The 115,343-nt window shown below is 37.1% G+C and carries 92 protein-coding genes, 1 tRNA gene, 1 other RNA gene and 7 pseudogenes (1 of these 101 running past the window's edge); 42 read left to right on the forward strand and 59 right to left on the reverse strand.

Going from position 1 to position 115,343, the window contains the following annotated elements:
• The 16 genes and pseudogenes from ACFIJ9_RS04440 to ACFIJ9_RS04515 form a co-directional block, all read right to left on the reverse strand.
• A pseudogene (locus ACFIJ9_RS04440) lies at window positions 1–96 on the reverse strand (hypothetical protein); the annotation flags it as partial.
• 12 nt (window positions 97–108) lie between these two features.
• The gene (locus ACFIJ9_RS04445; RefSeq protein ID WP_375635933.1) at window positions 109–420 is read right to left on the reverse strand and encodes a hypothetical protein; all 312 of its coding nucleotides are present in this window, start codon (window positions 418–420) and stop codon (window positions 109–111) included.
• Between the two features lie 46 nt (window positions 421–466).
• Window positions 467–946, reverse strand: coding sequence for a hypothetical protein (locus ACFIJ9_RS04450; RefSeq protein WP_375636038.1), 480 nt, complete (start codon window positions 944–946; stop codon window positions 467–469).
• A 191-nt stretch (window positions 947–1,137) separates the two neighbouring features.
• Window positions 1,138–1,608, reverse strand: coding sequence for an SMI1/KNR4 family protein (locus tag ACFIJ9_RS04455; RefSeq protein WP_375620541.1), 471 nt, complete (start codon window positions 1,606–1,608; stop codon window positions 1,138–1,140).
• Between the two features lie 274 nt (window positions 1,609–1,882).
• Window positions 1,883–2,230 (reverse strand): HNH/ENDO VII family nuclease, encoded by a 348-nt coding sequence (locus ACFIJ9_RS04460; protein WP_375635934.1) that lies wholly within the window; start codon window positions 2,228–2,230, stop codon window positions 1,883–1,885.
• Window positions 2,231–2,319: 89 nt separating this feature from the next.
• Window positions 2,320–4,900: pseudogene (locus ACFIJ9_RS04465) on the reverse strand (DUF6990 domain-containing protein).
• 5 nt (window positions 4,901–4,905) lie between these two features.
• Complete coding sequence (locus ACFIJ9_RS04470) at window positions 4,906–5,373, reverse strand: SMI1/KNR4 family protein (RefSeq protein WP_375635935.1); 468 nt, start codon at window positions 5,371–5,373, stop codon at window positions 4,906–4,908.
• Between the two features lie 121 nt (window positions 5,374–5,494).
• Window positions 5,495–5,857: pseudogene (locus tag ACFIJ9_RS04475) on the reverse strand (hypothetical protein); the annotation flags it as partial.
• A gap of 89 nt (window positions 5,858–5,946) precedes the next feature.
• Complete coding sequence (locus ACFIJ9_RS04480) at window positions 5,947–7,311, reverse strand: ShlB/FhaC/HecB family hemolysin secretion/activation protein (protein WP_375635936.1); 1,365 nt, start codon at window positions 7,309–7,311, stop codon at window positions 5,947–5,949.
• Between the two features lie 275 nt (window positions 7,312–7,586).
• A complete protein-coding gene (locus tag ACFIJ9_RS04485; protein WP_375635937.1) occupies window positions 7,587–7,724 on the reverse strand; it encodes a hypothetical protein in 138 nt (45 codons plus the stop codon).
• A gap of 558 nt (window positions 7,725–8,282) precedes the next feature.
• Complete coding sequence (locus ACFIJ9_RS04490) at window positions 8,283–8,828, reverse strand: biotin transporter BioY (RefSeq protein WP_375635938.1); 546 nt, start codon at window positions 8,826–8,828, stop codon at window positions 8,283–8,285.
• A 273-nt stretch (window positions 8,829–9,101) separates the two neighbouring features.
• Complete coding sequence (locus ACFIJ9_RS04495; RefSeq protein ID WP_375635939.1) at window positions 9,102–9,671, reverse strand: biotin transporter BioY; 570 nt, start codon at window positions 9,669–9,671, stop codon at window positions 9,102–9,104.
• Between the two features lie 15 nt (window positions 9,672–9,686).
• Entirely contained in the window at window positions 9,687–10,325 is a 639-nt protein-coding gene (locus ACFIJ9_RS04500) for an energy-coupling factor transporter transmembrane component T family protein (protein WP_375635940.1), read from the reverse strand.
• Window positions 10,322–11,002: an energy-coupling factor ABC transporter ATP-binding protein gene (locus ACFIJ9_RS04505; protein ID WP_375635941.1), complete on the reverse strand. Its 681-nt coding sequence runs from the start codon at window positions 11,000–11,002 to the stop codon at window positions 10,322–10,324. Before ACFIJ9_RS04505 ends, ACFIJ9_RS04500 begins: the two co-directional genes overlap by 4 nt.
• 40 nt (window positions 11,003–11,042) lie before the next feature.
• Window positions 11,043–12,470 carry an amino acid permease gene (locus ACFIJ9_RS04510; protein ID WP_375636039.1) on the reverse strand — a complete coding sequence of 476 codons (1,428 nt, stop codon included), beginning with the start codon at window positions 12,468–12,470 and terminating at the stop codon, window positions 11,043–11,045.
• Window positions 12,471–13,543: 1,073 nt separating this feature from the next.
• On the reverse strand, window positions 13,544–13,747 hold the full coding sequence (locus ACFIJ9_RS04515) for a SlyX family protein (RefSeq protein ID WP_012754685.1): 204 nt from the start codon (window positions 13,745–13,747) through the stop codon (window positions 13,544–13,546).
• A 453-nt stretch (window positions 13,748–14,200) separates the two neighbouring features.
• Here ACFIJ9_RS04515 and ACFIJ9_RS04520 point away from each other — a divergent pair.
• Window positions 14,201–14,273, forward strand: a tRNA-Thr gene (locus tag ACFIJ9_RS04520).
• A 100-nt stretch (window positions 14,274–14,373) separates the two neighbouring features.
• On the opposite strand, the gene ACFIJ9_RS04525 is transcribed toward ACFIJ9_RS04520, so the two are convergent.
• The gene (locus ACFIJ9_RS04525; RefSeq protein ID WP_375635942.1) at window positions 14,374–14,553 is read right to left on the reverse strand and encodes a helix-turn-helix transcriptional regulator; all 180 of its coding nucleotides are present in this window, start codon (window positions 14,551–14,553) and stop codon (window positions 14,374–14,376) included.
• Window positions 14,554–15,605: 1,052 nt separating this feature from the next.
• Between ACFIJ9_RS04525 and ACFIJ9_RS04530 the strand changes: the two genes are divergently transcribed.
• A complete protein-coding gene (locus tag ACFIJ9_RS04530; protein ID WP_012754682.1) occupies window positions 15,606–16,268 on the forward strand; it encodes a lysozyme in 663 nt (220 codons plus the stop codon).
• 850 nt (window positions 16,269–17,118) lie between these two features.
• Here the strand turns inward: ACFIJ9_RS04530 and ACFIJ9_RS04535 are convergent.
• From ACFIJ9_RS04535 to ACFIJ9_RS04550, 4 genes and pseudogenes are all read right to left on the reverse strand, one after another.
• Window positions 17,119–17,566: pseudogene (locus tag ACFIJ9_RS04535) on the reverse strand (integrase); the annotation flags it as partial.
• 733 nt (window positions 17,567–18,299) lie between these two features.
• Window positions 18,300–18,461 (reverse strand): hypothetical protein, encoded by a 162-nt coding sequence (locus ACFIJ9_RS04540; RefSeq protein WP_375635943.1) that lies wholly within the window; start codon window positions 18,459–18,461, stop codon window positions 18,300–18,302.
• Between the two features lie 1,781 nt (window positions 18,462–20,242).
• Window positions 20,243–21,394 (reverse strand): FMN-dependent L-lactate dehydrogenase LldD, encoded by a 1,152-nt coding sequence (lldD, locus tag ACFIJ9_RS04545; protein ID WP_026500225.1) that lies wholly within the window; start codon window positions 21,392–21,394, stop codon window positions 20,243–20,245.
• A 1,153-nt stretch (window positions 21,395–22,547) separates the two neighbouring features.
• Window positions 22,548–23,636, reverse strand: coding sequence for a 2'-deoxycytidine 5'-triphosphate deaminase (locus ACFIJ9_RS04550; RefSeq protein WP_375635944.1), 1,089 nt, complete (start codon window positions 23,634–23,636; stop codon window positions 22,548–22,550).
• A 239-nt stretch (window positions 23,637–23,875) separates the two neighbouring features.
• Between ACFIJ9_RS04550 and mutL the strand changes: the two genes are divergently transcribed.
• Window positions 23,876–25,729 carry a DNA mismatch repair endonuclease MutL gene (gene mutL, locus ACFIJ9_RS04555; protein ID WP_375635945.1) on the forward strand — a complete coding sequence of 618 codons (1,854 nt, stop codon included), beginning with the start codon at window positions 23,876–23,878 and terminating at the stop codon, window positions 25,727–25,729.
• Between the two features lie 107 nt (window positions 25,730–25,836).
• A complete protein-coding gene (locus ACFIJ9_RS04560; RefSeq protein WP_012754677.1) occupies window positions 25,837–26,073 on the forward strand; it encodes a DUF2093 domain-containing protein in 237 nt (78 codons plus the stop codon).
• A 19-nt stretch (window positions 26,074–26,092) separates the two neighbouring features.
• On the opposite strand, the gene lpxK is transcribed toward ACFIJ9_RS04560, so the two are convergent.
• The 9 genes and pseudogenes from lpxK to ACFIJ9_RS04605 all read right to left on the reverse strand — a co-directional run bounded on the left by lpxK (window position 26,093) and on the right by ACFIJ9_RS04605 (window position 37,191).
• A complete protein-coding gene (lpxK, locus tag ACFIJ9_RS04565; protein WP_375635946.1) occupies window positions 26,093–27,133 on the reverse strand; it encodes a tetraacyldisaccharide 4'-kinase in 1,041 nt (346 codons plus the stop codon).
• Complete coding sequence (waaA, locus tag ACFIJ9_RS04570) at window positions 27,123–28,445, reverse strand: lipid IV(A) 3-deoxy-D-manno-octulosonic acid transferase (RefSeq protein ID WP_375635947.1); 1,323 nt, start codon at window positions 28,443–28,445, stop codon at window positions 27,123–27,125. Before waaA ends, lpxK begins: the two co-directional genes overlap by 11 nt.
• Before the next feature lie 915 nt (window positions 28,446–29,360).
• A pseudogene (locus ACFIJ9_RS04575) lies at window positions 29,361–29,624 on the reverse strand (type ISP restriction/modification enzyme); the annotation flags it as partial.
• 262 nt (window positions 29,625–29,886) lie between these two features.
• Entirely contained in the window at window positions 29,887–30,132 is a 246-nt protein-coding gene (locus ACFIJ9_RS04580; protein ID WP_375635948.1) for a DUF4170 domain-containing protein, read from the reverse strand.
• A 46-nt stretch (window positions 30,133–30,178) separates the two neighbouring features.
• On the reverse strand, window positions 30,179–30,982 hold the full coding sequence (locus ACFIJ9_RS04585; protein ID WP_375635949.1) for a 3'(2'),5'-bisphosphate nucleotidase CysQ: 804 nt from the start codon (window positions 30,980–30,982) through the stop codon (window positions 30,179–30,181).
• On the reverse strand, window positions 30,969–32,300 hold the full coding sequence (locus ACFIJ9_RS04590; RefSeq protein WP_375635950.1) for a TldD/PmbA family protein: 1,332 nt from the start codon (window positions 32,298–32,300) through the stop codon (window positions 30,969–30,971). Before ACFIJ9_RS04590 ends, ACFIJ9_RS04585 begins: the two co-directional genes overlap by 14 nt.
• 1,688 nt (window positions 32,301–33,988) lie before the next feature.
• Window positions 33,989–34,438 carry a hypothetical protein gene (locus ACFIJ9_RS04595; RefSeq protein ID WP_375635951.1) on the reverse strand — a complete coding sequence of 150 codons (450 nt, stop codon included), beginning with the start codon at window positions 34,436–34,438 and terminating at the stop codon, window positions 33,989–33,991.
• A gap of 805 nt (window positions 34,439–35,243) precedes the next feature.
• Window positions 35,244–35,810, reverse strand: a complete 567-nt coding sequence (gene rsmD, locus ACFIJ9_RS04600; RefSeq protein ID WP_273787828.1) for a 16S rRNA (guanine(966)-N(2))-methyltransferase RsmD — start codon at window positions 35,808–35,810, stop codon at window positions 35,244–35,246.
• Window positions 35,791–37,191, reverse strand: a complete 1,401-nt coding sequence (locus ACFIJ9_RS04605; RefSeq protein ID WP_375635952.1) for a pseudouridine synthase — start codon at window positions 37,189–37,191, stop codon at window positions 35,791–35,793. Before ACFIJ9_RS04605 ends, rsmD begins: the two co-directional genes overlap by 20 nt.
• Before the next feature lie 269 nt (window positions 37,192–37,460).
• On the opposite strand from ACFIJ9_RS04605, the gene ACFIJ9_RS04610 reads away from it, so the two are divergent.
• Window positions 37,461–37,907 (forward strand): nucleoside deaminase, encoded by a 447-nt coding sequence (locus ACFIJ9_RS04610; protein ID WP_375636040.1) that lies wholly within the window; start codon window positions 37,461–37,463, stop codon window positions 37,905–37,907.
• A 648-nt stretch (window positions 37,908–38,555) separates the two neighbouring features.
• Here ACFIJ9_RS04610 and ACFIJ9_RS04615 read toward each other — a convergent pair.
• From ACFIJ9_RS04615 to ACFIJ9_RS04655, 9 genes are all read right to left on the reverse strand, one after another.
• Window positions 38,556–39,047 carry a hypothetical protein gene (locus ACFIJ9_RS04615; protein WP_375635953.1) on the reverse strand — a complete coding sequence of 164 codons (492 nt, stop codon included), beginning with the start codon at window positions 39,045–39,047 and terminating at the stop codon, window positions 38,556–38,558.
• 177 nt (window positions 39,048–39,224) lie between these two features.
• Window positions 39,225–42,140 (reverse strand): isoleucine--tRNA ligase, encoded by a 2,916-nt coding sequence (gene ileS, locus ACFIJ9_RS04620; RefSeq protein WP_375635954.1) that lies wholly within the window; start codon window positions 42,138–42,140, stop codon window positions 39,225–39,227.
• 248 nt (window positions 42,141–42,388) lie between these two features.
• On the reverse strand, window positions 42,389–44,029 hold the full coding sequence (locus tag ACFIJ9_RS04625) for a porin (protein ID WP_375635955.1): 1,641 nt from the start codon (window positions 44,027–44,029) through the stop codon (window positions 42,389–42,391).
• Window positions 44,030–45,532: 1,503 nt separating this feature from the next.
• Complete coding sequence (locus tag ACFIJ9_RS04630; protein WP_375635956.1) at window positions 45,533–46,423, reverse strand: outer membrane protein; 891 nt, start codon at window positions 46,421–46,423, stop codon at window positions 45,533–45,535.
• A gap of 182 nt (window positions 46,424–46,605) precedes the next feature.
• Entirely contained in the window at window positions 46,606–46,776 is a 171-nt protein-coding gene (locus ACFIJ9_RS04635; RefSeq protein WP_375635957.1) for an outer membrane protein, read from the reverse strand.
• Window positions 46,746–47,171 (reverse strand): hypothetical protein, encoded by a 426-nt coding sequence (locus ACFIJ9_RS04640; RefSeq protein WP_375635958.1) that lies wholly within the window; start codon window positions 47,169–47,171, stop codon window positions 46,746–46,748. The genes ACFIJ9_RS04635 and ACFIJ9_RS04640 overlap by 31 nt, the downstream gene beginning before the upstream one ends.
• Before the next feature lie 618 nt (window positions 47,172–47,789).
• Window positions 47,790–48,611, reverse strand: a complete 822-nt coding sequence (locus ACFIJ9_RS04645; protein ID WP_375635959.1) for an outer membrane protein — start codon at window positions 48,609–48,611, stop codon at window positions 47,790–47,792.
• A 323-nt stretch (window positions 48,612–48,934) separates the two neighbouring features.
• Window positions 48,935–49,771 (reverse strand): porin, encoded by an 837-nt coding sequence (locus ACFIJ9_RS04650; RefSeq protein ID WP_375635960.1) that lies wholly within the window; start codon window positions 49,769–49,771, stop codon window positions 48,935–48,937.
• 323 nt (window positions 49,772–50,094) lie between these two features.
• Window positions 50,095–50,928 carry an outer membrane protein gene (locus ACFIJ9_RS04655; protein ID WP_375635961.1) on the reverse strand — a complete coding sequence of 278 codons (834 nt, stop codon included), beginning with the start codon at window positions 50,926–50,928 and terminating at the stop codon, window positions 50,095–50,097.
• A gap of 1,199 nt (window positions 50,929–52,127) precedes the next feature.
• Here ACFIJ9_RS04655 and ACFIJ9_RS04660 point away from each other — a divergent pair.
• Window positions 52,128–52,271 (forward strand): annotated as a pseudogene (locus ACFIJ9_RS04660) (integrase); the annotation flags it as partial.
• 528 nt (window positions 52,272–52,799) lie between these two features.
• Here ACFIJ9_RS04660 and ACFIJ9_RS04665 read toward each other — a convergent pair.
• Window positions 52,800–53,129 carry a hypothetical protein gene (locus tag ACFIJ9_RS04665; protein ID WP_375635962.1) on the reverse strand — a complete coding sequence of 110 codons (330 nt, stop codon included), beginning with the start codon at window positions 53,127–53,129 and terminating at the stop codon, window positions 52,800–52,802.
• A 734-nt stretch (window positions 53,130–53,863) separates the two neighbouring features.
• Here ACFIJ9_RS04665 and ACFIJ9_RS04670 point away from each other — a divergent pair.
• Window positions 53,864–54,309, forward strand: a pseudogene (locus ACFIJ9_RS04670) (integrase); the annotation flags it as partial.
• Window positions 54,310–54,558: 249 nt separating this feature from the next.
• Here the strand turns inward: ACFIJ9_RS04670 and ACFIJ9_RS04675 are convergent.
• The 12 genes from ACFIJ9_RS04675 to gshB all read right to left on the reverse strand — a co-directional run bounded on the left by ACFIJ9_RS04675 (window position 54,559) and on the right by gshB (window position 67,143).
• Complete coding sequence (locus ACFIJ9_RS04675; RefSeq protein WP_375635963.1) at window positions 54,559–55,179, reverse strand: ribonuclease D; 621 nt, start codon at window positions 55,177–55,179, stop codon at window positions 54,559–54,561.
• Window positions 55,172–56,566 carry a M20/M25/M40 family metallo-hydrolase gene (locus tag ACFIJ9_RS04680; protein ID WP_375635964.1) on the reverse strand — a complete coding sequence of 465 codons (1,395 nt, stop codon included), beginning with the start codon at window positions 56,564–56,566 and terminating at the stop codon, window positions 55,172–55,174. The genes ACFIJ9_RS04675 and ACFIJ9_RS04680 overlap by 8 nt, the downstream gene beginning before the upstream one ends.
• An 83-nt stretch (window positions 56,567–56,649) precedes the next feature.
• A complete protein-coding gene (gene mutM, locus ACFIJ9_RS04685) occupies window positions 56,650–57,525 on the reverse strand; it encodes a bifunctional DNA-formamidopyrimidine glycosylase/DNA-(apurinic or apyrimidinic site) lyase (protein ID WP_375635965.1) in 876 nt (291 codons plus the stop codon).
• A 271-nt stretch (window positions 57,526–57,796) separates the two neighbouring features.
• Complete coding sequence (locus tag ACFIJ9_RS04690) at window positions 57,797–59,044, reverse strand: aminopeptidase (protein WP_375635966.1); 1,248 nt, start codon at window positions 59,042–59,044, stop codon at window positions 57,797–57,799.
• Window positions 59,045–59,218: 174 nt separating this feature from the next.
• The gene (locus ACFIJ9_RS04695) at window positions 59,219–60,055 is read right to left on the reverse strand and encodes a cell wall hydrolase (protein ID WP_375635967.1); all 837 of its coding nucleotides are present in this window, start codon (window positions 60,053–60,055) and stop codon (window positions 59,219–59,221) included.
• A gap of 229 nt (window positions 60,056–60,284) precedes the next feature.
• Window positions 60,285–60,551, reverse strand: a complete 267-nt coding sequence (locus ACFIJ9_RS04700) for a hypothetical protein (RefSeq protein WP_375635968.1) — start codon at window positions 60,549–60,551, stop codon at window positions 60,285–60,287.
• 88 nt (window positions 60,552–60,639) lie between these two features.
• A complete protein-coding gene (gene phoU / locus ACFIJ9_RS04705; protein WP_375635969.1) occupies window positions 60,640–61,362 on the reverse strand; it encodes a phosphate signaling complex protein PhoU in 723 nt (240 codons plus the stop codon).
• A 21-nt stretch (window positions 61,363–61,383) separates the two neighbouring features.
• On the reverse strand, window positions 61,384–62,142 hold the full coding sequence (pstB, locus tag ACFIJ9_RS04710) for a phosphate ABC transporter ATP-binding protein PstB (RefSeq protein ID WP_273787813.1): 759 nt from the start codon (window positions 62,140–62,142) through the stop codon (window positions 61,384–61,386).
• A gap of 51 nt (window positions 62,143–62,193) precedes the next feature.
• Window positions 62,194–63,483 (reverse strand): phosphate ABC transporter permease PstA, encoded by a 1,290-nt coding sequence (pstA, locus tag ACFIJ9_RS04715; RefSeq protein WP_375635970.1) that lies wholly within the window; start codon window positions 63,481–63,483, stop codon window positions 62,194–62,196.
• Complete coding sequence (gene pstC / locus ACFIJ9_RS04720) at window positions 63,480–64,940, reverse strand: phosphate ABC transporter permease subunit PstC (RefSeq protein WP_375635971.1); 1,461 nt, start codon at window positions 64,938–64,940, stop codon at window positions 63,480–63,482. Before pstC ends, pstA begins: the two co-directional genes overlap by 4 nt.
• A 75-nt stretch (window positions 64,941–65,015) precedes the next feature.
• Window positions 65,016–66,062 carry a PstS family phosphate ABC transporter substrate-binding protein gene (locus ACFIJ9_RS04725; protein WP_375635972.1) on the reverse strand — a complete coding sequence of 349 codons (1,047 nt, stop codon included), beginning with the start codon at window positions 66,060–66,062 and terminating at the stop codon, window positions 65,016–65,018.
• Window positions 66,063–66,204: 142 nt separating this feature from the next.
• Window positions 66,205–67,143, reverse strand: a complete 939-nt coding sequence (gene gshB, locus ACFIJ9_RS04730; protein WP_375635973.1) for a glutathione synthase — start codon at window positions 67,141–67,143, stop codon at window positions 66,205–66,207.
• Between the two features lie 87 nt (window positions 67,144–67,230).
• Here gshB and ACFIJ9_RS04735 point away from each other — a divergent pair, with 87 nt between their 5' ends.
• Window positions 67,231–68,025, forward strand: a complete 795-nt coding sequence (locus tag ACFIJ9_RS04735) for a molybdopterin-synthase adenylyltransferase MoeB (protein ID WP_375635974.1) — start codon at window positions 67,231–67,233, stop codon at window positions 68,023–68,025.
• An 892-nt stretch (window positions 68,026–68,917) separates the two neighbouring features.
• Here ACFIJ9_RS04735 and ACFIJ9_RS04740 read toward each other — a convergent pair.
• Window positions 68,918–69,481: a c-type cytochrome gene (locus ACFIJ9_RS04740; protein ID WP_375635975.1), complete on the reverse strand. Its 564-nt coding sequence runs from the start codon at window positions 69,479–69,481 to the stop codon at window positions 68,918–68,920.
• 104 nt (window positions 69,482–69,585) lie between these two features.
• Here ACFIJ9_RS04740 and ACFIJ9_RS04745 point away from each other — a divergent pair, with 104 nt between their 5' ends.
• The 24 genes from ACFIJ9_RS04745 to truB all read left to right on the forward strand — a co-directional run bounded on the left by ACFIJ9_RS04745 (window position 69,586) and on the right by truB (window position 95,400).
• The gene (locus ACFIJ9_RS04745; RefSeq protein ID WP_375635976.1) at window positions 69,586–70,317 is read left to right on the forward strand and encodes a 3-deoxy-manno-octulosonate cytidylyltransferase; all 732 of its coding nucleotides are present in this window, start codon (window positions 69,586–69,588) and stop codon (window positions 70,315–70,317) included.
• On the forward strand, window positions 70,314–71,177 hold the full coding sequence (locus ACFIJ9_RS04750) for a prephenate dehydratase (RefSeq protein ID WP_375635977.1): 864 nt from the start codon (window positions 70,314–70,316) through the stop codon (window positions 71,175–71,177). Before ACFIJ9_RS04745 ends, ACFIJ9_RS04750 begins: the two co-directional genes overlap by 4 nt.
• Before the next feature lie 344 nt (window positions 71,178–71,521).
• On the forward strand, window positions 71,522–71,929 hold the full coding sequence (locus tag ACFIJ9_RS04755) for a hypothetical protein (protein WP_375635978.1): 408 nt from the start codon (window positions 71,522–71,524) through the stop codon (window positions 71,927–71,929).
• 1,587 nt (window positions 71,930–73,516) lie between these two features.
• An RNA gene (gene ffs / locus ACFIJ9_RS04760) (signal recognition particle sRNA small type) lies at window positions 73,517–73,614 on the forward strand.
• A gap of 223 nt (window positions 73,615–73,837) precedes the next feature.
• Window positions 73,838–75,778 (forward strand): DNA polymerase III subunit gamma/tau, encoded by a 1,941-nt coding sequence (locus ACFIJ9_RS04765; protein WP_375635979.1) that lies wholly within the window; start codon window positions 73,838–73,840, stop codon window positions 75,776–75,778.
• A gap of 14 nt (window positions 75,779–75,792) precedes the next feature.
• On the forward strand, window positions 75,793–76,116 hold the full coding sequence (locus ACFIJ9_RS04770) for a YbaB/EbfC family nucleoid-associated protein (RefSeq protein WP_012754643.1): 324 nt from the start codon (window positions 75,793–75,795) through the stop codon (window positions 76,114–76,116).
• 29 nt (window positions 76,117–76,145) lie between these two features.
• Window positions 76,146–76,751, forward strand: coding sequence for a recombination mediator RecR (gene recR, locus ACFIJ9_RS04775; RefSeq protein WP_012754642.1), 606 nt, complete (start codon window positions 76,146–76,148; stop codon window positions 76,749–76,751).
• A gap of 49 nt (window positions 76,752–76,800) precedes the next feature.
• Window positions 76,801–77,829, forward strand: coding sequence for a YeiH family protein (locus ACFIJ9_RS04780; protein WP_375635980.1), 1,029 nt, complete (start codon window positions 76,801–76,803; stop codon window positions 77,827–77,829).
• 738 nt (window positions 77,830–78,567) lie between these two features.
• On the forward strand, window positions 78,568–79,254 hold the full coding sequence (gene tsaB, locus ACFIJ9_RS04785; protein WP_375635981.1) for a tRNA (adenosine(37)-N6)-threonylcarbamoyltransferase complex dimerization subunit type 1 TsaB: 687 nt from the start codon (window positions 78,568–78,570) through the stop codon (window positions 79,252–79,254).
• Window positions 79,254–79,739 carry a ribosomal protein S18-alanine N-acetyltransferase gene (gene rimI, locus ACFIJ9_RS04790; RefSeq protein ID WP_375635982.1) on the forward strand — a complete coding sequence of 162 codons (486 nt, stop codon included), beginning with the start codon at window positions 79,254–79,256 and terminating at the stop codon, window positions 79,737–79,739. Before tsaB ends, rimI begins: the two co-directional genes overlap by 1 nt.
• A gap of 40 nt (window positions 79,740–79,779) precedes the next feature.
• Window positions 79,780–81,156: a tRNA (N6-isopentenyl adenosine(37)-C2)-methylthiotransferase MiaB gene (gene miaB, locus ACFIJ9_RS04795; protein ID WP_375635983.1), complete on the forward strand. Its 1,377-nt coding sequence runs from the start codon at window positions 79,780–79,782 to the stop codon at window positions 81,154–81,156.
• 158 nt (window positions 81,157–81,314) lie between these two features.
• Window positions 81,315–82,439: a PhoH family protein gene (locus ACFIJ9_RS04800; protein ID WP_015857122.1), complete on the forward strand. Its 1,125-nt coding sequence runs from the start codon at window positions 81,315–81,317 to the stop codon at window positions 82,437–82,439.
• Entirely contained in the window at window positions 82,436–82,927 is a 492-nt protein-coding gene (gene ybeY, locus ACFIJ9_RS04805; protein WP_375635984.1) for an rRNA maturation RNase YbeY, read from the forward strand. The genes ACFIJ9_RS04800 and ybeY overlap by 4 nt, the downstream gene beginning before the upstream one ends.
• A gap of 85 nt (window positions 82,928–83,012) precedes the next feature.
• Window positions 83,013–84,038: a hemolysin family protein gene (locus ACFIJ9_RS04810; RefSeq protein ID WP_375635985.1), complete on the forward strand. Its 1,026-nt coding sequence runs from the start codon at window positions 83,013–83,015 to the stop codon at window positions 84,036–84,038.
• Window positions 84,001–85,635: an apolipoprotein N-acyltransferase gene (gene lnt / locus ACFIJ9_RS04815; RefSeq protein ID WP_375635986.1), complete on the forward strand. Its 1,635-nt coding sequence runs from the start codon at window positions 84,001–84,003 to the stop codon at window positions 85,633–85,635. The genes ACFIJ9_RS04810 and lnt overlap by 38 nt, the downstream gene beginning before the upstream one ends.
• A 148-nt stretch (window positions 85,636–85,783) precedes the next feature.
• Window positions 85,784–86,197 carry a helix-turn-helix domain-containing protein gene (locus ACFIJ9_RS04820; RefSeq protein WP_012754634.1) on the forward strand — a complete coding sequence of 138 codons (414 nt, stop codon included), beginning with the start codon at window positions 85,784–85,786 and terminating at the stop codon, window positions 86,195–86,197.
• A 130-nt stretch (window positions 86,198–86,327) separates the two neighbouring features.
• The gene (metK, locus tag ACFIJ9_RS04825; RefSeq protein ID WP_273787797.1) at window positions 86,328–87,596 is read left to right on the forward strand and encodes a methionine adenosyltransferase; all 1,269 of its coding nucleotides are present in this window, start codon (window positions 86,328–86,330) and stop codon (window positions 87,594–87,596) included.
• Window positions 87,593–88,294, forward strand: a complete 702-nt coding sequence (locus ACFIJ9_RS04830) for a tRNA (guanine(46)-N(7))-methyltransferase TrmB (protein WP_375635987.1) — start codon at window positions 87,593–87,595, stop codon at window positions 88,292–88,294. Before metK ends, ACFIJ9_RS04830 begins: the two co-directional genes overlap by 4 nt.
• 151 nt (window positions 88,295–88,445) lie before the next feature.
• Complete coding sequence (gene rimP / locus ACFIJ9_RS04835; RefSeq protein ID WP_375635988.1) at window positions 88,446–89,072, forward strand: ribosome maturation factor RimP; 627 nt, start codon at window positions 88,446–88,448, stop codon at window positions 89,070–89,072.
• A 47-nt stretch (window positions 89,073–89,119) separates the two neighbouring features.
• The gene (gene nusA / locus ACFIJ9_RS04840) at window positions 89,120–90,751 is read left to right on the forward strand and encodes a transcription termination factor NusA (RefSeq protein ID WP_375625637.1); all 1,632 of its coding nucleotides are present in this window, start codon (window positions 89,120–89,122) and stop codon (window positions 90,749–90,751) included.
• On the forward strand, window positions 90,752–91,387 hold the full coding sequence (locus ACFIJ9_RS04845) for an RNA-binding protein (protein WP_375635989.1): 636 nt from the start codon (window positions 90,752–90,754) through the stop codon (window positions 91,385–91,387). It begins immediately after the preceding gene.
• A complete protein-coding gene (gene infB, locus ACFIJ9_RS04850; RefSeq protein ID WP_375635990.1) occupies window positions 91,384–93,903 on the forward strand; it encodes a translation initiation factor IF-2 in 2,520 nt (839 codons plus the stop codon). The genes ACFIJ9_RS04845 and infB overlap by 4 nt, the downstream gene beginning before the upstream one ends.
• A gap of 122 nt (window positions 93,904–94,025) precedes the next feature.
• Window positions 94,026–94,433 (forward strand): 30S ribosome-binding factor RbfA, encoded by a 408-nt coding sequence (gene rbfA, locus ACFIJ9_RS04855; protein WP_375635991.1) that lies wholly within the window; start codon window positions 94,026–94,028, stop codon window positions 94,431–94,433.
• A 4-nt stretch (window positions 94,434–94,437) separates the two neighbouring features.
• A complete protein-coding gene (gene truB / locus ACFIJ9_RS04860) occupies window positions 94,438–95,400 on the forward strand; it encodes a tRNA pseudouridine(55) synthase TruB (protein ID WP_375635992.1) in 963 nt (320 codons plus the stop codon).
• 468 nt (window positions 95,401–95,868) lie between these two features.
• Here truB and ACFIJ9_RS04865 read toward each other — a convergent pair whose 3' ends face one another.
• Window positions 95,869–97,497, reverse strand: a complete 1,629-nt coding sequence (locus ACFIJ9_RS04865; RefSeq protein WP_375635993.1) for an MFS transporter — start codon at window positions 97,495–97,497, stop codon at window positions 95,869–95,871.
• Between the two features lie 314 nt (window positions 97,498–97,811).
• Here ACFIJ9_RS04865 and rpsO point away from each other — a divergent pair, with 314 nt between their 5' ends.
• The 3 genes from rpsO to ACFIJ9_RS04880 all read left to right on the forward strand — a co-directional run bounded on the left by rpsO (window position 97,812) and on the right by ACFIJ9_RS04880 (window position 101,596).
• Complete coding sequence (rpsO, locus tag ACFIJ9_RS04870; RefSeq protein ID WP_005774142.1) at window positions 97,812–98,081, forward strand: 30S ribosomal protein S15; 270 nt, start codon at window positions 97,812–97,814, stop codon at window positions 98,079–98,081.
• A gap of 251 nt (window positions 98,082–98,332) precedes the next feature.
• Window positions 98,333–100,528, forward strand: a complete 2,196-nt coding sequence (gene pnp, locus ACFIJ9_RS04875; protein WP_375635994.1) for a polyribonucleotide nucleotidyltransferase — start codon at window positions 98,333–98,335, stop codon at window positions 100,526–100,528.
• A gap of 72 nt (window positions 100,529–100,600) precedes the next feature.
• Window positions 100,601–101,596, forward strand: a complete 996-nt coding sequence (locus ACFIJ9_RS04880) for a class I SAM-dependent methyltransferase (protein ID WP_375635995.1) — start codon at window positions 100,601–100,603, stop codon at window positions 101,594–101,596.
• 18 nt (window positions 101,597–101,614) lie between these two features.
• On the opposite strand, the gene hslU is transcribed toward ACFIJ9_RS04880, so the two are convergent.
• Both hslU and hslV read right to left on the reverse strand, forming a co-directional pair.
• On the reverse strand, window positions 101,615–102,925 hold the full coding sequence (gene hslU, locus ACFIJ9_RS04885; RefSeq protein WP_012754622.1) for an ATP-dependent protease ATPase subunit HslU: 1,311 nt from the start codon (window positions 102,923–102,925) through the stop codon (window positions 101,615–101,617).
• Window positions 102,926–103,507 (reverse strand): ATP-dependent protease subunit HslV, encoded by a 582-nt coding sequence (gene hslV / locus ACFIJ9_RS04890; RefSeq protein WP_012754621.1) that lies wholly within the window; start codon window positions 103,505–103,507, stop codon window positions 102,926–102,928.
• A gap of 220 nt (window positions 103,508–103,727) precedes the next feature.
• Between hslV and ACFIJ9_RS04895 the strand changes: the two genes are divergently transcribed.
• From ACFIJ9_RS04895 to ACFIJ9_RS04910, 4 genes are all read left to right on the forward strand, one after another.
• Complete coding sequence (locus ACFIJ9_RS04895) at window positions 103,728–104,717, forward strand: asparaginase (RefSeq protein WP_012754620.1); 990 nt, start codon at window positions 103,728–103,730, stop codon at window positions 104,715–104,717.
• A gap of 121 nt (window positions 104,718–104,838) precedes the next feature.
• Window positions 104,839–105,837 carry a type I pantothenate kinase gene (coaA, locus tag ACFIJ9_RS04900; protein ID WP_375635996.1) on the forward strand — a complete coding sequence of 333 codons (999 nt, stop codon included), beginning with the start codon at window positions 104,839–104,841 and terminating at the stop codon, window positions 105,835–105,837.
• 13 nt (window positions 105,838–105,850) lie between these two features.
• Complete coding sequence (locus tag ACFIJ9_RS04905; RefSeq protein WP_375635997.1) at window positions 105,851–107,224, forward strand: M17 family metallopeptidase; 1,374 nt, start codon at window positions 105,851–105,853, stop codon at window positions 107,222–107,224.
• A gap of 157 nt (window positions 107,225–107,381) precedes the next feature.
• A complete protein-coding gene (locus ACFIJ9_RS04910; RefSeq protein ID WP_375635998.1) occupies window positions 107,382–108,245 on the forward strand; it encodes an NlpC/P60 family protein in 864 nt (287 codons plus the stop codon).
• A gap of 212 nt (window positions 108,246–108,457) precedes the next feature.
• On the opposite strand, the gene mutT is transcribed toward ACFIJ9_RS04910, so the two are convergent.
• The 3 genes from mutT to ACFIJ9_RS04925 form a co-directional block, all read right to left on the reverse strand.
• Entirely contained in the window at window positions 108,458–108,871 is a 414-nt protein-coding gene (mutT, locus tag ACFIJ9_RS04915) for an 8-oxo-dGTP diphosphatase MutT (protein WP_375635999.1), read from the reverse strand.
• 130 nt (window positions 108,872–109,001) lie between these two features.
• The gene (argJ, locus tag ACFIJ9_RS04920) at window positions 109,002–110,234 is read right to left on the reverse strand and encodes a bifunctional glutamate N-acetyltransferase/amino-acid acetyltransferase ArgJ (protein ID WP_375636000.1); all 1,233 of its coding nucleotides are present in this window, start codon (window positions 110,232–110,234) and stop codon (window positions 109,002–109,004) included.
• 131 nt (window positions 110,235–110,365) lie between these two features.
• On the reverse strand, window positions 110,366–111,319 hold the full coding sequence (locus tag ACFIJ9_RS04925; protein ID WP_273787784.1) for a peptidylprolyl isomerase: 954 nt from the start codon (window positions 111,317–111,319) through the stop codon (window positions 110,366–110,368).
• Between the two features lie 434 nt (window positions 111,320–111,753).
• On the opposite strand from ACFIJ9_RS04925, the gene secA reads away from it, so the two are divergent.
• From secA to prfA, 3 genes are all read left to right on the forward strand, one after another.
• Window positions 111,754–114,471 carry a preprotein translocase subunit SecA gene (gene secA / locus ACFIJ9_RS04930; RefSeq protein ID WP_375636001.1) on the forward strand — a complete coding sequence of 906 codons (2,718 nt, stop codon included), beginning with the start codon at window positions 111,754–111,756 and terminating at the stop codon, window positions 114,469–114,471.
• Window positions 114,410–114,901, forward strand: a complete 492-nt coding sequence (locus ACFIJ9_RS04935; RefSeq protein WP_026500203.1) for a Fur family transcriptional regulator — start codon at window positions 114,410–114,412, stop codon at window positions 114,899–114,901. Before secA ends, ACFIJ9_RS04935 begins: the two co-directional genes overlap by 62 nt.
• 222 nt (window positions 114,902–115,123) lie before the next feature.
• Window positions 115,124–115,343, forward strand: the 5' portion of a protein-coding gene (gene prfA / locus ACFIJ9_RS04940; protein WP_375636002.1) for a peptide chain release factor 1. It continues 857 nt past the right edge of the window; only the first 220 of its 1,077 coding nucleotides appear in the window; it begins with the start codon at window positions 115,124–115,126; its stop codon lies beyond the right edge, outside the window.

A 115,343-nucleotide genomic window follows, 5' to 3' on the forward strand; every position in this document is an offset into this window, starting at 1 on the left:
ACATAGCGTATGAAATCCGCCAATCTTTTCAGAATTATCCTTTGTATAGCCATCAGGAGCCGTCGGATTTTGCGAAATTGCAAAGGATATCTTCATTCGTCTGATCTTTTAAGATGAGATATATATAATAATCCTTTCCTGCTTCAAGATCTTCGTCAAAAGACATCCTTCCACGCCTTGGAACGCGGTAAAAGAGGTACCTACCCCCAAATTCTCACCACCATGATAAAAGCGAAAACATGCCCCTTCATTGATCACAATACCTTTTCTATTTGTCGGATTGGCTTCCAGAATTCTGTGAGGCTGATCAAAACGCACATTCTCTAAAAAATAAGTGGAAAGAAAACCTACTGTTGCCTTGTTTGTGAGCTGATCAACCATTAGATTCAACGTCTCATCCGCTTGAATAAAGAAGGACACTATTTTGACTCCCTCCATCATTCGTGCTTTTTGTTCAACTAACTCTTTAAGAATGGGTAGGATGCTTTGATGATCGCTTTTGCAAAGATTTTCTTGTTTGTTGACGTTTTCTTTCATTCTCAAAATGAGTTATCATGACCCGTTCCTTCTTGCTCGTATTGCTTAGACCAAAAGTATCATTGTCCATAAATTGCTGATATCCAGCTATCATGAGATCGGTTAGGAACGAGTCACTTTTCGGAGGTTGTGTAAAATAAATCCCCTTTGAATCCTGCAATTTATATCGAAAACCTGCTTTTTTCATGCACTCATATACTGAAGCAAATTCACTTGCATACGAATTCATATCACTAGAAGAAGCATAAACCGGTTTCCAACCACATTTTAAAAGTGATTGTTCGATTACAGCCCGATCTGCTCTAGGCTTTTCCCATAAAACCAAAGTCGATGGGGGAGGATTGCCTAATTGACATCCAGCTGTACTTAAGAGAGCCATGCTGCTCAATAGTTTTAAGATTTTTTTCATTTTTCCCCTCCTCCATAGTTTTTTCCAAAAACTCTTGTAAGAAGATGTGAATTTCAAACCAAGAGCTTTCTCCACCTTTTCAATCTGTAGATTATCAGCCGCATTTTCTTCAGTACGAAAATTGATAATATCATCATTATATTTATTAACTTTATCAATTAATACTGCAACATCATCTAAGGTATAGGTTTTCATAAATCTTCCCCTGCATACTCTTTAATTCTTTTACAGAGAAATTCATAAAAATTACTTGCGTAATATTGGGGATCATCAAGTGGAAACTTAAGATAGAGCGGGCACTCTCCATCCCGAAATTGAGTATAATCAAAGTAAAAGGTTTCACCAAAATCAGTTGTGCAGATAACAAGTTGTTTGGGATTCGTAAAGCCATCTCTTCTATCGAGCAAATTTCGGTAAACAATATCACCAGCAGGAATACCAGCACAGATTTCATAAATACTGAATATTTCTTCACCTCCAACTTCTCCGCCTCCATAATTTTTTAAAAAACCCTTATAGGAAGAGGTAAATTGTAAATCGAGAGTATTCTCAGCCGTTTTAATCCTTACATCATCAGGGGCATTATCTTTAGTACCAAAATTAATAGCATGACTATGCATATCAATATATTGTGCAACATCCGATAAAGTATAACTTTTCATAAATTTTTCTCCATAAGTCACAGCGTGTTTTTACTAATAATTAGTGTTTCTACTGATCAATATTTCTCTACCATAGCCAATGGAATTGGGATTACATTGATAGAATCATAAGGGATATTTTCTTGAAGGAGCTCTTTTCTCATCTGTGTCTGTAAAATCATCTCGCATTTACAATATATGATATAATTAAAGGGGATGATCATTAAAGCTTAGAGAGCGCCTTTTAGTGTCATTACTTCAATATTTGCAATAATTACTTTTTCTTTTTTCCTGCTTAGGAGACTTTTTTTGAAATCCAACAAATAACTTTTTTGATAAAATTTGTCTTTGGCTTCATATAAGCAACCAAACTCTTGTCTTGATAAAATGAGTAGAGAACTTCAGCGAGAGGACTATCTTGTTCTTGTGTTATAGGATATAACATAATAGGCCTACAATCGACTCCAATAGGAGCTCTTCCTGATACCATTCTTTCCACATTTGTACCTGCTACTATCTGTCCTTTTTCTTTCCAAGAAGAAACTGTTTCAGGCTCAAACAGTTCATCTTCCGGATAAACTTTTTGACCTTTAAATTCCACAGGCTCTGCTGCCCCCATACTTTTTTTCTTTATCCATTTCATGATTCATAATCCCCTCGATTTTTTTTCAAAATAATCAATGTATTCTGTGTTCTAAATAGACTTAATACACTCTCCTTCCAAGAGCGAGATTATTCCTCGCTAGAAAACTCTGAGTGATTATCGAAATCCTTTTGCCACCTGTTTAATCAAAGCGTAGCTCACTTGCTTCACCTTTGCTACTTCTTTTGCTAAAGCTAATGCACGCTCAAGGTGGGTTTTGTTGATGCTCTCGTCAAAGCCTAGGTGATCACCTGCTGTAAAACTTTTCTGATAAGATTGCAAGGCTTCAACATCACCCAATAAAGCAAGAGCGCCAAGATGAAGTAAAGCATAATCCTTATTGTCTGTTTTGGACTTTGCATCCTGTTGCCAAGGAGCTCTACCATAATCAGAGCGTAGCCTTTTAGAAAAGTCAATGTCTTTGACTGACCATTCTAGCGCATCATCAAGTGCTTGCTTTAAGCGATCCGCAGTGACTTCTGGTTCAAAGATTTCTAACCCCTTTGCTTCAAAATTAAGCTGTATGTCTGGAATATCTTCTGTGTGGGTAGGATCAATGAATTTGCAAGCGGTGGAAAGAATGCCCGTGCTAATCATAAAGGCGCTATCAAATTGCGGGTAATCTTTGGCAATTTCATCGTTATAAAGAATATCTACTTCACGATCGGCCAATTGATAGCTTGCCATATGGTCATTCTCATTGATTTTCTCGGTTGACCAGCCTAGACTTTTTAAAAGTGCTGTTGCACTTTCCATAGTGAGACGATCATCAGTGTCATCTGCTTCATCCACTTCCTCTGCCACTTCAACAGAAGTTGTTTTAGAAGCAACAGATGCTGTTTGCGGATCCAAGCTTAAAATCGGAGCGTTTTTCGGAAAACCTGCTCGATAACCCCGTGCAAGAGTGAGGAGATTATCAATTCTATATTTTGAGATTTCTTCCACAAAACCTAAAGGATTTCCCTTTCTAAAATTCTCCTTATAAGATTTGAGCTTTTCAACATCCCCAATCAAAACAAGCGCAATAAGGTGACGCGCTACAAGATCAAGTTCACTGTCTGGGGGAAAAGCTACATAATCATAGATGATTTGATTCACATTTTGCCGATCAGCCCATTCAAGAATATCCGCACTGATCTGTTTCAGCTTGCCTTCATCCAATTCAGTACTAGAAACTGTATAAACTTCTTCTGCTTCTTTGATGGCTATATATTGAGGCATATTATAGAAAATTTCTCTATGAGCAGTGGAAAAACCAAGTGTTGAAAGGGAAGCCTTAAATACAACAATCGGCTCTTCTTCATCACTTTGAAGGTTATACATTATATTGATGATACGGTCTTTACTTACAAAATAAGCATTGCGATTGTAGTTTTTATCACGATAAACTGTCCAACCCATTTCTTTTAATTGCTCTGTAACTTTATTGAAAGTAATCAAAACTTGTGGACTAAGATGTGCTTCTGCTGCCTCTCGCTCATTAAGGATTTTCAGATGTCTTTCAGCAAATTCAACAGCGTGATTAACATACCCCTCCAGTTCTTCATCAAGATTTTGCAAATGCTCAGGAATCTTATCCTCTGCGATAGAATCTTGATAGGATTTTAAGACATCAATTTGACCTGTCAATGCTAAACAAGCCAAATGCCAAATCACAGCTGGATAATAGCTATATTTTTGGATAAGCGTTTTGCTTTCTATTGATGCTTGTAAATCTTGGGCACGTGCCCATTGTATTATCCGCTCAGAGATTTTTGTCAACTCTTGCTCATTCAATATCTCTACACAAATATCAATTCCTTTATCAACCCCACGAAAATTCTCTCCTCCAATCGTATTAAAAGATCGATAAATATCCGTAGGTCGTACAAGATTACGTTGTCTACAAAAATGAATATACAAGCAAGCCAAAGAAATCTCTTCATTAGATATTTCAGCTTCGAGATGAACATTATACTGATCATAGAGATGTACAAAGCCAAAATCTAACTTAATAAAACGATCCGGCAAAACCAACCACATTTTCCCAAGCTCTGTGGCAAACCACCCTTGAATTTTAAAAATGCGAGTTGCTGCTGTAAGAATCATCGACCACTGTTTAGGTTTTTTACGCGCTAAAATGTCATCTAACTCCCCGTTTTTATAAGCTTGCGCAAAAAGAATGAGGCGCTCAATCCACCCTATTGTTTTGTAATCTGCAAATTCTGGTACATGTAATTGGGGTGTAAACTTAGAACTTTTTAAAGCCTCAATATCACCAAGTAATGCTTCTGCAACAGCAGAATGATTAGCAGCTTCTTCATGTAATTTTTTTTCAATATCTTGTGCTTGCGCCCAAGCAATAACCCTATTTAAAGATTCCTTAACATGGCTTTCTGAGAGATCTAAAGCTGTAACATCGAAATCCTCTTTCGCAGAAAACAGCGTATCTTCATACTTATCCTGTGATACTTCACCACTAGCATATTCGCAAGAAAGGCAATAAGGAGCAGTGGTAAGATCAGCTGATAACCGAAATTTTCCACCCTCCTCTCCATAATCTACAACATCATAACTAATGCCTACAATGCGATCGGGAAAATGATAATGCGCAAAGGTATCCCCCACTTCATCACGATAAGGCTCCCAGCCCAGTCTTTTTAAAATCTCTGTGACATCTTTGGTTTGCATCGTCATTACCCCCCAGCATGTTCCATAATTCTTTTACAGAGAAATTCATAAAAATTACTTGCATAATACTGGGGATCGCTAGGTGAAAATCTAAGATAGAGCGGGCACTCACCATCCTGAAACTGAGTATAATCAAAGTAAAAGGTTTCACCAAAATCTGTTCTATTGATAACAAGCTGCTGTGGTTTTGCTAAACCATTTTTTATATCTGTTAAGTGATAATAAACAATATCATCACTACGAGCAATTTCAAAATTTGTATTATAAACACTTAATATTTCCTCACCACAGATCTCCGCTCTTCCATAATTCTTCAAAAAACTTTTGTAGGAGGATGTGAATTGCAATTTAAGAATCCCCTCTGCTTTTTCAATTAGTACATCATCAACTGCTTCATCTGTAGAGCCAAAATCGATACTATCGCTATATTTATCAACTAGTACTGCAACATCAGCTAAGGTATAGGTTTTCATAGATGATCCCCCTAAAAGTGATTAACAATTCTTGCATTTTTGAAAACAAAAAAGGATGACGGCTTTAACAGTGTATTTCAAAAGGAAACCGCCCGACAAAAGCGTCATTCCAAATTAGCTATAATTCTTTTACAGAGGAATTCATAGAAATTATTTGCATAACATTGTCATATTTGTTATGAGAAAGACCCTGTCCATTGGGGCGAACAATATCAATCAGCGGCACATCATTGCCGGCTTTCCCCACCGTGGGGCGGAAAACAGAGCCAACCCCATCAGCTGCTTTAATCCCTTGGCTCTCTTGTGCAACAGGACTTCGCGCTCCAAGCGCTTGTGCTTGCAACAACAAAGGCTGAAAAGCTAAGCAAAAACTTAAAACAAGTGAAAGCCCCTTATGGATCCCTCGCTGCAAAACACAAAGAACGCGCTTTCCTCGCTTGTATCCATATCCCAATTTATGCTTTTGATTTTTCAATCCCCGCATCTTCAGCTCCTCATAAAATTCTTTATCTTTAAAAAAAACAACCCAAAGGGATGTAAACAGCGCAGCGATATTTTTACCGCCCCTTTGCTCTAAAATCTCAATAATGCCCGCACTTGAAATAACCCTGTCGCATTTCCCTTTTCTCGCACTGTCGATTGGGTTAAAATATTCGAATAAGACACATCAACATCCGTAATGTCTCCGGTTGCATGGAAACCAAGAGTTGCCCCAACGAGACTCCCGCCAAAGCTGTTTTTGCTTACATCATTGGCCACGGCTCCCAGATCAAGCGCCATATAAGGGGAAAATTGACTCATAAATTTACGCCCCATGTTCGAAGAAAAACCTGGCAACAACAGCGACAATTCATTGCGCCAAAACGCCCCATTATTGCCGTAATAAATCGCCTCACGCACTCCGCGCACAGAGGAACTGCCACCAAGCGATATTTGCTCTGAACTAAACAACGTGTCGGGTGATAATTGTCCTGAAAACAGCGTGTTATAGCGAAAATTATACTGGTGAAGAGAAAAAGGACGCACGTAGCCTAGAGAAAAAGACAATTTGGAAAATTGCCCTTTGGGTGCATTCTTTGTTGCATTCTCTTGCTCTTTATCATCATAAGCGCCAAGAATTGCCAAACCCTTATGAAACCCTATATGCGCGCTTAATTCTCCTCCAAGCCACTTGCGCGAATGATCAAGCTCAAAGGTTGCAATAGCCAATTTACGGCTGGAAACATCAACCCGACTGCCCATAATAAAATTATCAGAATATTTCCATGTCAACCGTCCCGTAACCCAGGTCTTGCCCTCTTGATCACGGTCGATAACCCGTGAAATCCATGGCGTCAGCGATAAAGACTTACCCGCAGTCATAATATCGGAAAATATTCCCTTAACACTTGAATGATATTGGCTCCACGTCCCATCAAAACCTGTTGTCCAATAGCCATAGGGAAGAGAAAATGATCCCGTTAGAGTATCACTATTGGGACGCTTGTGAGAAAAATGATACGGACCACCATCCATGGAGCGCTGATAGCTAAACGACCATTGATCATTGATCCCTAACAGATCATCAAAAGAAAGGCTCAAGCGCGTTTGATAAATTCCTGTTGCTTTAGCGCCAAGATTATCGCTGGAAAGCGTAATAAGCCAAGGTTTCTGTTTTTCAATATGAACATCGAGTATCGAACCACCCGAATTGCTCCCCGCACCAAGATTAATGGTGGCTTGGCGTGAGAAAAGCCGATTGATTTGATCAAGCCCTTGCTCTATCTGGCGCAGATTGGTCGGCTTCCCAATAAGGTTTGGAAAAGCCGTGGTGATTTCTCCTTGAGATTTCCTTCCAACTTTATGCCCATCAAGGGTAATATCTTCCATCACACCTTCAACTACAACAATCTTGAGATGACCGTGCAGGCAGAGTAAAATAGGCTTAAAATTTGCCAACAGTTAGAGGAATTAGTGTCTAAAAAATTCTGCTAATGAGGTTTATTTTGCTTTTCCTTGACTTTTAAGCCACGCTAGCATGTCTGAATCCACACGCACAGTTAGCAACAGTTTTCGTTGGTTTATAGAATGGATTGAGAACGGCGTTTTTCCAGAACGCATCATTGAGTGACGAAATATCTCTATGATCAATTGTACTGTCCGGCATTACAGCCAGTTTATCAACTTCAACTCTCTGTTTATCTGTCAAAGGTGATAAGTTACCTACCTCAATTTCATAACGAACTTTCTTCTTTATAACGTTTCCTTTCTTTCAAGTTGGCTCGCCGTGCTGAAATAATACGGATTCCCTCTATGCCATCTTTATCGTCATAGACAATATGCGCTACGAAGAAGGATAAAAAACCATCCATGAGCCCTAAAGCTTGCTAACCATACTCTCCGTTTTCAATACGATCTTGTTTAGCTATGGAGAATGGGTCCGAAAAAACACATGCAGCTTTCTAAGATTATTTTTTGTTTTAGCTTCATCCCATGCAAATCTTATTTTTATACCTTATATTAACACATTTATAAGGGTATTATGTACATCAAGAGTTTTAAATGAACACTGAATTATCAATGTTTTTGTACAATTAATATAATTTAATACTTTAAAAATTAGTGATTAATTAACTGAAAATATAAAAAATAATAAATAATCCTAAGGCGTTATGCATATAATATGCAAATCGAATAAAACTTACAAGCATGTTGAATAAAATGATATTAATTGACTATTTAGGGGTCTGCTCCTGAAAGCAAAAAATAAATTTTGGTGCCGAAATATTCAACTTTCGTATGGCTACCTTTGAGAGCTATACAGATAAAAATACCAATAAAAAGTAAATAAAACAGAATGGTATTCCGTGGTGCTTTTTAATCCACATACATTTGGCAAAAATTGTTCTTCAGTACAGAACTACCCCTTTTTAAGAATGAATGAGAGGAGCGATTTTTTTAATGGTCAACGCTACAAAGGATGCAATCAGCACTTTCAAGAAACCACCAGCCAAAAAACCTAATGAACTTATTAAAACCGTCAGCAAAGGAACCTGAGTCATATAAGCTACCCATGGTATTCCAAAAGAATAAACTATCCCAATGCCGCCCACAGTATTTATCACAAATAATATTATAAAATTTAACCGCTGCCAAAACAATTCTACCATAAAACCAATAAAAAATGCAGCAAATGGAAAACTAATCAGATAACCACTCGTAACTCCTGAAAAAACACTAATTCCACCACGACCACCAGGCAATAGAGGTAACCCAATCGCAATAAGAACAAGGAAAAGAAGTGATGCTAAAGCTCCCCTTTTCGCTCCAAGTATAGAGCCTGCTAACATCGGAGCCATAGACTGAGCTGTAATAGGGACACCCAGCAAAAAAGGAAAATAAATAGGAGGAAAAAGACTCAAAACAGCGTAAATAGCGGCAAATAAAGCAATATAAACTAAATCTTTTGTATTCACTGAATTATTCCTTCACTATGAAAAAACTTTTGTTATTGTTTTATAATTAATAAGTTGTATAATTAATAAAAAGTATCAGATTTATAAAAGTACACTTTAAATGCCTTAGATATAGAGAAAAATACTATAATAATTTATTTTAATAATATCACTTATATAAATCACATTAGATTCTACAATGTTTAATTACATTATAGATTACTATGGTTAAATTCAGTAAACTTATTGTGATGCATGAATATCATATAATAACAGCATAACAAAATAATACATTTATTTTAGCTTGTTCTTATTATGCTTTGAATGAATGAGAGGAACAGATCTTTTAATCGCGAGTGCAACAAAGGATGCAATCAACACTTTTAAACAATCGCCTATCAAAAAACCTGATGAAGCCATTAAAACCTTCAGTAAAGAGACTTTGGTCATATACGCTGTCCATGGAACACCAAAAGAATAAACTATCCCAATGCCACCAACAGTATTTATCACAAATAATGTTATAAAATTTAACCGCTTCCAAAACAATTCTACCATTAAACCAATAAAAAATGCAGCAAATGGAAAACCTATTAAGTAACCACTTGCAATCCCTGAAAAGACACTGATCCCACCGCGACCACCAGGTAACAGAGGTAATCCAATCGCAACAAGAATAAGAAAAAGGAGTGACGCTAAAGCACCCCTTTTTGCCCCAAGAATAGACCCTGCTAGCATCGGTCCCATCGATTGAGCTGTAATAGGTACCCCTAGAAGAAAAGGAAGATAAATAGAAGGGAAAAGTCCCAAAATAGCATAAATAGCGGCAAATAAAGCAATATAAACTAAATCTTTTGTATTCATTTGATTCTTCTTTCACTATAAAAAACTTTGATTATTATGAGATGCTGTATCAATGGTATCAGCATCATAAGAACGCGCTTCCAATGCTTCAGCCACTTCTGAAGCCATTCTTATGGTTCGTATAATTAAAGGTATCGCAAGAGCGACAATGTTAGTATTAAGTCCCCGTGCTTGCTGTGCTTCATGTACCTCATTAAACTTTTCACTCAAAAGAGGAATAAACCTGATCGCCATAGAGATAACCATACTCACTTTTGATGGATTTATACCAAAACAGCAAAAAGGCTGAAGCCCGACTTCAATTGCATCCACCATATCTGAAACTTTTGTTGTGAATGAAACAAGTGATGATAAAGAAAAGAGGATAACAAGACGTAATATGACCTCAACCCCCGTAAGCCAACCGCTAAAAATAGTTTGAAATACAAATAAAAGAACTAAAAGCAATCCCATCGATTTAAATTGCTTTATCGCAGTTTTGAAAGGGACCTTGGCGACTCTATAGAATAAGATGACCAACAACAAAAATAACCCAAGAAGCGCTATGGAAGAAACCATTATTATAAAAGTTCCACACGCCGCAAGAAATAATAACTTAACTCCAGGACTTAACCTATGAATAAACGTATCCCTTGGAATATATAAACCGATCATGACATTCTTCTTATATACTCCTTGATAGCAACAAAAGGTACATCATCAATTGCTATCTCCCCCTTATCAAAAACCAGCACTCTATCAAACTTTTTCAAAAACTCCAAATCATGCGATACAACTATTGCCGTTTGTGGTAATTCTTCTATCACTTGCGTAACGCGATGCTTATTTCGCAAATCAAGTAATGTCGTCGGCTCATCAAAAATAATGTAGTCTGGTTTCATTGCAACTACACCGGAAATAGCAACGAGTTGTTTTTGCCCACCACTTAATAAATGGACAGCGTGATTTCTGAAGTCTTGAAGTTCATAGCGCTGTAAAATTTCATCTACACGCTCCTTAATTTCATCTTTACTAAGCTTTAAATTTTTGAGACCAAATGATAAGTCCTCTTCAACTAATGGTAAAACAATCTGATTATCGGGATTCTGAAATACAAATCCAACTTTACGCTTTACTGCTTTTGCATCGCGCTTGGTATCAAGCCCATCAACGCTTACAAAACCGTGAGATGGTAATTGGAGTCCATTAATAAGACGAACAAATGTACTTTTTCCAGAACCATTCGCACCTATAACAGCAATTCGTTTTTCGGTAAGCTGTACAGTAATATTTTTTAAAACACACAAATCACCAAAAACTTGTGTTACCTCATCAAATTTTATAGTCCCCAAGATTTATTCCAATCAATCCCTTTTATTAGCTCTTCTTTCTCTATCGTTTCAGTTTATAACCTAAAAGTAATAATAAGCACCATAGAGGAATAATAATGACTGCCAAACTCATATCAGGCATCTGTACAGGAATATATGTTTCAAGAAAAGGCACGCTTATTCCTATCATATCAAAAAGTCGAGTCATCAATCCATTTTGCCCAAAACCACTGATAAACATAATGCAAAATAATAAAGCAAGAAAGCAGAGACAAAGATAGTTAGCGTAAGGATATAAACCAAACGCATAAGTAAAGTCGCCTTTTTTGTTCTTATGTGCATTGCGAAATTTCAAATGAACAATAACAATAATAGCCCAAGTAATCACTGCTGCTGCAGTTGCAAGAGCCATGATCCGCATGAAACTATTATCAGGAACAAGAGCATTAACAACGACAATCAACACCGTACAGAATGATGAAAAAAGGATAGCAATATAAGGAACACGAGCAGCACTCAGTTTACTAAAAATATGTGGTGCATTTTTTTGTACAGCTAAACTATAAAGCATACGTCCATTAGAATAAATGCCACTATTGTAAACAGAAATAGCAGCCATAATCACCACAAAATTCAAAATATGACCAGCAGCAGGAATTCCTATAGTCTCGAAAATTGTAACAAAAGGACTACCATTTTTTCCAATCATATTCCAAGGGCTGATTATCATAATAACGCTGATAGAACCAATATAAAAAATTATAATTCTCCACATAACTTGACGGATAGCCGCTGGAATTGTTTTTTGTGGATCAGATGCCTCTCCAGCAGCAATACCAATAAGCTCTGTTCCTCCAAAAGAAAACATTACTACAGAAGTCGCTAAAACAACCCCTACTGCTCCATAAGGGAAGAAACCGCCATGGTCCCAAAGATAATGAATATTCGCTTGATTTTCCCCTAGTCCAGTGACAATGAGAAAAATTCCCAAAATAATCATACCAATAACAGCAGCCACTTTGATCAAAGCGCAAGCAAATTCAAATTCTCCATAAAAACGAACATTAAACAAGTTAATGAATGTAACAAATAAAAGAACAACGAAAGATGCCTTCCAGTGATCAATCAAAATCCAATGATCAAGGTAAAACCCTATCACTGTAAGTTCAGCCATGCTCACAAGAATATAAAGAAACCAATAATTCCAACCTGTTATGAAACCAGCTAATCTCCCCCAATATTTATAAGCAAAAAAACTAAATGCTCCTGAAGACGGTTCTTCTACTGACATTTCACCAAGCATTCGCATAATGAAATACATAATAAGCCCGCCGACAAGATAAGATAAAATGACTGAGGGACCAGCTAATTGAATTGCCTCGGTTGATCCATAAAAAAGTCCCGTCCCAATAACGCCACCCAAAGCAATCATTTGAATATGGCGATTTTGAAGGCTACGCTTCAATTCATTGTGCTTTTTTTCAAACATCATGCCTCATTACTTTTGTTGAACCTAACCTCAACTTTTATCGAAAAATTAGGCACCTTTTTCAAAAAACACAAAACAAACGTAAACCTATTTTCTTATCATAATGCAACTCCTTATTTTTTTGTGCATTATACATATGCCCCGTTGAAGTTTTAAGAAAAAATATGCTCCACTATTTATTTAAATTAATGTCCTTCATTTTCGTTACACTAACCATTATAGCATTGGTCATTGATAACGCACACTCTGTAATCACATCACATTGGACAACAACCCCCTTTAATAAAATTTTAATAAACCTTCTGCAAACAGATGTCTACCACCTTAATCAATCTCTATGCAAAGTAATGCCTGATTTTCTGTCTTCAATTTGCATTACTCTCACTTATTTACCAGCATGGTTTATCTTTGGTGCTTTAGCAATAGTATTTTGTATCTTAAATTACGAAAAACAAAAACCTTTTCACAAAATATCATATACATATAACGAAGAATATATTTAATCTTGAAAAAGACTTCTAGAGCTCTTTGTACTATACACAACCGATATCGCTTAGAGCACCTCACCCGATTAAAACAACTGAAAATAACTTGATCATCAGAATGGATTAAAACGCTTTATTATAAATATACGCGCTCACTTATGATTTCTATAGATAACGATAACATCACTTCATTTGTATCACTTTAAAAAAATTAGCGAATAAATCTAACTCCCATCTATAGAAAACTCTGTACAGAAAAAACTTAACATATTGAAGTTCATATATTTTTATGGATGCTTTTTATACTCTACAAAAACTTTTCTTAATTTTAGTACTAGAAATCACATATAAAAAACGTCTTCTAATATCAGCACTCCTTATAAAATTGGAACTTCTTGAAATTAATGAAGAAGCTTATAAAAATTATTCTACAAATCTAACAAAATGCGTTAAATAAAAACTAATCTGTAAATAATTGCAATTGTAATAAAGAACATTTTGCACCTTCCTCCCATTGTGATATCCACCCTATTACATCTAAAAAAATCCAAGAGACTATTAGTAGAAAAATTTTTAAGCACCTTCTCCCTATTGAGAAAATGGTAAAATAACAGCTTCAGTAACACTCTGTTCTTTTAAATCTGAAAATCGTCTCGCTAAAACATCAACTTTTTTAGATATCTCATCCAAACTTTTCCATTGATTCGTTACCACTCGAGAAAGTTCCTCAATGAATTTTTCTTGGTAAGCTAGCTTTATTTCTAGTTCTATCAGCCGATCTTCATCCGACATGATTCTTACTCCATCTTAAATAAAAAAACGTGATTAATTTTATTAATCCTCCCCCTTTTTCTTCCCCTAAAAATGAGAAGTAACTTTTCAACTAATTCTACTCATCTTATTTGCACATTATAAAGGGTTTATAATGATCTTTATTTTCCTAATCACTTATTCAACAAATTTCTTTCTTAAGAATCAGAAATGTTTTTATCTTTACTAAGTTATCTTGACACCATTTTCCATCCTAAGGATCTACATTCCCAGCTTCTTAATTTGAGTGCTATCGTAAATTGGAAAGCATTTATAGTATTAAGATCAAAGAATACTGTCCTCTGACTTTTACATACTTCTCCTGCAAATTATTATCATATTTTATAAATTATTGAAAAAATGCATTCTTGCTTTTATACGTACTTTTAGCTATTACCCTCAAATTAGTTTTGTCTCATTGATTTACAAACCTATGCCGCATTAGCTCAGTTGGTAGAGCACATCATTCGTAATGATGGGGTCGCTGGTTCGAATCCGGCATGCGGCACCGCATTTTCTCTTTTTCATATTAGAACATATGGATTTTTATTTAATTATCTGTTTGAAGACCACCTTCTACAGTTTATATAATTTTACCTAATTTGTTCTTATTTCTTTGGAGTAAAGGCTAAGATCTCTTTCTTTCTCCACCTCACCGCTCTCCCTAGCTTATATGGCTCCGGAAACAACCCCTGAAGCACCCAATTGCGAATCGTTGTTGTGGATACACTAAAAAGCTGTACACATTCACGGGTTGTTACATATCTATCGCCATCATCAAATATCATCTCATTACCTTTCTCTTTTTTATGTTATGTAAATGGGCGGAGATGCTAGGAGGAGAGAACCTCCCATATCTTCAAGCGGCTTTTTGTTAAAATCTTTTGTATCTCTTGTACTATTGCCTCTAAAAAGATTTCAATAGCTTGATTGATTTGTTTAAGACGCTTCTGGAAACGTAGCCAATACAACACTAGACAAAGATGATACCATTGTCCCCGAATGCCCCATAAAACACTTCATATGAAAAAGACGAAAGCATTATTCATATGGAAAAATATATGAAACCGAAATCATCATTCAAGTTTATTACAATACAATATTCTTTACAACACTATCCAATATCATTGGTCCATATATTGAATATGCTCCACTACTATATTGTTTTAGTTGGAAACAGACTACTAGAGAGGGAGAAAATATCGATTATGTTTTTATATAACATTTTATTTAAAATCCTTCATAAAGATATTTTTTAAGAAAATTAAGCAATTAGAGGAAAAAATAAATAACAGTTAAATTCACTATAGATTTTTTGATTAAATATGTATAATACGTTATGTGTATATCGTATTGATTCTAAGATAATTTGTAGATCTATAATATTCAACTGTAATGTTTTTTTGTTTTTATGAAAATAATTCTATGGTGTAAGTTATGGGTTATGCAATTACTTGAAAATCAATACCTATTATTTCATTACTTATTATATCTCTTATTTTTTTGTTAAAAAATGCTTTTTTTCATCAGGATTATTGAAGTTTTTTTAAGTAAAGTTCTTCTAAATCATTCTGGATCAACTGTAAGAATTTATGAGTAAAATCTATCTGATTATAAATGGATTTATTATAAAGTTATTATATTGAGATGGAGATCAATTGCTGCAAAATGAATGGTGTTTAGCATAATATTTGTTCAAAAAACGATATGGGTTTTAACATAACTCACTATGGAGATTTTGAATTTATTATGCCCTTTCGCTGTTCTGTTCTTAAAAATGAGTAGATGTAAGTTTTCGATTCATATCCTGCTTTGTGTAGTTTTTTTATAGGTAAGAATAATGCGAAAAATATCAAAAGAAGGGCTTGCATTGATTAAGCAATTGGAAGGCTTACGTTTATCGGCTTATGAATATTCTGGTGGTGTATGGACAATTGGTTATGGACATACAAATGCTGCTGGTGCTCCAAGCGTCCACAAAGACATGCAAATTACGGAAAAAGAAGCTGAAAAAATCCTTTGTCAGGATTTGAGAGAGTGTGAACTCGTTGTTGAAAAAGCCGTTACCGTTCCTTTAAACAATGAACAATTCGCGGCATTAGTATCATTTTGCTATAACGTAGGAATAACAGCCTTTTGCAATTCTACACTTTTAAAAAAGCTCAATAAAGGTGCATATGAAGTGGTACCAACTGAATTGCAAAAATGGACAAGAGTAGGAGGAAAACGTATCCAAGGTCTTGTCAATCGCCGAGCAGCCGAAGCAGGATTATGGGCGAAAGGATCTCATGTTGCCCCAAATTATCATGTAGTAGAATCAGAAGGTGTGACAGGTATTTGCAAAGTAGAAGCTCTTGCACCAATCATAGGTTCTTTTTCAGGGCTTGGAGGGCTTTTTTCAGGAAATGGTCCTGTTCAATGGGTTTTAGCAGGCATTATGGTTTTAGCTGCTTGTACAGCTATGGTATACATTGCTAAACGCTTTCAAGAACACCGCCTATGATCTTATGGATAAAAAAATATCTAACAATGACGTCAGTGACCATAGCAACTTTTCTTATAGCTTTAGTGAAAGCCTTTTTTCTTGGGAAACAAGTTGAGAAGCAAAAGCAAACAAAGGAAGCTTTCAAGATAGGACAACACGGCTTAAGGTAGAAAATGAAGATTAATAAGAAAAGTGATGCTGCTATGCGTACTAAGCTTTCTAACTGGCTGCGCGACGAATGAACGAACTTCTTGTATTGGATGGCTGCCAATTTATTTGAATCGACAAGATATCAATGTGATTAATCCAAATTTGGCGAGAGATATTTAAAACATAATGAACAAGGTGCAGGTCTATGTGGTTGGAGACATAAACGGAAAATAAAGTGCTAAAGATACAATTCCTCTGAAACATTAATCAATGAAAAGATTTGAAAGAGGTCGATATATTCAGATTAAAAGTAAAAGAACTTAAAGGATAAAAACACTCTGGTGGTCGATTGGATTTAATTAGAGTGACGGAGATGTCTGAGTTGAAGCGAAAGAATTCAACAAGGTTATATTTATATAAAGTGATTGAGTCTATTGATGTATTCTAAGAGCATCTTTGTTATCCTACCAAAAGAAGATGAGAAAAGATTTTACGGATTGCACTGCTATCGTCGTTCAAAGAACTAATGATACACAACGTTCTGTCTTCAACAAAATAGGGTTTGGCATGCTTAAGAAAAACAATCTACGGGATTGTATAATGAATAATGGACAGCTTTTATGTGATTTGTGAATGACGTTGTTTCAGTTTTCTAATTGTAATAATGATGTTGAAGATAAGACAAATAGTTTCGCACGGTATCTGCTTTTTCATGCTAAAGTGGCGCAAAAACATTGTGAGTGATATTGGCTGTTAATTTTTCTGTAGTAAATTCCCTATGTGGGAAATAACATGAAACTCTAGTGGAGAAAACCAGCAACCGTTTTTACCTTCATTTTTCAACTCTGCTTTTTTGCTTTCAAAAGCCGTTTTTGCAATTTCTTGAAAAATATTGCTTTGCTGTTGTAAGATAACTTGTTCCTGAAATAAAATGGGACCATTACCTTCTTTTAAAATATCACTGTAATATCTTGCAAACTCATATGCTGCTTTTAGAGAAAGTTTGTAACGTGCCTTTCACGGCGTTTATTGTGATGTGTATAACGGAAAAATTAAGAGTGCGTATTATCTTTTCGAACATTCAACCACAATCTTACTTCATCACAATATTTACCTTAGGAAGATACTTTTACAAAAGATGCTGATAATCTATAAATCGCCCTCACCTAATTCACCTTCTCGTTCATCCTTCTATGCATTGCCCGTCCACCTTTTAAACCACCTTAAATTTTTGATATAGAATTTTTTCTTTAGTTTTTATTTTTTATTGAATCATAAAAATGATCTGTACCAATCTTGCCTCTATGCATCTTTATACATTTTGATTCTTGTTTCTAAAGCCCAGTCTACAAGCATGTCACTCTGTTTTTTATATTTAATATATATTTTTAGATTTATTCGTAACTTGCTAGAAAAGTTTCTATATTTTGATAGCAAATCTTCTATCAGTCCACTTTTTTCAAAAGATTCTGAAAGGATTCTCAAAAAGTCTACAAATTTAAAGACTCTTTAATGCGTATTGTTTCTTTTTTAGAAATCAAAATTGGTGATGCCTCATTCCTTACCAGAAATTGTATTATTTGAAGAGCAATCTGTATAAGATGATGTCATCTCTTTTATGAAGTTAACTAAAGTTTTTTGAATTTCTAGCATATTGTTTAAAGACAAAAGAAACCTCCCTTTTATTTATGCAAGCAGCTTAGACATCGGCTGATAATTCTCCCGCTTATAAAAAGCTTTTCTGGAATAACCTTCAGAACCACAATAAAGTGGTGAAAGATAAAACAAGTTTTTAGATGATCATAACGCACAATAAAATCGGACCAGTTTAAATGTTCAATGCTAACACCTGCTAAACAGAGGCAAATAAGTTTTAGCACGCCTTCAAATTGGAAAGACTTAAACCCACGCGCTACGACGGATTTCAACTCTCATCGTACGATTTACCTTCCCTCTAAAACTTAATCGCTGTAAATATAAAAACCTTGAAGCCTGTTCTAAATCCGTGAGAGTTGCTGGCTCTTGCTGTATTAAACGTTGAAACTCCTCACAGCTACTCATCTGAAATGCTAGCATTTTTCATAAAAGGACGATAGTAGCGTTGTAACATCCCCAAAAAGTTTACGACATCACCTGAGAGATTATTGCTGATTTCAGGGGATAGAATCAATTTCTGCTCAAAGAAAATCCCAGCCATACCAACAAAAGATTTAGTCTACATGCTATGAGAAATATCCTCAATAATTTTGATAATTTTTTTAGTCAAATTTCTTTTGTTACCAATATCAGCAGCAACTGTTGTGGAATTAACAGAATTATAATTTTTTATCTTAAAATGTATCCATTATTTTTTACATTCTTTCATCTATCTTAGCCTTCTTTTCACAGCTTCAAATGATAAAAAGTAGCTGCAATGTTAAGTTGTCTTGCATCGAACAAATTTCTCGCAAACTATCCCTATTGGCTAGATGACAACACATCCTCTATTTAAAGAAAGAAAACTTTTCTTTTTTATTCAGCGATAAAGTAAATATTATCCAATTACTTATGAGAGTAATTCGATCAAATGGAAACTGTAATTTTTTCCACTCTGAGTAATCCTGTACCCGTTTATATAGATTTGAAAAACACGCTGTTATGAATATTCATAAAAATGCTTTAAAAATTGATATCAGAAAAACTTCTGTTTAAAAAGGGAAAGGTGTTCTCTTACTTGCTACTGAAGAACCTGTTCAGATTTGTCTTGATATTGCTGTAGAGCTTCAAAAAACATAAAGTTATCCCAACGTTTACAAGTGTGCCAACAATTCAACTTTGAGATAATATATCTGTGCTAGAGTTATGCCAATCTCACCAATCTGTTATTGTCTGTGAAGAGCATAGTATCAATGGAGAAGCCTAGAGATGCAATTGTTAAATCGCTTATAGAACAAAACATTCTATGCCAATTTGTATCATTAGGAATACCTAACGACCCCATCTGCAATAAAAACAAACTGGATTTTTAATAAATTATGCAATCAATAGAGAAAGCATAAACAGTGTTAGCAATGACATACTATACAAAAAATATTCAACTGCTTCCTAATATGTTCGCCAGTTCAAAAACATCATAACTCATTGAGGATGCAAGAAAATAAGAAAGAAAAGCACATTAATTCACGCAGTCTTGCTCTCAGTAAACGAGCTTTTTTAAAGATTGGATGGGTATTTTTTTCATTGCTTAAAAATGTACTCCATAAAAACAATATCATACCCATATAATATATTATCCAATAAAATTAATATAAATAATATATAGATTATAGAAATATTATTTATTAGATCCATTTTTATTATAATTATAGATTTCAATAAATACATATTGACATTTTTAATAATTTTATTTATATACCATAATTAATATTATTCTATATTAAAATAAAACTAAATGAAGCTTATAAATTTACGTTTTATGCTAATGTGGGAAAGAAGTAATTAACATGTTATATTTTTATATATAGGAGGGAAAAATGCTCACAGCATTATTTATATCTATTTTTTCTATATCAACAGTTGTTTTACCTTTAATATCAGCGCTTGTTCCTTTTTATCCATAGAATGAGCTTTTAATAAAGTAAGTAAAAGATGTATGCAATGTTATTAGTATTTTTTTTGTGTTTATTATTATTAAGATTTTTGCGTTAATATTATTGTAATTACCGAGTATTTTCTGTGATTTTATAGAGGAGCTTTTTGATCTTTTCTATTTAAATTTAACTGTCAACATATTTGTAAAATATATAATTATGCTCCTCTATAAAAAGACTTTCTTTTTCTGAAAGCAGTATAACATATTGCTTTCATTGCTTAAAAACATCTATATTTACTAAACTCTTGCGTGTAATATCTTTGATTGTCTGAGTACCGGTCAGTGTCATAGCTACCCGCATTTCATTGGCAAAAAGATCAAGGAGATGCATAACACCTTTCTTACCTGCTGCTGCAAGCGCATAAACAAAAGCACGGCCAATCATAACAGCATCCGCACCTTGTGCTATCATGCGTACAACATCAAGACCAGAACGAACACCTGAGTCCGCTAAAATAGTCAAATGATCCTTTACAGCATCCGCAATTGCAGGCAACGCTCGTGTTGTTGATAATACACCATCAAGCTGACGTCCACCGTGATTAGAAACAACAATACCATCCGCACCAAATTTTACTGCTTCTCGTGCATCTTCTGGATCAAGAATACCTTTCAAAATCATTTTTCCTTTCCAAAAATCGCGAATCCATTGTAGATCATGCCAACCAATTGATGGATCAAAATTTTCACCAAGCCAACCAACGTAATCATCCAATGCAATTTTCTTTTTGAGATAAGTGGAGACATTTCCAAGATCATGGGGGCGCCCCATAACACCAACGTTCCAAGCCCAATATGGATGAGTAAACGCTTGTAAAAAACGACGTAATCCAGCATAAGGACCAGACATCCCCGAATGCGCATCACGATAACGTGCACCAGGAACTGGCATATCAACTGTAAAAACCAACGTACGTACACCAGCTAACCAAGCCCGTTCTAGTGCATCACGCATGAAACCGCGATCTTTGAGAACATAAAGTTGAAACCAAAATGCACCTCCAACCGCTTCTTGCACTTCCGCAATGGGACAAACTGAAACAGAGGATAGAGTAAAAGGAATCCCTTTTGCCGCTGCGGCACGCGCCGCTTCTACCTCTCCACGACGTGTATACATGCCCGTTAGCCCAACAGGTGCAAGTACAATCGGTAAATCAAGTGTCTGTTCAAAAAGCTTGATTGAAAGATCAACTTCACCAACTTGCCTCAGAATCCTTTGACGCAGTGCAAGAGCTTGAAGATCTGTACAGTTACGTCGCATCGTTTCTTCAGCATAAGCCCCACCATCAATATAGTGAAAAAGAAAGGGAGGAAGACGACGCTTTGCCGCCTTACGATAATCAAGTGTTGAAGAAATAATCATTGATGGCACCATTGTTCCTAAATAAAAAGAGAAGACATACTAAAACGCATAAAAGCGAACCCGTGTACCTTCCTACTCGATATTCTCCCAAAACGCTCTATTGAATAGATAGAAGCAACAGAGATTGCAACTTTCTAAAAAAACTAATTGATAAAAACAATGTCTTTATTTCTCCTATCCAAATTTAAAATCTCACAGTATGGGGTATCATTAATAACGTATCCTCTCATATATTGTTCATGTACAATTGAAATATTATACTTTCTTTAAACGAATACCTCTTCGAAAGCGATTGCTCCGCAGCTTAATTAGTTATAATTTAAAGTCGTTTCTCCCTCCAAAGATCCTTAAATTATCGGTTATAAGAATATAGATCCTGTAGTCATTAAGTATAAACCATAATCTCCCCCAAAAGATAAAAAAATACTTTATTAATACTGGAAATAAAGCTGTCGCATACATCCAGAAATCTTCTTATATCAATACTCAAAACTGAGACCTGTTACTTATTCATGAAAGTTTATAAAAATATACAGTGCCTAATTCACATAAAGCATAAAAAAATTTTTAATGTTCATACTAGTAGAAGCTTTCCATATTGAATTGAATAATTTTCTAGCAATATTTTATATCTTGAAGCTATAAATGAGTTACTAAAAGTAGAACAATGTTTATTAAAAAATTGTTACTAAACTGTAGTGCAAAACTTCTTTATTGGCTCTTAAGGATAATTTTTATACGAAATAAAATATACTGGTCATTCAAGCTCTAGAAAAATGGAGCAATAGAAGCATCCAATCTCGCATGTTTACTTTGAAAAACAAATACGTTACTGTTATATTGAATTTTAGTAACTTATTGATTTATTATAATCAATAAATACGAATAACATATTGAATATAGTAAAATTCTTTCATTTTAGATTTTTTCATGATGAAATAATCAAAACTATTCTTTTGCACATCATAAACGAAGTTCGTATAGATAAAACCTCTTGAAAAAAAGAAGTAAAAATGCCTCTCAAATGCAAGGGATGCAATAACTTTGGACACTAAAAATAGAATGAATGGCGCCAATTTTGCGAAGAACAAAATTTTCTTTTATCCAAAATACACTTTCTGCATACATGTTATCAAAATTCGTAGTTTCCAACTCATTTAAAATGCTTGGACAACTTTAAACCCTGTGCTTGATAATGTGATCCAACATCATGTCCATAAAGGGTTGATGGTCGATTAAGCATATGCTCATAGACCAAACGGCCAATCATTTGACCATGCTCTAAGATAAAAGGAACTTCATGGCTCCGCACTTCTAAAACCGCTCTTGCTCCTTTTCCACCCGCTTCCATATGCCCAAATCCTGGATCAAAAAAGCCTGCATAATGCACCCTAAACTCACCAACTAAAGGATCAAAAGGAGTCATTTCTGCAGCATAAAGCGGAGGCACATGAACAGACTCTCGTGAAACTAAAATATAAAATTCATCAGGATCAAGAACCAACTCCCTTTGACCACGATCAAAAAGAGGTTCCCAAAAATCTAAAACGTGGGCAACAGCACGTTTATCAATATCAATAACACTTGTATGATGTTTACCACGATAACCTATAAGGCCGTTTTCGTCTCCCTTTAAATTAATGGAAAGACCAATACCACCAGCGCTAATATTAGGAATATCCTCCGATATCAGTGTTTCTTGCTTTTGCAAAGTGTGTAACTCAACTTCATTTAAATAACTTTGCCCTTTTCTAAACCGAAGCTGTGATAAATGTGAGCCTTTATGCACCAAAATTGGAAATGTGCGTGGACTAATTTCCAAATAAAGTGGACCATGATAACCAGCACAAATTTTATCAAACTCCTGAGCATTATCCGTAATGACACGCGTAAAAATATCTAATCGGCCTGTAGAACTTTTGGGATTGGCAACAGCAGATAAAAATTCTGGTAAAGCTAAATTTTCCAAAAGAGGAACAATATAAACACACCCCGTTTCCAAAACGGCTCCGTCTCGTAAGTCAAACTCATGCAACTTTAACCGTTCAAGCTTATCCAAAACTTTTGTATTAGGGCCCGGCATAAAAGAAGCACGTATACGATAAGCTTTCTCTCCTAAACGAAGATCAAGGCTTGCTGGTTGTATTTGAGATCTATCAAATGGATACTGAGCCTTGAGAAAGTTATTCTCAATCAAAGCTTGTATATCACTATCTGCTAAAATACCGCTTATACGCGCCATATATATTGCCTTCCCTTTTTACATTGTTTCTTTTTTGACCTAGATGATAAATTGGTGCAAGCTATTTTAAGGTGATAAAAACTATTTTTTCTGTTTTTTCCAACCGATTTGTTAACATAAAATAAAATAGGAGGTATTGTAAAAATAATACCTTCCATACTCTCTTATTCTTGAATGTCGCGCAAATGATGTTATCATAATTTTTTATAGAAGCCTTAAGATTCCTGTTAGAATTTATTATGATTATACGCCATCTTAGCGAAAATATTATTAATCAAATCGCCGCTGGTGAAGTTATTGAACGACCAGCAAATGTTGTCAAAGAACTTGTTGAAAACGCTATTGATGCTGGTGCAACACGCATCGAAATTATTACAGCAAATGGTGGAAAAAATTTTATAAAGGTGAGTGATAATGGTTATGGAATTCCTGCAGATCAGTTAACTTTAGCAGTTTCTCGCCATTGTACCTCAAAGATTACCGATGACGTACACAATATCTGCTTCCTTGGGTTTAGAGGAGAAGCCCTCCCCTCTATTGGTTCTGTTGCTAAACTTAAACTCATTTCACGAACAAAAGATGCTGAGAGCGCTGCTGAAATTTCCGTTACTGCAGGAAAAATTGTAGGACCCAAACCAGCTGCTGCAAACCTTGGAACAATTGTTGAAGTTCGTGATCTTTTCTTTGTCACGCCGGCACGATTAAAATTTATGAAAACCGATCGGGCTGAAACAAATGCTATTAGCGATATGATTAAGCGGATTGCTATCGCATTTCCACATATCCGCTTTTCTCTTTCAGGACTAGATAAAACATCTATGGAACTGTCCGCTACAGAAAATAATATTCGAGGACAATTGCAACGTATTACGCAAATTATAGGAAAAGAATTCGCCCCTAATAGCATCGCACTGAATGCTGAACGCGAAGCAGTGCGCTTAACGGGTTTTGCCTGTTTGCCATCCTTCAACCGAAATAACAGCCTTCATCAATTTGCTTATGTTAATGGGCGTCCCGTGCGTGATAAATTTCTATGGGGCGCTATCCGAGGCGCTTATGCTGATGTGATGACACGAGATCGTTATCCTGTCGCTATTCTTTTTATTGATCTCCCACCTGCTGAGGTAGATGTTAATGTACATCCAGCCAAAGCTGATGTACGATTCCGTGATCCAGGATTAATTCGTGGTTTGATCGTTGGAGCTATTCGTGAAGCATTACAGCAATCTGGTATTCGTCCTACTTCAACCCGTTCTGAAGCAACGCTAGCTGCATTTCAAATACAAAAACCATTGGCACAACAACCGTTAGGCAATTTTAAGAACACGCACCAGTCCTCTTCTTATAGCCCACAACCTCATCATTTTGCCGCTGCTTCAATGGTTCACAAACCATTGGATATTACTAGTTCTTTTGGTTTAAAAGAAGATGCTACTCCTATTATGGAGGGCTTAAATATACCAAGTGGGGATACATACATTCCAAACACTACATCTTCATCAGAAGAGTTATCTTATCCATTAGGAGCGGCCAGAGCACAAATCCATAAAAACTATATTATCGCCCAAACACAAGATAGTTTGATCATTGTCGATCAGCATGCAGCTCACGAACGATTGGTTTATGAAGCACTCAAAAATGCACTTTATTCCAAACCGCTTCCTTCACAGTTATTACTTATTCCTGAAATTGTAGAACTCTCTGAAGAGGATGCAACATGCCTTTTAACGCATAAAGATGCTTTGCAAAAATTTGGATTAGGAATAGAACCATTTGGACCAGGAGCAATTGTTGTGCGTGAAACACCTTCCATGTTAGGAGAAATCAACCTCCAAGCCCTTATTAAAGATCTTGCAGATGAAGCCGCTGAGTATGATACAACAAACAATTTAAAAGCAATGCTTGATTATGTTGCAGCAACGATGGCTTGTCACGGTTCAATACGGTCAGGGCGCCTTTTACGCCCCGAAGAAATGAACACACTGTTACGACAAATGGAGGCAATACCCAATACAAGTACATGTAATCATGGACGCCCTACTTATATTGAACTCAAATTGGCAGATATAGAACGGCTATTTGGCAGAAAATAAACTCTTAACTATTTTGACAAGAAAAATATTTTTAAATTAACTCTCGACTTTATAATATATCTTATGGCACTTTTCTTGAATCTCTTGTATCAGTAAAAGGAATTATAATGTTTTCCGATAGTGAACGCGAAGCAAAAATTCATTATTCTAATAATGGATATGACATTATAGAATATGGTTCCTATACCATTTGTGCTGTTAGCGGACAAAAAATCCCTATAGATGATTTAAAATATTGGAATCATCACCGTCAAGAAGCATATGCTAGTTGTGAAATCTCCTATCAGCGCGAACTTGAGTGCAACCCATATCTCAAGCAATTGTTAAAAACAAAAGAAAAATAAACCCTCGAAAGCTATAAATTTAGCCTTTACCTTTTAGACAAAAAAATTCAAGGGAACGTTTTCTAAAGCGGCTCATGACCTCCTCAAGGACCATACGACAGAAATCTTTTTGAACAAAATCAACATTCACATCAAAGACAATAAGATTTTTCAAATCTTTTTGCGTGTGAATTGTCTGTATACGGATATAATCTTTAGCTGTTGTTGCTAGCCATAAATTGTGCATTTTAGCCTTTTGTATAAGGCTTTTTAAATTTTTATCTGTGAAAAAATAGTGGTCTGGATACATGTAAGTTTGCACCACATGACCAGATAATTCTTTAATAGATTTAAAAAATTTATCTGGATTGCCAATACCGGCAAATGCCAAAAATGATTTTCCTGAAACCTCATCAGAGGCAATGGCTTTAAGATGAGCACGATATAAAGGCTTTCCAGTACGAGAAACAAGAAAAGAAACATTATCAGGCGCATCGGAATGACCAATCAATAAAACACTATCCATAAAAGAAAACTGCGTTTTTAATGGTACGCGCAAAGGTCCTGCTGGAAAGACAGCTCCATTACCAAAACCGCGCATCGCATCAACAACGAGTAACGTATAATCCATATAAAGACGGCGACTTTGAAATCCGTCATCCATTAAAATAAGATTACATCCCTCTTGCTTAAGCCGTTGTGCCGCTGCATAACGATTAGGTGATACAGCTACAAAAGCATGCTGTGCAAGTAAAAGTGCCTCATCTCCAACATTGTGTGGAGTATCATATTTCTCATTTACAAGATGTACCCCTTTAACTGATCCACCATAACCACGTGATACAATACCAGGTACGAAACCAAGTTCTTTAGCCACTTTGCTAAAAGCAATAACAACCGGCGTTTTACCCGCACCGCCACATGTAAAATTTCCAATACACAAAACTGGCAAATCAATCACGGAAGGCTGTCTTGTCATAAAACGACTTGAAAAATAACCATACCCCCATGAAACTGGAGCTAATACAAAACGCAAAAAGCTTTTATTTTTCCACCAAAAATGGGGGGCGCTAATATGCATATCTACCCTGACGCTGACGTAAACCCGTTTGTATTACAAGGGGTTGTAAAAATGGATCTAAAGTCTTTAATGTGCGCTCAAGTGCACCTGCCATATCTGTCGCCACTTCATGAGCCTTATCAACCATTTCTTGTCGCAATGTTTCATTTGTTAAAAGCTTATACACCTGAATAGCAAGCTGTTTTGTATCTTGAACTATATATGCTGCATCATGCGTTAAAAATTGTTCGAACATCTCTTGAAAATTTGAAACATGGGGCCCTGTCAAAATAGCAGAACCAAGCAAAGCCAATTCCAATGGATTGTGTCCACCATTTCCACATAACGACTTACCAACGAAAGAAACTTTCGATAAGCGAAGAAAAAGCCCCATTTCTCCAATTGTATCTCCCCATAAAATATCGGTATTCATGTTTGGAACAGCATCTCTACTCCTCCGAATAAAACGCAACCCCTTATTATCGCATTTTCTGATAAGATCTTCTGAACGTTCAGGATGACGAGGCACAATAATTGTTAATAAATCTGGCAAATAATTTTTAACAATCTTATGGACCTCAAAAGCAATCTCCTCTTCCCCTTCATGCGTTGAAACAGCTGCCCAAACTGGGCGATTGCCGATTGCATTACGATAACGTGCAAGCAATGCTTGATTTTCAACCAGAACAACATCAGCCTTGAGATTCCCAGAAAACGTAACAGATTTTACGCCAAGTGTATGGTAATAAGCTACATCTCTTTCGTTTTGACCAATCGCCAAATCAATATCCTTAAAAATATGTTTGGCAAGAACGCGTCGTTTTTGCCAAGCTTTAAAAGAACGTTCAGACATATGGGCATTAACCAAAATCTGCGGAATACGCATTTTTGCAAGTTCTTTAATACGAAGAGGCCAAATTTCTGATTCACAAATCAAGGCGAGATCAGGCTTCCAATGACTAATAAAACGGCGCACTGCAAAATCTAAATCCAAAGGAGCATATTGATGAATCAACCTATTACCAAAATGTTTTTTCACAAGAGTAGAAGATGTCACAGTCCCTGTCGTCATTAACACATTGATTTTCAATGATAAAATATAATTTATAAGTGGGACAAGTGCAAGTGTTTCTCCAACACTTGCTGCATGCAACCAAACTAACGAACCTTGGGGGCGTACATGAGAACTTTTACCTAAACGCTCTTTTTTGCGACACCACTCTTCTTTTCCACGAATAGCACGGAAGAACAAATAAAAAGGAATAACAGGACATAAGCAAAAACCAATCATCCGATAGCTTAAAAGAGCCGTATGTGCCTTTAATTCTACCATTTAAAATCACCTCTTCCAGCTATTTTAAGATATCTATATGCTTATTTTGTTAAAAAATTCACACTATTAGTTACATCCATATTTTTTTAATATCATCCATATCTTGAATAAAAAACGCTTCACCCATGAGAAAATTCAATACATAAAGGACAAAAAACGTAATTTTATCGCCATATTTTTTTTAAAATTTTCCTATAAAGATAACCTATACACGTTATTTAAATCTCTTTTAATGAAACTTTGTCACTTATATGGATTTTATCACTTCATTCTGCACCCTATAAAAAATCTTACTCAAAAAATAACAAAGCTACATTTCAGTCGATTATAATTTTGAAAATATAAATGATAAATATCATACAACCTATAACATAGATTGTATCAATTTTTTTCAGCTCACTGAATAAATACTTCTTATGATTTTAGTAAAACTTTGAATTTTGCACGTTGGTATTTTAGAGAAAAAACTTATTTTTACATATATTATGTATTATCAATTTTTCAAAAAATAATCCATATAAATATTATAACCTATATAAATCCAACAAATAAAATATGTTTTAAAAAAGCCTAATCTCTATGATTTCATTTCAATAAAATGAATATGTAAAACTAATCTTAAAAAAACTTTTGAACGGTATAAAGTTCTCATTTTAAATTGTGATATAATCTCTTAAAGGTAATCCAGAAAAATCTAATCTTGTTTAATAGAAAATTTCTTAAAAGTCTTAAAGCAATTTAAATAAGAGTTTTCAAAATTTTAAATCCTCTCTTTTCAGGAGATCGCATGGTGTATTATTCCTTTTAAGATTGTGTATAATCAACACAAAATGATTAATTTATAGATTGTAGTTTTAAACGAGTACTCAAAAAAACTTATGAGGTAAGTTAACTTCATCAATCTATTCAGTTTTTCTAAGTTTCTAATTTTGGTAAGTTTCTAACGACTTTCATGGTTTCTAAGCTTATAGTGATAACTTGTTGGAAAAATTCCAATGGATAAGTAGGGAGTGCTAATAATCTCAACGGAGTAGTAATTGGTATCATTAATAATGCTACTCTTTTTATTAATCTGAACGCATTAATGTTTCATACTCCATTCAAAAGCAGAGTGACTATTCACAATATAATCATAAACTTCGAGTGATAGCTCGTCATGATAATATTGCTGTTGTAAATAGGTTAATAGAACTGTCTTGCATTTTTATTAAGCGTAAAGATGGTGGTGCAACAATGGATTTTATAACTTGCACGGACACCATTATGGAATGTGCTTGGGTGCCTTGAAAGATGTTTCATTAAGAAAACATATGAATTTTAAACAACAAGCATATTCTTTTTTTACGGCATTCTATTTTACCCGAAGAACGTACCTATGGAAAGGACGATTAAACAAAAGCGTGAAGCAATCTACAGGCTATAATGACCAAATATTCAAGCTTTACTCTGCATCGCCTAACTCAGCATCAAGAAACTGATGCAAATCTACAATGCAATAACGTTGTAATGCATTATCTACACTGCTTTGTGCTTTTGCCTGCCATGCTTCTTGAGCGGATTGATAATCCGAGAAAATACCAACCACATCTAAATCATCAGGATTCTTAAATTGATTACTGTTAAGATTTTTTAATTCCCCACCAAATACAAGATATAAATATTGTTTTTTTTCGTTGGTTTCAGTCATATGTGCCTCCATATCATTTAGATTATTTTAGCGCGCTTTTACGTGATTAAACTAACTTTGTTTGACGAACAACATCTATCATATCTTGACAGCAATTATTTTTACCAGCAATTAAAAGTCCATATTGGTAAGGTTCAATTCCATAAGATAGTAAAGGGGCATCAAGCGATAAAAAACACCCTCCACACTCCTGCAAAATAAGATCAGCAGCGGCAATATCCCATTCATGACAATTTGGACGAACTAATACGATATCAATTTCATCTTGAGCAACAAGAACAATACGATAAGCAAGAGAAGGAAGATAATGGTAAAGAATAACTCGATTGAGAAAATCATCTGGTAATTTTTTTGCGAGCGATTTATCAAGCGAAATTTTATATTTTCGATGCCCCCCCGAGGCTAAACGAGGAAGTTTTATCCCATTTAATGTTGCCCCTCCACCCGTTACAGCTGCATAAATATCTCCTTGAGCCGGACATTGTAGAACGCCCACAATAGGACGCCCATTCTCAATAATGGCAACCGAAATACACCAATAAGGACTGCCAGAAAGAAAACCTCGTGTTCCATCAATAGGATCAACCACAAAGGAGCGTTCATAATCTTGTTGTTCTCGATTATCTTTTGTTTCTTCTGAAATCCATCCATAATTTGGACGCGCTCCAAGAAGCTTCTCTTTCAAAAAATGATCAACAGCAAAATCTGCCTCACTGACCGGTGAATTCCCCTCTTTAATCCAAACATCCAACGTGCATCCAAAATACCGCATTGCTAAATCTCCTGCCTCTCGACAAACATCCCGCAAAAGATTTAAATCAGAAGAATGATGCGTGTTATTTTCCTGCAAGTGTCATCCCTTCAATTAACAATGTTGGAGCCGCCGTACCATAACGCCGATCAATATCATTGGCAGGTGTTAAATGTGCTAACATATGAAGCAAATCAGAACCTAGCGTTACTTCACTCACCGGATAAGCAATTTCACCATTTTCAATCCAAAAACCGGAAGCCCCACGACTATACTGACCAGTAATAAAATCAATGCCGTGACCGAATAATTCGGTCACATAAAATCCATTTCGCAAATCTTTTATCATATCGCAAGGCGATACTAAACCCGGTTCAATTGCAAAATTTGTACTTGTCGGCTGCACTAATGATGCCGAACGCACACCGTGTCCATTTGTTTTAAGTCCCAATTCACGTGCTGTAGATGATGAAAGAAGCCAATTTTTTAAAATACCATTTTCAATAATATTGAGTGTTTGCCCCTCTACCCCTTCTCCATCAAAAGGATGAGAAGCATTTCCACGTAATCGCAAAGGTTGATCGGTTACATTAACATTAGGCTTCATCACTTCCTTGCCTAGGAAATTCTGTAAAAGACTTGTTTTACGAGCTACAGAGGCTCCATTGACCATAGATGCGATATGCCCTGCAATTCCGCGAGCCGTACGCGGATTAAAAATAACATCAACGCCCCCAGTCGCCGCACGAACTGCACCCAAACGTCGGACAGCACCAAACCCTGCATTCTTTCCAACAGTTTCTGCTGCCTCTAAATCAGAAAAATGTAAGGCTGTTGTATAATCATAATCCCGCTCCATTTGTGTGCCTTCACCTGCAAGAGCACTACAAGAACGTGAAAAGCAACTGGAGCGATAGGCTCCACAAAAACCATCGCTGGTCACAAGAATAAACCCACTCCGACCATAAGCTGTTGCAGCGCCACTAGAATTACTTACACCTTTAACATCAAGAGCTGCTGCCTCTGTTTTTAAAGCATCTTCTGTTAAAAAATGACTGCTTGGCACAAAATCATCAAAAAGATCAAGATCTTTAGGAGACTTAACCAAACACTCTTTATCTGCCAAACCTTCAAATAAACTATCGGGAGAAGCTTTAGCCATCGCAACAGCACGTTCCGCAAGTTCTTGCGGATAAGACGCTAAATTAGCAGAAACACTTGCTACTTTTTTTCCAACAAAAACCCTTAGAGTAAAATCATTGCTCTCTGCTGCTTCTGTTGATTCGACTTTCCCAAAACGAACTGATACACTGGTAGAATGAGCATGAACAATAACGGCATCAGCAGCATCTGCCCCAGAACGCCTTGCTGCTTCAACCAGTGAAACAGCTTTCTCAATCTGGTTTTTGTCAGTCATTATAGACTCCCTGAAATATTTTATTATTTACATTGATAAGCACTCTGACAATTTTATATAAATCAGAATATAACTCTTGTATGTTTATTCATAAAATTACGCACATTTCATGCATTTTTTCTTTTAATGCATCGAATAATTTCCTTTTTAGCTTCTTTATGAAAAGACGCAATATGTCGTAAAATTTCTTTAGTTTCAAGATTTCTCATTGCCCCTTATCATTTTAGATAACCCAATCTGTACTGATAATCAAATCAACCGAAAACTTGGCAATCAACAAACGACCTAGCAATAACACTTGAATTTAATTCAAAATCCTCAAAAATTCGAAAAGCATAAAACGACTTAAGTCACAAACCTTATGTCCTCTGGATAGTCAAACAACTTCCTTTATTCCTATAGCATTCTTTAATTTCCAAGCAAGAATCAAGAAAATGCCTTATATTTGTGTATACTTCTTTGCTTCTATAAACTCTCTCATAATAAGATGGCAATCTTGTAAACAAAAAACATAAACGGAATAAAAAATTTTTCCTTTCATTATGGTTTCAACAAAATGAGCAGTCATAAACTTCTTTACCCTCATGGACGTGGTATCACAAAGAACTCATTTTTTATATTTATCAGAAATAAGTTATAATCATAACATTCTCTCTCGTTTCTAATGCGTCTAATCGAGAGCATCTCATTTTTTCATGCGTCATCCTTAATCGGTTATTTTGTTATTAAACAGGCATAATTTGACCGACTTCTTTTTCCTGAAACAAAAATTCTAAGATACTAGATAGATTTTGATTTAAGAACTATACTCTTTCCCCTCCATTAAAAAATAAAGAAGTGTAATACTGTCATAAAACGATAATCAATAAAGCTTTTATATAAAACTCAACATTGTATCTATCTTTCAATTCAATTTGTAATAAGCGTATTCTTCCAATTAATTTTGACAAGTTTATCGCTCATAATTGTTTTAACAGATACAAAAATATTTGCAGAAACTAGGATATATGTACGCATTTAAAAAAATCGCTTTTTTAAACATTTAAACCAAATATATACAATGATACGAAATTAATTTTACGGAAATTAAGAGTGAGCTTATTTATCCTTTAGAGCCTTTTAAAGCTGTACTCTTTAGAACGTCATCATCTTTTAATCAAAAAAACACTTTGATTTATAATTATAATTGATCGTTTTGTAATTTGCATAAAAGAATCAAATATCATTAAATTTTCTCCATTTTAAACTTATTTATGTTGAGGAAATCACAACTATTCGCTCTCACATCATGAATAGAGGTAATGTTGATAAAAACTATTTAAGAAGAAGTCAAAATGCCTTTTATCAAGGCTCTCAAATCAAAAACTATCGCAATACTAGAAACTGGCAAATATCATGACAATATCGACCTACAGATTCACAAGAGCAGAAGCTTCTACAACTTTCTTTATTTTCAGTAAAAATGCGCACCTCATAAGCTTTTATATATTGAATAAAATTCAATGACTCTTATAAGATCTTTGATGCAAAATTAATTTTCTCAGATGATTTGACTCGATTTCAACGACTAATGAAAAACCACACCATAGCTCATCGATTTGCTATACACTCATAACTGATTTCATTCTAACAAGGCTAAGATTTCTGCGCCTTTGTAAAGGTATTAACTTCTTTATAAATGCACCCCCTTACGAGATGATTTTGTTTTCAATAAGAGCACGTCTGCTCATTTCAATCATTGCATCACGAAGGTGTAACTTAATTTTTGACCCAATAACCATTCCAAAGAAAGGAGAAAGTAAACCAGACATGGTTACAGTATGGCGAATTTTGTTATTTGAAGAATCAGATTTTTTTGAACAAATATATTCATGATCAAAACTTATGTGAGTAAGAGGCAGTTTAGCATAATCAGAAAAGAAAACATTTTTTATAACTTTATCAAGTGTAAAAGTTACTGTAGGTCCCTTTTTAGGTTTCATGCGTCCTGTAGCCCCTTCTTTGAAAGGACCAGAAAGTTCTACCCACTCAAGTTCACTATCCCAGCAAGGCCATGATGCCACATCTTCCCATATAGCCCAAATTTGCTCAGCACTCGCTTCTGTGTTAATTTCTTCGCTATATATCCATTTAAACATGATAATCTTCCCTGTTTTAGAAATCATTTAGTTTTATTGCTTAAGAATAATATAAAAATTATTCTTAAAAATGTAATAACGATAACACACTTAATACTTTCAGATTTACTTAATATATAATGATTAACTCAACAAGCGATATTAATAAAATAAACACACAAATATTCAGTATAAATGAACACTATTGTCTACCTTAAATAGAAAATATCTGTTTTAAGTTCATACAATAATAAAGATAAAAGTTACGTACTATTTAGGATATAAATGCAGACTGCATAGTTGAAAGCTTTCAGCTGCTAATGAGATGTTGATGATTAATGTTCAGCCGAAAGAAATTAGACAAAAAGGTATCATAACTGTTGTCGTGAAATATGTATCCTATTGGAGAAAAAACATTCATCGGTAGTAAAGCTAATAATACACTAAAGCTTTGATAATGCTTTTCACTTTTAATGTAGCTGAAATTAACAAATCAGCATATAACTTACAAAAATTAGCAGCAATACATACTGCTAATTTAGGTCCAATAGCATTACACCTCAAAGCAATTTTTGGCTAGACAGAAGAACAGATGGCCCCTCTATATTAAAGGGCGTATATTGTAAAAGACTCGCTCTTGGGGCTATAAAAAACTTCAAAAAAATGAGAGATTCAGACAAAAAACATAATGAAATCAAAATTCATCAATTCCTTTAACATTAGAATCTTTTATTTACTTTCTCCGTAACCTTTTAAAAACCATATAAAATGAAGAAAACTGTAAAGAAGCATTTTTTCATCCTACCGGATAAAAACAAGAACTTTCTCAAAATGTAAGCGATCGTAATTTATAGAGACGTATTGCTGTCTCACCATAAAAACGCTCATCGTCTAGATAAAAGACGTCGGGTAAATGAATCATTGTATCTTTCTTTTCTTCAAGTATGAAGAGTGTATCAGCTTTTGCCCACCCTCCTCGCAAAGCTTCTACGAAAGCACGTTCACCTAAACAACGGCTATAGGGAGGATCAGCGCAGATAACATCAAATGGAAGCATTGTGCCAATATTGCCAAGTTTTGTCGCATCACGACGCAAAATCCGTCCTATCGACTGTAATTCAAAGGCTTCTATATTTTTTTGAAGCAACCCACGCCCCTCAACCGAGTTTTCAACAAAAACAGCCGCCTTTGCTCCACGTGAAAGTGCTTCGATGCCTAAAGCACCAGTACCAGCAAAAAGATCAAGAATACGTTTATTGGTCCAAAATTGTTCTTCACGGCTAGAAAGAATATTAAAAAGGCTTTCACGTGTACGATCACTCGTTGGGCGAATCGACTGATTAACAGGCGAAAACAAAACACGCCCAGCAAATTTACCGCCTATGATCCGCACGTGAACCTCCAAATCGCTTCGAAGTTTTTGCACCATCCCTATGTGGTTTAGATTTTTTCATAGCATCACCAAACGATTTTACCTTTTTCTTTCTCTCAAAAGAATGCTCCTCATGTCCACTTTTTATCATTTTCTCTTTATCCTTGAAAAAGCGATCTTTCTTACCAGAGGGATGCGTCTCGTCATAAGATGTTTTGCCACGTTTTTGAACAAAACTTCCCCTCTTCTCTTTGTGTGACGGACTTTCTTTTAGTTTTTCCTTGCCTCGATGAAAGGATTTTCTACCATCCAAATCGCTCTTATGATCATGCGATTTCTCCTCACTATAAGAAGGCTTTCTACGTGTACTCTGCGGACGTGCACCAGGAGCCATCCAAACATTAGCACGGCGAGAACGCGGTAGAAAACGCTCTGCTTTTCCTTCCTCACTTTTTTCCTTCTTTACATTCTCATGAGACTTTGCACTTAATCGTGCACGACTATGTTCAACAGAATCATCTCTTGGTCGGCGCCGTATCGCCCTTTCACTTGAGAAAACCCAACCATCATTTGCAACAGAAAGATCTTTTTGGCTTTGCTTTTCTGCAACAACTGCAGAATTTGAAAATGGCTTAAGAATAGGAGCATCAAAATCTGCATTGGCTTGCATAATCAAACGCTCCCCCAACTGATCTCGTAACATCCGCCCTTTTAACTCTTGCACGGCTCCTTCTTCTAAATCAGAGAGATGAAATGGACCATAAGATACACGTATTAATCGATTAACTGATAATCCCAACGCCCCTAAAACATTCTTTATTTCACGATTTTTTCCTTCACGCAAAGCGACAGAAAGCCATATATTAGATCCTTGTTCACGTTCAATTGATGCTTCAATCGAACCATAAAAAATGCCATTAATCGCAATACCATTTTTAAGGTTATCCAGCGCGCTCTTCTTTACTCTTCCATGAGCACGGACGCGATATTTGCGGACCCATCCTGTTACAGGAAGCTCTAATACACGCGCTAAGCCACCATCATTAGTTAAAAGCAAAAGCCCTTCCGTGTTAATGTCAAGCCTTCCAACAGAAAGAACACGCGGCATTCCTTTTGGTAAATTACTAAATACTGTAGGTCTGCCTTCAGGATCACGGTTCGTGGTGACAAGGCCTGCTGGCTTATGGTAAAGCCATAAACGCGTTCGTTCTATAGGAGGTAAAGGTTTGCCATCAACTTTAATAACATCAGAGCGGCTAACATTAAAAGCAGGCGTTGTCACGACCGTACCATTTACAGAAATGCGACCTGCAACAATCATCATTTCTGCATCTCGACGCGAAGCAACACCAGCACGCGCTAACCTTTTAGCAATTCGTTCACTCTCATTATTTTCATTCATTTGCGTTTCAAACCAATCTTTGCCAGTATGTTCAGAAAATTATTCACATGCACCATACCGCTTATCCTGAAAGAGGAAGTAGCATAATCATTTATCATTTTCTATCCTTTAACGACAATAATGTATTTGTTGACTTGCACGTTTGTTTTAAACACTTTAAAAAATAGAGGTATTCCTTTCATTATAAAAGCGTAATAAATTATTCATTCCATCGCATTTCTTATCGAGATAACCTTTAGATTTTCTATACCTTCAGTAGAAAGAATATGATGACTTTGACGCCCATGGAAATAGCCCTTTTAGAAGCGCAATGGGCTGCAAAAAAAGATGAAGTTCCCGTAGGCGCTGTCATTACACGTGGAAAAGCTATCATTGCACGCGCTGGTAACTTTATAAAATCTGCATATGACCCTACAGGACACGCAGAAATGCGCGCAATCCGTATGGCTTGCGAAACATTGCAAAGCGAAAGGCTTCCTGATTGCGACCTTTATGTAACACTTGAGCCTTGTGCTATGTGTGCTGCTGCCATTTCATTTGCACGCATACGACGTCTCTATTACGCAACAAATGATCCCAAAGGGGGGGCTATAGAAAATGGTCCTCGTTTTTATCAGCAACCAACCTGTCATCACAAACCTGAGATTTATTCTGGTTTTAAAGAAAAAGAAGCTGCTCAATTACTTAAAGATTTTTTTATACAAAAGCGATACTAAAAACAATTCTTCTTCCATAACTTTCACTCTTTAAAAACTATCCTATTTCTCAAAAAAAGACTATTAATTCCTCTGATATATATAGCAAAAGCCATTTCGAAGCATTTTTTCTCTTTTTTAATGCTGAATATTGCTTCTATTAGATAATACATTCACTCATAAGAATAATTCATTATTTTGTATATAAAATATAAAGTCCAAAATATCGTAGATATACTCTCATTTCAAATTACATTGAAGCAATAAAAGTTACTTTCTTGCACATCATAAGCGGGATTATCTTCTGGATAAAGAACGTTTTAGAAAAGACTAAAAATGTCTCTTATGAAGGCTCTCAAATGCAAGAATTGTCGCAACATTGGAGTTTGGAAAATAAAATGATAGTATCAGTTTTCTCCTTCCTAAGCATAAAGATATTGGAGCACAATAGATTTTACGTTATACTATCCACATGAGCGATGTTGTAAAATGAGCTTGAGAAATGTTTCGTGTTAGGAAACGCATAAGGACTCTCTCGATGCTGTTGTCATATTGCTATTTCATGAGAATAACACCCTTCCTACAACAGCATTATAACTGCGCGAGAATGAGAGCTTGGTATAATAAGTAATTAGAAAAATTCTTTACTTTAAATATTTTGTCTTTTCCCTATCGACCAATAGGTGCGGTTTTTGCCGGTTGGCGATAACTTAAAGGTGGTTCAGTGAGATAGCGACGGTATTTTGAACTTCCAACTTGTGCTCTCTGACGCCGTAAATATTCCTGTCGTTTCTTCGCATTCAACTGTGAAGGGTTTTCTGAACCAGCGCCATTAACTGACGATCCTTTGTGAGGAAAAGACGTATTTCCTTGATGCTTCTTCGATGCTGCTATTTCATTGACAGATCTATCTTGTTGTGGCACCGGTAAAAATCTGCGCGAACCAGGGCTTGGTATTACAAGCTTTGGATGAGGTTTCATAACAATCTGGCTGCTGTTATTTGTTGGTGTTAATGAAGTAATATTAGCAACATCTTCAAAAAACTGGATTGAAACTGGTTTATCGGTACCATAGGTAGGAGCGGATAAATTGCATCCCGTTAAAACAAAGCACATCCCTAAAATTCCTATTGGAAATATTTTTATTTCACGTTTTCTCACTGCCTATTCCATTTCCTAAGTATATGGCTAATTAACATTCCCGTTATTTATGAGAGAACGTTCCATACACAAATTTCCCCCCTGCAGATAAAACAACGGAATTTTTCTCGTACCACAAAAAACTATATTCATCAATATGAGAAATTTACTTGCATTTCTTTCCTTTGATCTAAAATTTTAAATCTTGCCAAGAATCTGCAATTCCCGCAAAGCAGCTGCATCACGAGCAGATACATCCGGATAGGCAGGATCACTCCCAACATCTTGTGTATAACGCCATGATCGAGCACATTTTTTTCCTAATGCCTTCTCTGGATATACACCAACACCTTCAACATCATTCAAAGTAAAAGCATCGGAAGGTATTGTATCCTGCGTAATTGTGAGTTCACTGGTAATACAGATCTCCGCCATATCCACATTTTCTAATGCTTCTCGTAAAGCCGGATTGGAAATAAAAACAACAGGAGCGGCTTCTAACGAGGATCCAATACGCTTATCAACGCGTTCAAGCTCTAAAGCACCTGTAACAACTTTACGGACCTGCCGAATTTTTTTCCAACGCTCAGACAAAGATTGATTTTGCCATTCTTCTGGTACAGAGCGAAATTGTTCTAAATGCACCGATTGGCTTTCTGGGTAACGCTCTAACCAAGCTTCCTCCATAGTAAAAGGCAACATTGGAGCAAGCCATGTTACCATACGCTCAAAAATCTCACGGACAACCTGCAAGGAAGACTTGCGTTTTTTTGATGAAGGCGCATCACAATAAAGAGAATCCTTGCGGATATCAAAATAAAATGCCGATAACTCAATGATTGAAAAATCCAATAATGCACGCATAATCTTTTTAAAATCAAATTCATCGTAAGCGCGATTAATCAACTGATCAAGTTCAAAAAGCCTATGCAATATAAATTTTTCAAGATCCGGCAGTGCGCCATAAGATATTTCTTCTCCATCATCATACGCTAAAGTTCCAAGCATCCAACGAATTGCATTGCGTAGTTTACGATATGAATCCACATTTGTTTGAAGGATTTTTTTGCCTAAACGCTGATCTTCCCAATAATCAGTTGTCATAACCCAGAGACGAAAAATATCAGCTCCAGATGTTTTAATGATCTCTTGTGGAACAACCGTATTGCCTAAAGATTTAGACATTTTCTTACCATTCTCATCCAAAGTAAAACCATGTGTGATCACTGCCTTATAGGGAGAGCAAGCACGCGTACCACAGCTTTCCAAAAGAGAAGATTGGAACCATCCGCGATGTTGATCTGAACCTTCAAAATAAACATCAGCAGGCCATTTCAAATCAGCCCGATCTTCTAACACAAAGCTATGGCTTGCTCCAGAATCAAACCAAACATCCAAAATATCATAAACCTGTACCCAAGGCTCATGTGCACGCTCACCTAAAAAACGTTCACGTGCTCCTTCAGCAAACCATGCATCTGCCCCTTCTGCTTCAAAAGCCCGTAAAATACGCTCGTTCACACCTTCATCTTTTAGAATAACACCATCCTCATTCGCAAAAATACAAATAGGAACACCCCAAGAACGCTGACGAGAAAGAACCCAATCAGGACGATCTTCTATCATAGAAGCTAGGCGGTTTTGCCCAGAAGACGGCACAAAACGCGTTTTTGAAACAGCTTCCAAAGCCCGACTACGTAAAGTTGAACCATCCCCAAAATCTTTATCCATTGAAATAAACCATTGCGGTGTATTGCGAAAAATAACGGGTTTTTTTGAACGCCAACTATGGGGATAGGAATGCTTTAAACGCCCCCGTGCAAACAATCGATCTGCTTTAATTAAAGCGTTAATGACCTCTTTATTAGCATCACCCATTTTTCCATTATCATCTATAATACGTGCAGGTCCTCCTTCACGATCTGGTCCCAAACCTGGAACATCTTTCGTATAGAACCCTGCATCATCAACAGGAAACGGTATAGATGAATCAATCCCCGTTTGCTCCAGTAAGGACTTATAATCATTCCAAATTTCAAAGTCCTCACGCCCATGGCTTGGCGCTGTATGAACAAAACCTGTACCAGCACTCTCTGTTACGTGCGAACCATCAAACAATGGAATTTTAAAGTTATACCCCCCAGCCAAACCTTTGAGTGGATGAGAAAGAACAAGAGCTTTCAATTCTTCAGCAGAAATAACACGCAAACGCTTCAAAACAAGTTTGGCTTTTTCTGCACAACTCATAGCTAACGCATCAGCAAAGAGAAGTTTTTCCCCAGCTTGAGGACCAAAATCATTTTCAGTACTTTCAACTTCGTAAATACCATAAGAAATCTGCGAAGAATAACTCACTGCACGGTTAGCAGGAATTGTCCACGGTGTTGTTGTCCAAATGACGACATAAGCACCATATAAATCATCAGAATTTGCTTTAAAAACAGGAAACTTAACCCAAAGCACCTCTGATTCATGATCATGATATTCAATCTCAGCCTCTGCCAAAGCCGTACGCTCTACAACAGACCACATCACCGGCTTGGAACCACGATAAATCTGATCTGACATAGCAAATTTTATCAATTCACTGGCAATGCGTGCTTCTGCATGAAAAGCCATTGTAGTATAAGGCGTGTTAAAATCTCCCACGACACCAAGGCGTTTAAATTCTTCACTTTGAACGGTTACCCAATGCTGTGCAAATTCACGGCATTCTTGACGAAACTCGTGAAGAGGTACCTCATCCTTATTTTTTCCTTGTGCTCGATATTTTTCTTCAATTTTCCATTCAATTGGAAGCCCATGGCAATCCCAACCAGGTACATAATTTGCATTAAAACCGCGCATTTGGAATGAACGGACAACCACATCCTTTAGAACTTTGTTTAAAGCATGCCCGATATGAATATGACCATTTGCATAAGGTGGACCATCATGAAGAATATAAAATGGACGATCTTTTGCTTGTTGGCGCAATTGCGCATAAAGCCCCATATTTTCCCAACGCGCCATCAATTCAAGCTCTTTTTGCGGAAGCCCTGCACGCATAGGAAAATTTGTCTGTGGGAGATAAAGAGTTTTTGAATAATCTATTGTTTCATTTTTCACAGTCATTGTGAAATATTCCTGTCCACTTTTACGATTTCATTTTTGCATAACTTCCCTGAACCCTGCAACTCTGGTTTTTATCTATAGGGAAAGCCGAGCTTATCATTCATATTAAGCAGCGATCAGGAAAATATATCATCACACTCTATGGGCTTTATCATGAAATTCACAAGAAAAGAAACCAAAAATTGATCTTTTAAAAAATAAAGGCTCCACTAATAGTGGAGCCTTTTAGAAATTTACTCTTTTAAAAATTAGAATTTATAAGCTACACCAACACGGAAATCATTGGTTTTGTAGTTAACTTCAAGTTTTTCCTTTGCAAATTTCTTTTTACCAAAATCAGAGTAACGATATTCTGCACGTACAATCACATTATCCAGAAGCGAGAAATCAACGCCACCACCAAGTGTGTAACCAATCATGGTTTTTGTTTCATCAGCTAAGTTCTTAGAAGAAACGACTCTTCCATCCTCATCCTTAACGGATATTGATACAGTGTCTTGGAACTGCCCATAAGCAATACCGCCAGCAAGATAAGGCATAAAGCGATCAGCAGCAAAACCAATACGTACCCGTGTAGCACCACCCCAATTTTGTTTGAAAGTATGATTTAAAGTTTCAACTTCATCCTCTTGATCAAGACCAAGTTCAGAAGCCAGCTTTTTCATTTGTTCTATACCATATGCACTGGAATTGTTCTTATCCACCGCTTGTGTACTTTGTGCACCGTGTCCAGCCATATTCTGTCCACCATGAGAACGAGAAGCATGTGAACTAGCACCATGCGCATGAGCGCCAGAGCCATACCCACCTCCATGAGATGCACCATGCGGATTAGCATTTCCGCTACCATGATGAGTACTATGATGACCTTGGGCTCCGCTTGTTCCATTGGAAGCTTTTGCTGGTTCAGAGGATGATCCTGATCTCGCGAGTACAAGTGTCCCTCCGCTCGGTACTGTTCTTTCTGCTGCTGATTGATTTGATTGTCCTGCTGCTGATTGTGACTGTTGAGCTGCACTTGCTGATTTAGCTGGTGCTGAACTGGACTGCGTTACAGCAGATTTTTCTGACGAGGATCCTGCTGCTGGAGCCCCTCCTGTTGCAGTTCCTGCACCTGCAGATACTGCTGAGTCGGTTTTTTGTGTTTGTGTTTGTGCTCCTGTTCCTGCTTGTGAGGCTGGGGGTGAAGATGGTGTTTGTGATGATAATGTTGGATTAGTATTGCCAGAATTTCCAGTTGTCACTGATTGACTTGATTTTCCTGCTCCTGCTTGTGGTTGTTGACCTGCAGCTGGCTTAGCTGGTACTTGATCGGCTTGCGGTTTAGCAGATTTTTCTGACGAGGATCCTGCTGCTGGAGTCCCTCCTGTTTTACCTCCTGCACCTGCGGATGATCCTTGGGCGTTTTTTTGTTGTGTTCCTGTTCCTGCTCCTGCTTGCGAAGTTGGAGACGTTTGTGGTTTTGTGGATCTGCGGGATCTTACGACTGCATTTTCTACTGTAGTGTTATCAGCTGCACCTATGGTAATTGTCTTTGTGTGTTTTTTACCAGATATCATTAAATCCGTATCGACACCAAAAATAAAGTTATCACCGAGATCAATATTAGAACCTGCATAAAAACCACCTACAAAACCTGAAAGTTTAGGAGAGAACTCTTTATCTAGTGGCAAATTCTTTTCTTGATCAACAAGAGCCATATCAGATTTGCTCGAAAAACCACCAGCTTGGACACCTAAATAAAGACCTGTCCATGAAAAAGTAGGAGCAACAATAGTAGAAGATGTCGATGGTGCTGGTTGATGAGGAATCATAACATCAGCAGCTAGCGCTGTAGACGTTGAAATTAAAGAAAAAATAGATGCTGTTATTAAACGTTTTGTATTCATAAAATCTCTCCAAATATCCAAAATGAAATGTATATAGAGCATCTTTTTTGAAAGATCTGTAGCAAAAATAACACACTCACAACAAAATAAAGATTTTTTGAAAATAAAGCTTCTTAAACTTTTAATTTTGCATTCAATGAAAATTTGTAAACTAAATCACACTAGAATTATGTGTCTTAAAGTTGGATTCATTTTCATTAAATTTTTGCATAACTGTTAATGATAATATTCTTTATAAATTTCTTTTTACCGAAATCTGAATAACCGTATTCTGCATGTAATAAACTATCATCTGTTATTGCAAAATCAATGCCTGTGCAAACAGTGAAATCAAATGTTGCCTTTTTAAAAACCAAGCGCCATCAAAGTCTCATCTATTTATCAGCATGATCTATTTTTGGTGCTTTAGCAATAATATTTTGTATCTAAAATTAAGAAAAACAAAGGACTTATTCAAACACTCGCAAAAAAACTTTTAGGTTCTTTGCATAAACGTCTTCATCATGACGCATCAGTTTGATTTATAAGGATAATTTATTGTTTTCATGTTGAATAAAAAACTAATACTTTAGGATTCTATCATTTAAAACCTGTTTCATGTTGTATTAATCAAAACCATGTCTCTCGATAGCGGAAACAGTCTGTGGATAAAAAAATTAAAAGAATTTTAAATGCCTCTTATGAACGCTTTTAACAGCCAAGGTCTGTCCACAACATTGGTGGCTAGCAAAGTTGTATGATGATGCTAGCTTGCTCTTTTTATTAAGCGTGTAACGATAGTGGTGCTCTATAGATTTTATATTATTTCATTGGGAGGTTTTACCGTCTTATATCACTCACGGATACTGACATGAAGTGGGCTTGATGTAGTTTGAAAAATATTTCTTTAAAACACTTGATGTAGTTTGAAAAATATTTCTTTAAAACAAATGTGTGAAGACACAACAACAAGTGTATTCCGTTTGGGGCGTTCTGTTTTGCATAAGGAGTGTGATCCCATAAAAAGAATGCAATAAACAAAAACGTAAGACAATGCCCTAAATACTTTTGAAAATCGTAAAGCTAAATTAAAAGAAGATGGTAAAGTTGGAAACTGGTTTCTATCTTTACATCTTCATATTCTTCCCCAATGAGACTGTATTTCCCAAAGCTTACTCCAACAGATATACGCAATATGCTCGCTCTAATCTGGCATATGCAGAATAAAGTTAGTCACTGGTTATGATCTTTTCCTATTTCTGAGATTAATTGAATACTTTTCTCTTAGGCGTAAAATGATAGCCGTGATATAAGATTTTATGTAATCAGTAGCTATAAAATCCATATATACCACCAATTAGCCCTCTATAATATAAAACTTTTTTCTTTAAAGTCTTATAGCACAAAATGATACAAATAAAAATAGAAGGGATTAAGAGATATAGAATAGAGAGCTAATAAAATAAAGGCCCCGTTAAACGAGGCCTTAGTATTTTTTATGCTTCTAATTTCATTTTTACGAAATTAGAATTTGTAAGCGACACCTACACGGAAGTCATTGGTTTTGTAATTGAATTCACGTGTATCGTTTGCGAATTTCTTTTTACCAAAATCGGAGTAACGGTATTCTGCACGTAAAAGAACGTTGTCTGTCATTGCAAAGTCAACTCCACCACCAATAGTGAAACCAAGCATTGTCTTCGTGTCATCAGCCCAAGTACCACCAGTCAAATCTATGCTTTGCTTAGCCCCTGCTTCTGGCACAATTTCATCCCCGCCAGCTTTCTGCTCAACTTTAGCTCTCTTTCCTTTTCCTGCAACGGATTGAATGCCCTGTACCTGCGCATAGGCAATACCACCAGCAACATAAGGCATAATACGGTCAACAGCAGCAAAACCGATACGGACACGTGTCGCACCAGACCATTTTTCTTTGTAACTGTGCGTTTCTGTTACCTTGTCATCTTTTTGAAACTGTTGCTGATCTTTTAATTCAACCTTAGCTTTTTCAAGGGCATCATTAAAATTTGCTGCATCTTTTTCAGTAAGCGTCAATTCACGGGCTTTTTTTGATTCTTCACGGTCTGCCCAAACTGCATCGGTTTCAACACCGAGAATGAGACCATTTCCGAGGTCTACGTTAGATCCGGCATAAATACCACCCATGAAACCAGAAGGACTAGGTGTGTTATCTTTTTTGAAAAGCTCTTTATCTGCTCCTGGAATAGTTACTTTAGTTTTACTCGAAAAGTTGCCAACTTGACCACCAAGATAAAAACCCGTCCAAGAAAATGAAGGTGCTGCTGCGATAACTGCTGGTGCGACTTCATGAGGGATCATCACATCAGCAGCTTGTGCTGCAGAAGCTGAAATTAAAGCGGCAACAGAAGTTGCTATTAAATATTTTGTATTCATAATTTTGCTCCTAAATTAACTATAAAATGACCTTACAAGATTATAGATAGAAAAGCTGTAGTAAAAATGTCACAGTCATACAAATAAAAGCCCAGAAAACAGCAGTTTTGTCAAAGTCAAGATCTCTTGAAATTTTAATTTTTTATTAATACTTTTTATTCATAATCGCACTTTTGATGAAATTAGAACTTGTAAGCTACACCTACATGAAAGTCATTGGTTTTGTAGCCTAGTTTAGGGTAACCCTTTTTAAATTCCTTCTTACCAAAGTCTGAGTAACAGTATTCTGCACGAAGCAGAATATGATTTGTCATAGCGAAATCTATACCACCACCAAGGGTGAAACCCACCATCGTTTTTGTTTTATCAAATATCGTAGCAGAAACTTCTTTACTTGATTTACCATTTGCCGATTTTTTTGTTTCTGAAACTTTATCGACACCTTGTATTTACGCATAGGCAATACCATTGGCAACATAAGGCATAATGCGGTCAGCGACGGAAAAACCAACACAAACCCATGTTGCACCAGACTATTTTTCTTTGAAACCAATGCGACACACTGCTGTGTCACCTTTTTGAAACTTTTTATTTTCATCCAATACAACAACACCAATGCAACACCAGCATCTTCAAATTCATCATTAAAATCATTAAATTCATCAATCGCAAGAATCTTTGAGACCGTCTTCGTTTCTCCTCGGTCTATCCAGACTGCATCGGTTTCAACACCTAGAATTGAGGACATTTCCAAGTTCTATGTTGGAACCTAAATAAATACCACCTATGAAACCTCAAGGCTTAGGTAGTCCATCTTTATCTGAAGTTTTTTCTTTTGTCTCTAAATAAAATACATCAATTTTGACTTGAAAAGTTGCCAACTTGACCACCGAAATAAAAATCTGTCCAAGAAAATGAAGGGGCTGTGATAACAACTGCTGGGGCTGTTTCACGAGGAACGATAATATCAGCAGCTTGTGCTGCAGAAGCTGCTGATAGCGATAATAGAAATTGTGACTAAAGATTTTATATTCGTAAACTTTTCTCCTCATTTATTTATGAGCAGGGTGCTATATGATTAGAGAAAGAAACGCTGTAGTAAAATGATACAATCATAAGAAACGAAAGATGACGCAAGATAAAGTCATTTCATAACTTCACTTTTTGCAAGAAATTGTAAGTTACAAGTACGTATAAGTCATTGATTTAGCGCGTAATTATTGCTTGTTGTTTATGAAAATCTTTTTAAAGAAATCTGAATAATATCTTTTCATCCCCCAATAAATATGGGAATATAACAACAGAAAATAATAGAGGCCCTGTCTTTGACAGAGCCTCTTGGAAGCTTATTTCGTTGTTGACGAAATTAGAATTTGTAAGCTACACCAACACGGAAGTCATTGGTTCTGAAATTATATTCTTTTTCTTTTGCAAAAAATTTCTTTTTACCATAGTCCGAGTAACGGTATTCTGCACGCAACAGGACATTATCAGTCACAGCAAAATCAAGACCGCCACCAATAGTGAAACCAACCATTGTTGCTGTTTCATCAGATGAACCTGAAACAAAAGTTTTATCACCTACCTTCACTTCTCCATGAGCAGCCTCTAGCTGTGTATAGGCAACACCTCCAGCAACATAAGGCATAATGCGGTCAGCAGCAGCAAAACCAATACGTACTCGCGTAGCACCAGCCCATTTCTGTTTAAAACCAACACCTTCTGATACATCTACAACTTCTTGTGCACCTGCATTTCTAATACTTAAACTCTTTACAGTTTCAGTTCCACTAGCTGGAGGAGTTTCAGTTCCACTAGCTGGAGGAGTTACAGTTTCAGAAGCTACTCGCACATCCTTTTTGCCAGACCAGATCATATCTGTTTCAACACCTAGTATAATGCCATTTCCAAGATCAAAGTTAGATCCTGCATAAAAACCGCCAATCAAACCTGAAAGCTTAGGTGATAAGTCTTTAAAAACTGAAGTATCTTTATCTTTATCTTTTAAGTCAATTTTACTTGAAAAACCACCAATCTGACCACCGATATAAAAGCCTGTCCAAGAAAATGAAGGGGCTGCGATGACTGCTGGGGCTGTTTCATGAGGGATGATAACATCAGCAGCTTGTGCTGCAGAAGCTGCTGCTATAGCGATAACAGAAGTTGTTACTAAAGATTTTATATTCATAAACTTTGCTCCTAATTTATTTATGAGCACAGTGCTACAAGATTACAGAAAGAAAAGCTGTAGTAAAAAATGATACAGTTATAGAAAATGGAGGATGCACTCAAAACAAAATCGCTGCATGACTTTACAACGTTATTAACTTCACTCCGTACGAGAATTCGTAAGTTAATTTATCGATTTTGAATGTAATTCTTGTCTGTCATTTATGAAAATATTTTTATATCTCCAATAAATATGGAGTGAGTAATAATATAACAACAGAAAATAATAGAGGCCCTGTCTTTGACAGAGCCTCTTGGAAGTTTATTTCGTTTTTTACGAAATTAGAATTTGTATGCAACACCAACACGGAAATCATTGGTTTTATAAGCTATTTTATCCCCATCCTTTACAAATGCTTTTTTACCAAAGTCTGAGTAACGGTATTCTGCACGCAACAGAACATTGTCTGTCATTGCAAAGTCAACACCACCACCTACAGTGAAACCAACCATTGTTTTTGATTGATCAAACACTTTAGCAGAAGCGATTTCGGCACCATCAGTTCCTTCCGCCTTAAGAGAATTAACCACTTGCAGCTGCGTATAGGCAATACCACCAGCGAAATAAGGCAAAATGCGGTCAACTGCTGCAAAACCAATACGAACGCGTGTTGCACCAGACCATTTTTCTTTTATAGAGGCGCTAGTTACACGTTTGTCAGTCGCCGCAATATCAGCAATAGCTTTTCCTGAAGCAAATGTAGCGTCAGCAGCTGTAAGCTCATTTTTGAAATCTTCAAGGCCAGTTGCTCCAATAACTGCTGAATGCGTTTTTGAATCTTCGCGGTCTGCCCAGACTGCATCGGTTTCAACACCTAGAATGAGGCCATTACCAAGATCTACGTTGGAACCTACATAAATACCACCCATGAAACCGGAAGGCTTAGGTGTCCAGTCTTTATCTGTAATTTTCTTGTTTGTTTCTGAATCAAATTCATCAACTTTACCTGAAAAGTTTCCAACTTGACCACCGATATAAAAGCCTGTCCAAGAAAATGAAGGGGCTGCTGAGATGACTGCTGGGGCTGTTTCACGAGGGATGATAACATCAGCAGCTTGTGCTGCAGAAGCTGCTGCCATAGCGATAACAGAAGTTGTTACTAAAGATTTTATATTCATAAACTTTGCTCCTAATTTATTTATGAGCACAGTGCTACAAGATTACAGAAAGAAAAGCTGTAGTAAAAATGATACAGTCACAGAAAATGGAGAAATCGCCCAAGACAAAACCACTCCATAGCTTCGTTTTGCACGAAAAACCTAAAGATATATATATATAACTTATTGATTTTAAATGTAATTATTGTTTATGATTTTTTAAGAAAATCTGAATAATATCTTTCCACATCCACAATAAATTATGTATTGCGTGATAATATAGCAACAGAGAATAACAGAGGCGCTGTCAAAGACAGCGCCTCTGTTATTTAACTTACCATCTGTTAAAATTTGTAAGCAACACCAACACGGAAATCATTGGTTTTGTAAGATGTCTCATATTTATCATTTGAGAATTTCTTTTTACCAAAATCAGAGTAACGATATTCCGCACGAACAATAACGTTATTGGTCATTGCTAAATCAACACCAGCACCAAGGGTGTAACCAACAAGGGTCTTTGTTTCATCAGACAAGGTACCAGAAGCTATTACTTTATCTGAATTTTTCCCTGTTATTGAAATAGATGCACTATCTTGAAGCTGTGTATAGGCGATACCACCAGCAACATAAGGCATAATGCGTTCAGCTGCAAAACCAATACGTACACGTGTCGCACCAGCCCACTTTTCTTTAAAAGTGAAACTGTGGGTTCGTTTAGCACCAGGTTCCAGCGCATCTTTACCAATACTAATTCCAGATTCTGTTAATATCTTCTTAATATAATTTATGTGATTTGGAGCAATAACGTATGTTTTTCCTGTCTTTGTGTCATCTTTATTAGACCACATGATATCTGTATCAACACCTAGAATAAGGCCATTGCCGAGATCAACGTTGGAACCTGCGTAAAGACCGCCCATGAAACCAGATAATTTAGGCAAATAATCGTCACTTACTGGAATCTTTTTTCCATTAGCAAGAATATCCATTTTCGTTTTACCCGAAAAACCACCAAGTTGCCCACCAAGGTAGAAACCCGTCCAAGAAAAAGTTGGAGCAACAATAACGGGAGCAACAGGTGTTGGACTTGGGGGAACAATAACATCTGCTGCTTGCGCCGCTGAAACTGAAACAAAAGCGAAAGCAGAAGCTGTTATTAACCATTTCATATTCATATTTTCTCTCCATAGCTGAATATTTATTTGAACACATCATTTCATATAGAGCCCAAACTTCAGATATCTGTAGCAAAAATGATACACTCCTAAAAAAAACAAAAAGCCAATGAAAGCATCCTGAATTGCTTGATCTCTTAATAAATAAGAATTGAACTATGCCAATGCACAAATGATTTTCTCTCGTCACATTTGCTCTTCTTTATGAATTTTTCAAAAATATCTGCGTTATCACCTTGGAAAGCATGTGCTCTTGTCTAATGAAAAATTATCCTTTTATATTAAATTCAAATGCTCTCATCTTAAACCATTGTATATTCAAGCAACAAAAATCATTCCTCTATACATCACAAACGAGCAATTATGTGAAACCGTTAAAAAACTAAAAATGTCACCTATAAATGTTTTCAATATCAAGAACAGTCAAATGCAATCGTTCTATTTAAATTTATACAAATAACGTTTTTACCTTCATCCTTAGCATGACCAAATGTGAAGACTATGTATTTGTTTTTTTCATAAAAAGGATGCTTATATTACAAATAAACTTGTATCGCACATAAACAAGACTTCCAATAATCCACGAATTGAAACAAGATCACATGCAACTTGCCTGCTCTTTTTTTACTTTAGGCATTTATTGTTTTTAAATATTTACCATTTTTTTGCTTATCTCAACCTCATAGAAAGTCTTTTTCAGAGTTTCATCTTATCTGTAGGCTATCTATTTCATACTCTTTTATAAACGAAACTGTAAAAAATGCCTCAAGACAGGCAACTGGTATGATAAATGCTGACATCTATATTAAAACTCTCCCTAAAGCAAAAAAGATGAGAGATCTTTCTTAAAGTGTTCACACCAAACTTTGCTTTGAAAATCATTAATTGAGCAAACAATTTGGCAGAAAAAATATCTGATATTGCATCATAGACAAATAAAAAATATTTTATAAATTCTGTAGTCGAACAATAGATTGATTATAAACATAATTCATCATTTCGCATATTGAATAAGAAACCCGAATATCGTAAGATTCTCTCATTCCAAACCGATTGCATGTTGCAAGCAGGAAGAGCCGTGTGGATAAGAACTGTATAAGAAAGGACTAAAAACGTCTCTTATAAATCATCTCACATACCAAAGGCTGTCACAATATTGAGAGCTAGCAAAGTGTGTGATGAATGCCGACACTTGCCCCCTTCATAAGCATAAAGATGGTGGTACTCAATGGGTTTACCATTATACCCTTCATAAATGACGTCGCGAAATGGGCTTGGAAGCGTTGAGAAATGTTTCTTTAAAACGAGCGCACGTAAGTGCACCTCAATGGTGTTTTATTCTTTGAAACACTCTAAGATCAAAAGTTTAACATTAAAACAAATACTTGGTTTTCTCTTCGATTTGGACAAAGCGTCCTATCAGATCCTGTCTGCAAATAGTCCAGATTTTTGTCGAGTGGATTTCATTTAGCTTTCCATTCATGTAATTCATTTAACCAAAGGTTCTATAGACAAGTCCTTCACTTGATCCCACCACGTACTCTAAAAACACTTATCAAGGCGTTTTACATGCCTTATATAATCACACTTAAAATGACGATATTTACGGCATAACAAAATAACCCCAAATCTCTAGGTTATATTCATCTAAACCCATGAATTTTATAATGACTGATTGCTATTATACAGTATTATTCTTTCACTGAAATCTTCCTGCTCATATCCTTTCCAAACAGTCCTCTTCATTCTCACCGTGCACAATCACAACACCCTTTAAACAAATAGTTCCCCCCCCTGTTTTCAAGTGATAATATCTCCTTTCTTCATTTTTCGAGCATACGTTACACCTCTCAGTGTTGTTTTCTCACTTTTTAAAAACTCATTGGACTTCGTGTAAATAGGTTTGGCCGTCCTCTTTTCCCTGGTCCTTTTTTAGGATTATATCCTCTTTTTTTACCAGAATGTGACACAGGTACTAACTTAGCTGCTGTTATGAATTCGCTGTTATTTGTGCAAGAAAGTTCTATTTGAAAAACTTCAGATAAGACCTTGCGAAGCTGTTCACCAGAAAAAAGACCTATTGGAGGAACAGCTGAAGATGCTTTCTGTATAAGGTTTTGGGACGCCAAAAAACTCGCACCCTGAGCGATAGAGATTGAAGCGAAAGTAGCAAAAGCTGTAATAAAATATTTTATGTTCATAAATTTAACCTCATCAAATATCCATAATGGATTTTACCTAGTGCCTTCATTGCAAATTTCTAGAGAAAAATAATATGTTTATAGATAAAAAGTGAAAATCCTTACAAATAACGCTTTGGAAACGTTTGATTTTAAAATAAAAGCAAATTGCCCTGCTCTGCCAACATAGAAATCACTTATTGAGTAATAAATAAAGGCACGAAGTATCTTCTGAAAATAAGAAACTATACAAACTTCAAATTAACACAGTGATTTATATATATAATTTATATTTCCTCACACAAAATGAGTCCCTCGAATATCAGAATACTCTCTCATTTCAAACTTGTTCATTATACATGAAGCAAATTTATTCGCTTACACATCATAAATGAGATTTGTATATAGATAAAACTCTTGAAAAAAGGGGGAGATTCTTGCGAATCTGTTTAAATGCAAAAGCTATTGCAGCATTTTGACTTAGTAAAAAGCGCTCTTGCTAACTTGTTTCTAGCACACTTTTCTAGGAATTGCTCTTTGCATTGTTCAGCATAATCGTGGTTATCTTTATAGATTAATCATATAATATATTGATTTATAATGATAGTTTAGCGTTATTCATATTGAATAAAAACCCTGAATACCTTAAGATTCTCTCATTCCAAATCTTTTTCATGTTGAATCCATCAAAACCATTTGATTGCATGTTACAAGTGAGGAGAGCTGTGTGGATAAAAAAGACTAAAAATGCCTCTATGAACCGTCTCAAGTGCTAAGGACTACACAACATTGGGAGTTGGCAAATTGTGTAATGCTATGGCTTGTTACTCCATAAGCGTAAAGATGGGAGTGTTCAACAAATTTTATACCATATTTGGGGGCTTTATTGTTATACCACTCATAAGCACCGCCGTGACATGGGCTTGGGTGCCGGTTTCTTTAAAAAAAAGCACATGAATTAGCAACACAAATATATTCCGTTTAAGGCGTTCTGTTTTACATGAAGAACGTAAATCCATTAAAAACGTGAGAAACAAAAGCGTGAGGCAATGCGTAATCTCTATTATTTAACAGACATTGCTTTAGATACTTTTGAAAGTCGTAAAGCAGAATTAAAAATGATGGTAAAAATGAGATTTGGTTTTTATATTTACGCCTTCATATTCTCCCCCAATTAGGCTGTATACCGGTTTCAGAGATTTAAGTCTTCCAACCTACCATATGTTTCCAGACTCTCCTCAAAATTTCTTTTTTCAAATAAAACCTGTTACAAAAATAAAAAATATGAATTCGCAAAAATACTTTGATTACCTAAACTTCAAATGAAATAGTACTTAAGAATTTATTATAACTCTTATCAGAAAAGAGGAGAGGATAAAATGCCCATAATGTACAAGCATTTTGTCCTCTCACATCAATAATTAACTCCTTTTAAAAACCAATTTTAAAGTTAGCTATGCGCAAAAATATCCACTTCCGCCCATCCTAAAAGGTCAAGCTTAGCTCTCATAGGCAAAAATTGAAAACACGCCTTGGCAACACTTTCTCGCTCTTCACGTCTTAAACGTTCTTCAAATATAACTTTTAAACGATGCAAATATAACACATCCGACGCAGCATATTCAATTTGTGCCTGTGATAACGTTTCTGCCGCCCAATCCGAAGATTGTTGCTGTTTAGAAATATTCACATTTAGCAATTCATTACAAATTTCTTTCAAGCCATGACGATCCGTATAAGTACGCGTGAGTTTAGAAGCGATCTTTGTACAAAAAATAGCTTCTGGCATAACACCAAATGTATGCGCTAAAATCGCAAGATCAAAACGCCCAAAATGGAATATTTTGATAACTGCGTTATCTCCAAGAAGCTTGACCAAATTAGGTGCACTCTTTTGTCCTTTAGCAATCTGTATAACGTCAGCAGTACCATCTCCAGAAGAAAGCTGAACAACACATAAACGATCACGATATGGTTGTAACCCTAAAGTTTCGGTATCAATCGCAATGGCATCAGTTTTATAATTGTCTAAGTTTGGTAAATCACCTTGATGAACACGAATCTCAGCCATTTACCCTCCTACTTGCTAAAGCTGCAAGAATACGCGCCCAAGACCGCTGCCCCTTATGAAACGATTTTAAATTATACTTTTCATTAGGAGAATGAATACGGTCATCAGCCAGTCCAAAACCAACCAAAAGAGTCTCCATACCAAGAATTGACCGAAAATCTGCTACAATTGGGATCGAGCCCCCCATGGCTGTCAAGACAGCAGGCACTTCCCACTCTTGTGATAAGGCATCCTTCGCCTCCTTGATAAAAGATGAATCATCAGAAATCTGAAGTGCAGGAGAAGAACCGTGATTCTTAAATTCAACCTTACAATCAGCAGGAATTGAGCTACGTACATAATCACGCAACGCTTGGCGTATTTTCTCTGGATCTTGCTTATGCACCAAACGACACGATACTTTTGCACTCGCTTGAGAAGCAATAACCGTTTTCATCCCCTCCCCTTCATAGCCGCCACTAATACCATTAATTTCCATGGTAGGACGTGCCCATACAAGCTCTAAAATGCTCCGCCCTTTTTCACCAACAGGAATAGAAAGCCCTATAGGACCAAGAAAATTTTCAGCAGTACAATTAAGTTCATTCCATAACTGCAAAATCTGTGGAGGTGTTTCTTCTACGCCATCATAAAAACCAGGAAGTGTTACCCTATTATTTTCATCGTGAAGTCCTGCTAAGATTTTCGTTAAAATACGAATGGGATTAGCTGCTACTCCTCCAAAATAACCAGAATGCAAATCACGATTCGCTGCTGTAATAATAATCTCTTCTGCCATAATTCCCCGAAGAGAAAGAGCAATAGATGGTGTATCCGCATCCCACATTGACGTGTCACAAACCAATGCATAATCTGCCTTAAGTTCATCTTTATTTTCTTTTAAAAAAGGAATAAGGGAAGGAGAAGCACATTCTTCCTCACCTTCACATAAAATAGTAACTTTAACAGGAAGCTGCCCTGTTTCTTTCTTAAATGCACGACATGCTTCAATAAAAGTCATCAACTGACCTTTGTCATCTGAAGCTCCACGAGCACAAATAACTTTCTCTCCATCTCTCTCTTTTAAAGAAGGTGTAAATGGATCATCCTCCCATAAACTCAAAGGATCAACAGGTTGAACATCATAATGTCCGTAAAACAACACATGCAAACAATCATCCGAAGGTCCTGGATGATGCCCAACAACCATTGGATGACCCGGTGTATCACGACGTGAAGCCTCAAAACCGATGCTTTTTAAATCCTCTACTAACCAATCAGCTGCTTTACGACATGCATCCTTGTAAGCCGAGTCTGTAGAAATCGATTGAAAACGTAAAAGAGAAAAAAGGCGTTCAAGGCTCTTTTCTATATTTCCATCAAGATGTGTTAGTACTTTATTCAGCATAAAAAAACCTCTCAAGCCTTGTGTAATTATATTATAGATACGACGACTTTAAGCCTCTTGTAAGATTTTGCAAGACACCTTATTCATTTTTGGCATTGTGAGCAGTAAAAACTTGAACGTCCAGCCTGTAAAATACGCACAATAGGCGTTCCACATTCCAAACATTGCTTACCTTCTCGTCCATAAACTGAAAAAGCATGTTGAAAATAACCAAGTGAACCATCTATATGCATATAATCACGTAAAGAAGAGCCACCAGACAAAATGGCTTCAGAAATCACATTGCGTATATTTTGTGCTAAAGAATCTGCAAATTCACATGCACGTGCCGTTTTTGATGCCAATGTAAATGCACCACGTTGTGGCGACAAACGACTCCGCCAAAGTGCTTCACAAACATAAATATTCCCAAGACCTGCAACAATAGACTGATCAAGTAAAACGCTCTTGAGAGACATTTTTTTATTAACAAAAGCCTTTTGTAAATAACGACCAGAAAACGAATTACTCATAGGTTCAAGCCCTAGCTTATTTAAAAGTGGATATTCATAAAGCTTGTCCGTATTGACTAAAAGCATAAATCCAAAGCGACGCACATCATTATAAATAAGATGATAAACTTCACCATCCCTTGTTTGAATATCCATGACAAAATGATCATGCTTAACTAATTTACTTGTCGTTGAAAAAACTGTTCTTAAAAGATCATTCTCTATACGCCATGAACCAGACATTCCTAAATGGCTTAAAATCGTTTCATCCTGAGAAAGATGAAATAATAAATATTTCGCACGCCGACCAAGTTCTATAATTGTTCTGCCAATAAGGCGCTCAGAAAAAGCCTCAGGAAAAGGAAAGCGCAAATCTCTACGATTAAGTCTGACAGATACTATCTTTGCATCAGTTACAACAGGCTCAAGTCCACGACGAACTGTCTCTACTTCAGGAAGTTCAGGCATCTCTCTTCTTTAATAATTATACACTTTCCAATTGTATCACCAATAAATTGACTTCTTTTCCCCCCTCAAAGAACGAAGGTTTCCTCTACATCTGCTCTATAAGAAACAAATTTTTGATGAGTGGATTTCTCTTGGCGTCCTACTCATATGAGTCACTTAACTAAAGGCTTTATAGCCAAGCCCTGCCTTGAATATTCACCAAACACTCTAAAATACTTAACGTATCAATGAGGCTTACATCCCACTCCACATCGAATGCGGCATAACAGGATTAAGCCCATTCACCCTTACGAAATACAGGAACTCTTACACCATCTTGGGTAATGCCATCTATATCAATTTCGCCAGAACCAATCATCCAGTCAATATGAATGACACTTTTATTACCACCACGTGCTGCAATCTCTTCTGACGTCAATGATGCCCCATCTAAAAAGCATTTGGAATAACATTGCCCTAAAGCAATATGACATGCAGCATTTTCATCAAATAAGGTATTATAAAAAAGGAGGTCACTCTTAGAAATTGGTGAAGAATGGGGCACAAGAGCAACTTCGCCCAATCGGCTTGCACCCTCATCACTTTGCAAAACCTGTTGCAAAACTTCCTGACCCGTTGATGCACGAGACTCAACAATACGCCCTGCTTCAAAACGTACTTCAATATTATCAACCAGTGTTCCTTGATAGGAAAGTGGTTTCGTCGAACGAACAAAACCTTCAACCTTATGAGCATGAGGAGTCGTGAAAACTTCTTCTGTCGGAATATTCGGATTGCAAATAACACCATTTTGAGCAACGGATGCACCACCATGCCATTCATGATCATCTGCCAAACCAACAGTTAAATCAGTCCCTGGCCCTGTAAAGTGTAAGGCAGAGAAACGCTGCTCATTAAGCCAAGATGATCGTTTCTTTAAATTCTCGTTATGGACACCCCACGCATGTACTGGATCTTCTTCTGTAACACGTGAAGCAGAAAAAATTGCATCGGCTAATTTTTTAATCGCCTCATTCAGTGGTAAAGAAGGAAACATTGCCTCAGCCCATCCTGCTGTTGGATAAGCAACAATTGACCAATTTATAGAAAAATTCGATATTTTTTTGAGAGCAGGCTGGTAAGCTAGTGAAGTCGCCTTATTCAAACGCGCAACCTTATCAAAATCTTGATTGGAAAGGAGCAAAGGATTATCACCAACAATTGCTAAACGCGCTGCCCCATTTTCAAAAGCCTTTGCCATTCCCTCATAAAGCCAAGAAGGGGCACAATCAAAACTAGCTGTATGGGCATTTTCAAAACGTGTAATCGATAACATATCATCACTAAAAATTGGTGTAATGACACCAGCACCAACCTTATAAGCATGATATGCAATACGCCGAACAAAAGGTAATGCTGAAACTGGAGCAGTCAAAACAAGATCTTGCCCCTCTTGTAAATTCAACCCCACTTTTACTGTAATTTCTGCAAGACGATTAAGCATTTCAGGCGAAATTGTCTCATGAATATCAAAGTACATTACCAATACCCTTCTTTAAATAAAATGCGTTCTTTACGTCGTCATATTATAAATTGTTTTTTAGATCCTTTGAGTTTACTTTCTCTACGTATATTGATGCGTGTCATTATCGCTAAAGGATCACTTAATTCATAAACCGCAATGGGCGTATAACCCTTCTTTTGTCGTGAAAACTTACCAGTTTCTGTGTCGTTTTTCTAACATTGCAACAATTGCATTTAACTGATCTGATGAAGGCAAAGTCATAATCGTTTTATTTTCCTCTTTCCTAGCTAGATGTTGAGGTGCATAGGCAGGAATAGGAACTTTATCAAGCTGTACCATAGCAAAATGCGCAGGATGTGCCGTTTTGGACTGTGCTACTTCTATCGAAGGAGATGCACTTTTCTCTACCTTTACTCCCCTACTTTCTGTGCCTTCATCTATAAAGCTTGGCGCATGACCAGAACGTTCTTGAGCAAAAGCATAAGCAACATCATAAGGGCGATTGTTTGTAGGAACTTGAAGTTCCCCATCACGTGATCGTTTTTCATAAAAAGCATTTCCCCCTGCAACCTGAACATAATGCATGTTTTTATACGGAAAAGACAAACCAGCGGTATGAAAAAACTTAGCGTGTTTAACTTTCTTATCTCGTTCACCCCGTAAAACAGCATCAGCCGCCTCTCTTACACGAGCAACAGATGCTTTCTCCGTCATAGGACGCGTTAAAACACCAGGAGCAAACTGCTTATATTGACCAACAACACCACAAATCGTCTTAGGATAGGCGGTTGAATTAACACGATTCATAACAACCGTCCCAACGGCAATCATTCCTTCACGGCTTGTGCGATTTGATTCAAAATACATCGCTCGCATAAGACATTGACGCTCTGTCAATGGATACGTAACTGTTTTTGTCTTATTATTATTTACTTTTCCAGTATCTAAACGATTTGAAGCACACCCCACAACAACTAACGGCGCTACACAACAGGTAACAAAAACATTCCAACGATTTTTTTTCATCTTATGCAACACATTCCTATAATCTCTGAGCTATTCAAATTTTGAAATGAGCTTTAAATGTATCTCTTAATAAAGTACATAGCCGATTGTTACCACTCAGTAAAATTTTAATACAAGAGGTAATAAAAAAATATCTATGCAAAATAAAAAATAAAAAACTCTTAATTTACAGATCAATATTGTTATTCTTCATGGTCCAATATAGGCCATAATAACCCACACGTTTCAATTACAATAAAGCAACACTATCCACTTCTTCTACATCCAAAAAAATTTGGATACCAAAACTCTTTGCATCGATATTGAAAAAAATAATACAGATATCCCCTTTAATATAAAAACATAAAATTTTAACAAAATGATCTAGAAGAAAACTCCCCTCCGGCCATAATACGAGTGATGATATCATCCAATATACAAATATGTCAAACCAAGAGTTAGCAATCTGCCATGCTTCTCTGAAAAAACTCTTTGTTGCTTCTTTGTACTTTTCCATAATATGGCTATCTTATTCTTTCTATAGCCGCACTGTAAGAAAATACTCATAGTATCTACAAACTTATCTTATACATATAAGAAAAATTTTAATCTATTTTCTTCTCACCTACCCCAACTTTATAAGTAAGGTCATCGCGAGGACGATCAGAAGACATATGGTAACCCGTTATGATATAATGCAGCATTTCAGCAATATTAGTAACATGATCACCAATTCGTTCAATATTCTTTAAACAAAACAGCAAGTGTGTACAAACCGTAATATTGCGCATATCTTCCATCATATATGTCAAAAATTCACGAAAAAGAGAAGTATACAAAGCATCAATCTTCTCATCACGCTCACGCACAGCGTCAACACGCTCTAATAGGCGACTCGTATAAGCATTTAAGACTTCTTTTAATTGATTGAGTGCTAAAGCTGTAATTGTTTCAAGCCCATGATAAACAGAAGCAGATTGACGTATTTCTGAAAGTGCAACTGTCCTTTTAGCAATGTTTTTAGCCATATCCCCAATCCGCTCAAGATCAGAAGAAATACGAATGGCTCCAATAATTTCACGCAAATCAACAGCCATCGGTTGGCGTTTGCAAATAATAGCAACCGCTTTTTCATCAATGTCACGTTCTGCTTCATCTAAAAACACATCATCGGCAATCACTGTCGTTGCAAGTTGAAGATCACTACACACAACCGATGCGACAGAACGTTCAATCATCCTTTCTGCATGGCTCCCCATTTCTGTAATCCTTGCTTTTAAATATTTTAGTTCTGCATCATAAGAACGGACAGTATGGTTCATAGACATATCTTACACTCCTCAATTCACCTATCCAAAACGCCCCGTAATATAATCTTGCGTCCGTTGCTCTTTTGGTGAGGTAAAGATCATTTCAGTTGCACCAACTTCTACCAAGTGCCCTAAATGAAACATAGCCGTATATTGAGAAACACGTGCAGCCTGTTGCATGGAATGCGTTACGATAACAATTGTATAATTTTGCCGTAATGCATCGATAAGCTCTTCAATCCGTGCCGTCGCAATGGGATCAAGAGCTGAACAGGGCTCATCCATCAAAATAACTTCAGGACTAACCGCAATAGCACGTGCAATACACAAACGCTGTTGTTGTCCCCCTGATAAACTTGTTCCAAGATCATGAAGACGGTCTTTTACTTCTTCAAATAAACCTGCCTGCCTCAAACTCTTTTCAACTATATCATGCAATTCAGAGCGCGTTTTAACTAAACCATGAATGCGTGGACCATACGCAACATTTTCAAATATAGATTTTGGAAAAGGACTAGGCTTTTGAAAAACCATTCCAACACGAGCGCGCAATTCTACAACATCAATCCTCTGGTCATAAATATTTTCCCCATCTAAAGTAATAAGACCGGTTGTTTTAGCGCCTTCAATCGTATCATTCATACGGTTAAAACAACGCAAAAAAGTCGACTTTCCGCATCCTGATGGACCAATCAAAGCTGTTACTTGATGTTCAGGAATATCAAGTGTAATACCGTGGAGTGCTTCTTTGTCTCCATAAGAAACCTTCACATCCTGACCTCGCATTTTAATCTTCATTGCAAAAATTCACCTTACAAAAATCTTATCAAAACTGTTATTTTATTAAAATTACTGGCGGCGTTCAAATCGTCGACGTAAACAAACCGCAGAAATATTCATGATTGCAAGAAAAATCATTAATACAATAATAGCACCTGACGTCTTTTCAACAAAAGCGCGCTCTGCTTCACCCGCCCACATAAAAATTTGAACAGGCAAAGCCGTTGCTGGATCCATGGGGGTTGTAGGAATATTAACAACAAAAGCAACCATTCCAATCAGAAGCAAAGGCGCTGTTTCACCCAAAGCCTGTGCGACTCCAATAATTGTGCCTGTCAAAATACCAGGCGCAGCTAAAGGAACAACATGATGAAAAATCATTTGTGTTTTTGATGCTCCCAGTCCTAAAGCTGCTGCACGAATAGAGAGAGGAACTGCACGCAGAGCAGAACGTGTTGCAATAATAATCGTGGGAAGAGTCATGAGCGCTAAAACAAGACCACCAACAAAAGAGGCTGAACGTGGTAATCCTAAAAAATTAACAAAAAACGAGAGTCCTAAAAGACCAAACACAATTGAAGGAACAGCTGCAAGATTATTGATATTAACCTCTATAAAATCTGTAAATTTATTTTTGCGTGCATATTCTTCCAAATAAAGAGCCGTTGCTATGCCTATCGGAAGTGAAACTAATAAAACGATGCCTATCATATAAAGAGAACCAATAATCGCAACACCTAATCCCGCAGTCTCAGGACGACTTGAAGCGCCAAATGTAAAAAAACCAATATTAAATGTTTTATAAAGCGTACCATCATGCGCTAAACGCTTTATCCATTCTACTTGTCGATTAGAAACTTTACGGTTTTTTTCTGCTACACGCAGATCAATCTGTCCCTTATAAGCAGAATCAATATCCGCAGATGCCAAAACCTTAACTTTTTGCATTGTGCCAATCAGTTTTGGATTCTTTGTTACCATTTCACGCAGCTGAACGCGGACACCATTTGAAAACATACGGTTAACTTCTCGAAGAGAGGCGCGGTCATTTTGATCTATATTAAGTTTCTTTGCTAAAGCATTGCGTACAAGAAGTGGATAATTCGCCGTCATGAGCACTCGCGGTTTTGTTTTATGTTGACCACTTGGATCAATGATCTTTTCATCCAAATAAATCAATAATGTCATTTCACTTTGAAAAAAAGCTGTATAACCCTGACTAATGATAGACCATAAAAGCGTAAATAAAAAAAACAAACCAATAAAAATAGCAATCAAACCATAGGCACGAAAACGACGTTCAGCCCAATACCGACGCTTGAGGCTAATATTGCGACGAGGGAAAAAATCTTCATTCATTCATATTGTTCCCGATATTTACGCACAATATAAAGAGCCAGAATATTCATCAAAAGTGTCATAACAAAGAGCGTCATCCCTAAGGCAAAAGCCACCAGAGTTTGTGGAGAATTAAACTCAAAATCACCGGTCAATTGATTAACAATCTTAACAGTCATCGTAGTCATTGCTTCGAAAGGATTGAGTGTTAAGTTTGCTGCAACACCTGCCGCCAAAACCACAATCATTGTTTCTCCAATTGCACGCGATGCCGTTAACAAAATGGCCCCCATAATCCCTGGAAGCGCTGCTGGTATAACAACTTTTTTAATTGTTTCAGATTGCGTTGCGCCTAAACCATAAGAACCTTCACGTAAAATGCGTGGAACAGCCGTAATAACATCATCCGATAAAGAGGAAACAAAAGGTATCAACATAATTCCCATCACAACTCCAGCGGTCAAAACACTTTGTGCCATAATAAACCCAACCCCATCTGAGAGAGAAACAGAGAGATCACGTAAAAATGGTCCTACAACCTTCAAAGCAAAAAAACCATAAACAATGGTTGGAATGCCAGCAAGAACTTCTAATAATGGTTTTACAATTGCTCGCAATCGCGCAGAAGCATACTCAGCCATATAAAGAGCTGAAAATAGCCCTATAGGTACAGCAAAAAGCATGGCGACAAATGCAATATAAAGCGTACCAGCAAGAAGCGGTATTAAACCAAATTGTCCTACTTCATCGCTTGAGCCGCTCGCGGAAAAACGCGGATCCCAAACTGTTCCTAAAAAGAAATTTGAAAATGATACAGACTGAAAAAAGCTTACTGTCTGAAAAAGCATAGAAAGCGCAATGGCTATTGTTGTCAAGACTGCAACAATAGATGCACAAATTAATCCAATAATAATAAAAGATTCAACCTTATTGCGCGCACGCTGATGAGGCGCAATTTGCACCATTCCACAGATAAAACCCAAAGACGCAATAATAAAAAGGAAACCATAGCCTATAAACTTAAGCTTTTCAGAAAAGAATACCCACGACTGTGCTATTTTGAACACATCATCCGATGCTTCACTAGGTAAAATCAATCCCTTCGCGAATAACTGTGCCTGCACTTCCTTATAGGAAGCGGTAGAAAGATTCCCCTCAAAGCGATGAATCATTTTGACGAGACTTCGAAGTGTCTCCCAAAGCAGATCATGATTTACAGACTTTGTTACATGCGCACTATACGCCCCAAGCTCTCGAGAGGCATTATATTCTAAATAAATTGTACTCCCAGCATCCCAAACAATTAAAAAAATAAAAGCTGGAATAACAGTAATCAAAAATGTCCACCAGCCATAATAATACGCACGAGAATGCATCTTATGTTGTTTGTATTCAAGAATGCGTGCTCGCATATAAGAAATACAAAAGCCACAAAATCCAAAAATCAATAATAGAAAAATAATGAAGGAAATGCGCATTTTATCTTTCAGTTTTTATAAAAAATAGCACCTAAATTTCCTATCCCAGAAATCCAACCAATTATTCCCTGCAAATTATTTCAATGTCATTACTCGACCAGTAGAAAAATCAGAACGCTGTGCTTGACGCTCCTTTTCAGGAGAAACAATCAAACCATATTCAGCCAAAGGACCATCTGGACCAATCATTTGATCAGAAAGAAAAAAGTCAACATACTCTCGCAAACCTGAAACAATATCTAAATGTGCTTTCTTAATATAGAAAAAAAGCGGTCGAGAAACTGGATATTGTCCACTAGAAATCGTCTCAACTGTTGGCGCAAAACCGTTAATATCGGCAACCTTTAGCCTATCAGCATTATTTTGATAAAAAGACAAACCAAAAATACCAACCCCTGTTTTATTAGAAGTTAGACGCGCAAATGTTTCAGAATAATCACCATCAATATCAACCGCTTTTCCATCCTTACGTACCGCAATACAAGCAGTGTGTATCTCCTTATCATCCATTCCTAAAGACTTCATCACCTCAACTGCCCCACTCTCTTTACACCCCTCAGTAAGTAATTTTTCCTCAAAAACTTCACGCGTCCCATGCTTCTCTCCAGGAATATACGCTGCTATCGTCCAATCAGGAAGAGCACTATTAACTGCACTCCATTTCAAAACATTATTCGGTTGCAACTTTCCATCTATAATAATTCGAGCAGCAAGAGCTTTATAAACATCTACTGGCTTTAATTTCCAATCAGGACCTTTAATATCTGTTGCAAAAACAATACCATCATACCCAATACGTATTTCCTCAACATCTTTTACACCAGCATCAACACAAGACTGTAATTCACTCGGTTTCATGGCTCGCGAAGCATTAACAATATCAACGGTGTTCTCCCCAATACCACGGCAGAATTCCTTAATACCAGCTCCTGTTCCACCCGATTCGATAACAGGAACCTTAAAATGGGGATAAATTTCTCCAAATGTCTCAGCAACAATCTTTTGATAAGGTAAAACTGTAGATGAACCAGTAATCTGTATTTGATCGCGCGCATTGCCTCCATTTGCTGACAGCAGTAGCGCAAAAATCAATCCCACTCCAATTGATAATACCCTGCTCATCTATAAACTCCCTAAAAATTGAGGACAAAGCCTCTTAATTTATATCATACGGTCATTCTAGTTCACATTTGCAACATAACAAATATAAAAAACAACATGGATCATTTTTTTAAAACCATGTTTTTGTCCTCTGTCAAATAAATTAATTTGAACGCTTGAACTCAATAACATCCCAAAACAAATGAGCAACATCTGTACCGCAGAAGTGTTTAATTTCACGAATTCCTGTAGGAGACGTCACATTAATTTCTGTTATATAATCTCCGATCACATCAATCCCCACAAAAAGAAGACCACGTTCCTTTAAGGCTGGAGCAATGCGTTCACAAATCTCATAATCACGTTTTGTTAACTCAACATTTTCCGCGCGACCTCCAACATGCATATTAGAGCGCACATCTGTTTTTGTCGGAATTCGATTAATAGCTCCAACGGGTGTACCATCAAGCAAAATAATCCTTTTATCTCCTTTTCGTACTGCCTCTAAATAGCGCTGAACAATAAAAGGTTCATGATAAATTTCTGCAAACATTTCCAACAATGATGCTAAATTGCGATCATCTTGTTTTAAATAAAAAACACCAGCGCCCCCATTTCCATAAAGTGGTTTAACAATAATATCGCCAAATGTCTCTCTAAAAGCTGTTATTTCTTCAATATCTTTGGTAATTAATGTTTCTGGCATCAGATCAGAAAATTCAGTAACAAAAATTTTTTCTGGACTGTTGCGTACCCATGCTGGATCATTCACAACGAGTGTTTTAGGATGAATACGTTCTAACAAATGAGTCGTCGTGATATAATTGAGATCAAAAGGTGGATCTTGGCGTAAAAGAACCACATCCATATCTGTTAATTCCGTGCGAACAGGCTTTTCTAATTGATAGTAGTTTTCCTCTTTATCATGCACAATCAATGGCTCTAGTCGTGCAATCACACAACCATCGCACAGAGATAAACGATCTGGTGTATAATGGAAGAGAGAATGTCCACGTTCTTGTGCTGCTAAAGCGAGTGCAAATGTCGTATCTCCTTGAATCCGAACTGTTGAAATATGATCCATCTGAATAGCAATTTTCATAAATAAATCCTCCCTATCCTAAAAGCAGACTGGTCTATGCACCATAAACTTAGTAAACAATAAAAGAACTATGACAAGAGAAAATTTATGACACAAGAAACAGATACAAAATTAAACAACAAAGAAATCGAACGCTATGCACGCCACATCATTTTGGCTGAGATTGGTGGTGCAGGGCAACAAAAGCTAAAAAAAGCACGTGTTCTTGTTGTGGGCGCTGGTGGTCTTGGTGCTCCTGTCTTAACCTATTTGGCTGCCGCAGGTGTTGGAACCCTTGGAATTGTCGATAACGACATCGTTTCACTTTCCAATTTACAACGCCAAGTTATTCATAAAACAAATGCAATAAACAAAAGAAAAACAGACAGTGCTGAAACCACTATAAAAGCAATAAATCCCCATGTTGTAGTTGAAAAACACACCCTACGCCTAGATAAAAGTAATGTGGATAAACTGCTCAATGCTTACCACATCATTGTTGATGGAAGTGATAATTTTACGACACGCTATCTTCTTGCTGATCACGCTGCCCAATGCAAAAAACCTTTAATAAGTGGTGCTGTAGAACGTTTTAATGGTTCATTAACCGTCCTTATGCCGTATAAAGACAATAATCCTCACTATCGCGATTTATTTCCCACGCCTCCGGCTCACGGAACTATCCCAACATGCGCTGAAACTGGAATCATCGGTGTTTTACCTGGCGTTATTGGGACCCTACAAGCAATGGAAGTTATTAAAATGATCACAAATATTGGTGAACCCTTAGTGGGAAAAATTCTTCTCTACAATGGATTATTAGCGCAATTTAATATTATTACTTATAAACGCTCAAATTATAAGGAAAATGCCATAGTTATTAAGAAGCTTGGGGAATCATGATTATGTCTCCTCGCGCATTAATTTTTAGCACTCTCGCAATATGTATTGAAATACTGATGTTTTATCGTAAGTCATCGAAACACTGTAACCAATGGAAACTATTAAATTTATCACAAATATGGAAGACCTTTTGTGAAAAAATAATTCTCTATAATAGCTTATCAGCATAATTTCATGTCATCGTCTATAAATGAACAAAGACTCGTGCAAACTTAGCTGCCATCAGTATTCTTGTGTAAAAAATTTTCGAAGTAGATAAAAATATAATCAGCAGAACTCTATTTTACTATTTACACATAAAAATTGCTTCACATGAAAGTGCTTACTTCAAACCATAACCTGTAAATAAATAATCTAAATCATAGTTTAGTTATCGATACTATAAAAGATCAATGATCTGTCCCTACACCTCTAACCTCAAGAGAAAACGTCTATTCATCAAGCATCATAAAACGCAGCTTAGGATTATTGCACGTATAAGAATAATCAATTGTCTCTGTCCATAAGAAAAATACATGGGTATTGATGTGTACAGAAAGATTCTGTTAAACCTCATGGAGAGCTTTAATTACATAATTATTGCATTCAGAAGAAGAAAGCTGCGGCTCATGAATTTATAATCCTTCAGCAATAATTTCACAGACAAGCATATGTAGAAAAAGTGAAGCAAACGAATCTTGAAAATCAATCTGCAGATGACAGCGTAAAGAGTGCATTTTTATAAAAGATCTCTTTAAAACAAGCGAGTAAATATGTAACATTAAATGTATTCTGTTTTGAATGAGGGACGTTCCCCCTAACAAAACATCGATAAGAGCTCTTTTGATAAAACCGTGAAACTAAAATTACAAAAAATCAGACTTCTTTCTAAAATTAACATCTATGGTATAAGTTAATTTGGCTCGTTCGCTTTATTATTATCCATTGGTAAAGGAACAGGATGATCGGATAAACTGCGTAAATAAAGCAAAAGATCGGCACGATCTTGATCATTTTTAATTCCACGAAAAGACATAATAGTCCCAGGAAAAGCTTCACGTGGAGAATGTAAATAACGATCCAAAGTGATAAAATCCCATTTTTGATCAGAATGAGAACGCAATGCCCGTGAATAAGCAAAACCTGCTGCTGATGCCAAAGGGCGATTAACAATCTCCCAGAGAACTGGACCAACACGCCCTGCTTCATTGCGTCCAGAAGTATGGCATATGGCACATTGGCGAAAAAGTTTACGGCCATTTTCAAAATTGCCTTGTCGAAGACGGCTATTTAGTGATAGAGAAACATCAGGTGCTTTTTGTTTTTCTTGAAATGTATCATTCTTGGCAACTGTATGATAATATTGGGCTGATGTAGGATGATCGTAAACTATATTGCTGAGTGTAGAAATCCCCACAATAATGACCAGCACACATAAACAAGCACAAATAAAATAAATAAATCTCGAGCGATTCATAAAAACTCAAATGTTCACGGTTTCATTACCATTTTTAGTTTAAGCTTTTTCTTTATAACACACAACATCATAAATGCATCACAGATGACATTTGGAATCTTACAATGGCTCTTGAACCAATTATTCTTATTCCTGCTCGTATAGGCTCAACCCGTCTTCCTCAAAAAGCTCTCGCTGAAATTGGCGGAAAGCCGATGATTGTACATGTCGCAGAACAAGCCAAAAAAGCTGCAATAGGGCGTACGATCGTTGCAACAGATCATAATGATATTGCTAAAGCTGTTGCAGATTATGGGCATGAATGTATCATAACACAAGGTGATCATAAGTCTGGATCTGATCGTATTTATGAAGCTTTAATGCGTATTGATCCTGAACAACGTTACAATACCATTTTAAATATACAAGGTGACTTACCAACAATAATGCCTCGTGAAATCATTCATGCGCTACGCCCTTTAGAAAATAGCTTTACTGATATTGCAACCTTGGGTGCTCGAATCATTGAAGAAAATGAAAAAAGAGATCCCAATGTCGTCAAAATCATTGGTACACCTCTTTCTCAAAATCGCCTTCGTGCTCTTTATTTTACGCGCACCACAGCACCTTATGGAGATGGTCCTCTTTATCATCATATTGGAATATACGCTTATCGGCGCGAAGCACTTGAGAAATTTATATCATTCAAACCCTCTACACTCGAGCAACGCGAAAAACTTGAACAATTACGTGCATTAGAACATAATATGCGCATCGATGTGGAGATAGTTGATACAATTCCCTTAGGCGTAGACACACAACGTGATCTCGATAAAGTGCGCGAGATTTTAGCATGAAAATACTTAAAAAAACCAATAAAATTTCTTTCCAAGGAGAATACGGCGCTAATTCCCATATTGCTTGCTCCAATATGTTCCCCAATATGGATGCTGTTCCCTCTGCTACTTTTGAAGATGCCCTTAATTTAGTGGAAAGTGGGAAAGCTGATCTTGCTATGATCCCTATTGAAAATACTCTTGCGGGACGCGTTGCAGACATTCATCATCTTTTACCGCAATCATCTCTTTATATTATTGATGAATATTTTTTACCTATCCATTTTCAATTAATGGTTTTGCCCGGCGTTACATATGACGAAATTAAAACCGTCCACAGCCATACGCATGCCCTTGCACAATGCCGAAAAATCATACGAAACAACGGTTGGAAACCTGTTGTTTCTGCTGACACCGCTGGAGCTGCAAAATTTATTAAAAAAAATGCTAAACGTTCACAGGCTGCCTTAGCTCCTCTGATCGCAGCAGAACTCTATGGACTTGATATTCTTGAAAGGGATGTTGAAGATACCCCTCATAATATTACCCGTTTTGTCATCCTTTCACGCTCCAAACGACATGTTCCCAAGCCTAAAAATGGCGAAAAAATCATCACCAGTCTTCTTTTTCGAGTGCGCAATGTCCCGGCTGCTCTCTATAAAGCTATGGGAGGATTTGCAACGAATGGTATCAATATGACAAAATTAGAAAGCTATCAAATTGGTGGAAATTTCAATGCAACACAATTCTTTGTTGATATTGAAGGACATCCTGAAGATCCGATGATGAAACTTGCCTTAGAAGAATTATCTTTCTTTTCTGCAGAACTGCGTATTATCGGTACTTATCCGGCACAAAACGATCGAACATCGTATATATAAAAGCAATTCAACTTGTATAAAAATCAATGTAAAAACACAGTAACCAAACATAAAAACGCTTGTACCATATATTTCCCTTTATATATTAAAGAGAGGTTCTTGAGAAAAGTCATTTCTTCTGACAATTTATTTCAATAAAGATAACGAACTTCCAAATTAACTCTCAAAACAATTCAAATTATTATACATAATAGAGCATTCAAATCTCTTAGACTGATATCATTCTGAACATGGTTTAAAGCTAGAAAATGCAACTTAGCCCTGCTTTTAGCATTAAGTTTGAACTTTTATTTTTATAAAAACTGATTTATGATTCATCTCACTTTAGAAAAAAGGAAAGGATAATGAAAAAAATCTTCGCGCAAGGATTATTAGCCGCAAATATTTTCGCCTACTCTAGTGTTGCATTTGCTGGCTTTGGTGAGAGAAAATGGAATTTTTCGCTGGATGAAAGTGTTGTGATCACCCCATCCGATATTGTCCATCAAGGAGTTGAATACTCTTGTAGTATCTTTAAACCGAATAAAGTATCCTTCACTTTATCGTACTCTACCCCTTCTGATCTAAACAAATTGAGAATTGTTGTTGATGATGAAAAGAAAATAACCCATGATAAAGAAAAGAAGGTCTTTACACTAAAAAATATAAAATCTCTTCATATAAGTTTTCCTTCGTCAGGACATTATATTTTTAAAAATATTACGAAGAAAAAAGTTGTTGGAACGAATTGTGACACAGGAGATTATGATTAATAATATTTCTATAACATCTAAATTTGAGTAGAGTTATTCTTTTTTCAGGTATTTTTTTCAAAATACGACATGATAAGCTGTTAAAATTAATCGCTGAAGAGGTATTTTTATACTAATATGGAAAAACCTTAAGCTGCTCAGAACATTAGATATTGAAGGACTTTTGCAAAAACTAAAAGACTAAACTTAAATTGTTCTGGATTTTCTACTATAAAAGCTATTTTTTAATAAGAATATGACTTCTATCTTCGTAGCTGCTTCATTTTAAGTGCTATGAAGCACATCTTACCCAAATCACTTAGATAAACAGAAAAGCAAAATTTTCTCTATAGATGCATTCCTCGCTGCATTTTAAATCACACTCATTCAGCTTTTTGTAAAAATTCATCTCGTTTTTCCCTCCTTGTTAAAGAATATAATTATTTGAAACTATAAAATGTCGCTTATATCGAATAAGAACCATTTTTACGCTTATAAAACCAGTACCCCCTTATTTCTATAGCGCTGAATGTTGCATCTTCTCTTGTATGAGCACAGTCACTTAAAAAATATATGAAACCTTTTCTCAAATGATGAAAATTCATATATTGATCCATCTTGTGATAAACATCGATGTTTTTTAATTAAAAGAACAAGCACGCAAAGAGCGATAACATCTACTCAGTATTTATATTCGTATATGTTAAAAGAAAAAATATTACGTATTTGATATTCTCATTCACTATAGAAATCAGGTGGTGGTCTTATAAGATATTTAAGATATTGACTTATCATTATAAGACTTTGATTTTTTATACTGAATTACAATCACAAATAAAGTAAGATCCTCCCATCTTAAATCTTCATATTGAATCAATTAAAATCGTTTCCTTGAAAGTTACAAATGGGGGTGGTGTGTGAGTAAAAACGATTAAAAAAGGAATAAAAATGCTTCTTATAAAGCCTCTCAAGTGCAAGGGATCGCAACATTGGGAATTGTTAATAGTATGAGGGCTCAAATTTATACTTTTATTAAGCATAAAGAGGGTAGTGTACAATGGATTTATACCTCAAGGGAAGTATGTATACTATTTACGAGCGGGGTTTGAAATATAGTTAACAGTACTGAGCAATAGCTCTTTAAAAAGCATGTGAATGTAGAACATTAAGTTATTCTGTTTGGGATGTTCTGTTTTGTGTGAGAGGAGCAACACCATTAAAGCAATATTTGCTAATGATTTAAATAGCACTCTTTCCCCTAACTTTCGAATGTTAGCCAATTACATGATCTATCTACTTTATTTGCTTCTTTGACTGTTGTAAATTTTTGATGATTCAATTTCGTAGTTTTGGAACAGACGTATCTATCCTAACACTCTTACATGTTTCAGCGAATGAGAATAATTATACATTCAGATTATCTTAAGCGAAAAATATTTTCATACCAAATAAATATGAAGAGCTACTGCTATGAAAACTGGTAAATCCATAATCTCTTTGTTGTTTATATGTCAATAAATTAAACGCAAAGGAAAATTCTTCGTCGTTCTTAGGATATTTTTCGTTTCTGAGCTTGATTTTTCATTCCAAATCGACAATATGAACTTGGGAGGTTGGTGGTGGACGAACTGCTCGCCAACTGGGTCAGGTCTGGAAAGAAGCAGCCCCAACGAGTTTTGGTACGGGTCATCGTGCCAACCTCCTATTTTGCTGAAGAAATTATTTTTTATGCTGTCTTTTAGCGAGGTGCCTTTAATCTTCAGAGCGGCATTTTTATGCAGCAAATAAAGGGGTTTGGTTATTTTTTAACAAATTGTCCCATAAATAATTTGATTAAGAAAAAATCCTTTTATATGAGACTACAGTATTGATCTATGCTTTTGTATTATCAAAATGTACGCATAAAGAACTTCGAAGTTGGAAATATTCATGGAAAATGTACCGGTAGAAACAGCCTATCGTGTTCTTGCTCGTAAATATCGACCCCAAAACTTCTCTGACCTTATTGGTCAGGAAGCTATGGTGCGTACTCTCACCAACGCCTTTGAAAAAGGTCGTATTGCACAAGCGTGGATGTTAACAGGGATTCGTGGCGTAGGTAAAACCACAACAGCACGTATTTTGGCACGTGCGCTTAATTATAAAACAAAAGATATTGACCAACCGACAACCGTATTAGACTCTCTTGGTGAACATTGCACACAAATTATCGAAGGACGCCATATTGATGTTATAGAAATGGATGCCGCTTCTCATACGGGCATTGATGATATTCGTGAAATTATTGAACAAATACGCTATCGTCCTGTTTCTGCACGTTATAAGGTTTATATTATCGATGAAGTACATATGCTCTCAACACAAGCCTTTAATGGTTTATTGAAAACTCTTGAAGAACCACCGTCCCATGTGAAATTTATTTTTGCCACAACAGAAATTCGCAAAGTCCCTATTACAATCCTTTCGCGTTGCCAACGTTTTGATTTGCGGCGTATTGAATCAAAAGCTTTGAGTGCACATTTGCGCCAAATTGCGAAATATGAAAAGGTAGGAGTAGAAGATCAAGCACTCTCTATGATTGCCCGTGCTGCAGAAGGATCTGCACGTGATGCATTATCCATTTTTGATCAAGCGATTGCCCATAGCAATGGCAATGTTAATGCCATTGCGGTGCGTACAATGTTAGGATTAGCGGATCAAGCACGTATTATTGATCTTTTTGAATTTATCATGAAAGGCGATGTTGTTAATGCATTACATGAATTACGCAGTCAATATGAGGCAGGTGCTGATCCTCTTACTATATTGACAGAACTAGCCGACTTTAATCATTTGGTCACACGTTTACGTTTTACACCAGAAATAGTGGAAGATTTCTCACTGACTGAAGAACAACGTTTAAGAAGTTTAGACTTTTCAAAAAAACTTTCCGTTCCTATTTTATCCCGAAACTGGCAAATGTTACTCAAAGGTTTACAGGAAGTTAATCAAACTGCACGTCCGCTTCAAGCCGCTGAAATGCTTTTAATTCGTCTTGCTCACACGGCTGACTTACCAACTCTTGATGAAGCTTTAAAAAAGCTTACGCAAGAAAAAACACCTCTCACACTGGTTAAAAACTCTTCTCATCAAGAATCTACAAATGCAGATAATATAACAAAAGAAACAATGGTCGAAGCCCATGCTTCCTCGAGCGTTTCAAATACATTACCAGATCAATCAGATTTAAAAACATCCTTGAAAAACCAATTAGATCATTCCTTACAACCGGAAAATTTAGTTAGAAATCAAAAACCTGACAAAATCAACGTCCAAGAAGTAACAGAAACTCTTGAAAATTCTCAATCTATTGATCTTTCTGAAAAGAGTGCAAATTTATCGCATTCTGTCACGCAAACAACAGAAAAGATTACTCAACCTAAAACTCTAGTGATTAATTCTTTGCACGATATTGTTCAATTAGCCGAACAGCATAATGATGCCCCTTTCAAACTTCTTATTAAAGAATTTGTTCATCCTGTTTCTTTTGAAGCTGGGCATATTACCTTAAGACTTTCTGAAAATACCCCACAATTTCTTGCTCATGATATAGAAAAAAAGATATCTCAATGGACTGAAAAACGCTGGACAATAACTTTTGTTAATGAAGGAGGTGGCCCAACCTTACAGGAGGAAAGTATAGCGATTCAAAAGACTCTTTTTTCCAATGCAGAAACAGATCCTGATATCGCGAAAATCCTCAACCATTTCCCAGAAGCAAAAATTGTCGATATTCGACTCAATAAAGAAGAAAATGATCTTGATTTACTCCCCAATACCTTTAAAAATGCTGATATTTTTAAAAATAAAAATGATATCAATGATGAATAAGGATACCTATTCCTATGCGTGAAATGATGAGTATGATGAAAAAAGCCAAAGAAATGCAAGAAAAAATGCAGAAGATTCAGGAAGAAATAGCTAATCTGCAAGCTACCGGCACTGCAGGCGGAGGTCTCGTCAATATCACTTTAAATGGCAAAAATATTATAACAGCAATTCAAATTGATCCTTCATTACTCAAACCTGAGGAAGCTGAAATTCTCGAAGATCTCATTATGGCAGCTTATAATGAAGCAAGAACAAAAATCGAAATCGCAATAGAAGAAAAAACCAAAAGTATAACGGCAGGGATACCGCTCCCTTCGGGTTTCAAGCTTCCATTTTAATGAAACGGATTTTTCCGTGGGACAAAAATATGTCTAAATACATTGCAGGACCTGAGATTGAACGTCTCATTCAGATTTTATCACGTATACCAGGTCTTGGTCCACGTTCAGCGCGTCGTGCTGCGCTTCATCTTATCAAAAAAAAGGAAACATTGCTGGAGCCTTTAGGAGCAGCTATACAAGCAGCTATAGAAAAAGTCGGCATTTGTTCTGTTTGTGGAAATGTCGATACCATTGATCCTTGTTCAATTTGTACAGATTTGCGCCGCGATGATACAACAATCATCGTTGTTGAGGATATTGCTGATCTGTGGGCTCTTGAACGCGCAAAAACTTTAGCCGCACGTTACCATGTATTGGGTGGACGACTCTCCCCCTTAGATGGAATAGGTCCTGACGAACTCAACATTGCCACCTTAATACAACGTGTTGTACAAAATCCTATTACGGAAATTATTCTTGCTGTCAATGCGACTGTCGAAGGTCAAACAACTGCTCACTATATCACCGATCAGCTCTCTAACTTCTCCGTTAAAATTACGCGACTTGCTCATGGTGTTCCTGTAGGAGGCGAGCTTGATTATCTTGATGATGGAACTTTAGCAGCAGCTGTACAAGCACGAACAAATCTCTAAAACTTTTTCCTCTTCACCTTTAGCTCTTTAATGACGGGGGAATATTAAAATGTCAAAGAAAAAACTCTCATTTTTGAACGACCTTGGTCCAGGTATTCTATTATGCCTGCTCATATCTGCCTTAGCTTATGGTTTAGAAGTAATAGAAAAACAGTTTTTCGCAGAAGCGTGGCTTGAAAGCCTTGTTTTGGCAATTCTTTTAGGATCAATTACTCGTAGCTGTTTTAATCTGCCCAAATATTTCCAAAAAGGTATAGTCTTTTGTGCAAAAACGCTTCTTGAAATTGCTATTGTTCTTTTAGGGGCAAGCATTAGCATCCGTGCTGTTCTTTCAGCCGGTTGGAATTTGCTTGCAAGCATCGTATTCGTTATATTTATAACGATCCTCATTAGTTTTGTTATAGGCAGACTTTTTGGACTTTCTGCAAATTTAGCAATGCTGGTCGCTTGTGGTAATGCCATTTGTGGCAATTCAGCTATCGTTGCAACTGCCCCTGTCATTCATGCTAAACATGAAGATGTAGCGGCAGCAATTGCTTTTACCGCTCTTTTAGGGGTTCTTATTATTTTATTTCTCCCTTTTTTACACCCACTTTTGAATTTATCATTTAACCAATACGGTGTGCTTGCTGGCATGGTTGTTTATGCTGTACCACAGGTCTTAGCAGCAACAGCGCCAATATCTTTCGTGAGCGTTCAAATTGCAACAATTGTCAAATTGGTGCGGGTTTTAATGTTGGGCCCTGTTATTTTTATCCTATCCATCATCTATCGTCGATCAGCACAAACACATTTTCGTCTACATACTCTCGTCCCATGGTTTATCATCGGTTTTATTATCATGATGCTTATTCGTTCAAGCGGACTTATTCCTGAAACGGCTATAAACCCGATCAGACTTATTGCTCAACTGTTCACGGTCATTTCAATGGCAGCTTTAGGATTAGGTGTTGATATCCGCTCATTAAAAAAAGCAGGATGGCGCGTTATTTTAGCTTCAACTTCCTCCATACTCCTTCTTGGCGCGTGTAGCCTTATCATGATAGGATTGATTGATCTGAACCATATAACATTTTGAAATATGCATTTATTATTATTTTTCAATGGAGCATGCAATCAATCCAAAGGTTCACTAATATTAAAATCAGTTCTTTCATACAACCAGAAAAAGTTCTAAAATACTGCTCATTATTCTATACAAAAAATTAAAAGAGCTGATATTTAAGTGAAAACTGTCAAATTTGCTTTTCAGTCCATAATGATTTGCAACGGCGTAGTATTAAAATACGTAACTCATGCAAAACAATGCCATTTCTTTCATCTGCTCTCATTACGCTGAAGTTTTTATATAAAGACTGATAGAATATGCTCTTATTGGGAAAAAATGTGGGGTCATGGCTTTCCCCCTTTTAACTTACTTTTACTTACTATGGAATACAAATGGCATCATCATACTATTTGATAGCTCAAAATGTTTGTGACAATCCTTACATTTAAACGATTCGTGAAAGGAGTTTTTATTCTTTTCTTCAACAGTTTTTATTCACACCCTAATTCCGCTTGTAATATACAAGCTAATAACTTTAATTGTCTCACCATAAGTAGATTTGAAATAAGAGAATCTTACAATATTCAAGGTACTCATTCAAAAAGTGAAAACAAATAGGGATTAAATCAACATCTCGTTCTATCCCATAAAAAGATATTGTTGCTTATTGGCACTAGTAACTTTCTTACAAATGAAATATACGATAATAAAAAGATTAAAAATACAGCAGGACTTTTGTTTATCGTTTTATTCAACTAAAATATTTTTATGCTTATCCTTGCTATAGATACTGCTTCAATTTATTGTGCTGTTGCGCTCATTCGTCATAAATCTGTTATTGCGCATATCAATGAGCGCATGAACAAAGGGCATGCTGAAAAACTTATTGGGCAGATTACACAAACAATGACACAAGCCAATATGACGCTTGATCAAGTTGAGCGTATTGCTGTCAATATTGGACCTGGATCATTTACTGGTGTACGTGTCGGTGTTGCAACAGCGCGCGCTTTGGCATTAGCACTTGAAATACCTGCTGTTGGAGTAAGTGCTCTTGAAGCGTTAGCAGCACAAGTAATAAACAGTAAAAGTACAGCATCAGCAATTACTGTTGTCATTGAAGCAGGGAGAGAGATGTTCTACCATCAAAATTTTCATAATGATCTCACACCTTTGGGAGCGCCGGGATTAAAAACAATTGAAAATATCCTCGAAGATTTACCAAAAAAAACCCGACTGACCGGCCCAGCTACTGATGTCATTGTGGAGCATATTAAAAGCCATAAAATAAACGAAAAAATTGTCCTAGAAAAAATCCCCTGCGAAGCGGCTGATATTGTAAACTATGCTTATCTTGCCGCAAACAAACAATCAAAAAATTCTCCTCGCCCACTCTATCTACGCAGTGCTGATGCAAAACAACAAACCAATTTTGCTTTACCACAAAAAAAATAATGCCCAAATTTTCATTGACAAAAAAGAATTTTGGAATTGCTCCGCTACAAGTTAATGATAGTGCTTCACTTCATCAAATTCATCAACATTGTTTTACCCCGTCTTGGGAAAAACAAGCTTTTGATAATTTCTTAATAGATCACTCTATCTTCTTCGGATACAAAGTTTTTCTCATTGATCGCTCTGATCAAATTTTAGGCTTTTGCCTATGCCGTCTCATCCTTGATGAAGCAGAAATCATCACAATTGCTGTTCACCCTCATTATCGTCAACAAGGAATTGGTACCTTTCTTATCGAAAGCACAGTTCACCATCTTCACGACAAAGGCGCTATAAAATTATTCTTGGAAGTAGAAGCCACAAACCTTTCTGCTTTGAACCTTTATCAACGCTTTGAATTTCAAAAAATTTCTGAACGTCTTGCCTACTACCCCTCAAAAAATGGTCGTGGTGATGCAATTATCATGCAAAAAACTTTTAAGTAAATAGATTGAGATTTGTGTAAAAAACATTTACACATGCACCATGAATAAAGTAAACCCTAAAAATACGCCTCCTGTTGCTCCGAAAAAGGTTTTTATCAAAACCTATGGATGTCAAATGAATGTTTATGATAGCCAACGGATGACTGATAGTCTCAGTTCGCAAGGCTATGTGACAACACAAATTCCCAATGAGGCCGATCTTATTCTTGTTAATACCTGTCATATTCGTGAAAAAGCAGCAGAAAAACTTTATTCTGATCTCGGTCGTTTGCGCGTTATGCGTCAAGAGCGCACACCTGATAACCCCCTGATGGTTGGTGTAACGGGTTGTGTTGCACAAGCTGAGGGAAGTGAAATCTTGCGCCGTGCTCCAACAGTGGATCTTGTTATTGGTCCGCAAATGTATCATCGCTTGCCAGAATTGTTAGAGAAAGCCAAACAAGGAAAAAAAATTATCGAAACAGACTATGCTGTTGAAGATAAATTTGCTCATTTGCCGCCCCATAATAAACATGCAGTAAGAAAACGAGGTGTTAGCGCATTTTTAACAGTACAAGAAGGTTGCGATAAATTTTGCACTTTTTGTGTTGTGCCCTATACACGCGGTGCCGAAATATCACGATCCGTTGAGCAAATTACTGAAGAAGCCCTTCAACTCATCGAAGCGGGTGTCAAAGAAATTACGCTGCTTGGACAAAATGTCAATGGTTGGCATGGACAAAGTGCTGATGGCAAAACTTGGCGTCTTGGCGATCTTCTTTATCATCTTGCAAAACTCGATGGTTTAAAGCGTTTGCGTTACACAACCAGCCACCCACGTGATATGGATGACAGCCTTATTGCCGCGCATCGAGATCTTGATATGTTAATGCCTTACCTCCATCTTCCTGTTCAATCAGGTTCAGATCGCATCTTAAAAGCTATGAACCGCCAACACAAAAGCTCTCATTATCTTCATCTTATCGAAAAAATTCGAACCGCACGGCCAGATATTGCCTTTTCAGGCGATTTTATTGTAGGGTTTCCAGGAGAAACAGACGAAGACTTTGAAGAAACCATTAAACTTATTCAACAAGTACAGTACAGTTCAGCTTATTCTTTTAAATATTCCCCCCGTCCTGGAACAGTGGGAGCCACAATGAAAAATCATGTTGATGAATCTGTGAAAGATGCCCGCCTTCAACATTTACAAGTCCTTCTCCTTGAGCAACAAAATGCGTTTTTGCGTTCTAAAATTGGTCAAAAAACTGACGTTCTCATCGAAAAACCTGGACGTCACTCAGGGCAAATGGTAGGACGTTCCCCTTGGCTTTTACCTGTTGTCGTAGATACAGAAGCCTCTACAGGTAGTGTAATAGAAATTCATATTAAAAATGCAAGCTCAAACAGTTTTGTTGGTGAAGTGACAAATAGATAAACATACTTCTAAAACCTTGTTCACAATAAATATTTTTGAAAACTCTTTTATTTTAAAAGAAAATGATTACATCTAAAACGTGCACTTTTTTTAAAAAATGTCTTTTATAGAATTTACTTAACAAAACGTGCAATATTTATGTAGATATGGAGAATAGGCTGAAAGCTTCAACCGAAAAAATAAAGCGTATTAAAGAAAAAGTAAATATGTCCCTTGAAAAGGCTGATACCTTGAAACAAACAAGCGCTTCAGATCCGAGCCAAGTTGTTTTGATTTTCGAAAATAATAAATATGCAAAAGCAGTTTTTGGTAAATTTGACGAAAATCTCGCTTATATCGAAAAAAAACTTGAACTTAGTATTCATCCGCGTGGTAATGAAGTCTTAATCCGTGGAAATATTTCTGTTATAAAACGTGCGCAATATGTATTGCAGCAACTTTATGAACGAGCCAAAACACACCAAGAGCTCACTTTATCAGATATAAAAGGAGCGCTTGCTATGGCAAATATACCAAAGAAGCAGAAAGAAGACACAATAACACACAAATCTGCAACGAAACGTATACCAGCACGGTTGAGTACCCATAAAAAAATAATTCATGCAAGAACTCCAATACAAGATGCTTACATACGCGCTATGGAGCATACTGAACTTGTGTTTGGTGTAGGACCAGCAGGAACAGGCAAAACGTATCTTGCTGTTGCTCATGCTGCAATGCTTCTAGAACGTGGTATCATTGAGCGAATTATTCTCTCACGTCCGGCTGTTGAAGCTGGAGAACATCTTGGTTTTCTTCCCGGTGATCTCAAAGAAAAAGTCGACCCATATTTACGACCACTTTATGATGCTCTTTATGATATGATGCCCGCTGAAAAAATAGAACGCATTTTAGCTTCTGGTGTCATAGAAATTGCTCCTCTTGCCTTTATGCGCGGACGAACACTTGCCCATGCTGCTGTTATTCTTGATGAGGCACAAAATACTACGCCCATGCAAATGAAAATGTTCCTCACACGTCTTGGAGAAGGAACACGTATGATTGTTACCGGTGACGTAAGCCAAATTGATTTGCCTACAGGGCAAAAATCAGGTCTCATTGAAGCAATTCGCATTCTTTCAAATGTAGAAAATATTGCGATTGTACATTTTGATGAAAAAGATGTTATACGCCATCCACTTGTTGCTGCTATCGTTCGTGCTTATGATCGCGATTCCGAAATACAAAATAAAAAAAAATCATTCGCATGCGGTGCATTAAAAAATGAATTTGATTCATCATGATTATTATTGATATAATGGTTAAAAGCGCAGGGTGGAATGATGAGAAAATGCTTTATAATATCACTGAAAAAGCATTAATGACGACTATGCATCATGTTTCATTGGCAAATGTTGTAAGCGAGATTAGCCTGCTTTTTACGGATGATAAACATATGGCACAAATCAATGCACAATGGCGCAACAAAAACAAATCTACTAATGTATTATCCTTTCCTGCTTTTCCACTTAAAGCTGGAAATCGACCTGGTCCCATGCTCGGTGATATTATTATTGCGCGAGAGACTGTTGTTCTCGAAGCAGAAAAACAAGGAAAAACATTTCAAGACCATTTAACGCATATGATTGTTCATGGTATCTTGCATCTGCTTGGCTATGACCATGAAACTGATAATGAAGCATATCAAATGGAAAAGCTCGAAAGAGAAATTCTGCAAAAGCTTTCCATAAAAGATCCTTACGCTGAATTGTCTATAAATGATAAAATTTAACTTTTAAAATCAATATTACGAGCATACCATTTAAAGCCTCTCATTCACCTAATTATAAAAAGAAAGTTTAGAAGATTTCAAAACCATGACAAACAAAACAAATGCACAAAATAATAGTCAAACATCTTCTAATAATGAAAAAAAAACCTCTCAACAGACGAATCATACAGAAAAATATTCTCTGATGAATCATTTGTTTTCATTCTTACGGGGTCGTAATTGTGTGTCTACATCACTGCGCGATGATCTTACCGTTGCACTCACGACTGACAATGAAAAAGACACTGCCCTCTTCTCACCTGAAGAACGTACTATGTTACATAATATTTTACGCTTACGTGAAGCACGCGTGGATGATGTTATGATACCACGTTCTGAAATCGAAGCACTGGAAATAAACACTTCACTTGGAGAAACCCTTAAATGTTTCGCAAAAATTGGTCATTCTCGCTTACCTGTTTATGCTGAAACTTTAGATGATCCGCGCGGCATGATTCACATCCGCGATATTCTTAACTATATGACACGCTTTATTGTCATCCCAACAAAAACCGAACAGAAATCCGATTTGCTTCAATTAAACCATACAGACTTACATACCCCAATCGGTGAATTGGATCTGATCCGAACTGTTCTCTTTGTTCCAAGTTCCATGCTTGCAAGTAAATTATTAACACGAATGCAAACTACACGAACTCAAATGGCTTTAGTTATTGATGAACATGGGGGAACAGATGGTCTCGTTTCAATGGAGGATATTGTTGAATTGGTCGTTGGTGATATCGAAGATGAACATGATAATGTCGACAATGCTATCGTACGTGAACCAAACAATAAATGGCTCGTTGATGCAAGAACTGAACTAGAAGATGTGGAGAAAGCTCTTGGTCCTGATTTTATCGTAGGGGAATATGGTGATGATGTTGATACGATTGGTGGTTTGATCGTCTCCATTCTTGATCGCATTCCTGCCAAAGGTGAAATTGTCGAAGCTGTACCTGGTTATAGATTTCGTATTTTAGAAGCTGATAAACGCCGGATTAAGCGATTGCGTATTTTTCGCATTCCAAAAAATGAGAATCTTGAGAACAATGTCATCCCTAAAGAATAGTCCAGCGTTTTTAAACAATTTCATCGTTTTTTTGTCCTCTGTTACCGGTTGGAAGCGCCAAGCATGGATATTTCTGTGTGGTGCTCTTACTTCTTTTGCACTTCCACCCTTTTATTTGACACCTCTTTGCTTTTTAACTTTCCCTCTCTTTATTGTTTTACTTGACTCAATACGGGCCGCAAAAAACAATAAAAAACATTTTTTTATTTACGCTTTAAGCTGTGGAACCTTTGGTTTTAGTTATTTTATTTGCGGACTTTGGTGGCTATGCAATGCTTTGTTAACAGATCCAGATTCTTTTGGTTGGGCAGTCCCATTAGCCATTTTAGTTCCTCCACTCTACCTTTCTCTTTATTGGTTTTTTTCTGGTTTCATTGTTGGTTTATTATGGACAAAAGGAATAGCACGCTTTTTTGTTTTAGCCTTTGCATTAGGATTGGCCGAGTGGTTGCGTGCGTTTTTATTCACAGGATTTCCATGGAATGCTCTTGGCTATACAGCCATGCCAACCCCAATGTTCATGCAATCTGATGCAATCGTGGGACTTTACGGAATGAATATTCTTGCTGTCTTAGCCTACAGTTTGCCAACTGTTTTATTAACAGATGAAAAAAAGAAAGTAGCACTTTCTCTCTGCTTATCACTTATATTTATTCACAGTGGTTTTGGGTTTTATCGTCTTCATACTATAGAAAACACAGCTGAAAATCAAAAAAGTTCTTATTGGGTGCGCATTGTTCAACCTTCCATCCAACAAAATATAAAATTGCGTGATAATACACGAGAAGCTATGTTGGAAGCGCATATGAATCTAAGTGCAATGCCAACAACTGACCAAAATTCAGAACCCGATTTTATCGTATGGCCCGAAGCTTCCGTTCCTTACCTTCTCTATGATAACTCATCTATCACAATGCGCATTGCCTCTCTTTTAAAACCTAAACAATGGGCTATTATCGGAGCAATACGAGTCAGCAATGATCTACCTCATTCCCAAACACAATATTTTAATACAATTGCAGTCATTAATGCTCAAGGTAATATTTTAAATACTTCCGATAAACTTCATTTGGTTCCTTTCGGTGAGTATCTTCCTTATCAGGATTTATTGAAAAAAATTGGATTGCGTACCCTTGCCGATAATATTGGTGGATATAGTGCTGCAAGTGTGCGCAAAATTGTTACAATGCCAAACGGATTTTCTTATCTACCCTTGATTTGTTATGAAGCAATATTTCCCCATGAAATGACTTTTAAAGGCTCCTCGCCTCAAGCAATTATTAATATTACAAATGATGCATGGTTTGGTGTAACACCTGGACCCTATCAACATCTTCAACAAGCACAACTTCGTGCCGTTGAACTGGGAATCCCCCTCATACGAGCAGCCAATAATGGAATATCAGCTGTTATTGATTCTTATGGACGAATCGTTGTAGCTCTTCAACAAGATGCTGTGGGCATTATTGATTCACAAGTTCCATCATCCATTACCCCTATAGGAAGCAATGAATACAGAACTTTCTCTACTTTTATCTTATTCATCCTTATGCTATTGTGTCGTGTTGGTTTTGGTTCTACAAAACAGCTTAAATGATTCAAGTGCCCTTTGTACGGTATTATGTTGCGTGTACCAGTAATATTGGGAAAAAATATTACATATTATCTTAATTATATGATGAATCAGCTTCGTATAAATATGATGTTGGCTTAGAAGAAACGTGCTGGAAATAAAGAGTTGCATTATGACCGAAACTAGAAAAAAACCTGACCCTATAGATATCTATGTTGGAACTCGTATCCGTTTACGTCGTAATATTTTAGGACTCACTCAAGAGAAACTAGGCGAAAAATTAGGAATTACTTTTCAGCAAATCCAAAAATATGAAAAAGGAACAAACCGTATTGGTGCCAGTCGTCTTCAAGCGATAGCGGAAATTATGGATGTTCCTGTTTCTTACTTTTTTGATAAAGGTATTACCTCCCAACAAGTAGAGGGTTTTGCTGAAAGTGATCACAATTTTATAGACTTTTGTTCTAGCAGCGAAGGGATTCAGCTCATGCGCGCTTTTACAAATATATCTGATGCTAAAGTGCGTCGAAAAATTATTGACTTGGCAAAAGCACTTTCTGAGGAAGATTTGACAAATAAGCTATAAATTAAAATTATATCTTTTTTCTTTTATTCATATAAATTTTCATTGACGATTTGCTGTAGAATTAGCAAATCGTGACAACTTTAGTAAGCAATTAATTAAATCGTTGATTTTCTTTTTTGAAGGAGTTCCTATGCCGCATCAAGATTATCTTTTTACGAGCGAATCGGTATCGGAAGGACATCCTGATAAAATTTGTGATCGTATTTCCGATGAAATCGTTGATATGATCTATAAAGAAGCTGAAAAGACTGGTACTGATCCATGGTTAATACGCGTTGCCTGTGAAACTCTCGTCAGTGTCAACCGTGTTGTTATCGCTGGTGAAGTGCGTGTTCCCGATACGCTATTAAAAAAAGATAAAAATAAAGAATTTATCTATGATGAAACTGGCTTTCCACTCATTAATCCTACGCGTTTTCGTACAGCAGCGCGCCGTGCTATTCGTACCATTGGCTATGAACAAGCAGGTTTCCATTGGAAAACTGTTAAAATTGATGTTCTTTTGCGCCCTCAATCAGCTGACATAGCAAGAGGAGTTGATAATGCTACGGATCGGCATGGTGAAGAAGGAGCAGGTGATCAAGGCATCATGTTTGGATATGCTTGCCGTGAAACACCTGATTTCATGCCTGCGCCGATTTATTATGCGCATAAAATTCTCAAACTTCTTGCCACAGCCCGTCATAAAGGAGAGGGAGAAGCTGGAAAATTAGGACCAGATGCTAAAAGCCAAATAACCATACGCTATAAAAATGGAAAACCGATAGAGGTCACATCCATTGTTCTTTCAACGCAGCACCTCGATGAAAGCTGGGATTCCAACAAGGTACGTACAGTGGTTGAACCTTACATTCGTCAAGCTTTACATGACATTCCCATTGCAGATCAATGCAGTTGGTATATTAACCCAACAGGAAAATTTGTCATTGGTGGTCCTCAAAGCGATGCCGGATTAACAGGACGCAAAATTATTGTGGATACTTATGGAGGTGCAGCACCCCATGGAGGCGGTGCTTTTTCAGGAAAAGATACAACAAAAGTTGATCGTTCTGCAGCCTATGCGGCACGCTATCTGGCTAAAAATATTGTTGCTGCTCATTTAGCAGAGCGATGCACCATTCAACTCTCTTATGCAATTGGTATTGCACAACCTTTATCTATTTATCTCAATCTTCACGGAACAGGAAAAGTCGATGAAAAAGTTATTGAAGCAGCCATTCGCAAAATAATGGACCTTTCACCTACCGGCATTCGAAAACATCTTGACCTCAATAAACCTATTTATGCGAAAACAGCTGCCTATGGTCATTTTGGGCGAAAACCAAAACACGATGGTTCGTTTTCATGGGAAAAAACTGATCTCGTGAAAACGCTTCAAACAATGATCCAAATCCCATGATTAAATATAATACACGCAAGAGTGAAGCATTTTTTGGACGCCGACAAGGAAAACAACTTCGAAACAGTCATCTTACACGTATAAAAATGCTTCTCCCCAATTTAAATATTGATTTAAATGTCCCACCTCCCTCAAACCTTACATCCTTATTTTCAAGCAAAGTAAGAGAAATTCGACTTGAAATCGGCTTTGGTGGAGGTGAACATTTACTTCATGAAATGGAATATTTTCCAAAAACCGGTTTTATCGGCGTCGAGCCCTTTATCAATGGCATGGCAAAAATATTGTTGTCTCTTGAACAGCATCAAAACTATCAAAATCATCTTCGCCTCTATAATGATGATGCTACACGCCTCCTTGATTGGCTCCCTGATAACTCGCTTGATGGAATAGACCTCTTCTATCCTGATCCTTGGCCGAAAAAGAAACACTGGAAACGACGTTTCATCAACACAAAAAATCTTAACCGTTTTGCTCGTGTTCTTAAAATAGGGAAAATTTTTCGCTTTGCTAGTGATATCGACAGTTATGTAAACTGGACTTTGTACCATTGTGCACAACATGATCACTTTGAATGGAAAGCAGAAAACCCTCAAGACTGGAAACTCCCTTATCCACTATGGAAAGGAACCCGCTATGAAGCAAAAGCTTTACGCGAAGGACGGACGCCCGCCTATCTTACCTTTATCAAGAAATAAATGATCAAGCGCTTTTCTCATAAACAACTTGAAAAATTTTGAATTTAAGAGTATCAATAGCTAAATTCTTGGTCTTATGATGAAGGGTGGGCCGTTGGACCCGCTCTTTTTTAATATCATAAAACTGACGAAAACAACTTGGATAAAATGTATGAACGAAGCTGAAAAAATAAGCAATCTTGACGAACCACGCCTGTTTGAAGAAGATGGTATCGAAGCACAGGTTGCTGCTCTTGTCATACCACTACTTAAACCTTTAGGTTTTCGTTTGGTTCGTGTGAAACTTCTTGGTCAAAATGGTTTAACACTTCAAATTATGGTTGAACGTGCCGATGGTTCTATGACCGTAGAAGACTGTGAAACTGTTAGTCGAACTGTTTCCCCCCTCCTTGATGTACAAAATGTTATTGAACGCAAATATCATTTAGAAATCTCATCACCTGGAATTGATCGTCCATTGGTAAGAAAATCTGACTTTTTTCATTGGCAAGGGCATCTTGCAAAAATTGAAACCAAAATAACAATTGATGGACGCCGAAAATTTCGCGGGACATTTACAAATATCACGCAAGATGGATTTATTTTAAACACTGATAAAGCTGCTTATGGAGAAGCCATGTATACCCCTATTTCCTTTTGTGATATCATAAATGCGCATTTAGTGCTTACCGATGAGCTTATTCGCGATGCATTGAAAAAAAATAAAGAGTTAAGTCAACAATTCATTGCTGAAGAGAAAGCTAACGACTCTATACAGACGCTCAATTTCAAAAAATAATATCACTGGGAAATACCCATCGTGTGGCACAAAGAAGGAGAAAATTGATGGCTACAAGCGCTAACAGGCTTGAGATTCTGCAAATTGCAGATGCTGTTGCACGTGAAAAGTCAATCGACCGTGAAATTGTCATTTCTGCGATGGCTGATGCTATTCAAAAAGCAGCACGTTCTCGTTATGGTCAAGAAACAAATATCCGTGCTGAAATCAATTCTAAAACAGGTGAAATTAAATTACAGCGCCTGCTTAAAATCGTTGATGTCGTTGAAGACTACACAACGGAAATTACTTTGTCTGATGCTCTTAAACATCAAGCAGAAGCAAAAATTGGTGATTTTTTTGCTGATCTTTTACCTCCTATGGATTTTGGACGTATCGCAGCACAATCTGCTAAACAGGTTATTGTACAAAAAGTACGCGACGCAGAACGTGATCAGCAATATGAAGAATTCAAAAATAAAGTTGGTGAAATTATTTCTGGTACAGTTAAGCGTGTGGAATATGGTAATGTTATCGTTGATCTCGGGCGTGGTGAAGCTATTGTGCGCCGTGATGAATTAATTCCTCGTGAATCATTCCGCTATGGAGATCGTATTCGTGCTTTTGTCAATGATGTACACCGTGAAACGCGTGGTCCGCAAATTTTCCTTTCACGCACACATCCCCAATTTATGGTAAAACTTTTCACTATGGAAGTGCCAGAAATTTATGATGGTATTATAGAAATCAAATCTGTTGCTCGTGATCCAGGTTCACGGGCTAAAATCGCCGTTGTTTCACGCGATGGTTCCATTGATCCTGTTGGAGCATGCGTTGGAATGCGAGGAAGTCGCGTACAAGCTGTTGTTGCTGAATTACAAGGCGAAAAAATTGATATTATTCCTTGGTCGCCTGATGCGGCAACATTTGTCGTTAATGCACTGCAACCTGCTGAAGTTTCTAAAATCATCCTTGATGAAGATGCTGAACGGATTGAAGTTATTGTGCCAGATGATCAACTTAGCCTTGCTATTGGACGACGTGGACAAAATGTTCGCTTGGCTTCGCAACTAACAGGATGGAACATTGATATTTTAACGGAAAAGGAAGAATCTGAAAATCGTCAAAAAGAATTTACTGAACGGAGTAAATTGTTTATGGAAGCCTTAGAGGTTGACGAAATGATCGGGCAGGTTATGGCATCAGAGGGTTTTTCTTCTATTGAAGAAATCGCCTATATTGATCTTGAAGAAATCGCTTCTATTGATGGTTTTGACCATGATACCGCCGCTGAAATCCAAAGTCGTGCCCGCGAATATCTTGATCATCAAGAAAAAGAACTTGATGAAAAACGCAAAAAACTCGGAGTTTCTGACGAATTGCGAACACTTCCTGGAATGACAAGTGCTATGTTGGTTGCTGTAGGTGAGGATGGTGTAAAAACAATAGAAGACTTTGCTGGCTATGCCGTTGATGATTTAGCTGGTTGGAGAGAACGCAAAGAAGGTCAAACACAGAATTTTTCTGGTATTTTAACCCCTTTTGACATTACACGCGCGGATGCAGAAGCTATGGTTTTAGCCGCACGTGTACAAGCAGGCTGGATAGACCAAGCTGATCTTGTTACAGAAAATCCTGTAGAAGATGAAAATTCTGCAGAAAATGAAAAAACAGATGATTTGGATGTGGATACACTTTAAATGAATGAACGGACTTGCATTGTGACTAGAAAAAATGCTTCAGCACAAACGCTGATCCGTTTTGTTATTGGTCCCAATAACCAAATTGTTCCTGATCTTAAAGCGAATTTACCAGGGCGTGGCGTTTGGATTTCTGCCCATCATGCTGTTATTGAGAAAGCAATCAAACAGAAAGCTTTTCATAGAAACTTTAAAACAGATGTTGAGGTTGCACCAAATCTTGTGCATGTTGTTGATACGCTTTTACTAAAAGCTGCTCTTTCAAGCCTTTCTATGGCACGAAAAGCGGGAGCAATTGTTATGGGAGCAACAAAGGTTGATGCTGCTATCCGCTCTGGTAAAGTTATTCTTGTACTTCATGCTAAAGAAACAACAGAAGATGGGAAACGAAAAATTGCACAGGCCATCCATTCAATACAACAACAAACAAATCGGACTATAAAAATCATATCTTTATTTACAAGTGATGAAATGCGAGTGGCTTTTGGCTCTAATCCTGTAATGCACGCGGCCTTATTGGACACAAAAGCTGCTGAGGGATTTCTCAAAACGACATATAAATTGATCAGCTATCGTGACGACAAGCATAGTAAGCCTAGTGAGATGACGGCACAAGCCGTGAAGGAAATACAATGAGTGAAAATAACAACGACAAAACAACAGTCAAGAAGACACTAACTCTCAAGCGGTCTGTCTTGGAAACGAGCACGGTCAAACAAAATTTTAGCCATGGCCGTACGAAGGCTGTCGTTGTCGAAACCAAACGGCGTAAAATTACGCGACCTGATGAAAAAGCTGAAACCCCACAGCCCATTACAAAGCCGCATGTGGCCGCCCAGCGCTCTAAGCCGCGTTTTGAGGGAAAAAAGCCTCAAGAATCTATGACCAAAAGCAATCTTTCATCAACTGAAATGGAAGCGAGACTTCGCGCATTAGAAGAAGCACATATCCAAGAAAGAATAACGCGAGAACAAGCCGAAGAAGAAGCAAGACGCGCTAAAGAGCGTGAAGAAATTTTACAGCAAGAAATTAAAGAAAAAGAAATACATCTCCAACAAGAAGAAGAAATATCGCCAGTACAGGCTCCACCTGTTCCTCCTCTCATTGAACAGACAGATATTCCTATTGCGCCTAAAAACACAACTGTGGTTGAAAAACGCAAAATAGATGAAAATAAAGAGGAAGAACGGCATAGTCGGCGTGCTAATCCTGCTAAATCAGAAATACGTGTACCAAAAGTTGTCAAAGGAGCTGATGAGCGGCGACGCGGAAAGCTAACTCTGAATAGTGCACTGGACGAAGAAGGAAGCGCACGTGGACGCTCAATGGCTGCAATGCGGCGTAGACAGGAAAAGTTTAAGCGTGCACAAAATCAAGAACCAAGAGAAAAAATTTCTCGCGAAGTTGTTCTTCCTGAAACGATTACCATTCAAGAGCTCGCACAACGTATGACTGAGCGTTCTGTTGATGTGATTAAATTCTTGATGAAACAAGGACAAATGATGAAACCTGGCGATGTTATTGATGCAGATGTTGCCGAACTCATCGCTGTTGAATTTGGCCATACTGTTAAACGTGTTTTAGAATCTGACGTAGAGGAAGGTATCTTTAATATAACAGATAATCCTCAAAACATGCAGCAGCGCCCTCCTGTTGTAACCATTATGGGCCATGTTGACCACGGAAAAACTTCTCTTTTGGATGCTATTCGTAAAGCAAATGTTGTTTCTGGCGAAGCGGGAGGTATTACGCAGCATATTGGTGCCTATCAAGTAGAACAAAACGGTCAAAAAATTACCTTTATTGATACACCAGGACATGCTGCATTTACGGCTATGCGCGCACGTGGAGCTCGTGTTACCGATATTGCTGTTCTCGTTGTAGCCGCTGATGATAGTGTTATGCCCCAAACGATTGAATCAATCAATCATGCGAAAGCCGCTGGTGTACCTATCATTGTTGCTATCAACAAAATTGATAAACCAGCTGCGAATGCACAAAAAGTGCGTACAGAACTTTTACAACATGAAGTGTTTGTTGAAACTATGGGCGGAGAAACTTTGGACGTTGAAGTTTCTGCTAAAACTGGTCAAAATCTTGATAAACTTCTCGAAGCTATCCTTCTTCAAGCTGAAATGCTTGATCTGAAAGCAGATTCTCAACGAACTGCAGAGGGCGTTATCATTGAAGCCAAATTGGATCGCGGACGTGGATCTGTTGCAACAGTTCTTGTTCAAAAAGGTACATTACACCCTTCTGATATTATAGTTGCCGGAAATGAATGGGGTCGTGTGCGTGCTTTGATTGATGACCATGGCCGCCATGTCAAAGAAGCCGTTCCCTCTACACCGATTGAAATTTTAGGCATGCAAGGAACGCCACAAGCCGGAGACCGTTTTGCTGTTGTCACACATGAAGCAAAAGCGCGTGAAATTTCTGAATACCGTCAACGATTAGCACGTGATAAAGCTGTTGCGCGGCAAACTGGTTCGCGTGGTTCTCTTGAGCAGATGATGACAAAATTGCAAACGACTGGTGTTAAGGAATTTTCTCTTATTATAAAAGGGGATGTGCAAGGATCAATTGAAGCAATCGCTTCAGCATTGGAAAAACTCGGAAATGATGAGGTTCGTGCGCGTATTGTACATTCTGGTGCTGGAGGAATTACCGAAAGTGATATTTCTCTTGCGGAAGCTTCTAACTCTGCTGTAATTGGTTTTAATGTTCGAGCCAATAAGCAAGCACGTGATTTTGCTAAAACACAAGGAATTGAAATTCGTTATTACAACATCATTTATGATCTTGTTGACGATATCAAGGCTGCCATGTCTGGATTACTCTCACCAGAACAGCGTGAAACTTTCCTTGGTAATGCTGAAATTCTAGAAGTCTTTAACATTACAAAAATTGGAAAAGTTGCAGGATGTCGTGTTACAGAAGGTAAAATAGAACGAGGAGCCGGTGTTCGCCTTATCCGCGATAATATCGTTATTCACGAAGGAAAGCTGAAAACACTCAAGCGCTTTAAGGATGAAGTCAATGAAGTGCAAAGTGGTCAAGAATGTGGAATAGCCTTTGAAAATTATGAAGACATGCGCGCAGGAGACATCATTGAGATCTTCCGTATCGAACATATTAATCGCACATTATAAAATAATCCAATAACTTTACTCTGTTGTAAAATGAAGAAAGTTATTAGGTTTTATACACAATATCTCTTTTCCCTTATCTAAATGGTCAAAAAAAGAGATCTTGTAGCAAGGATAAAACTTTGATGAAAAATGCAAGGCCATCACAACGGCAACTTAGAGTAGCAGAGCAAGTACGTCATGCAATAGCGCATATATTACAGCGTGATATTTTGCTTGATGATATCTTGAAAGATATTGTTATTTCTGTCTCTGAAGTACGTATGTCACCAGATTTAAAAATTGCTACTTGCTTTGTATCACCTCTCAGCACTCTTAAAAATGCTTCTCATACCGATGTTGTTGATACCCTCAATAAACATAGTCGTTTTCTCCGTGGAGAAATCAGTCATGCGTTGCGACAAATGAAATATATGCCTGAACTGCGTTTCCGACTTGATAATAGTTTTGATAATTTTTCAAAAATTGATGCTCTCCTTCGCTCGCCTGAGGTTGCACGCGATCTTCACCATAGTGATAAAGATGAGGATTAAAGATATGGCACGGCAACACAAAAAAAAAGGGCGTCCTGTTTCTGGCTGGGTCATATTTGATAAACCAAAAGGAATGAAATCAACAGAAGCTGTCTCACAAATCAAATGGCTCTTTCATGCACAAAAGGCAGGACATGCAGGAACACTTGATCCTCTTGCTTCTGGTCTTCTTCCCATTGCATTGGGCGAAGCAACCAAAACCGTCCCTTACGTGATGCAAGGCAAAAAAACTTACCGTTTTCATATCGCTTGGGGAGAAGAGCGTTCAACAGATGATCTAGAGGGCGAAATAACGAAAACTTCTCTCAAACGTCCAACACAAGAAGAAATACTTGCTCTTCTTCCTCAATATACAGGTATTATTTTGCAAACGCCTCCGCAATTTTCAGCAATAAAAATTGCCGGAAATCGTGCCTATGATTTAGCGCGTGAAGGGGAAGTTGTTGAAATTCCGCCCCGTGAAGTGGAAATAGAAACTTTCAAATTATTAGAAATGCCTACTAAAAAGCACTCTGTCTTTGAAATAACCTGCGGAAAAGGAACTTATGTGCGCTCTTTAGCACGCGATATGGGACGTGATCTAGGTTGCTATGGGCATATTGCTGATTTAAGGCGTATTTCCGTCGCACCTTTTGATGAAGAAGATCTCATTACATGGGACGAACTAAAAGCGGCCGTTCCGCCAAATAAAAACACTACAGATGAAAATAATCGTTCTTTTGAAAAAAACTTCACAACACTCGATGAGCTCTTAATTGAAACAAGCGCTGCATTGGATTGCCTCCCTCACTATATCCTTAATGAAACTCAAGCACAGAGAATTATAAAGGGGCATTCTATCCTCTTAAGTCATCACAAAGTACCTCTTGACGAAGATGAGATTTTTGTCCTCTACAAAGAACAACTTCTTGCCATTGGCACCCTCGACAAAAGTTTATTTAAACCGAAGCGGATTTTCACAATTTAATCGATTCTTTTCCTCACCTACCTTTTGCGGAAAGATATTTTTCTCTATCAATTAAGAAAAATATGGTACTTTCCATTGTCTATATTTACCGTATTCATATCAAAATTTAAGTCAGTGCTATAAACTAACACCACCACACACTTTTTCCTCTTAATGTCGCAACAATCCTTGCGTTTGAAAGGATTCATAAGAGGCTTTTTATTTCTTATTCAATCGTTTTTTACTCACACTTTAACCCTCATTTGTAATGTGCAAGCGAAGATTTGGACTGATTTACTCTAAATAGATTTGAAACGAGAAAAGCTTAAGATTTTTAGGACTATCACTCAACATGAAAAACGACAAATAATCATTATAAATCAATTTATTAACCATTTAAACAGCAATTTTTTGTTATGATTATGCTAACAAATCGATCGAAATAATATTAACTAACGTATTTAATATTTTACAAAAACTGTTTTAACCCTAAGGGAGATGATCAGAGGAGGCTTTTAAAAGCATCTCATTGGCTTGGGGTATTGTTTGGCGTTCAATCATACGATGCACTCTTATGCCGTTAGGAGCACAATTTAAATGACGCAAACGCTTATTGACTTCTGCATCCGCTTTTGTACGACGATGATTATGGCGTAAATAATCCACCCATGTTGGCATATGATAAGCCTCTGTCCAATATTCAGGTCTTTCAAGATCTCGTAAAAGGACCCACTGACGCGCACCATCACGTAACCGGATATGGCGTCGACGCGTCATCACTTTGAGAAACTCTTCGAGATCATTTTCATGAATTTGATAATCAATCATTATCATGATCGGACCACTTCTTGCTTTGAGGTCGAGTAATAGTTCCGGCTCTCTAAAATGATCAAGAGGATTTAAATCTATCTGAGGAATTTCTTGAATTCTAAATTTTACCCCCGCAAGAGCACCAAAAATCAAGAATAGAGAACAGATACTCAAAGCAATTGTTGGAGAATAACCATCAGCTAAGCCTCCCCAGATTGCACTTCCAATAGCCATCCCCCCATAAGACGCCGTTTGATAAAGTGCTAAAGAACGTGCAACAACCCAGCGTGGTGTAGAGAGTTGTACAGATGTATTAAACAATGATAATGCCAAAACCCAACATAAACCTGCAGGAAATAAAGCGATATGGCTTATAATTAGTGAACGGCTGATTCCCAATAAAAAGCAAGAAAAGGCGAAACCAATAAATGCACTTGCAATAATTGTTTCTGAACGAAAATGATGCCGTACAACTGCATTAATAATACCTGCTATCATGGCTCCTAACCCAAAACAACCGAGCAATGTACCATAAAGAAGGGCACTTCCTCCAAGAACTTTATGCGCAACAATTGGCAAAAGTGCTAAAATAGAAATAGCTCCTATACCAAAAAGGAACGCTCGAACCATAATACTCAGGAGATTAGGTGACATCGCAACATAACGCAAACCATCTGAGACAGCTCCTAACAGCCTTTCTCGTGGCAATGAGTTTTTTTTATAATTCGACTTCCAGAAAAATAACGCACCGATAAGAGGAATATAGCTTATAGCATTAAACAAAAAAGCAGCAGATGCCCCCAAAGTTGCAATGATGGCACCGCCAATAGCAGGACCAACACTCCGCATCAAATTAAAGCCTACACTATTCAAACTAACAGCAGCAGGAATATTTTCCCTGCTCACAATATCTCCTATCGTTGCTTGCCAAGAAGGATTATAAAAAGCTGTACCACATCCAATCAAAAACGTAAAACATAACAAAAGCCAAGGTGTTAGAAATCCCATATAGGCTAAAACAGATAAACTCATGGATATGACCATCATCATAATCTGCGCACACAACATAATTTGACGCCGATTAAAATTATCCGCTAATGCCCCTGCCATCAAAGAAAACATAACAAGTGGTAATGTTGTGGCACTTTGAACAAGCCCCACCATGGAATGCGAAGAACTGATCAACGCCATTAACCACCCTGCTCCAACAGCCTGTATCAGCCCCCCTAAATTAGAAATAAGAGTAGATGACCATAAATTTCGAAATACCGAATTACGAAAAAGTTTTAATGTTGAAATGCTCTGCATCTTTTTCCTCCAAATCGGTATTTATCATCTTTGTTAGCACACACACGCTCATAATCTTTGTATCAAAAGGATGCATAATTCTTAAAAAAACTTCTCATAAAACTCTATTTAAATCAATATTTCAAAACAAAAGCTTTTATTTAAAGAAAGACTTCAAAATGCTGTCAAGGACTAGTATTTTAACCTTCTTTCCTATATAAGGACGAAAATAGGTAAGAGTCTTCGACTCTTCTTGTTTCCTCACAGACCCTTGCTGAACGACATCTCGGCTATGGGTGACTTTATGTTTCTTCGTTTTTGGAAAGGATAATACGATGTCGATTACAGCTGAACGTAAACAAGCTCTTGTCGCAGAATACGCAAATAAAGTTGGTGATACAGGATCACCGGAAGTACAGATTGCTGTACTTTCTGAACGTATTTCTAATTTAACAAACCACTTTAAATCTCACAAAAAGGATAATCATTCTCGTCGTGGTCTTTTGAAGATGGTGTCTCAACGCCGGCGCCTTCTTGATTATCTTAAAGGAGTTGACCAAAATCGTTATCAGACACTTATCAAGAAGTTAGGTTTGCGTCGCTAAAAGAAAAATGGTGGTGGTGTTAAAAAAAAACGCCCATTTTTTCAACGTATTGCTTTTAATTAAAAAATTTAAAAACTGACAAGTTATTATGGGATAGGACTGCTCATCATTTTGCATTTAAGGCAGTTTACTTCTCTCTTCTCGTAACAAAGATAAAAAGTATGTTGTCCACCCCAGAGCTTGGAAATATGCTACGCAAAACCAGAATGTGAGCAATCAAAGATTTAAACACTGGTCATTAAGGATAAAAAATGTTCAAAACGCACAAGATAGAAATTGAATGGGCTGGGCGTCCTCTCACCCTTGAAACAGGGAAAATAGCACGTCAAGCTGATGGTGCAGTGATTGCTACCTATGGAGAAACTATTGTCTTAGCAACCGTTGTATCAGCCAAAAGTCCAAAACCAGACCAGGATTTTTTTCCACTCACTGTTAATTATCAAGAAAAATCCTATGCTGTTGGTAGAATACCTGGGGGCTATTTAAAACGTGAAAGTCGACCAAGTGAAAATGAAACTTTGGTTTCACGTTTGATTGATCGCCCAATTCGTCCCCTTTTCGTTGAGGGATATAAAAATGATACGCAAGTGATTGTTTCCGTTATACAGCATGATCTCGAAAATAATCCCGATATCCTTGCGATGATTGCATCTTCTGCTGCATTGACCCTGTCAGGTGTTCCTTTCATAGGGCCTATAGCTGGTGCCCGCGTTGGCTATTGTAATGGACAATATGTTCTCAATCCTCATATCGATGAAATGCCTGAATCAAAACTTGATCTTGTTGTTGCTGGAACAGAAAGTGCTGTTTTGATGGTTGAATCAGAAGCACAAGAATTACCGGAAGATATCATGTTGGGTGCTGTGATGTTTGGTCACAAAGGCCTTCAACCTGTCCTTGATGCCATTATAAAGCTTGCTGAAGTTGCTGCAAAAGATCCTCGTGATTTTGTTCCTGAAGATCTTTCTGAACTTGAAAAAGCAATGCAGAAAATGGCAGAACAGGATATACGAAAGGCTTACACAATTACTGATAAGCAAGAACGTTATGCTGCAATTGATGCACTAAAGACAGAAATCCTCAATAAATTTATGCCCGAAACAGAAGAAGACTGTAAGTTTAGTGCAGATCAAATTGCAACCGTATTTAAACAGTTGCAAGCAAAGATTGTTCGCGGGAATATTCTTGATACCCAAAAGCGGATTGATGGACGCAATCTTTCTACCGTGCGCCCTATCCAATCAGAAGTAAGTATTTTACCCCGCACACATGGATCAGCACTCTTTACCCGCGGAGAAACACAAGCTATTGTCGTTGCAACACTAGGAACTGGTGAAGATGAACAATATGTTGATTCCTTAACGGGAATGTATAAGGAAACATTCCTTCTCCATTACAATTTCCCACCATTTTCAGTGGGTGAAACGGGACGCCTTGGTTCTCCTGGTCGTCGTGAAATTGGACATGGCAAATTGGCATGGCGAGCAATTCACCCCATGTTGCCAACGAAAGAATCTTTTCCTTATACTATTCGTGCTGTCTCAGAAATCACTGAATCCAATGGATCTTCTTCTATGGCAACGGTTTGTGGGACCTCACTTGCTCTCATGGATGCCGGCGTTCCTTTAGCACGCCCTGTTGCTGGTATTGCTATGGGCTTGATTAAAGAAGGAGAACGCTTTGCTGTTCTATCTGATATTTTAGGGGATGAAGATCATCTTGGAGATATGGACTTTAAAGTCGCAGGAACAGAAAATGGTATTACTGCCTTGCAAATGGATATCAAAATTGATGGTATTACCGAAGAGATTATGAAAATCGCGCTTGAACAAGCCAAAGGTGGACGAATCCATATCCTCAATGAGATGGCAAAAGCTTTAACCAGTGCACGTGCTGAGCTGAGTGAATTTTCTCCACGAATCGAAGTTATGAATATTTCTGTCGATAAAATCCGTGATGTTATCGGCTCTGGTGGTAAAGTTATTCGGGAAATCGTGGAACAAACTGGAGCAAAAATTAATATTGAAGATGATGGTACCATTAAAATTGCTTCTGCTGATGCTAAAACCATTGAAGCAGCAAAACGCTGGATCCATTCTATTGTCGATGAGCCTGAAGTTGGTGCTATCTACCAAGGAACAGTTGTAAAAACTGCAGAATTTGGTGCATTTATAAACTTCTTTGGTTCTCGTGATGGACTCGTTCATATCTCTCAGCTTGCATCAGAACGCGTCACCAAAACAACCGATATTGTGAAGGAAGGTGACAAAGTTTGGGTTAAATTAATGGGCTTTGATGAGCGTGGAAAAGTTCGGTTATCAATGAAGGTTGTTGATCAAAAAACCGGAAAGGAAATCACCGGTGATAAAGTGATGAATGAAGAAAAGTGCGTGGATGAAAAAAAACAACCTGAAAATAAGCACCGCCGCAAGAAAAAAGAAGAGTAAGTTTTTCCTCTTATCGTATCATGAAATGCCATCCCAACATTGGAGTGGCATTTTTCTTTGAAAGAGTCATATGTGTTATTATTTTTGCCTTTTGAAAATCATGAACTCCCGTATCCTAATCCAAACCAATGTTGGTTAAGTTTCGGTTTAACAGAAATCCCAGCTCCAGAATGGGCACAGAATTTAAAAGTTATTACGCCTTGGCGACCAGATTTTTTAAAATTTGTCGATACTCAATTTCACTGCTCTCCTCAAATAGATAAAACCTTCAGCTATGATGGTGCATTTTTACATTTGAGCAAATATCGTGGTTTTAACCAAAATTGTTTTCTTGATTTATTAGAATGCGTTAAACCCAATGGATGGATTGTAATCAGTGGGAATAAAACTGCTGGTGCTGCTTCAATGATGAAGTGGGTCAAAACAATTGTTCCCATCACCAACAAATTGTCTAAAAATCACGGTCTTGTATTTTGGTTGCAAGTTCCTCAACAAATTGAGAGACATAACATTGCACAATTGCGCTCACCACCGCTCACTTTTGGTAAATTTCAAACCACTTCTGGTATGTTCTCACACGGACGTATTGATCCAGGATCCGCTGCACTTGCTTCTTATATGCCCAAAGTTATTTCTGGAAAAACGGCTGATTTTGGTGCTGGATGGGGCTATCTTTCTCACGTTGCGCTTGAAAGAAGTGAAAAACTCACCGCTCTCGACCTTTATGAAGCAGACTACAACGCTTTGAGAGCGGCAAAACAGCACCTTAAATCCATAACAGCTCCTTTTTCAATTCATTTTTATTGGCACGACCTTGTGCATGAACCTATCACAAATCTGTATGACACAATCATTTCAAACCCACCGTTTCACACGCAACAAACGACAGATATTTCATTAGGAAAAAATTTTATTATAAATGCTGCAAAGTGCCTAAAACCAAGCGGCAGCCTGCTTTTTGTTGCAAACCGCCACCTGCCTTATGAAACATTATTAAAAAATATTTTCCGCACAGTGTTGATACATGAACAAGCCCATGGTTTCAAAATTATCGAAGCGCGCAGATAAAGAAAAAAAGCGATAACTCTAAAGAATAAAACGTGAAAGATCGATATCAGCAGCAAGCTCGCCAATAGATTTTCTCACATAAGCGGCATCAATTGTAAAGGATGTTCCAGCTTTATCAGGTGCCGTGAAAGAAATTTCATCCAAAACGCGCTCCATCACTGTTTGCAAACGACGTGCCCCTATATTTTCAATCCTTGCATTTAAATCTACAGCAATATCTGCTAAAGCATCAATTGCATCATCGGTAATTTCCAAATGAACCTCTTCTGTTGCCATAAGAGCAATATATTGTTTAATCAAACTAGCTTCTGGTTCCGTTAAAATACGCCGTAAATCTTCTCTTGTTAAAGGGTTTAGCTCCACACGAATGGGCAAACGTCCTTGAAGTTCCGGTAATAAATCAGATGGCTTAGAAACATGAAATGCACCTGAGGCAATAAAAAGAATATGATCTGTTTTGATTTGCCCATATTTTGTACTAACCGTTGTTCCTTCAACCAAAGGCAAAAGATCACGTTGAACGCCCTCACGCGAAACGGCAGCACTGGCTCCACCATCCCTAGTTGCAATTTTATCAATCTCGTCAATAAAAACAATCCCGTCATTTTCAGCAACACGAAGCGCTTCTTGAATAATTTGATCCTGATCAAGGAGTTTTTCAGATTCATCATCAATAAGCGGCTTAAAAGCATCCCTTACTGTCGTCTTACGAACTTTTGTACGACTACCCATTTTGCCCAAAATATCTGATAAATTCATAATACCCATTTGTGCCCCAGGCATACCAGGAATATCAAAGGTTGAAGCACTATTGCTATTATTATCGGCGACTTCAATTTCAATCTCTTTCTCATCCAATTCACCTTCACGCAATTTTTTGCGAAAACTATCACGGGTAGCGGGACTGGCTGTTTTACCAACAAGGGCGTCTAAAACGCGCTCTTCAGCATTCACGTGAGCCTTTTCTTTTATTTCATCCCGTTTCTTTTCACGCACAAGAGAAATGGCAATTTCAACAAGATCTCGAATAATTTGCTCAACATCACGTCCCACATAACCAACTTCAGTAAATTTAGTCGCTTCTACTTTAACAAAGGGTGCTCCAGAAAGTTTTGCTAATCGACGTGCAATACCAGTTTTACCAACACCTGTTGGCCCTATCATTAAAATATTTTTTGGCATAACTTCTTCACGCATCGGCTCATCAAGCTGTTGTCTACGCCACCGATTGCGCAGTGCGATAGCTACAGAGCGTTTGGCATCATTTTGGCCAATAATAAAACGATCAAGTTCAGAAACAGTCTCACGAGGGGAAAATACAACACACATTTAAATAGCTTTCTCTAAAGAAGATAATTCTGCATCCAATGTTTCAATCGTAAAATGATCATTGGTGTAAACACAAATTTTAGCGGCAATAGCCATAGCTTTACGAGCAATAGTTTCTGCATCCAAATCCAAGTCCATGAGTGCACGCGCTGCTGAAAGAGCAAAATTTCCTCCAGAGCCAATTGCCATAACCCCATCTTCTGGTTCTAAAACATCACCAAGCCCTGTTAGAGCCAAAGTTACTTTCTTATCAGCCACGAGCATCATTGCTTCGAGACGACGCAAATAGCGGTCTGTTCGCCAATCTTTTGCAAGTTCTACACATGCACGCATAAGCTGATCAGGATATTGCTCAAGCTTTGTTTCCAATCTTTCCAGTAATGTGAAAGCATCTGCCGTAGCACCTGCAAAACCAGCAATAACCACTCCGTTCTTTCCAAGACGACGCACTTTACGTGCATTACCTTTCATAATTGTCTGCCCAAGAGAGACCTGACCATCACCGGCCATCACGACTTTTCCACCTTTTCGTACCGTAATAATTGTTGTACCATACATTATGTCTGGCTTATGTTCTGTCATAAGGAGACTCCTTAATATTAACTTTACTTTTTAATATTGATTTCTTTTCATACAATGTAAAACTCAACTACTATTGTCCTATTTAAGAACATATACAGCAAAACACAATGATTCAGCATAACTCAATTTGTTGAAAATGGAAAAATGATATCATTGTTGTCAATGTAAATTACTGCTAAATAGCTTTATATAAACAGTTTGTGCCTTTTAGAGGAAAATTATGAAAAAAATAGCCATAGGGACCTTAGGTGGAACAATTGCAATGACTGCTGATCGTTTTGGTCACATGCAACCGACTTTAACTTCAGATAACCTCATAAAAAGTGTTCCTGATTTAAATAACGTTGCTGATATTCATGCACAAACATTAATGCAAATACCAAGTGGATCTTTATCGTTTCAAATTCTTTTTGAAATAATCGAGTGGGCAAAACAACAAATAAATGCTGGTGCAGAAGGTATTGTTTTAACACAAGGGACTGATACTCTGGAAGAAACAGCTTTTTTTCTTTCTCTTTATTGGAAGGAAGCTGAACCACTCATCATAACCGGCGCTATGCGCATGCCTCATGAAGCAGGCGCAGACGGCCCCGCCAATATTTTAGCAGCCACTCGTGTCGCAGCAGCCCCACAAAGTCGTAACAGGGGCGTTCTTGTTGTCATAAATGATACAATTCATTCACCTTATTGGCTCTATAAAAGCCATACCGTCAAAGTCGAAACATTTCAATCAGGTCTTGCAGGTATTTTAGGAACTATTTTAGAGGGAAAACTTATTTATTTCAATGATCAAAAGCTTTTTCCGACGACGTTTGATCTTCCCCAAAACCACGATCATCAAATTGCACTCCTCTATTCCTCTTTATCATCTGATGCACAATTAATGAAGCTATGCCTTGAAAGTGGGTATTATGCTGGAGTTGTTATTGCTGGTTTTGGTGCAGGACACTGTAGTTTTCAAGAAGCAGACCTTGTACAACAATATGCACAAAAAATACCAATCATTATTGCTAGTCGTTGTTGTAATGGCTCAACAACTCGTATAACTTATGGCTATAAAGGCTCAGAAATCGATATGATTGCTTCTGGTGCTCTCATGTCTGGTTATTTATCAGCCGTAAAAGCGCGTCTACTTTTATGGGCTTTTTTAGCGCAAGGGCACTCATTAGCACAAATCCGTGCAAACTGGAATGACTGGACTATAAGTTAATGAAAAATGATCTATTATCTTAAAGAAGAGAGCATGCAAAACAAAATTTATTTGAAAATCAAGCCGCTCATCTGTCCAATTTTAATCGATTGCTGCGGCAAAAAATTCTCGACCAATACAAATGATTGATACGATTATACAAAAAATTAATCAGGAAGATAATCTGGTCAAATGCGTTTCTGACCGATATTCACCCTATCGTGTTTTTACTGCACAAGAATGGTCAGAGTTTCGTGCAGACACACCTCTTACTTTGACTTTTGATGAAATTAAGCGTTTGCGCTCTATTGATGATCCTATCGATATTAAAGAAGTCCAACGCATTTATCTTTCTTTATCGCGTTTGTTATCATGCCATGTTGAAGCAGTACAGGAACTTTTTCACAAACGTCAGCAGTTTCTCCATCAAGAAGAGAGTAGAAAAACGCCCTTTATTATTGGAATTGCTGGTTCTGTAGCAGTAGGAAAATCAACCACGGCTCGCATTCTTCAAGAACTGTTGAAACGATGGACATCTAGTCTTAAAGTTGATCTGATCACAACGGATGGTTTTCTCTATCCTAATGCAATCTTACAGCAAAAAAATCGTATGAATCGTAAAGGATTTCCTGATTCCTATGACATTAAAAAATTGCTGTGCTTTCTTTCGGCTATAAAAGCAGGTATCGGAAATGTCCGTGCCCCGCTTTACTCACATATGACTTATGATGTTCTAGAAAATCAGACAATTACCATTGACCGTCCTGATATTTTAATTGTTGAAGGTATTAATGTATTACAGGTCAGTGATCTTCCTAAAGATGGAAAAGCTATTCCTTTCGTATCAGATTTTTTTGATTTTTCAATCTATGTCGATGCCGAAACAGAAGTCATTCGTCACTGGTATTTAGAGCGCTTTAAACGTTTGCGTAAAACAGCTTTTCAAAATCCTGAATCCTATTTTCATCGTTATGCTCTGCTCAGTGAAAAAGAAGCCTCAAAAATCGCTGAGGATCTTTGGCAAACAATTAATTTAAAAAATTTACAAGAAAATATATTGCCAACACGACCACGATCCAATCTCATTCTACGAAAAGGAAAAAATCATTTGGTCGAGTATGTCGCACTTAGACGACTATAAGGATCTCATAACTATGCAGCATTATCACATTCATTTTACCTCAACGCGTATCGATAACAGTTGCCCTATCATCTTGGTAAACCAAAGAACTCTTGCCAACTTATCACTTGATGCGTCAACAACAGCATGGATAAAAGTTAATGACTTTACTGGTAAAGCAGGACAAATACTCTTTGTTCCTCACGAAACGGGGCATTTAAAAAAAGTTTTATTTGGAATTGGAAATGGGAACGATCCCTTTATCACAGGACTGCTTGCTCAAAAACTTCCTGCTGGTCAATGGCATTTAGAAGGTACGACCTCTGATGAAATAAATGCCTATCTTGGATTAGCATTCGGTAGCTATCAATTTAATCGCTATCGTCAAAATTCTTCTTTCAAATCATTGTCTATCCATGTCAATGAGGCCGTTGATCTTAATGAACTCCAACGAATTTATGAGGCTGTCTTTTTTGTCCGTGATCTCATCAATATTCCAGCCAATGATATGACCCCTGATGCTCTCGAAAAAGAAGCACGAAAACTAGGAAAAACCTACGGTGCTCATGTCCAAAGTATTTGTGGAGATGATCTCTTAACCCATAATTTTCCGATGATTCATGCCGTAGGACGAGCAGGCAGTACTGCACCGCGACTGATTGAGTTACACTGGGGGCAAGAACATCATCCTAAAATAACGTTGGTAGGCAAAGGGGTAACTTTTGATACGGGAGGACTCGATATTAAATCAGCCAATAACATGTTGCTTATGAAAAAAGACATGGGGGGTGGAGCAAACGTTTTGGGATTGGCTAAACTTATCATGGATGCCAAATTGCCTTTCCGTCTACGTGTTTTGATTCCAGCTGTAGAAAATGCAATTTCTGCGAATGCTTACCGACCAAGTGATATTCTCAAAAGTCGTAAAGGCTTAAGTGTTGAAGTAGGTAATACAGATGCTGAAGGGCGACTTGTCCTTGCCGATGCGCTCGCCTATGGTGATGAAGAAAGTCCACAATTCATGCTTTGTATGGCTACTTTAACAGGGGCAGCGCGTATAGCATTAGGACCAGATCTCCCCGCATTTTATTGCAATGATTCAATATGGGCACAACAAATCTCTGAATCTGCTCACGCTGTTTTTGATCCTCTTTGGCAAATGCCCCTTTGGAAACCTTACCAAGAGATGTTATCATCACCAATTGCTGATCTTAACAATGTAACTGGAAATAGCTTTGCTGGCTCTATAACGGCTGCTTTATTTCTTAATTCTTTTGTTGAAAAAGCTGAACATTTTGCGCATTTTGATCTTTATGGATGGGTTCCAAAAGAAAAACCAGGATACCCTATTGGTGGATCAGCACAAACTATTCGTGCCCTTTATAATATTTTTAAAAATGAAGTTTGACACACAATATCCACAAAGATAGACAATTTTACATCTTAAAGAATAATTGCAATCGTCTTAAACTGTGTCCTTAGTTTTGTTTGAGGATAAAAAACTTACCAATAGAGTTTTCATGAGTTTGTTTAAAAGTAAGAAGTAACAAAATGGAAGCAAAAAGATGACCTCTAAAGACCCAAGGCTTTATGCATTCAGAGATGATCTAGCGGATCAACGTCTTGAAACAGAAATTACAGCCCAGCGCTTTGTTCAAGGTGAAAAAAAACGTGTTAATACAGCGGTCGCTGGACTTTTTAAAGAAAATAGTAAAAAAAGTGAAAGACAAACAGAATGCTTATTGGGAGAAGAACTTCTCATTTTTGAACAAGGGGAAACGATGTCGTGGGGGCAATCCCTTAAAGATGGCTATGTTGGTTATATTGATACAACAGCCCTTTGTACATCAACTATAAAACAAACGCATATAGTTTCAGTCCCACGTACATTTAAATATTCACACGCTGACTTACGTGGACCAATAGTGTCTCCGTTATCTATGGGAAGCAAAGTCAGTGTTGTTGATGAAATTGAAGTCCGTGACACAATGTATTCTATTCTTGAAAATGGAACAGCAATCATTACGAGCCATCTCAGCCCCATTGGACGTGTATACGAAGATTATGTCACAGTTGCAGAAACCTTTATCCGTACACCTTATCTTTGGGGTGGTGTCAGCGGTTTTGGAATTGATTGTTCGGGACTCATTCAACTCTCTATGATGATGACTGATCAAATAGTTTTACGTGACACCGATATGCAGCAAGAAACTATAGGCAGTCCTCTTACAGATACTGATAAACTTCAACGAGGCGATTTAATTTTTTGGAAAGATCATGTTGCTATTATGGTTGATCGTGAAAATATTATTCATGCAAATGGTTTTTCCATGGACGTTATGATCGAGCCATTAGAAGAGGCAATTACGCGTATAGCTAAAAAAAATCAATATCCCATCGCAAAACGTCGTCCAATGCAAGAAACTTAATACATGCCTCCTATAAAAAATAATATCTTTCTCATATTATTTATATTTCTCGTTTATATACTTATTTATGGAGATTTTTTCTTTATCTCTCATATTTGAAATGAAAAAAAATTACGACTCTGGACTTTTACATTCAACATAAAAATTATAAATTATCATTTTAAATCAATATATTGAATTATATTTAAACAATGTTTTCTTCTTATAACACATTAAAGAAGATGATTTTTCAATACCTGAACCAATGGTTTATCAGCATCAGGCATAGGGTATTTATTAAGGTCATTAACAAAAACCCATTCTAAATTTTGCCCCTCTCGTCCTTGCGCAACTCCCTCATAATGATAACAAAGATACAACGGCATCAAGAGGTGAAATGTTGCATAGCTATGGCTTGCAAACGTTAAAGGGAATAAATTATTTGCCTGAACATACACACCAAGCTCTTCTTCTAGTTCACGAATCAATGAAATTTCTGGAGTTTCACCTTGCTCAACCTTTCCACCAGGAAACTCCCATAAACCAGCCAGTGATTTTCCTTCAGGACGCTTGGTAAGCAAAACACGATTATTTTGATCTAACAGTGCACATGCAACAACAAGAAGAAGGGAACTTTTTATACACATATCACTCTCCAATGAGAATATAAAGATAACTGTCTCTTTCTAGTATATTCCCTTACCTCAAAAAGAACTCACATATCTCATTCTCTTAAAAAAATAATCGGCAGTTAAATATAGAGAGTACATCCATTCATTAACTTCTGTAATCACTATTGATCATAACGTACTCTTTTGTTAAATCGCAAGACCAAACCGTCGCCGTGCTCTTACCTAAACCGATATCAACACGAATTGTGATGTGCTTACCTTGCATATAAGTACCTATTGTCTCTTCACAATACTCAGGATCTCGTACGCCATTCACGGCCACACGATGCTCACCAAACCAAATCGTCAATAGATCACGATCGACTTCAACACCGGCCTTCCCAACTGCCATAACGACCCGCCCCCAATTCGCATCTTCACCAGCAATAGCCGTTTTTACGAGCGGTGAATTTGCAATTGATAAAGCAATAGTTTTAGCTGCATTGTTTGTTGTAGCCCCCATCACATTAACCTCAATTAAATGACGAGCACCTTCGCCATCACAAACAACTTGTAGTGCAAGTTCATGCAAAAGTGCACTCAATTGTTTCACAAAAACTCCATAACGCGGATCAGATTTACTTGTAAGACATGGGAAATGTTCTTTTCCTGTCGCAAACAACATAAGCGTATCTGAAGTTGAGGTATCGCTATCAACAGTAATTGAATTGAAAGAACCCTCAACTGCCTCTGATAACATGGATTGGAGTACATCCGAAGAAATAGTAGCGTCACTAACCACAAACGACAGCATTGTCGCCATATCGGGTGCAATCATACCAGCACCTTTTGCAATCCCGTTAATGGTGACAGTCTCGCCTCCACAATCAAATCTGCGTGTAGAAAGTTTTGGAAATGTGTCCGTTGTCATTATGGCTTTTGCAGCTTCCAACCAATTTCCCTCTTCTGCTGTCTCTGCCATAGTTGGTAAAAGATTCACAACGCAAGAAGCATCCATTGGCTCACCAATAACCCCCGTAGAAGCTATAAAAATTTCATCTCCTCTAACCTTTAAAGCGTTCGCTGCTGCACAGATGATTTCATTGGTTGTGTGCTTTCCTTTGCTTCCTGTAAAAGCATTTGCATTTCCAGAATTCACAACAACACCCCTCGCCACCCCATGAGGAAGCGATGCACGACAATGCTCTACAGGAGCAGATGGACATTTTGAACGGGTAAAAACACCGGCCACACTCACTGGCTTATCGAATATGATGAAAAGAAGATCTGTACGATCTTTATATTTAATCCCAGCTTCAGCTGTTGCTATCCGTACCCCAGATAAGGGAGAAAGCTCCTGGATCTTTTGAGGCGATAAAGGAGAAATTTTCAAAACCACAATATGCTTTCTGTAAAAACAAATGAAATGATTGCAGATCAATAACCTCTCATAGAAAACTGCTAGGCTTTTTGAACAAAACTAACCTAGCAAATTATCTATTAAAGAGGCTATCCACTTATTTTTCCTAGCTATTCCGTATCTTCTTCATCTGATGTCTCATCGGGAAGTAGCGTCCCATTTTGATGAAGCGATTCCATGATTTTTGTAACATTAGGATCAGGGTATTTCACATCCATCTTGCTACGCAAATCAACAATCAGTTCTTGATAGCGCTTTTTTATCAGCTGTGTCCGCAACATCTCTTTAACATCATCAAATGCAGGAGGTTGTTTCAAACGACGATCTTCTAATTTAATAATATGCCAACCAAAAGGACTTTCAACGGGTTGTTTAGTGTATTCGCCAATTTTCAAACCAAATGCAGCATCTTCAAAAGGCTTGACCATTTGACCATGGCTAAAATAACCAAGATCACCCCCAACGGCAGCAGAACCATCTGTTGAACTTTTCTTTGCAATCTCTTCAAAATTTTCGCCTTTATTTAAATGCTTAATGATAGCTTCTGCTTCTTTTCTCGTTTTGACCAAAATATGACGCGCTTTAACCTCATCTTCTTTAGGTAAAGCAGCGACTTCTTGCTTATAAAGAGCTTCCAAATCAGTATCCGAGATTTTGTCAACAATCGCCTGTTTAAAATAAAGCTGTTGAAGAACATTGTCACGCATGACTGCCATACGTTTATCGTAAGCTTCTGTCTTATCAAGACCTTTGCTTCTTGCTGCTTTTGCAAGTGCCTGCATATCTAAATAAGCTTTTAGAACCATCATACGGCGTTGTTCATCAGGAAAACGTGCTAAATTAGGATTTATTTCAAGCGCTAAATCATCCAATTGGCCTGCTGTAATATTTTTCCCATCAATAACCGCCATAACATGAGAAGGAGAAACGGCTTTTTCAGAAGCTTTCTCCAAAGTCTTTAAATCATTCGACGATGAATTCAAACCTTCTTGGGCTCTCACCCCTAAACTTGTACTTGCCAATAAAGTTGATGCTAAAAAAAGCGTGATAAAGTTAAATTTCATAAATATACTCCTTAAAAATGAAGGCAGGTTCAAGATTCCAATTTTCTTTACCATAACACTTTAACCTTTAAACATAGAGAAATAAATTAGTAATTTTATTTTAAAAAAGTATAAAATTGTCCTTTTATCTGAGTTGCTCCAATCCTATCTAATGCAGATGAAAACATGATAATAGAGAAAAATGACATATTGTATCTTAAATTACTTTGTATTGTATCAGTTAAATAGCGTACCTAAAGTTGACATAGAGCGCTTAGCCTCTTATCTCTACTTTACAATTAAAGTGAAAAATTGCACACCAACAAGTATAATGGTACCATCTGCATTCCATGATGTCTCTAATCATATCAGATAACTTGAAGAAAATGTAGAGTATGGGGAAAGCGTATGAATTACCCAACAAGAGTGACAACAATTAAAAGAAAGGGCCAGAGATGGTCAGTTTAGGTGTTTTTGCCCGTAAGTTTTTTGGTTCAGCTCATGAGCGACGTCTCAAAGCACTCCGCCAAAAAGTTGCACAAATTAATGCTTTGGAAGAACAATTTGTAAAATTAAGTGATGAGCAGCTTTGCCAAAAAACAGATGCCTTTCGTAAACGTCTTAGTGAAGGTGAAAGTGTTGATTTGCTCTTACCAGAAGCTTTCGCAACTGTTCGTGAAGCCGCAAAACGTGTTTATGACATGCGTCCTTTTGACGTGCAACTTATTGGTGGAATGGTCCTTCACGACTGTGGCATAGCTGAAATGCGTACTGGTGAAGGTAAAACATTAATGGCAACTTTACCAATTTATCTCAATGCATTGGAAGGTAAAGGCGTTCATGTTGTGACAGTAAATGATTATCTCGCCAGTCGTGATGCTGAAACAATGGGGAAAATTTTTAGTTTTCTAGGGCTTACAACAGGTGTGATTCTTCATGATCTTGATAGTGATGCCCGCCGAGAGGCCTATGCATGCGACATCACCTATGCCACAAATAATGAACTAGGTTTTGATTATTTGCGTGATAATATGGCCTTCGATCGTAGTCAAATGGTCCAACGTGGACATCATTACGCAATTGTTGATGAAGTTGATTCGATTCTTATTGATGAAGCCCGTACACCCCTTATTATTTCTGGTCCTCTAGAAGATCGTACTGACTTCTATAATCTTATTGATACATTTATTCCTGCCTTAACTCCAGAAGACTATGAAATAGACGAAAAACAAAAAACAACGACTTTTACCGAAGTTGGTACTGAAAAAATTGAAAAAATGCTCGAACAAGCTGGACATCTTAAAGGTGAAAGTCTTTATGACATAGAAAATGTCGCTATCGTTCATCATGTCAATAATGCTCTAAAAGCTCATAAACTGTTTGCTCGCGATAAAGATTACATTGTTCGCAATGATGAAATCGTTATTATTGACGAATTTACAGGGCGAATGATGCCTGGGCGACGTTATTCTGAAGGACTTCATCAAGCGTTAGAAGCTAAGGAGCATGTTGCTATTCAACCAGAAAACCAGACACTTGCTTCCATCACTTTCCAAAATTACTTCCGTATGTATAGAAAATTATCTGGAATGACTGGAACTGCAACAACAGAAGCCGAAGAATTCAGAAATATTTATGGTCTTGACGTTGTCGAAGTCCCTACAAATTTGCCAATACAACGTATTGATGAAGATGATGAAATTTATCGAACAGCAGAAGAGAAATATCGGGCAATTGTGCGTGATATCCGTCAAGCACATGAAAAAGAACAGCCTATTCTTGTTGGAACAACCTCTATTGAGAAATCAGAACAATTGGCAGAGCGTTTGCGAAAAGAAGGCATTACCGATTTTAGAGTCTTAAATGCTCGCTATCACGAACAAGAAGCATACATCATTGCGCAAGCAGGAGTTCCTAGAGCTCTCACCATCGCAACCAACATGGCAGGACGCGGTACGGATATACAGCTTGGTGGTAATGTTGAAATGCGCATCCGACAAGAGTTACAGGATATCCCCGAAGGTCCAGAGCGGACAGCTAAAATTGAAGAAATAAAAAAAGATGTTCAGAAGCTTAAAGACAAAGCTTTAGCGGCTGGTGGTCTTTACGTCATTGCAACGGAACGTCATGAAAGCCGTCGTATTGATAACCAGCTTCGTGGACGTTCTGGTCGCCAAGGCGATCCAGGTCGCTCAAAATTCTTTCTCTCTCTTCAAGATGATCTTATGCGTATCTTTGGCTCCAATCGTATGGATGGTATGCTGCAAAAACTTGGATTGAAAGAAAATGAAGCTATTATCCATCCATGGATTAATAAAGCCCTTGAAAAAGCACAAAAAAAGGTCGAAGCACGAAACTTTGAAATTCGTAAAAATCTGCTAAAATATGATGATGTCATGAATGATCAGCGCAAGGTTATTTTTGAACAGCGTATGGAGATCATGAACGCAGATGATTTATCAGAAATGATCCTTGAAATGCGCAATGAAGTCGTAGAGGATCTCGTAGAGGCTTATATTCCATCAGGGACATATTCTGAAAAATGGGATGTAAAAACTCTCGAAGAAGAACTTCAACAACTCTTTAATCTTGAGCTTCCAGTAGAAGAGTGGGCAAAAGAAGATGGAATTGCCGAGGAGCAAATTTTGGAGCGTGTATCAGATGCTGTTACAAAACTTGAAAATGAACGTACTGAACGCTATTCTCCAGAGGTTATGGCTTATTTTCACAAGGCAGTATTGCTCGAAACTATTGACACGTTATGGCGTGAACATCTGGTGAGTTTAGACCATTTGCGTTCTGTTGTTGGTTTTCGTGGTTATGCGCAGCGGGATCCGCTCAATGAATATAAGACAGAATCTTTTGAACTCTTTCAAAGTATGTTGAGAAATTTGCGCCGAATTGTCACTTCTAAGCTTATGCGCTTTGAAATCATTCAACAACCTACAGAACCGATCATGCCTGAGCAAACTGATGCTACTTCTTCTGTCTTTAATGATCAAAGTCAAGAAAATGCTCCCACTTTATGGGCACGATCACAAGAAAATAGATTTGTTAATCCACAAGATCGTGACCCTAATGATATAACCACATGGGGAAAAGTTGGACGTAATGAGCGTTGTCCTTGCGGTTCAGAGAAAAAATACAAACACTGTCATGGAGCCTTTGTTTGAAAAGCAAACTATGAAAATGAATAAAAAGCGAAATTATGAGCAAGAATTGCGCACAGCTGGTTTAAGAGTAACACGTCAACGACGAGTTATTCTTGATATTTTGACTGACACAAATGACCATCCCAATGCATTTGAAATTTTTCAGCGTGCAAACAAAATAGATTCGAGTATTTCACTCTCAACTGTTTATCGAACCATGAAAACATTAGAAGGAAATGGAACAATTCATCGCCATAGCTTTAGTGGTGGTCCATCTCGTTTTGAGCAAGCAGATGGTCAACATCATGATCATCTCATTGATATAGAAACAGGACAAGTTATCGAGTTTCATTCTGATGTTATTGAAAAGCTTCAAGAGGAAATTGCAAAGTCCCTTGGCTATGATATTATTCATCACCGCCTTGAACTTTACGGAAAAAAAAACTCTTAAAAAAGTGATTATATATCATTAGATAAAATACCTCAGGTAAATCGAGTTTTATAAAAATTTACCTTTAAGATATAATAGTTTCCATTGGCAAAAAAAAAATTTTGCTCTATTACCCCTTTTTGTATGATGCTATACGGTAATTCATTGTCAGTATTATAACAAAAAATCATTGCAACAAAATATTATAAAAATTGTATTATGAAAAATTAGGCCAATATTATCATGGTTTCCTTGCCACAAGATCGTATGAGACAGCTTGAAAAGCGCTTTGAAATAATTGAAAGCCAAATGACGACTAATCAAAATGCTGAAACATATGTCAAATTAGCTTCTGAATATGCAGAACTACAACCCGTTATTGCCTCTATACGCGCATTAAATGCTCTTTACAAAGAGATTACAGAATTAGAAACAATTATCAATGATAAACAAACAGACGTAG

It is taken from the genome of Bartonella sp. MR90HLJMH, assembly GCF_042194115.1.
GTDB classification, from domain to species: Bacteria; Pseudomonadota; Alphaproteobacteria; order Rhizobiales; family Rhizobiaceae; genus Bartonella; species Bartonella grahamii.

Coding starts and splice junctions, on each gene's coding strand:
- ACFIJ9_RS04595 (WP_375635951.1), bottom strand. CDS start 34,438: ATGTTTAAATGGATATATAGCGAAGAAATTAACACAGAAGCGAGTGCT.
- ACFIJ9_RS04650 (WP_375635960.1), bottom strand. CDS start 49,771: ATGAATATAAAATCTTTAGTAACAACTTCTGTTATCGCTATGGCAGCA.
- ACFIJ9_RS04910 (WP_375635998.1), top strand. CDS start 107,382: ATGACCTCTAAAGACCCAAGGCTTTATGCATTCAGAGATGATCTAGCG.
- pstB (WP_273787813.1), bottom strand. CDS start 62,142: ATGAAGATTAAAATGCGAGGTCAGGATGTGAAGGTTTCTTATGGAGAC.
- ACFIJ9_RS04495 (WP_375635939.1), bottom strand. CDS start 9,671: ATGAATACAAAAGATTTAGTTTATATTGCTTTATTTGCCGCTATTTAT.
- secA (WP_375636001.1), top strand. CDS start 111,754: ATGGTCAGTTTAGGTGTTTTTGCCCGTAAGTTTTTTGGTTCAGCTCAT.
- ACFIJ9_RS04700 (WP_375635968.1), bottom strand. CDS start 60,551: ATGGAAAAGTACAAAGAAGCAACAAAGAGTTTTTTCAGAGAAGCATGG.
- ACFIJ9_RS04780 (WP_375635980.1), top strand. CDS start 76,801: ATGTCAAAGAAAAAACTCTCATTTTTGAACGACCTTGGTCCAGGTATT.
- phoU (WP_375635969.1), bottom strand. CDS start 61,362: ATGTCTATGAACCATACTGTCCGTTCTTATGATGCAGAACTAAAATAT.
- mutM (WP_375635965.1), bottom strand. CDS start 57,525: ATGCCTGAACTTCCTGAAGTAGAGACAGTTCGTCGTGGACTTGAGCCT.
- pstA (WP_375635970.1), bottom strand. CDS start 63,483: ATGAATGAAGATTTTTTCCCTCGTCGCAATATTAGCCTCAAGCGTCGG.
- nusA (WP_375625637.1), top strand. CDS start 89,120: ATGGCTACAAGCGCTAACAGGCTTGAGATTCTGCAAATTGCAGATGCT.
- truB (WP_375635992.1), top strand. CDS start 94,438: ATGGCACGGCAACACAAAAAAAAAGGGCGTCCTGTTTCTGGCTGGGTC.
- ACFIJ9_RS04925 (WP_273787784.1), bottom strand. CDS start 111,319: ATGAAATTTAACTTTATCACGCTTTTTTTAGCATCAACTTTATTGGCA.
- ACFIJ9_RS04820 (WP_012754634.1), top strand. CDS start 85,784: ATGACCGAAACTAGAAAAAAACCTGACCCTATAGATATCTATGTTGGA.
- ACFIJ9_RS04845 (WP_375635989.1), top strand. CDS start 90,752: ATGAATGAACGGACTTGCATTGTGACTAGAAAAAATGCTTCAGCACAA.
- ACFIJ9_RS04510 (WP_375636039.1), bottom strand. CDS start 12,470: ATGTTTGAAAAAAAGCACAATGAATTGAAGCGTAGCCTTCAAAATCGC.
- lldD (WP_026500225.1), bottom strand. CDS start 21,394: ATGATTATTTCTTCAACACTTGATTATCGTAAGGCGGCAAAGCGTCGT.
- ACFIJ9_RS04735 (WP_375635974.1), top strand. CDS start 67,231: ATGACACAAGAAACAGATACAAAATTAAACAACAAAGAAATCGAACGC.
- recR (WP_012754642.1), top strand. CDS start 76,146: ATGTCTAAATACATTGCAGGACCTGAGATTGAACGTCTCATTCAGATT.
- ACFIJ9_RS04550 (WP_375635944.1), bottom strand. CDS start 23,636: ATGGCGCGTATAAGCGGTATTTTAGCAGATAGTGATATACAAGCTTTG.
- ACFIJ9_RS04695 (WP_375635967.1), bottom strand. CDS start 60,055: ATGAAAAAAAATCGTTGGAATGTTTTTGTTACCTGTTGTGTAGCGCCG.
- mutT (WP_375635999.1), bottom strand. CDS start 108,871: ATGTGTATAAAAAGTTCCCTTCTTCTTGTTGTTGCATGTGCACTGTTA.
- ACFIJ9_RS04525 (WP_375635942.1), bottom strand. CDS start 14,553: ATGATATTTGATGATGGCGATAGATATGTAACAACCCGTGAATGTGTA.
- rimI (WP_375635982.1), top strand. CDS start 79,254: ATGCCCAAATTTTCATTGACAAAAAAGAATTTTGGAATTGCTCCGCTA.
- ACFIJ9_RS04580 (WP_375635948.1), bottom strand. CDS start 30,132: ATGACTGAAACCAACGAAAAAAAACAATATTTATATCTTGTATTTGGT.
- ACFIJ9_RS04470 (WP_375635935.1), bottom strand. CDS start 5,373: ATGAAAACCTATACCTTAGCTGATGTTGCAGTACTAGTTGATAAATAT.
- ACFIJ9_RS04605 (WP_375635952.1), bottom strand. CDS start 37,191: ATGAATGAAAATAATGAGAGTGAACGAATTGCTAAAAGGTTAGCGCGT.
- ACFIJ9_RS04905 (WP_375635997.1), top strand. CDS start 105,851: ATGCAGCATTATCACATTCATTTTACCTCAACGCGTATCGATAACAGT.
- ACFIJ9_RS04560 (WP_012754677.1), top strand. CDS start 25,837: ATGTTTTCCGATAGTGAACGCGAAGCAAAAATTCATTATTCTAATAAT.
- ACFIJ9_RS04655 (WP_375635961.1), bottom strand. CDS start 50,928: ATGAATATGAAATGGTTAATAACAGCTTCTGCTTTCGCTTTTGTTTCA.
- ACFIJ9_RS04810 (WP_375635985.1), top strand. CDS start 83,013: ATGACAAACAAAACAAATGCACAAAATAATAGTCAAACATCTTCTAAT.
- ACFIJ9_RS04680 (WP_375635964.1), bottom strand. CDS start 56,566: ATGCTGAATAAAGTACTAACACATCTTGATGGAAATATAGAAAAGAGC.
- ACFIJ9_RS04745 (WP_375635976.1), top strand. CDS start 69,586: ATGGCTCTTGAACCAATTATTCTTATTCCTGCTCGTATAGGCTCAACC.
- pnp (WP_375635994.1), top strand. CDS start 98,333: ATGTTCAAAACGCACAAGATAGAAATTGAATGGGCTGGGCGTCCTCTC.
- rimP (WP_375635988.1), top strand. CDS start 88,446: ATGAACGAAGCTGAAAAAATAAGCAATCTTGACGAACCACGCCTGTTT.
- ACFIJ9_RS04460 (WP_375635934.1), bottom strand. CDS start 2,230: ATGAAATGGATAAAGAAAAAAAGTATGGGGGCAGCAGAGCCTGTGGAA.
- ACFIJ9_RS04750 (WP_375635977.1), top strand. CDS start 70,314: ATGAAAATACTTAAAAAAACCAATAAAATTTCTTTCCAAGGAGAATAC.
- ACFIJ9_RS04665 (WP_375635962.1), bottom strand. CDS start 53,129: ATGAACATAAAATATTTTATTACAGCTTTTGCTACTTTCGCTTCAATC.
- ybeY (WP_375635984.1), top strand. CDS start 82,436: ATGATTATTATTGATATAATGGTTAAAAGCGCAGGGTGGAATGATGAG.
- pstC (WP_375635971.1), bottom strand. CDS start 64,940: ATGCGCATTTCCTTCATTATTTTTCTATTATTGATTTTTGGATTTTGT.
- metK (WP_273787797.1), top strand. CDS start 86,328: ATGCCGCATCAAGATTATCTTTTTACGAGCGAATCGGTATCGGAAGGA.
- lpxK (WP_375635946.1), bottom strand. CDS start 27,133: ATGCATATTAGCGCCCCCCATTTTTGGTGGAAAAATAAAAGCTTTTTG.
- ACFIJ9_RS04640 (WP_375635958.1), bottom strand. CDS start 47,171: ATGTCCTCAATTCTAGGTGTTGAAACCGATGCAGTCTGGATAGACCGA.
- hslV (WP_012754621.1), bottom strand. CDS start 103,507: ATGACAGAACATAAGCCAGACATAATGTATGGTACAACAATTATTACG.
- ACFIJ9_RS04630 (WP_375635956.1), bottom strand. CDS start 46,423: ATGAATACAAAATATTTAATAGCAACTTCTGTTGCCGCTTTAATTTCA.
- tsaB (WP_375635981.1), top strand. CDS start 78,568: ATGCTTATCCTTGCTATAGATACTGCTTCAATTTATTGTGCTGTTGCG.
- ACFIJ9_RS04610 (WP_375636040.1), top strand. CDS start 37,461: ATGACTTTGACGCCCATGGAAATAGCCCTTTTAGAAGCGCAATGGGCT.
- coaA (WP_375635996.1), top strand. CDS start 104,839: ATGATTGATACGATTATACAAAAAATTAATCAGGAAGATAATCTGGTC.
- ACFIJ9_RS04740 (WP_375635975.1), bottom strand. CDS start 69,481: ATGAATCGCTCGAGATTTATTTATTTTATTTGTGCTTGTTTATGTGTG.
- gshB (WP_375635973.1), bottom strand. CDS start 67,143: ATGAAAATTGCTATTCAGATGGATCATATTTCAACAGTTCGGATTCAA.
- rpsO (WP_005774142.1), top strand. CDS start 97,812: ATGTCGATTACAGCTGAACGTAAACAAGCTCTTGTCGCAGAATACGCA.
- ACFIJ9_RS04725 (WP_375635972.1), bottom strand. CDS start 66,062: ATGAGCAGGGTATTATCAATTGGAGTGGGATTGATTTTTGCGCTACTG.
- lnt (WP_375635986.1), top strand. CDS start 84,001: ATGAGAATCTTGAGAACAATGTCATCCCTAAAGAATAGTCCAGCGTTT.
- ACFIJ9_RS04895 (WP_012754620.1), top strand. CDS start 103,728: ATGAAAAAAATAGCCATAGGGACCTTAGGTGGAACAATTGCAATGACT.
- ACFIJ9_RS04865 (WP_375635993.1), bottom strand. CDS start 97,497: ATGCAGAGCATTTCAACATTAAAACTTTTTCGTAATTCGGTATTTCGA.
- ACFIJ9_RS04830 (WP_375635987.1), top strand. CDS start 87,593: ATGATTAAATATAATACACGCAAGAGTGAAGCATTTTTTGGACGCCGA.
- ACFIJ9_RS04765 (WP_375635979.1), top strand. CDS start 73,838: ATGGAAAATGTACCGGTAGAAACAGCCTATCGTGTTCTTGCTCGTAAA.
- mutL (WP_375635945.1), top strand. CDS start 23,876: ATGATTATACGCCATCTTAGCGAAAATATTATTAATCAAATCGCCGCT.
- ACFIJ9_RS04590 (WP_375635950.1), bottom strand. CDS start 32,300: ATGACTGACAAAAACCAGATTGAGAAAGCTGTTTCACTGGTTGAAGCA.
- ACFIJ9_RS04770 (WP_012754643.1), top strand. CDS start 75,793: ATGCGTGAAATGATGAGTATGATGAAAAAAGCCAAAGAAATGCAAGAA.
- ACFIJ9_RS04530 (WP_012754682.1), top strand. CDS start 15,606: ATGCGAAAAATATCAAAAGAAGGGCTTGCATTGATTAAGCAATTGGAA.
- ACFIJ9_RS04540 (WP_375635943.1), bottom strand. CDS start 18,461: ATGAGTAGCTGTGAGGAGTTTCAACGTTTAATACAGCAAGAGCCAGCA.
- waaA (WP_375635947.1), bottom strand. CDS start 28,445: ATGGTAGAATTAAAGGCACATACGGCTCTTTTAAGCTATCGGATGATT.
- ACFIJ9_RS04500 (WP_375635940.1), bottom strand. CDS start 10,325: ATGATCGGTTTATATATTCCAAGGGATACGTTTATTCATAGGTTAAGT.
- ACFIJ9_RS04450 (WP_375636038.1), bottom strand. CDS start 946: ATGAAAAAAATCTTAAAACTATTGAGCAGCATGGCTCTCTTAAGTACA.
- infB (WP_375635990.1), top strand. CDS start 91,384: ATGAGTGAAAATAACAACGACAAAACAACAGTCAAGAAGACACTAACT.
- ACFIJ9_RS04755 (WP_375635978.1), top strand. CDS start 71,522: ATGAAAAAAATCTTCGCGCAAGGATTATTAGCCGCAAATATTTTCGCC.
- ACFIJ9_RS04645 (WP_375635959.1), bottom strand. CDS start 48,611: ATGAATATAAAATCTTTAGTAACAACTTCTGTTATCGCTATAGCAGCA.
- ACFIJ9_RS04455 (WP_375620541.1), bottom strand. CDS start 1,608: ATGAAAAGTTATACTTTATCGGATGTTGCACAATATATTGATATGCAT.
- ACFIJ9_RS04625 (WP_375635955.1), bottom strand. CDS start 44,029: ATGAATACAAAACGTTTAATAACAGCATCTATTTTTTCTTTAATTTCA.
- ACFIJ9_RS04675 (WP_375635963.1), bottom strand. CDS start 55,179: ATGGCTGAGATTCGTGTTCATCAAGGTGATTTACCAAACTTAGACAAT.
- ACFIJ9_RS04515 (WP_012754685.1), bottom strand. CDS start 13,747: ATGTCGGATGAAGATCGGCTGATAGAACTAGAAATAAAGCTAGCTTAC.
- ACFIJ9_RS04485 (WP_375635937.1), bottom strand. CDS start 7,724: ATGGATGGTTTTTTATCCTTCTTCGTAGCGCATATTGTCTATGACGAT.
- ACFIJ9_RS04635 (WP_375635957.1), bottom strand. CDS start 46,776: ATGGTGGGTTTCACCCTTGGTGGTGGTATAGATTTCGCTATGACAAAT.
- ACFIJ9_RS04935 (WP_026500203.1), top strand. CDS start 114,410: ATGAGCGTTGTCCTTGCGGTTCAGAGAAAAAATACAAACACTGTCATG.
- ileS (WP_375635954.1), bottom strand. CDS start 42,140: ATGACTGTGAAAAATGAAACAATAGATTATTCAAAAACTCTTTATCTC.
- ACFIJ9_RS04690 (WP_375635966.1), bottom strand. CDS start 59,044: ATGTACTTTGATATTCATGAGACAATTTCGCCTGAAATGCTTAATCGT.
- hslU (WP_012754622.1), bottom strand. CDS start 102,925: ATGTGTGTTGTATTTTCCCCTCGTGAGACTGTTTCTGAACTTGATCGT.
- miaB (WP_375635983.1), top strand. CDS start 79,780: ATGAATAAAGTAAACCCTAAAAATACGCCTCCTGTTGCTCCGAAAAAG.
- rbfA (WP_375635991.1), top strand. CDS start 94,026: ATGAAAAATGCAAGGCCATCACAACGGCAACTTAGAGTAGCAGAGCAA.